The organism is Parabacteroides sp. Marseille-P3160 (assembly GCF_900162725.1).
In the GTDB taxonomy this organism is placed as follows: Bacteria; Bacteroidota; Bacteroidia; order Bacteroidales; family Tannerellaceae; genus Marseille-P3160.
The window spans coordinates 3,673,767-3,754,615 of record NZ_LT799418.1 but is presented as its reverse complement, the minus strand read 5'-3'; the positions used below and the strand labels follow the sequence as shown (position 1 = coordinate 3,754,615).

The following is an 80,849-nucleotide window of genomic DNA, read 5'->3' as shown; positions in this document are numbered from 1 at the left end:
AGACGCAATGGCTGATTTTGCTTGTTAAAAACCTCATGATAAATCGTCTCACTCCATTGATCTCCCGATGCATATTGGTCATAGTTGTATGAAAATAATTCTTAATTGTTTTTCTCGTAAAAAATATGTAAATATGTAAAATAGTATTCTGCAATATTAAAAAATTACAAAAGTAGGGAAAAAGATAAGAACTTGTTTAAATTTTGCTCGTTAATTTGTTTCGTTCTGTTTTTAGGGTAGTTGATTCGTTTACGAAGCGATAATAGCGGGTTATTTGAGCTGAACAAACGGAGCAAATTCAAAAAAAGGCTAAACCAATAACGAACTAATCTTTAGAAAAAAATGTGGAAATTTTAAACAGGCACTAAAAAAACAAAGGATATCGGCATGGAAAGTTAACTTACCGCAAGACTATTTTTCAAAATACAAATATTTTGAAAAGAAAGTGTACTTTTGTCGAAACAAACGTTTTGCTCATCAAAATGAATATATTGAAAAATTATGCTTTCACTTTTTGCTTATTGGCGGGAATTGTGATAGGTGGAGTTTGTGGGATTATTTTTAAGGAAGACGCCTCGATTGTAAAACCGGTAGGGGATTTGTTTCTCAACCTGATGTTCGTTCTTATTGTCCCGCTCGTTTTGTTTAGTGTTTCATCCGCCATTTGCAATATGAAGCAGAGCGAGAAAGTCGGTAAGGTGACAGGTAATATTGTTCTTGTGTTTTTAGTTACTTCGATTATTGTTGCCGGGCTTGCTTACTTTCTTACGCTATTCTATAATCCGCTCGATAAAATTGACCGTTCGGAAATCATCTCCGGCTTATCCGCTGTGCAATCTGTCGAAGTACAGCATCTTTCGTCTGCCGAGTTGCTGGTAAATACGTTTACCGTATCGGACTTTCCCTTGCTTTTCACAAAAACACATTTACTTCCTCTTATCCTGTTTTCCATTCTATTGGGACTGGGAGTCGTTTCTGCCGGAAAGAAGGGTAAGATTGTAGCCTGCTTTCTTAATTCGGCGACTCAGGTCGTCTTGAAGATGATAACGATTATCATGTATGCGGCGCCTGTCGGTTTGGGGTGTTATTTTGCCGATACCATAGGGCAATTGGGAGGACAATTGCTCCACGGGTATGCGAATGCATTCGTTTTATATTTGGTGTTGGCATTCATCAGTTTCTTCGGATTGAATTCCCTGTATTTGTTTCTGGCCGGAGGCAAGAAGGCTTTTGTCGCTTTCTGGTCGAATATCCTGACTCCCGCCCTTACGGCGATAGCCACTTCGTCGAGCGCCGCTTGCATACCAGTGAATATTGCCGCCACACATAAGATGGGAGTACCGCTCGGTATTGCCGAAACGGTGATTCCACTGGGAACAAATCTGCACAAGGATGGATCGATAATCGGCGGAGTCTTGAAAATCGCTTTCCTCTTTACAATCTTCGGACGTGAAATGACGGGAGTCGATTCATTCCTGATGATTATCGGAGTCGCCTTGCTGGTCGGAATCGTAATCGGGGCGATCCCGAGCGGAGGGATGACCGGTGAACTGCTCATTTGTTCGGTCTTCGGATTTTCACCTCAAATGGTGGGAACGCTCATGGTCATCACGACCATCATCGATGTGCCGGCAACATTGCTTAATTCAACGGGAAATATTATGACTTCGGTATTGGTTACCCGCCTGACCGAAGGGAAGAGGTGGATTGAAAAAATAGTCAACTAATCCTTTATATAATCTGAAAAACTTCTGTATGATGAAGAATTTATTTTTTATTGCATTCTTTTGCCTCTTGTTTTTTATGCCTGATGTCCTTTCGGGGCAGGTGACGGATATGGCCGGTTTGGATCGTCTGGTTGACGGCCGCTTTGCTGATCTTCGGACGGTGTCCGGGCCGGTGATCGGTATTTCAGGCACACCACGTACCGACGGAGGTTCTACCGTCTCCGGTTCCTATATCCAGGCGGTCGAAAAGGCCGGAGGTATTCCACTCGTGATTCCGGTAATTGCCGACGGCGAAGCTATCCGTCGACTGCTGGAACAGATCGACGGCTTGGTGATGACGGGCGGAAGTGATGTGGCTCCTTCGTTCTATAACGAAGGGAAATGGAATGAAACAGTAGAGATCGATTCGCTTCGGGATGTCTTTGATCTGATGCTGATCAGGATGGCCGGTAATCGCAATATTCCCATATTGGGCATTTGCAGGGGCGCCCAGTTGGTCAATGTCGCTTTCGGAGGTTCTTTATACCAGGATCTTCCGACGCAGGTCGGGGACACGAGTGTTCATCACAGGCAAACCGTCCCCATGCAGCAAGCCTCCCATTCCGTATCAATTGTAAAAGGTACGATGTTGGGAACGATCCTCGGAAGAGATTCCCTCCGGGTTAATTCCTATCATCATCAGGCGGTGAAAGAGGTTGCTCCGCTTTTCCGCATTGCCGCGAAATCGACCGATGGCATTGTGGAAGCTATCGAGGCCTATCCCAACCGGGCAATATGCGGAGTCCAGTGGCATCCGGAATCGTTAGTCGATAAGGATACTTCCATGTTGCAAATCTATCAGCAGATCGTAAAGCGCGCCGCTTTGTATAAGAAAGCAAAGGAAATACATAGGCATATATTAGCATTGGATACCCATTCCGATACTCCTTTGAACTTTATCCACATTACCGGTTATGATTTCAGTAAACGGGAAAAGAACCAGGTGAACTTGCCGAAAATGGAGGAGGGGCGCCTCGATGGGATCTTCCTGGCTGCCTATATCGGGCAGGGGAAACGGGATGATGCCTCTCTGGAAAAGGCCGTAAGGCATGTCGAAACGATTATCGATTCGATTTACACTCAGGTCGGACGCAACAAGGATTTATGTGACCTGGCCGTTACCGGCGAAGATCTTGCACGTCTCAAGGAAGAGGGGAAAAAGGCGGTTTTTATCGGCATCGAAAACGGCTACGGCATAGGAAAAACGATCGGCAACCTGAAGAAATTCAGGGATAAAGGCGTTGATTACATGACCTTATGCCATACCCGGAATAATGACATCTGCGATTCATCAAGCGATTCCATTCCGGAATGGGGAGGATTGAGCCCATTCGGGCGTAAAGTCGTACGGGAAATGAACCGCCTGGGAATGATTATCGACTTATCCCACGCCCATGAAAATACCTTCTGGGCTGTCCTGAAAGCAAGCAAAATGCCGGTGGTCGTTACCCATTCTTCGGTACGGGCCTTATGCGATCATGATCGCAACCTTACGGATCGGCAGATGACGGCTTTGGCGGAGAAGGGAGGCGTGATGCAACTTTGTCCTGTCGATGAGTTTATTTCGGAAAACATAAAGGAAGCAAACCTGGATCAGTTTATGGATCACCTTGATTATGCCGTAAAGTTGATGGGGATCGACCATGTGGGTATCGGCTCTGACTTTGACGGTGGCGGGGGGCTTATCGGCCTTCGCGGAGCAAACGATATGGTCAATATCACTGTTAAACTGATAGAAAGGGGTTATAACAAAGAGGAGATTGCCAAAATCTGGGGCGGTAATTTTTTAAGGGTCTTGGCCGATGTACAGGCCGGACGTGTTAAATGACCGCCTGAACTACGGCTTGTTCCGTCTTTTCGAAAAGTTCGGGAAAAGGTGTATCTTTAACAGAGATAGGAGTATGGATCGTGAATTCAAGTTTATTCCCGATGCCTAAGGGAAAAGAACCCCATCTTGTCATTTTCCATGAATTGTTGATGGTTACGGGAACCACATAGGCGGAAGGCGCATATTTGCAAAGGATCTTCAATCCGTTATTAGCGAAGGGAATAGGCTTGCCTGTCTTGCTTCTCGTACCTTCGGGAAAGATGACGGTCGCCCGTTTGTTTGTCTCGATGTAGCTGGCCATTTTCTTTATGGCGGATAGTGCTTGTTTCGGATCTTTCCTGTCGATAAGTACGGAGCCCCCATGATTCAGATTATATGAAATGCTGGGAATACCTCTGCCCAATTCAATCTTGCTGACAAATTTCGGATGTACTTTCCGCATAAACCACCCAATGCTCGTGATGTCATAAAAGCTTTGATGATTGGCCGCGATGACTAAAGGTACGCCGGTCGGAAGATTATTTAAATTATTGATTTTATATCTTGTCCCCAGAACATACGTGTTGGCCACCAAAAAAAAGCATAATGCATCAACGCTTCTTTTATGCGCCATATAGCCGAACAGGTTGAAGCACAGCCATTGTATAGGATGGAAAATAACCAGGGTCGCTCCTAACAGCAGGTAATAGATAATGGAAAGGGGATAAGCTATTAATTTTTGCATTTATCTTCAGCTTTTGAGTTTTCTTCTTTTAAGGTTCCATTGCATTCTCCAAGCGATCCTCCGCATGCAGAGGCAGCACAAATCATATGAAGAACAATCTGGTACAAACCCGACTATCCGGTCTGCAAAGGTATGAAAATAAATGAATTTGTTTTTGTTTATATAAACATTTACTACCTTTGTGTTGATAGGGAGTGAATAAAAAGTACTTACCTCATAAGGGGATAATGGATTGGGCAATGGGATACACGAGAATACCGGAACCGACTGTTGAATTTATGGAAAAAGCCGTTATATAAAGCCCGGAGAAAAAGATTCATAATATGATATATATTATCTAAAAAAACTATATTTGCTTTTGAAATAATACTATCTATGAGTTCACAAAGATCGATATCCGTGATTGATGTCTCTTCCTTTCGGGTAATATACGAGTTGTATTTTGATCCGGTATGTGAATTCCTATCTTTTTATACGAGAGACGCCGCTGCGATCGAGGATGTGGTGCAGGATATTTTTATCAATCTTTGGGAAAACAGGGACTATGTGGAAATCCGGTATCTGAAAACTTATCTTTATAATGCTGCCCGTAACCGCATGCTAAACTACTTGCGGAATACAGAGAATCATACCCTATCGCTTGCGGAATGGGTGAGGGAGAAGGAAGCGGCGGAAGCGGGTGCGGACTGTTATGATTTGGAGGAGTTTTCCATCATACTGGGCAAGGCCGTCGATCTTCTGCCGGAACGATGCAAAGAAATCTTTATCCTGAACAAGGAAAAAAAACTCACTTACCAGCAAATTGCCGATTATTGCCATATTTCGGTGAAAACGGTAGAAACACAGATGTCTATCGCCTTGAAGCGAATCCGCGCTTATATCACATCCAACTATGGGACAGCTATTCAGATAGGCCTCTGTTGTCTCTGCTTATCTCTCTGATGGGTCTCCTTTGTTTTGCTTTTTCCGCCCGATAGCAGGAAGGCGTCACCTCCCTGCACTGATTTTCATGCAGATTTATACTCTCTATCATTCTTCACTGAACGTAGTGTCTGCTGACGGTACATCAGAACAAACACTTAAACTTCAGTTATGTTCGGCGGAAGCTCCAGCTTCCGTCGGTGATAAAAGCGAGGCTCCTGCCTCGCAATGATTATCCTTTTTAAGAATAGGAGGGTGTGTCAAAATGAAGGGAATTCCGTAGGGGCGAATTGCATTCGCCCACTCCTATACAATTTAATAAAAATCAACGTATTATATATATAATTCCATGATACGGGCTAATTCAATTCACCCCTACACACCCCACAATGGGCTTTTGACACATCTTCTTCCAACACGACGGAGTGGGGAGACTCCGCCAACAAATGGATAAGTGAGTTTTCTCTGTTTCACCGTACTCGTTTTTTTATTACATCATGGTGTGCCTGCAGGCACACCTTGGTAGGCCTGGTGGCCCATCATGGTGAGCCACCAGGCCCACCAAGATAAAATAATACATTGAGTACATGGGAATACAGAATCGGTGTGGTTTAATGATTTTGTTGACTACATTTTCTCTAACTTGTAAGTTGGTTGACTTGTTTATTATTTAGTTATAAATCACGTTGACTCATTTTGTCATAAATCATAATTAGAGTTGACTGTAATTTTTTGATGCCTTAAAACACCCAATCGCCGGGAGGCTTTGTGTTATGCAACATAAGCCTTTTCTCCAAACAAAAGTAAAATCTTTTCAGGGTATTTTCTTGCTTGTGGGTCTAAGATATAAAAGAGGAAAAAATATGAAAATTCCATATGAAGAAATAGCCGGTTATCTGAAAGGCAACTGTAGTCCGTCGGAAAAGGCAGCGGTAGAAGAATGGATTAACCGCAATCCTGATCATCAGGCTATTTTCAACTCCCTGAAAAAAGAATGGAAATATCTGGCGGAGGACCCTGTACTCCCTGCGCCCGACCGGGAACGCGTATGGTCCAGGATTGGAGAAGCAATCGACTATCAGGCTCCGGCCGCCCTGTATACCCGGAAGATTTTGGTTAAGTACATTAGCCTTGCCGCGTGCATTGCCTTGCTTCTGGGAGTGGAACTGTCGTTCCTGTTTAATCGCGGAGATCATCCGGCGATGCAATTTACGGCTTATGCCCCTTTGGGTGAGAAGGCCATGTTAACGCTTCCCGATTCCTCCAGAGTATGGTTGAATTCCGGATCCGCGCTGACCTATTATGCCCGTTCCGGAGAACGTGTCGTCAGCTTGCAGGGGGAAGCCTTTTTCGAAGTAACAAAAGATCCGCGGAAAGCCTTTATCGTTCAATCGGGCGGCGTTAATGTACAGGTGCACGGCACCAGTTTTAATGTTTCGGCTTACGAATCCGATCCGGACATCGAGGTGTCGCTTGAAAAGGGCAGCATTTCACTCATCAATCAAAAGAACGGGATGGTATTGGCCGATCTCCGGCCGAACCAGATGGTGCAGGTTTCCAAATCGGACTTGGGATGTCGTGTGATAGCCGATGATGCCGAAATAACCAAACTCTGGACGAACAACATCCTGAAAATATATAATAATGATATCTATGAAGTGGTTAAAAAGTTGGAACGTTGGTATGGCGTGGACATCGAGCTTGGAAATGCCCGGTCCGACTTGCGCTATACATTTGTCGTGAAAACAGAATCTTTGAGGGAGTTATTGGATCTGATAAACAAGATGACTCCCATAACATATAAAATAGAAGGAAAGGAGGTGAGCATCCGGTTGAGATAAAGAAAACCATCCCAAAAAAAGCACGAAGAACGGCCATTCCTCATGCTTTTTATCGCTAAACACCAAATTAAACCATCTGCAATTGTTTGCCGCCTTAAATAGGACGGTAAGTCATTTGTGATTTTTGCTGTTTAGAATTACAAACATAGATAAAAAGAAAAAATCATCTAACATTAAATCTTATTTATTATGCATAAAAAGGTATTATTACTATCTTTTGTGTTATTCTCATTGCTAATGAATGTGCAAGCAGATAATAATATGCAGCGCATCAATGTTAACCTGAATAATATTAGTTTGAAAGACTTCTTCTCGTATATTGAGAAGAACTACCCCTATACATTTATGTACAACAATACTGAAATCAATGATAAAGAGAAGATTTCAGTGAAAGAGCAGAACCAAACAATAAATAATGTATTGAACGCAGTTTTGGGGAAGAAGGGGATTAAGTATGAAATTGAAGGGGACCAAGTTATTTTAACCAAAGGGAATCATCTGTCTGTCACTTCCCCCTCTTCAACACAGCAGAACCGGACCCTGACCGGACTCATAACCGATAAGAACGGAGAACCGATTATTGGAGCTAATGTGGTGGTCAAGGGTACAACAATCGGGATGATCTCCGATTTAAACGGAGGCTTCACTTTAAATAATGTTCCGGCAAATGCTACGTTACAAGTCTCTTTTATTGGTTATCTTACCCAGGAAATCAAAGTTGGAAACCGTAATAGCTTTTCTGTGACGCTTCAGGAAGATACACAGTCGTTGGAGGACGTAGTCGTTGTGGGATATGGGACGCAGAAGAAAGCAAACCTTACCGGAGCCGTATCCACAGTCTCGTTACCCGAAATGGAAAAACGTACGGTAGCGTCGACTTCACTGGCTTTGCAAGGCTTGGTGCCCGGCGTAACCGTAACGCAACGAAGCGGTAAGCCCGGCGGTGACGGTGGAGTAATAAGTGTTCGTGGTAAAACCACTTTGGGAAACAACGATGTATTAGTACTCATCGACGGCGTTGAATCAAATATCAACTCCATCGATCCGAAAAGCATTGAATCCATTTCGGTACTGAAAGATGCAGCATCGGCAGCTATCTATGGTAGCCGTGCGGCTAACGGGGTAATCCTCATTACGACCAAGCGCGCGGAAGACGGCAAGGCATATGTATCCTATAACGGATACCTAGCGAAGGGCAAACCTACCAATGTACCCAAATATGTAGGCGCCGTTGATTTTATGAAGTATATTTCGATTGCAAAGCGCGCCGTAGGCATGACGCCCGAATATTCCGATGAATATATCCAGGAATATGAAGCCGGCGTTCAGCGAGGCGACCCCAACTATCCCGATGTGGATTGGTTCGATGCGACCGCTACTAACAATGGCCTTTTAACAAACCACTTTCTCACCGTCAGCCTTGGCACCAAAGAACTTAAGTCGCTAACGCAAGTGGGATATCTTTCGCAGAACGGTATTACCGAAAATACGAACTTCAAGAGATATACTCTCCGGTCGAATACGGATTACAAGGTATTGCCTAAACTTAACATCAGGACAGATATAGCGCTTGTTTACTCGGACGCCGTAGAACCTTCCAAACTTGGAACAGGTTATAACTGGGTAGGACGAATACCAGCCAATCAGGCAGCCTATCTGGCCGACGGACGTTACGGTCCGGGTTGGCAAGGCATTAATCCTGTTGCCTATTATAAGGATGGAGGCACCCTGAAAAACGCGAATCCTTCGGGTATCATAAATCTTATTGCTGTCTATAATCCTATCAAAGATTTGGAAATCAAGGGGCAGTACGCATTAAATTACTGGGAAGGGCATACCACTAACTGGGATAAACGGGTACAACTATATCTTAACGACGGTACTCCCGACCCCCAGACGCAGTCAAAATCAACGCTTAGCGAAAATACAAACAGAAGTCTCCGAAATATGGCGGTTGCAAGTGCAACATACAATAAATCTATTGCCGAGACGCACAACATAAAGGTGATGGCCGGCTATCAGCAGGAGACATTCTGGAACAAATGGCACACAAGTTACAGGGAAGTATTTCCATTTCCCGATTATCCGGTCTTGAATGCCGGAGGAAGCGATAATCAAAAGTCGAGCGGTTCGGCTTCCGACTATGCTTTGCAGTCGGTATTCGGACGTCTGAACTATGATTTCTTGGGTAAATATTTGTTTGAAGTAAATTTACGATATGATGGTTCTTCCAGATTTGCCGAAGGGCATAGATGGGGAGCTTTCCCGTCGGTATCCGGCGCATGGCGTATCAGCGAAGAAGCATTCTGGAGTGGTATAAAAGAGACAGTGGACAACCTGAAAATCCGCGCATCATGGGGACAGTTAGGAAATCAAAACACGCTGAACGGTTATTATCCGGCTCAATCGGTTGTGAATTTAGGCACAAATTATATATTTGACAAGAATATAACATCAGGAGCCGCTATCACAACAATGGCGAATTCTTTGATAAGCTGGGAAACAACCACTATGACTAATATCGGCCTGGACCTCAGTTTATTCAATAAATTCTCCTTTTATGCCGATTACTATTATAGAGTTACTAACGATATTCTGCTGAATCTTAATATTCCGCTGATTATAGGATTGTCGGCTCCTGCACAGAATGCGGGAAAGCTTGAAAACAAAGGCTGGGAAATAGGATTAACCTATAATGACAAGTTTGGCGACTTAAATTTCAGCGCCATGTTTAATCTTTCGGACGTCAGGAACAAAATACTTGACCTGAAAGGAATTAATGAAACAGGGCTTACTGTCAATCGTGAAGGCTATCCCATGTATTCGCTTTACGGATACGAAGCTGACGGTTATATTGTTCCCGAAGATTACGATAGCAACGGCAAATACTTGGGAGCTACCCAGATTGGTAATTTCGGTCCCGGCGATATCAAGTACAAGGACCAACTGACGGTTGATACCGACGGCGATGGGATTCCGGACGCAGGCGACGGCGTTATCAATACTTCCGATTGCGTGATTATGGGTAACACCATTCCGCGTTATACTTTCGGAATGAGCCTTTTCGCCGAATATAAAGGCATAGACCTGAACATCCTTTTTCAAGGCGTCGGGAAAGCCGACGGTTATGTCTGGGGGCATTCGATAGGCTCTTTTTATGAAGGAGGTTCAATGCCCGAAATAGGCAAAGATTACTGGACGCCCGAAAACCGCGACGCCAAGTTCCCGCGATTGGCTTTCAACAACAGTAACAACCAGCAAAATTCATCCTTCTGGATTAAAGATGCCGCTTATCTTCGTTTGAAGAACGTTCAGCTCGGTTATACGGTTCCCAATAAAATTACATCCAAAGCAGGTATTTCCAATTTGAGATTTTATGTAAGTACCGATAATGTGTTTACCATTTCCAAATTCTGGAAATATTTCGACGTCGAATCTCCTGTGTTAACCGGATATGGCAATTTCTATCCTATCATGCGTACAACTACGATTGGCATCGATTTGAGATTTTAATATCAACTTTTAGCTTTGAAAATTATGAACAAGTATTTTATTTTTATAAGCATATTATTATTTGCCTCGTGTAGTGATTTTTTGGAAAAGACACCTTTGGATTCGCCTTCCGATAAAACATTCCTGGCAAACGAAACCGAAATTAACATGGCCGTTGTAGGCTGTTACACCGACTTATGGACAGACTTGGAAGGCATGCCTTTCTATCTGGCTTTCGAGGAATTGTCGGATAACGGTTGGGACAGGAACACCAGTGACGTGCAAAAACTGTCGCAGGGTGCAAACGACGCCAAAAGCTCTTTTGTGGAAACAATCTGGAAGACATGTTATAGCGGCATTGCCAGATGCAACTATTTGATTAATAATATGGCTAAGGTAGAAGGTACCGTAAGTGCCGATGTTCTTTCTTATGCTAAAGCGCAAGCGCAATTCCTGAGGGCTTACTATTATTCGTATCTGGTTGAAATGTGGGGGGACGTTCCTTTAGTTTTGGAATCACTCACCCTTGCTGATGCCAATATCGGACGCTCGCCCAAGGCTGATGTGTTAAATCAGATTTTTAAGGATTATGACGAAGCGGCGGCTGTTCTTACTACGGCTAACAAACCGACTTCGGGACGTCCTACCAAACAGGCCGCGCTTGCATTGAAAGCAAGGACAGCTTTATACAATGAGAAGTGGGATGTGGCTATTGCGGCTGCTTCCGAAGTAATGAAATTAGAAGGTTCTGATGTGATTCTCGATCCGAGCTTTTCTAATCTGTTTACTTATGAAGGGCAGGATTCCAAAGAAATCCTCTTCTCCATACAGTATTTGTTCGGCCAAAAAGTACATCCCATATTCAGGCTGTTTGGCGGCAGAAACGGTGGCGGCCATGCCAACAAAATACCGTCTTATCAGTTAGTCGATTCCTATGAATGCCTTGATGGTCTTGCTATTGACAAATCGCCTCTCTATAATCCGGCTAAGCCTTGGGATAACAGAGACCCCCGACTGGCTTGGACTTTTGCATTGCCCTCTTCCGGTTATTCCGATTGGACAAAGGAGCCGGGCTGTATCTTTCAGGGTTTTCAGTTCGAGACGCATAGGGATAGCATTAAATGCTGGAATTATCATACCAACACTCGCGTGGACAATCAGGACGCTCTGAATGCTTACGCTTCGTTTAGCGGAATAAACTGGCGGAAGTATGTGAATGATAAAAACTATGGAGACGTCAATAACTGTGATAATAATATTATAGTTATTCGTTATGCCGAAGTGCTGTTGATTTATGCAGAGGCTAAAATCAAGGCGGGTCAGGCAGATGCTTCCGTTTATGCCGCTTTGAATAAAATCAGAACCCGCGCCGGTATGCCCGCTATCACAGAGACTAATCCCGACGAGCTGTTTTATGCAATAGCAAGAGAACGTAGGCATGAGTTATCAGGAGAAGGTCAAAGACTTTCCGATATAAGACGATGGAAGATTGCAGAGAAGGTCATGAACGGATTTTTGCTGGGAAGGATGCAAAAGTCTTATCCGTCGAAAGCTCCTGTCATAGATAAATGGGGTACTCCCGATTATGAAGCAGCCGGAATACCCATCGCTTCCGATACGAATGATCCGAATACATCTATGCGTACCGTAGACAAACGCGTCTTTAATCCGGTTAGGGACTATCTTTGGCCCATACCTTATATCGAAAGAAAAACGAATCCGAATTTGACGCAAAATCCAAATTATGAGTAAGAACTTAAAGGGAAGAGGGCTTCGGGCCTCTTCCCTCCCTTTAGCTTAAACTTACAAAAAAAGCAAATGAAATGGAATCATATAATTTAATATATTAGATCGACTTTATTTGTACAATTAATAGTACTATTCGTGTTTTTCCGTATCTTTGGGATAACAAACAATTATAAACAACGCGTTATGATTATAGTTAGTCAATCGGAATTTAGGGAAAATCTGAAAAAGTACTTCGATTTATCAGCAAAAGAAAGGGTTATTATTACTCAAAGGGGAACAAACGAGGTGATTGAGCTTGTTAGGAAAACAAGGGTAGAAGAACCTTATTTAACCGCAGATGAGTTTATAAAGGCTGTGCATACCCAGATAGATCGATTTCCGGATAAACAATGAATAATGTATTTTTTTCTCAGAAAGCAGTACTGTATTTAAGTGATTTGGTGGAAATACTCTATGTGAATAATTACTTCGGCTTCAAGGAGCAAGCAAAAATGTATGTAGAAGAATTGGTGCACGAAGTTGAAAGTTCCATTGGCACCATGCCGAAGAAGAAAGCCCCCGGATACTTTTCTAAGTATGGGGATAATTTGTACTATATCGGTTGCCGGAAAAACAAAAATACAAAGTGGTATTTCTTCTTTAATGTCAGGGAGAATGACTATTATATCGAATACATTGGGAATAATCATGTAATTGCTCAATATTTATGATTCCGAGAACCAATTGATTGAATTTAAAAACAATATACCATGAAATTTTATCTAACGAGTATCCTTTTCTTTCTTTATTTTTCCGGCATTTTTGCCCAAAAAAGCAAAACATATGATGTGGTGATTTACGGAGGAACATCGGCCGGCATAGCTTCGGCTATCCAAACTTCCCGGATGGGTAAATCCGTAGTGCTGATTGAACCGACCCGGCGCATTGGCGGATTGACAACAGGTGGCCTGGGGCAGACCGATATCGGCAATAAGCAAGTCATCGGAGGTATTTCAAGGGAGTTCTACCAGAATGTCAGGGAATACTATGATAATCCCAGTAATTGGAAATGGCAAAAACGGGAGGATTATATGGATGAAGGACAAACACGTACCGGGAAAGAAGAAGAAACGATGTGGACTTTTGAGCCTTCTGCCGCCTTAACGGTTTACAAACAAATGCTATCCCATGAGAAAATCGATCTTGTATACGGGGAAAGACTGGATCGTGAGAAGGGGGTAACCGTGAAAGAAGGTAAGATTATTTCCATCAAGATGGAAAGTGGCTCCGGTTATACAGGGAAAATATTCATCGACGCGACATATGAAGGTGACTTAATGGCGGCTGCCGGCGTTTCTTATCGCATAGGCCGTGAATCAAACAGCGAATATGGAGAGACATTGAACGGGGTACAAGCAAATAAAATAAACCGGACGCTTACATGGACGCTTTCAAGAAACGGACATAACCATAATTTTGTGAACCGTGTGGACCCTTATATCATAAAGGGGGATCCGGAAAGCGGATTATTACCCTATCTGATTAAAGGCGCTCCGGGGGTAGACGGAGAAGGGGATAAAGGAATACAGGCCTATTGCTTCCGTATGACTCTTACCGATCATCCCGATAACCGGATTCCTTTTAAAAAACCGGATAACTATGATGAATTGAATTATGAATTGCTTTTCAGAAACTATGAAGCCGGAGAAACTTCCATTCCGTGGATAAATTCCCCCATGCCGAATCGCAAGACGGATACGAATAATGCGAGAGGTTTTTCTACCGATTTCATAGGGCAAAACCATACTTATCCCGAAGCAAGTTATAAGGAGCGGGAGCAGATGATTCAAGCCCACCGAGATTACCAGCAAGGGTTGATGTGGTCGCTCGCCTATCATCCCCGTATTCCGCAAAAAGTGAGGGATGAAGTATCGCGATGGGGTACTTGTAAGGATGAATATGAGAAAGAAAGCAACGGGTGGCAAGGGCAACTTTATATCCGGGAAGCGCGGCGGATGCTCAGCAATTATGTGATGACTCAAAAAAATTGTGAGCGGATTGAGGTTGCGAACGATCCCGTCGGAATGGGCGCTTATGGAATGGATTCGCATCATGTGCAACGCTATGTGGATGTAAACGGGTTTGTTCAAAACGAAGGAAATGTGGAAGCCGGCGTTCCGTCTCCCTATCCGATCAGTTATCGGGCAATCGTTCCTAAAAAAGAAGAATGTACCAATCTCCTGGTTCCGATATGCGTAAGCTCTACCCATATTGCGTTTGGTTCCATTCGAATGGAGCCGGTCTTCATGGTGTTGGGGCAATCGGCGGCAACGGCAGCCTGCCTCGCTATCGATGGGAAGAAAGCCGTTCAGGATATCGATTATCCGGCATTGCAACAGCAATTGCTGAAAGATAAACAGATTCTGGAAGTGCAGATTAGTAAATGAATAAAATGAATGAAAAATGGGAATGAAATCTTAATGGAATACTCTCATTAATAGACCAATAACTATTAGTTTAAAAATCAATAAAGAATATCGGGGAAAGATAGGATGAATCTGAAAAATCGATATATTCGTCGCAAAAATAGATTCATTATGTATATCCCTGAAATTACATCCAACTTGCGGAAAGATATTATAAAAGTTCCTGCAATAATTAGAGAACAGGCATCCGGCATAAAATTATTCGGCAAACATATTAAGTCGTTAATTTTCTCTACGGATATCGCCATAATTATGAATACGGACGCCGATGCCGTAATCGCCGTTTATCCTTTTACCCCTCAGTTGGGGATAACAAAGGCCATTACGGAGGCTGCCAATATACCGGTGTTATGTGGTGTCGGAGGAGGATTGACCAATGGCTTGCGTTCGGCAAATATCGCTTTGCATGCGGAGTTCCAAGGAGTGTTTGCGGTCGTGCTCAATGCTCCGGCCTCTTTTGATACGATTCAGCAGGTAAGCCAATATATTGATATTCCCGTAGTTGTTACGGTCGTCTCCGAATATGCCGACGTAGAGGAGAAATTGCGGGCCGGAGCCTCCATCGTCAATGTGAGCGGGGCAAAGAAAACGGCCTTCATCGTACGGAAAATCCGGGAGCGATACCCGGAACTACCGATCATTGCAACCGGGGGCCCCACGGAAGAGCTTATTTTAGAGACGATTCAGGCGGGGGCGAATGCGATTACTTATACTCCGCCTACGAATGCCGAATTATTTAAGTTGAGGATGGAGCAATACCGGATCAAGGAGGGCAATGAGTCCGGAAAGGATGCGTCTTGACTTGTAAACGAACCGTATAAACGTTAGTTGAAAAATAATACTTAAATATAACACAATGAAAAACATTACTTTTTTTATTCTTTGTTTTTTGGCGGCAGGATTTGCCTGGGGACAGGAACGGCATAATCTGGTGATTGTCGGCGGCAATCCGGGAGGTATTATGACGGCCATATCTGCCGCGAAGTTAGGAAAGACTTCCGTTATTCTCGAACGTACGGAACATGTTGGCGGACTTCCGGCAAACGGATTAGGCGCTACGGACATTGCGACCCGTTCGGCAACCACCGGCCTGTTCCGTGAGTTCGTAGACCGGGTGAAACAGCATTATATCGATACCTACGGGGCCGGCTCCGAACAAGTTAAGGTTTGCAGTGACGGCTATCATTTCGAACCTTCGGTCGGTGCAAAGGTTTTTGGCGAAATGTTGGCGGAACATTCCGATAAAATTACTGTGCTGAAGATGCGCCAATTCGATTCGGAAGATACGAACATTGTCCTTCGCAATAACCGGATCGAGAAAATCCGTATCCTGAACCGGACAACCGGCGCGACGGAAGAATATACGGGGGATATCTTTATCGACGCCACCTATGAAGGCGATCTGACAGCTGCGGCGAAAGTCCCTTTTCGTGTTGGACGGGAAGGCTATGACGAGTTCAAGGAGGTTGGGGCCGGACGGATTTATAAGTATTGGGGAGGCCCGGAAGGCGCCGGCAGCACTTTTCAGGGCGACAACGCCGTACAGTCTTATAACTACCGCCTTTGTCTGACAAACGACCCGAAGAACCGGAAGGATTTTGTGAAACCGGCCAATTACAACCGGAACGAATATATATCCCTCGTTGAAGATGTCTGGGCGGGACGCCATGCGCAGTCGGCCATGCAACAGGTTACGCCGGCGATGATGGAAGAAAACCGCCGGCGCATCAAGGCCGGCCATCCGTCTGAAATACCCGGCGACGTCTGGGGGATTGCCAAGATAACCAATATCGTACATGTCCCGAACCGGAAGACGGACGCCAATAACCAACACGCCGTTTTCCTTTCCACTGATTTGCCGGAAGAAAACTGGCCGTGGCCGACCTCTTCCTGGGAGTGGAGGGATCGTTTCGCCCAACGCTTGCGCGAATATACCGAAGGATTGTTCTGGTTTGCACAGAACGATCCGGAGCTTCCACCTCATTTTCGCAAGGCGGCCAAGGAGTGGGGGCTGGCAAAAGATGAATATACGGACAACGGGAATTTTCCCCGACAGGTTTATGTGCGTGAAGGCCGCCGTTTCGAAGGCGTTTTCTTCTTTACGGCCAATGATGCTATCCCGGCCTTTATCGGCGGACGTCCGCCGGTTTATCAGGCAAGCATCACAGCCAGTCACTATGCATTGGATTCACATGCCGTTCGCAAACGCGAATCCGGCCGCGTTCATCTGGATGGTTTCCTCAGTTATCCGTCGGCTGTCTATACTGTGCCCTACGGAGTGATGGTGCCGAAAGAAGTCGATAATCTCTTGTTTCCCGTTCCGGTTTCCGGTTCGCATATCGGTTTCTCCACCCTCCGTATGGAGCCTTGCTGGATGGCCATCGGACAAGCTGCAGGCATCGCCTCTTCCTTAGCGATCGACGAACAGGTGAAGGTGCAGAACATCGATATCACCCAACTGCAGGATATTTTGGTTCAACAAAAAGCTACGCTGATTTATTTCAAGGATGTAGACAATTTGAATCCCAACTTCCCGCTCGTCCAGTTTATGGGACTCCGGGGTTATCTCCCCGCTTGGGAGGCCAAGTTGCAGGAACCGATCGATGCCGCCACCCTGCGGGAATGGCGCCAGCGAAGCAGCCTTCCTCTGGAAACGGCCACTCCCGGGCAAACAACGCGGCTTGCCGTTTTGCAGGAGATCCGGCAGTCTATAAAATAGGAAAATATAAATTTATTATTTGGGAGGGAAGAGAATGTCGATTCTATAATAATTCTGTATATTTGTAAGACTCTAACCTGGATGGAATATACAGGTTAGTAAATTGAAAAATAATATTGCAGTTAGATCTCTAGGCTGAAAACGACCAATTGTAAGCAAACAGAGAGAAAACAAAGTCAATACATTCCGTATAGGGGTGTGTTCCTTTTGCTTTTCTTGTTGTTTGCGGGTTACTTGGTCGTACCTCAGTCTTACAAGAAAGCGGAGGTACGCACCTTTTTTGTATTTATATTAAATAAAAGGAAGATGAATATGTAAAAATGAAATAAGAATATTATAATGCTTCGTCTGCATTTCTCAAGACTAAAAACGACCAATTTTAAGCAAACAGAGAAAGGCGAAAAGATGAATGCACCCCTTTAAAGGGTGTGTTTTCTTTTTACTTATCTGGAGTTCTTTTTAAGCAATCGAAAAGATGGGTGAAAGAAGATGCACCCTTTGTTATTGTTAAGCTTTGAGATTCATTAGAATATTAGGCGTTTTATCAATTAATCGAAAGGAGGTGGCCAGATAAAATAAGAAGTGAATGAAAAACAGAATATTTTGATAGAACAAATACTATCAATTGAACATTATTAAATGTGTTAAATCTTTACTATACAATAAATCAGCATATTATGAATTTATATCGAAACAAATTATTTTCTAAAGCATCTATTTTCGCTTTAGGAATTTTCTTGTTCTGTTTCAGCGATGTTTTATCGGCTGCCTCTCCAAACGGTGAAATAAATTCCGTGAAAGAGAAACAATCCACTACACAAAAAAAACAGACAATTACAGTTTTCATTACGGATGACCACGGACCTTTGATCGGAGCTAATGTGACGGTAAAAGGTACTACGAATGGGAATGTGACAGACCTGGACGGAAAAGCCATACTCCAAGACGTACAGTCAGGAGCTACATTGGTCGTCTCATACGTAGGTTATATTACACAGGAAATTGTCGTTGGCGATGAGGCATCCTTCACTGTCCAACTAAAGGAAAACGCGGAGACATTAGGGGAGGTTGTTGTGATTGGTTATGGGTCATTGGATAAAAAACAGGTAACCAGTGCAATTACATCCATAAAGGCGGAAGATATGATGGTTGGAGTTGGCGGTTCGGATATCTCGACTGCTTTACAAGGCAAAATCGGCGGTTTGATTATGAGCAATCTGGGGAGTGCGAATGCAGGAACAACTTTTCAATTACGTGGTATGACTTCCATTAATGCTGGTAAAGCGCCCCTGATTGTGATCGACGGTTTTCCCGGCGGCGATATCCGTTCGCTTACGCAAGATGACATCCAATCGATTGATGTATTGAAAGATGCTTCTGCCGGTGCTATTTATGGAACCCGGGCTGCTTCGGGGGTGATTTTAATAACAACGAAGAGCGGTTCGAACACAAATGGAAAAGTTCGAATGACCTATAGTACAGAACTTACAAAAAAACAAAACTATAATGCGCCGGAAATGCTTTCAGGGCGCGAGTATGTAGAACATGGGATTAGTACTGATTACGGTTCGGATGTGGATTGGTGGGATGAATTAATCAATCATGACAATTTCTCCCAGAAACATCATATAGCCTTGGAAATGGGAACGGAAAAGACGCAACTTTATACTTCATTTTTCTATGAAAATAATGAAGGTATTGCCTTGCAGGATGCACGTCAGGACTACGGAGGCCGTTTCAATGCCAGTTTCAAATTGTTGGATGATTGGTTGGAAGTTCGTCCGGGCGTTGATTACCGCCAGGCAGCACGTAATAACCATTTCCCCAATTTCCAACAAGCATTGCGTAACAATCCGACTCGCTCGCCTTATGATCCCGAAAGTGAAACCGGTTACAATGTATGGTTGAATGAATCGCTTGATTATAATGTGGTTGCGGATGCGATGCTAAGTGATTATTACGGGTTAGATAAATGGTTTAAGCCGGAAGTCAATTTAAAATTAAACATAAAACCAATTTCAGGACTTTCATATCAACAGGTTTTCGGTTATGAGAACAGGCAATGGGAGCTTCATACGTATAATTCAAAATACCATCGTGATGAATTGGAAAATTCGCGTAAGGGAAGTGCTTATTTAAATTTCAGTAAAACAGAGAATCTGACGTCGGAAGGATACTTTTCTTATATCAAGGAATTTAACGGAGGACATACTTTGAACGCCGTTGCCGGTTATTCTTATTTTGAAAAGAACGGCGAAGGCTTCAATATGACCAATTATAATTTTGCTGTAGACGGAATTAAATACTGGGATATCGGGAAAGGTTCTTATCTGAGTGATGGAAAGGCTTCTATGGGTTCAAGCAAAGATATTACAGAGCGTTTATTTTCTTTCTTTGGACGTGTCAACTATTCTTATCAGGATAAATATATGTTAGCTGCATCTATACGCCACGAAGGTTCCTCCAAATTTGCCGAAGATAAACGTTGGGCTGATTTCTGGTCTCTTTCAGGAGGTTGGCGTATTTCAAACGAAAATTTCCTGAAAAATGTAGACTGGGTGAATGACCTGAAAGTCCGTTTCGGTTATGGTGTGACGGGAAATAATGATTTTGATGCCTCCTATATGGCCAATATGTTGGGCTCTGATACCTATTGGATGCTTCCTAGCGGCGAATGGGCTTATTCTTACGGAAAAACGCAGAATGTAAATCAAAATTTAGGTTGGGAAGAAAAGAAGGAATGGAACTTAGGACTTGATTATTCTTTCTTTGATAATCGCCTTTATGGAAAATTTGATCTCTTCCGTCGGAAAATAGACAACCTGATTTATAGTGTTAAGGTTTCTCAACCACCTTTTACCCAAAGCACCCAATGGCAGAATATTGGTAGCATGGAAAGCAAAGGTTGGGAATTTGAAATCGGAGGAGATATTATTCGTACCAAAGACTTTACATGGTCGACCAATATGAATTTGAGTCACTATTCAGGTAAAATTCTTACTTTATGGGGGAATAATACATATTATAATGGAAACGGTTTCCCCGCACCGGGCTCTCCGGGTGACGCAGCCCGTATAGAAGAGGGTTCGAAGATCGGTTCATTTTATATCTGGAAATTTGCCGGTTTTGATGAGAACGGAGGTTTTCTGCTCTATAATAAAGATGGAGAAGTAATACCTGCACAAGACAAGACCGAAAATGATAAACAATACATAGGTAATTATACGCCTCAGTTAATAGTCGGATGGAATCATACCCTGACTTATAAAAATTGGGATATGGGAATAAACCTGCGGAGCTGGATTGATTTTGACGTATATAATACTATCAATATGTATTTTGGTATACAAGGACAGGGTAATACAAATGTTCTGAAAGCAGCTTACGGGAAGTTTGATAATATCAAGGGAGAGAAACAAATCTGTGATTATTTTTTGGAAGATGGAACGTTCTTAAAGATTGACGCCATCACCTTGGGTTACACGCAACCGATGAAGAAATATACCAAATTAATTGAAAGCGTCCGTTTGTATGGAACAGTAGGTAATGTTGCTACGATAACAGGATATAGCGGTATGAATCCTGAAGTTAATATTACCGGCTGGGATCAAGGAACAGAAAAATTCTGGGATACAGAACGATTCTATCCGGTGGTTCGTACGTATACGTTGGGCCTTCAGGTTAAATTCTAAATAATTATGGAAATGAAAAAGAATAAACTAATAAATTTGATATTGTCGGGAGTCGCCTGTTTATTTATTGCGACTTCATGTGATGTCGATCCGACATTCTATTCGCAAGTGGTTCCCGATACATTTTATACTTCACAGGATGCCGTATGGGAACGTTTTAACCGACCGTTTACCCATTGGCGTTGGTATGTCGGTTCCAATAGTGACCGTTGGGCGTTACAAGAAATAGGAACAGATGAATTTTGCTTGCCTACGCGTGGTAGCGACTGGTATGATGGAGCTAGGTATCAGAAAGTTCATCATCATGAATATACCGAAGATATGGCTTTTGTTGAGGCCGGATGGTATGGTTTCGCAATGGGAGTTGCCTTGGCATGGGATGCTTTGGAAGATTTAGAGAATGTCGATTTTAATAAATTAGGTTTTGTCGAAGGTACGCAGGAATCCATGCTGAACCAACAAAGAACGTTGGTTGCTTCTCTTTATCTGGATGGTTTGGATCTTTTCGGAGGAGTTCCCCTTTATACGACCACTCAGAGTGAAATAAAAGGGAGATCGACGGACTTAGAGACTTTTAACTTTATAGATTCCTTGTTAGATATAGCTATTCCCAATCTTCCGTTGAAAGAGACATTAGGAGCCATGGAAAACGGAAGTATCAGCCGGGCTACTGGTGCGGCCTTGAAAGCCCGTCTGTATTTCAATGCTAAATCATATATCGGCAAAGAAATGTATACTGAAACCGCTGCAATATGTCAGGATATTATCGATGGAAAGTATGGTAAATATGCATTAGATACGGATTGGACTAATATTTTCGGCTTTAATAATGAAACTTGTCCGGAAATTATTTGGTCGGTTCCAAGTCAGAATGCAAAGCTGGAAACAGATGGTATGTATTGGTCCTGGATGGTTCCATATAATTATAAAAATTACCTGGGAGGATTGGATGATTCCGGTTCTAATAATGGAATTGGTTTGGTTCCAAGTCTGGATCCGACAGGTAAGAAGTATGCCTATAAATTGGGAGGGGCTTATAGCAAATTTAACGATAAAGACATACGTAAACAGCCGTATGTCTATGAAGGCAGCGGAAAATACCGCGGCATGTTTATCGTAGGACAATTAATCAATCCTGATCATCCGGAATGGACGTGTACCGGTAGCCGTGAATACCAAGGCAAGGTATTGACGGTTGTCGATCAGGTTGCTTATTTTGCAAAAGTAGGTTCGTCTCAGTATCCGACATTGGAATCATTGCCTTCAACAGTTGCTACGGCAGAGGAGAATTCATGTGTTCGTGTAACCAAGCGTAGTCCGCGTCCGAATCAGGATGAAAAAAACCGCAAATTCGATCCGGACGTACCTATCATACGTTTAGCCGAAATTTATTACATGTTAGCTGAATGTAAAATGCGCGCTGGGGATAAAGACGGAGCTGCTGCATTGATTAATACGGTTCGTAAGCGTTATTTTACCAATGGTGCAGATCCCGATCCTGTAACGGCAGCCAATCTGGATAAATATAGGATGCTTGACGAATGGCAGTTAGAGTTTCTGGCAGAAGGACGCCGCCGGACGGATTTGGTACGCTGGGACGCTTATGTAACAGAAGATTGGTGGGATCACAAAGCTACTAATGATAAGAACCTTAATCGATTCCCCGTTCACTACAGTATTATTGGAGCTAATAACCTATTGGAACAAAATCCGGGTTATGGATCTAACAAGTGATAATGTATGAACTGGAAAGCAATTTCTATTTGGACAGCCCTCTTTGTGGGGCTGTCTTTTTTCTTTTTTTCTTTTGCGACGTTCCTTTTTGCACAGCAAGAAGAAATGCAGTTGTTTATTCCCGAATGGAGTAATCTTCAGAGTCTATTATTCCGTCCCGGAGGACTTTGTCATGTTGCCGGTTTGTTTTGCGTACAATTTTATCAGAATTTTGTTTTTGCTTCGCTATTTAATTCTTTATTACTGACAGGCATCGCTTACTTTACCTATCAGCTATTACAGCAGATAGCTCGAAGAGGGTATAATTTTCTATTGTTTCTTTTTGTAGTTCCTTTTTTATTTCATTTTCATACGCAATGGGCCTATGTAGTTGATGGGACGATCGGATTGTTTTTTATGCTGCTTCTTTTATACCTATCTGTTTTTATAGATGCAAAGCAGATTACGTACGGAATTCTTAGCACGATCTTTATCTATCTTTTGGCTGGTCAACTGACCGTTTTGTATGCTCTGTTATATGTAATATTTAATTGGATCCGCTATAAAAAGACATCAATTTGGCTTTGCCTGATTGTTCTAATCGCTGTGGCCCTTTCTTATGCAGATGTTCGTTATTTTCTTGCCCTTCCTTTGACTTACGGTTTATACGGCGAATCTTATCATGAAACAGAATTACAGCCAGATTCCTATATGTATTATGTTTGGATACGTTTTAGTATCCTCTTGTTTCTTCTTTTGGTGATCTCCTGTTTGTTGGGAAGGATCGATTGGAAAGGGAAAGTAAAGAGAATATTGATTTTTTCTCTTATGTCGGTTCTGTTATTTTTATTTACCGGGGCGTGTCTACCCCGTATGGAGGATGTCCAAAATCGCATGGGTGACCAACTGGCTTATTGGTCGCGTCAACATAACTGGGATGCTATAATCGGCATGCATTATGGGAAAAAAATACCATTTGTCCTTAATCGTAACTATTTAAATTTTGCATTAGCCCAAAAGGGGGTGTTGGCTAATCGCCTGTTTTTTTTCGATCAATATGGTCCTCAGGGATTACTGGCTCCTTATAATCGCACCTACCGGATGAGCTTATTGCTTAGTGATATCCATTTCCTTACCGGTGACATTAGTACTTCGGAAAGTTATGCTATGGAAGCGCTTACGTTAGCGCGTCGCGGGGGAAGTCCGCGTGCACTTCAACGTTTGGTCCAGATAAATCTTCTGAAAGGTGAATGGAATCTTGTCGAAAAGTATTTATCAATTCTAAGCCGGATGCCGAATTATAGAGATTGGGCGGTACATTATCATTCTTTTATGCGCCGGCCCGATAAAATCGCGGCGGAGCCGGAATTCATGGGGAAACAGATTGGAGATTATTCTTCAGACAAACTACTTTCTCAAATCGATCTGACCGATCTCTGGACCATACATTCCGATACGGCTGAAATAGTCAATCGTACATCCCTTGAATACCTTGGTTGTTCTTACCTTTTAGCAAAAAAAATGAATCTTTTTAAGGCACTTTACCTGCGTATCAAGGATGATCCGATCTGGAAGCCGCTTCCTTTGCATTTTCAGGAAGCCGTATTGATCCTGTCAGACGAGGATCCATCCCTCTCTAATGAAGGTATTGATGAAACAGTCAGAAGACGTTATGAGGCATATAAACAGGCAAGTAAGCAAGCTCTGCAATTCTCTGACGGCCTTTCCATGCTCTATCAGCAATATGGGAACTCCTTTTGGTTTTATTATCAATATAAAAATATGAAAAATAAATAATTTACTTATGAATCGTCTGTTATTGATTTACTCTTCCATCTTATTTTGTTTGTTATCTTGCCGGGAAGGGCTTCCCAAATCTTCTTTGGTGGATGAACAGCCTGTCATATTCCCGGATTATATTGAAGTAACCATTCCACCCAACATAGCTCCGCTTAACTTTAAAATAGAGAAATCCCTCCCTGCATTTGCTCTTTTTCAATGGGCGGAAAAGACTTTCAGGGTAGATGCTTCCAATGGTTCGTTTGATATCCCTGTAAGGGATTGGAAAAAGTTATTGCAAAACGCTACCGGCGATTCGATACGGGTGATTATTTATATGAATGAATCGGGGAAATGGTTTCAATATAAACCATTCTCTATCTATGTGGCGACCCAATCAATCGATCCGTGGTTGGCGTATCGCCGCATTGCACCTGGTTATCGTATGTGGGGGCAGATGGGGATTTATCAACGCTGTTTGGAAAATTTTACAGAAAAGACGATTTTAAATAATAAACTGACTGATGACGGTTGTATGAATTGCCATTCCTTTTGCATGCAGGATCCCGAACGGATGTTATTTCACCAGCGTTCTTCTTTCAGTGGCACCTATTTTGTCATGAATGGCGAAATAAAACGATTATCCCCGCAATTCAAGGGAGGAGGAAAGATTCCAACGCTCGTCTATCCTTTCTGGCATCCTTCAGGGCGCTATGTGGTTTTTTCTACAAATGATACGCATCAGGATTTTCATCTTACTGATCCGAACCGCATTGAAGTCTTTGATGATAGTTCCGATGTCATTCTTTATGATGTAAAAAAGAATGAGTTGTTTTCTACTCCATTGCTTTGTTCTAAAGAAAATCTGGAAACTTTCCCGACCTTCTCACCCGATGGTAAGCGGCTCTTTTTTTGTTCCGCTTCGTCTACTTCTATGCCGGATCATTACCGTGAAATGAAATATAATCTTGTTAGCCTTGCGTTCGATCCGGATACCCGTTTGTTCGGCACAGAAGTCGACACGCTTTATAACGCAATCAGCGAAGGCCGTAGCGCTAAATTTCCCCGAATTTCTCCCGATGGGAAGTATCTTATGTATACCTTGTCGGATTATGGGAATTTCTCCATCTGGCATAAAGACGCTGACCTGAAGCTACTCGATTTACAAACCTTCGTGGTGGATTCTCTTCCAAATGCCAATAGTGAAAACGTAGAGAGTTATCATTCTTGGAGTAGCAATAGCCATTGGTTTGTATTTAGCAGCCGTCGTATAGATGGTTTGTATACCCGTCCCTATCTTTGTTATTTGGATGAAAAGGGGAAAGCGGCCAAAGCCTTCCTGCTCCCACAGAAGGATCCGGATTATTATGTCTACTCTCTTTTTTCCTTCAATATCCCCGAGTTAATACGAAATGAAGTAAAAATAGAGACGTACGATCTGGTGAGATATATGAGGAAGAGGGTAGGAAAAGAGAATACATCCACCCTTCATTAATTGGAGTTTCATAGGTAGATTGAGCCTGCTTGCTTTATTAAAATTGATTTGGCTGGATATATTTTTAATGAATCGTGAAAGAATGTTATATTTGTTCGCGGAATAAAAGCCTGTTTGAACAGGCTCTTCTAAGTATAAACATTCTTTCATTTTATAATGTCAGACGATAAGTCTTTAATATTAGCTTTAAATCGGGGCGATTCCAACGCCTTTACGCTCCTGTATAAAAAATATTGGAGACAGGTTTACAACTTTACCAAGCTATATATTACCAATAAGAATGTTGCGGAAGAGATTGTTCAGGAGGTCTTTATAAAGATATGGGATTCGAAAGAAATAATCAGGGAAGACGAAAATTTCAGGGGACTTCTTTTTATTGTGACACGTAATTTCATCTTTAATATCTATCGGAAAAACGTTAATGAAGATCTCTATAAGCTGACAGTCCTATCTGCGATCGAGGAATCGTATAATCCGGAAGAAGAATGGGATGCGGAAGATTTGAAGAAGTATATTGACTTGTTAATCGAGCAATTACCATTGCAACGCCGTTTAATTTTTAATTTAAGCCGTAGAGAATACAAAACTTATCGAGAAATTGCCGAACAAATGAATATTTCGGAAAAAACGGTAGAGAACCAAATCCATGAGGCTCTTAAATATCTCCGGCAGAATATTCTGCTTTTTATCCTATTTCTGATGGGAAACTAATTATTTTTTTGTTTTTATTCTTTTTGAATAGGGGATGTCTGTCGCCGGCGTGTATTTATATATAGAAGCGCCAAGATAGAATGATTCATAAAGAAAAAATAAAGAAACTGCTTTCCGATGAATTGACGGAAGAAGAACAAAAGGAACTCTTTCAATCAGAGGAGGTAACCCACAGGCTTCAATCCCAATGGGAAAGTACATCCTTCGCAACAAAATCCGATTTGACGGCGGGGGATAATATTTGGTATCGCATAAAAAAGAATACTTTCGGGAAAAAGAGAGAAAGCCGCCAAATGCGATTCTATAAGACCTATGCCGTTGCCGCTTCTTTTTTACTACTTTTCGGTTTATGTACCGTACTCTATTTAGGCTTATCTAAAGGAGGAAATGAAATATATATAGTCCGTTCCGGCATTCGTAGCATCGACACCTTCACGCTTTCGGATGGTACGACCGTTAATTTGGGAGCTAACAGCAAGCTGACCTATCCGGCGGATTTTAAAGGGAAGAGTAGGGAAGTACGCCTGGAAGGGCAAGGCTTTTTTAATGTACAAAAAAACGCGGAGAATCCGTTTATCGTACGGACTTCCCAGATAAACGTAACCGTTTTGGGAACAGAGTTTGAAGTGTTTAATTACGAGAATAATCCGGAAGCCGAAATTATCCTTGTGGATGGGCGCGTATCCGTTTCTTTTCCTGAAGAAGAGAATTCGCGAGTGTTATCCCTTTCCCCGAATGAGAAGATAAGTTATAATAAACGGGAACAATCAGTTAAGTTTGAAAAGGTAAATGCAGATAAATATACAACTTGGCGCAATGGTAATGTGTTGAGTTTTGAAAATGAGAAACTATCCATGATCATTCCCCGTCTGGAGAAATGGTATAATTATAAAATAAACTGTCCCGAAAGAATTCTCAATCATTACCGGTTTACGTTTAAAGTAGGAAGCGAATCGCTAGAGCGGATCTTATTCATTATGTCAAAAAGCGCTCCACTCAAATATCGGGAGAAAGACGATGGAAGTTATGAAATTTATCTTTAAAAAAATTAGTTAACCTGTTAAATTGAAATGCCTATGAAAGTCGAAGTCAAAATGCTTTAGCGATTTTTTTACAAAAAAGTTGGAGGACAGGGTCCCCCAACTCATCTTTAGTTTCTAAATAATAAGCAGTAATCGGAGTGCGAAACCATCTACTGCTGCAACTAATTAAAAACATGGTAAATATATGAAAAAAACACTAGGAAAAGACTATTATGTTTTCTCATTTCGTAGTAAAATAATTCGGATTATGAAGATTACGTTAATGTTAGCCTTATTTGCTATCTGTAGTGTAGCGGCTACGAGCTATGCTCAGAATCATAAACTGACGATGAAGAAAAACAGTGTCCGTATGGCTGATGCATTGAAAGAGATAGAAAAAAGCAGTGAGTTTACTTTTTTCTTTAATGATAATCAGGTGGATGCGGAAAGGAAAGTGAATATTGAGGCAGAAAATGCATCAATAAATGAAGTCTTGGATCAAATTTTTAAAGGGACCGATTATACATATCAGATTATTGATCGGCAGATCCTTGTCCGGACAAAGAAACTTTCGGAGAAAGCTGTTGTCCAGCAACAGAAAAATCTTGTAAAAGGAGTTGTGCAAGATTCTAATGGAGAACCTATTATCGGAGCTAATGTTGTCGTTAAAGGGACAAATAAAGGTACGATGACAGATCTTAATGGTGAATTTTCATTGGAAGCGCCGGAAGGTGCTACGTTACAAATCTCTTATATCGGTTATTTACCCAAAGAAATACCTGTAAAAGACCAAAGTGCTATAAACGTAGCTTTGGATGAGGATACACAAGCGTTGGAAGAAGTTGTTATAATCGGATATGGTACCGTTCGGAAAAAAGACCTGACAGGTTCTGTCTCTCAACTTTCAGCCAACACGATGAAGGATTTGAAAGTCTCTCATCCAACGCAAGCGATGGCCGGCCAAATGTCGGGGGTACAAGTACAACAAGTTGCAGGTACTCCGGGACAAGCGGCTACCCTACGCGTTCGGGGAGCAGGATCTATTTCTGCCTCTAGTTCGCCCTTATACGTTGTAGATGGCTATCCATTAGGAGAACAAAATCTTAACTCTATAAATCCCAGCGATATTGAATCTATCGAGGTGTTAAAAGATGCTTCCGCAGCAGCTATTTATGGTTCACGTGCAGCAAATGGAGTGGTTTTGGTTACTACTAAATCGGGAAAAGCAGGAAAAGTGACCATTAATTTGGATGCATATTACGGTTTTCAGAATGTAACCAAAAAGATGGACATGTTGGATGCCCAAGAGTTCGCAATGATTAGTAAAGAAGCCTTTAATAATCATTATTTGGATGTATATCCAAATGGAGACATAACGACTCCTTTAAGTTCACGTCCTTCAGGGAATAGATTTAGGTATCCGGCTATTTTTGATGATGAACAAGCGATGGCTGCTATCGGCAAGGGGACCGATTGGCAGGATGAAATATTCAGAACTGCTCCGATCCAAAATTATCAGTTAACGGTTTCAGGTGGAGACCAAAAAACAAAATATATGTTTTCGGCCGGATATTATCAACAGGATGGCATTATCATAGGAAGTGATTATGATCGATTTTCCGCCCGTGCAAAGGTTGATAGTGAATTTAACAGCTGGTTGAAAGTCGGAGTAAATTTGGCTCCTACTTATATGAAGGCCCATACTATAACTACAGGACACTGGGCTTCAGATGGCGTTGTTAATGCGGCATTAGCAACCTCTTCCATTGTACCGGTACGAAATGAAGATGGTTCATGGGGCTCACAAGCGGCATATGCCGTAGCTAGTGATGGTTTGACTGGTGTAACGAATGCTGTGGCAAATGCTTTGGACATAGAGAACAGAAATACTAATTTCAGGTTTTTCGGGAATTTGTATGCCGAGCTTTCATTGATGAAGAATCTGAAATTCAAGACTACGATTGGTACGGATGTTATGGAATATCGATATTACAATTTCCGACCATCGAATGTTCCTGGAAATGGACAGGTAGCTCCCCTGCCTTCATCGTCAAGAAGTGGAAAAGCAGAGACAAAAGAAACTATCAATTGGTTGAATGAAAATACGATAAGCTATAATGAAGTTTTTGGGCTTCATGAGATAGATGCAGTAGCGGGTTTCACGATCCAGAAAAACACTTATAACTATAATATAGCTTCCGGTACGGATTTCCCTGATGATATTATTCGTACTATAAGTAATGCAAAGGTGAAGACAGGATCTTCTTCAGTTTCAGAATGGGCGTTGATCTCTTATTTAGGTCGTATCAACTATCGCTATAACAGCCGTTATTATTTAACCGCATCTATTCGGGCGGATGGTTCGTCTCGTTTTGGGAAAAATAACCGTTATGGCTATTTTCCCTCGGGTTCTGTGGCATGGCGTTTATCTCAAGAGGACTTTTTGAAAGATCTTTCATGGCTTAGCGATTTGAAAATAAAGGCTAGTTTTGGTTTGACGGGAACAAACGGAATTTCCGACTATGCCGCTATCGGGACAATGAATATTCAGAATTATGTTTTTGGATCAGGCGCCGGGAATGTTGTAGGAGGTGCTGCCCAAAAAAGTTTTTCCAATGATGATTTGACCTGGGAAAAATCAAAGCAGTTTGATCTCGGATTGGAGTTTAGTTTATTCAATAGCCGTATTTCGATGACACTGGATGCTTATAAAAGAAATACGACAGACTTATTGCTAAGTGTCGATATTCCCACAATAACCGGATTTGCTAATGCTTGGCAAAATATAGGAGAAATGGAAAACAAGGGACTTGAACTCGGAATAAACACTGTCAACATCACCAGCAAGGATTTATATTGGAATACAAACTTTAATTTCTCATTAAACCGTAATAAAGTTTTAAAATTAGGTCCGACCGGAGATCCGATACAGAGTGACGGAGGTGCAGGAACTACGCATATAACCATGATTGGAAAACCGATAGGTAGTTTTTACGGTTATAAACAGATCGGAGTTTATATGAATAAAGCCGATTTGGATAATAGTCCTAGAATGTCCGATTCCCATGTAGGAGATGTGAAATTCGCTGATATTGATGGAAATGGAAGTATTGATGCTTATGACCGGACTATTATTGGCAATAACATGCCTGATTTTACGTGGGGTATGAATAATCAAGTAACATACAGGAATTTTGATCTTAGCGTGATGCTGCAAGGTGTTCATGGCAATGAAGTCCTGCATTTAGGGAAACGTTTCTATACTCAGTTAGAGGGAAACCAGAATCAGATGAAAGACGTATTAAACAGATGGCAGTCTGAAAGTAATCCCGGAGACGGTTGGACCCCTCGTGCAAATTCTTTAACGACAGGGCAGAACAATGCGGTATCATCTCGTTGGGTTGAAGACGGATCATTTATTCGAATTAATAATCTAACGCTGGGATGGTCACTGCCCAAACAATTTGCGCGATTGTGTTCCATGCAGAATGCACGTTTATATATCTCTATTCAGAATTTGGCTACTTTTTCCGATTATAGCGGTTATAGTCCTGAGACAAGCTTTAAAGAAGATGATGTCAATGCCCCGGGTACAGATTACGGAATGTACCCTTTGGCTCGCACTTATACGTTTGGAGTAAATGTTACATTTTAAACTTTGATCTTATATATTATGAAAAATAAGAATAAAATATTTTTATTGGCTTTTAGCCTATCCCTTTTTTCATGTAATGATTTTTTAGAGTTGAATCCTAAAACGGAACTCTCGGTAGGAGATTATTATAAAACGGGAGAACAATTAACGACTGCAGTGAACGGTGCTTATTCTTCACTTCAAGAATCGAATTTATATGGGAACTGGTATGTTTTTGCAGAAATACCATCAGATAATACACGTAACCAGCTATCAGGTTCGGTCACTGATCAGGATGAATTTGATAAGTTTTATATACGTACTACCAATCCCTACCTCGCTAATTTTTGGAATACAAGTTATAATGCGATTAATCGTATAAATACTATTTTAGAGAGTATCGACGGCGTAAGTATGGATGATTCCTTACGTGAAAGATACAAATTAGAAGCAAAATTTCTACGTGGGTTGATGTATTTCAATTTAGTCCGCGTCTATGGGGATGTGTCTCTGGTCTTAAAAAAGATTTCGATTTCAGAATCATATGATATTCTTCGGGAACCTAAGGAGAATGTATATAATCAAATTATTACTGACCTAAAGGATGCTGCGGGATTACCCGCCAGCTATGCTTCGGACTCTGATATCGGTAGAGCGACTTCTGGTGCAGCAAAAGCCTTATTGGGTAAAGTTTATCTGACTTTGAATAACTATTCCGAAGCGGAAAAGATTTTGGCGGAAGTTATAAATAGCGGTACTTACTCCTTGCTGGAAAATACGGCAGGCTCTCTTAATATCGATGGATATGCCAATGTCTTCGATGCGGATAATCACAACAATAAAGAATCTGTTTTTGAGGTACAATATAAAAAAGGAGGATATGGGGAAGGCAGTAATTTTGCAAATAATTTTGCGCCGGAAAATTCTGGGACAAATGTTATTTCTGTGGGTTCGCCAGGCGGTAATAATATTCCGGAAATGGATATATATAATGCATATCAAGAAGGAGACTTGCGTCGGGATTTTTCAATGTCATTAGGATATCATGACTCCCGTTCCGGCGGAACATGGGTTGAGTCTCGATATATCTGTAAGTATTTTGATGTTCCTTATCAAAATGGGGATGCAAATAATAATTTCCCGGTGATTAGGTTTGCAGATGTTGTGTTGATGTATGCTGAAGCACTAAATCAGAACGGAAAGACGGCAGAAGCTTGTAATTACCTGAACAAGGTGCGTCGCAGGGGATTTGGATATCAGACAACGGAGATTTCACCTGTTGATGTTCATACGACAGATAAGGATGTGTTCTTTTTGGCAGTTGAAGCGGAACGTCGTGTAGAATTAGCCTTTGAAGGACATCGTTGGTTTGATTTGATCAGAACAGGACGTGCAGTTGAGGTGATGACAGCAAAAGGTTTTAAACTGAATTCGACCAATATACTTGTACCTATTCCCCAGAAGCAAATTGATGTGAATCCTAAACTACAACAGAACGATTATCAGATATCACCTAAATAGTAATACAAATAAAAAGAAGAACGTAAGTTTTGTACGTTCTTCTTTTTTATCTTTCGGAGAATTATAATTTAATACCGTTATGAAACAGAGCTTGATTATCATTTTCTTCTTATTATTTGTGAGTTGTGGCGAAAAGATCTTCAATTATGAGCAATATGTGAATCCTCTAATCGGAACAGACATTCGGATTGTTGAAGGGAAAGATAAAAAATCGACGGAAGAACGAGGACAGAATATGCCGGCAGTTGGTGTTCCTCATGGAATGACTGGCTGGGTGGCTCAAACACAGGCTACGGAGCAAAAGTGTCATCCCCCGTATTATTATTTCCAGCATTCTATACAAGGGTTTCGTGCCAGTCATTGGATGAATGGATCTTGTACGCAGGACTATGGGAGTGTAACGATTATGCCTGTTGCAGGAGAACTAAAGGTGGCTGCGGAGTATAGGGCTTCCTCTTTCAATCATGAGAAAGAGCAGGCATCTCCTTCCTATTATAGTGTATTTCTAAACGATTATAGTATTAAGGCAGAGATAACAGGATTATCTCATGCAGGAATTATGCGCTTTGATTTTCAGAACGATGGAGCCCATTATATTGTTATTGAACCGAATAGTGATGAAGGAGAAGCCTTTGTAGAAATTAATCCGGAAAAAGGAGAGATTACCGGTTATAATCCTGTACATCGGATTTACCAAGGATATGGACAGCCCGCCGGCTTTAACGGATACTTTGTAGTAAAAATGGATCAGGCTATTGGTGAATACGGCGTATGGAACAGAGATTCCGTTTTGACCGGAATAAAGCAGATGCAAGGGATGAATACGAATGTGGGGGCATGGGTGAAGTTGAATTCCCCAAATTCAGGAAAAACCCAGGTGAAAGTCGGTACATCATTTACCAGTATCGATAATGCCCGGAAGAACTTAGAAATGGAAATTCCTGGTTGGGACTTTGACATTATACGGAATTCTTCTTCTAAAGCATGGAATAATGCGTTGGGGAAAATCAAAGTAAAAGGGAAAGACGAGGAGGCTAAAGTGAAATTTTATACAGCATTGTATAACACACATTTTCTACCTCGTACATTCAGTGATTTGGATGGTTCTTATCCCCGTTTTGATTCAGGCAAAGAGATTATGAAAGCGAATGGATTTACCTATTATTGTGATTTCTCCATGTGGGATACTTATCGGGCCGTTCATCCACTTTTCACTATCCTGGATCCTGTGAAAGACGGAGATATGGCGCATTCTTTAGTTTTGAAAGGACAACAGGGCGGCTGGTTGCCTATCTTTCCTGCGTGGAACAGTTATACGGCTGCAATGATTGGAGACCATTGCACGGCAATGCTTGGAGATGCGATTCTGAAAGATATTCCCGGTTTTAATTATGAAGAGGCTTATGCATTGATGCGTAAGAATGCATTTGAAATAAATGCGGATGAAGTTAGTTATCGGGATGGCAAAGGGAGGAGAGCTTTGGAGTCTTATCTCCAATACAATTATATCCCGCTGGAGGATGAAGTTTTGGACGCTTTTCACAAAAGGGAACAGGTCTCCCGTACGCTGGAATATGCTTATGATGATTTTGTGTTGTCCCAAGTAGCGAAGAAGTTAGGTAAACATTATGATTATGAAACGTTGATTAAACGGGGCGGTAATTATAAAAATGTAATCGATCCTGCGATAGGATATGCCAGAGGACGTTTTGCTAATGGCAATTGGATTGAACCTTTCAATCCCAACCTATTTGTTTCGTATATTTGTGAGGGAACACCCTATCATTATACATGGTATGTACCTCAGGATATTGCGGGTTTGATAGAGCAAACAGGTGGAAAAGATTTATTTACGCAACGATTGGATACATTTTTTCAAAACGGTTATTACTGGCATGGAAACGAACCTTGTCATCATATACCCTATTTGTTTGCTTATGTGGGTGAACCTTGGAAAACGCAAGCCTGGGTGCATAAAATTATTGAGAGGGAATATTTTAATACTCCGGACGGATTGTCAGGAAATGATGACGCCGGGCAAATGTCGGCTTGGTTAGTTTTTAGTATGATTGGATTTTATCCGGTATGCCCGGGTATGCCTTATTATGTGATCGGAAGTCCGAGTTTTGAAGAGGCAAGAATTTCTCTGGAAAACGGAAAAACCTTTACTATCCAGGCCGTTGGGCTCTCAAAAGAGAACATATACATTCAATCGGCAAAATTAAACGGTAAAGGATATGCTAAAAGTTACCTTTTGCATAGTGACATTATGCAGGGAGGCGTCCTGTCTTTTGTGATGGGGAAAACGCCAAATAAAGAATGGGCTTCTTCCTCAATTTCCATTCCTCCTTCATTAGGACGTTTATGAGGTCAAATTATTGAAAGTAGTACAGCCAAATTACTGAATTTGAGGTAAAGGTTTATTCCTGTTTTTCGGTCAGATATTTCCAGAAACGTTTGGGCATGTGCTGGCGGTGGAGGCGGGGATTGAGGCGTTCTTTGATGGTGATCGATTGGAAATATCCTTTCCAAAGATCCTGGAATAGCTTCTCATCGGCCGCCATCTGCGATTCATCCAGTTTTCCATCCGACAGATGTTCATCGTCGGAGATCGTGATTTCTTCCACTGTTTGCAAATCGTAGTAATACCCGTATTGCCGTTTAGCATCGTAGAGTACCCATTTTTGATCGGCAAACCGGTCTTTAAAGTGGGCGATGACCAAAGGGAGTGCATTATATATAGGTGAGACGGGGGCGAAGAAAAGTCCGTCCGATGTCTTCTGGAAACGGACGAACTGCTTGAGGTATAACTCTTCATGGGATACCTTTTGGGCTAGTTGCTGCATCTCCAGCACGTCCGGATCTCCGAAGTTTAGTTGGTAGGGGGCATCGGGATTCGCAAAAAGTTTGCAAAGATAGCGGAAAAGGAGATCCGGAGCTTCCGGCTGTTCCGATAGCCAGACGTAGGCGAGCATATTGCATCCCTCCCGGGAAACCTTCTTCTCCAATGCTGTCCACACACGGGCGCATTTCATCTCCTCCGTCACGATGGTATAGTGCGCCGACATGAACAACGGAGGAATTTCACCAGTCGCCACCAACTTCTCCGGGAATTCTTTCCGGCTATAAGCCTCGAAGACTGCCGTGAGCAGTCCCTGGAATGTCTTGTCGTAGAAAAATACCAGCATCAGGGATCCGTGAATAAGAGGCTTAACTGCCGGTCGTCTTCATTTTTTGCCTTTGTTTTCCTTGCGATCAGTTGCTGCCGGATATATTCGGGGCCGGCTTCATGGATCGTATGCATCGGGAGTTCGTTGCAGGTAATGAAATATTGCGCCTTCTTCATTACGATCCCCATTTTCTTTAGCTGGCTTGCCGTCAGCCGGCCGAAACGCCGGGAAGCGATAATAAGTTTGGCGGAGCGCACGCCGATGCCAGGTACACGCAGGATCAGTGAATAGTCCGCTTTCTGCAAGTCGACGGGGAAGGCTTCCGGATGGCGAAGGGCCCATGCCAGCTTCGGATCGATCTCCAGGTCGAGATTGGGAGAGGTTTCGTCGACAATCTCGTCTGCCCGGAATTCATAAAAACGCATGAGCCAGTCGGCTTGGTACAGGCGATTCTCGCGCACCAGCGGAGGTTGTTTCAACGCCGGAAGCCGGTTGTCGTAGCTGTTGACGGGAATGAATCCGGAATAATAAACGCGTTTCATGCTTGGACGGCGGTAGAGTGCCGAGGAGATCCGGAGGATGTCCTTGTCAGTCTCTTGTGTGGCGCCGACAATCATCTGCGTACTCTGCCCGGCCGGAACGAACCGCGGGGCGGAGCGGAATTTACGGCGGTCTTCCAAGCTTTGCATCATGCCTTGCTGGATATAGGACATCGGCTGAAAAACGCTGAGGTGATTCTTCTCCGGCGCAAGAAGTTTCAGATTCTCTTCCGTCGGTATTTCGAGGTTGACGCTCATCCGGTCGGCATAAAGGCCGGCCTCGTTCACCAGTTCCCGGCTGGCCCCGGGGATGCTTTTCAGATGGATGTAACCGTTGAAGCGGTGGATCGTCCGCAGATCCTTCGCCACCCGTACCAGACGCTCCATCGTGTAATCCGGATTCCGGACGATCCCGGAACTGAGGAAAAGACCTTCGATATAATTGCGCCGGTAGAATTCGATGGTCAGCTCCACGAGCTCCTTTACGCTGAAAGTGGCCCGCCGGATATCGTTGCTTCGCCGGTTGATGCAATAAGCGCAGTCGTAGATGCAATAGTTCGTGAGCATGATCTTCAGCAGGGAAACGCATCGCCCGTCCTCCGTAAAACTATGGCAAATTCCCATTCCGCCGACCGTATTTCCCAATCCCCCCGGCTGGTTTTTACGGACGGTCCCACTGGAGGCGCATGAGACATCATATTTCGCCGACTCTGCCAGTGTCTTTAACTTATCTAAGACCGACTCATCCATTCTTGATACAAAGAAAATTATTTCTCCCGAAAATCCGGCCACAAAAAAGAAAAAGATATAAACAGGAGGCCCGGAAGGGGGGAAATTAGGGGATTAAAAGCGATCTTTGCGAGATTAATTTATAATTTGGTAGATAAATGAGAGTAAAAGAAGAAAAAAAGTATCAAAATCCATTGGCCTATATGGATTTATTGTGTCATTTGTTGAAGACGGGAGAACGGGCCGGAACTGCCAATTTGTATAAGAGCTGCAAAAACAAGTTCTCCAAGTTTCTTAATGGACGTTTGATTGACTTCCGGGATATCACCCCTGCGATGATCCGGGAGTATGAGGTGCATCTCCGGCAGCAGCATCTTAGTCCCAATTCAATCTATACTTACATGAGTAATCTCCGCTCGATCTATAATAAGGCGTGCGGAGACGATTTGTCGGTAGGAGAGAAGAATCCTTTCGTGAAGCAGCATTATCGCCAGGGACATACCCATAAGCGGGCTGTTATGGTGGAGAACATAGAGAAGATTGCCGCCCTGGAGCTGAAAAATAATCCACCGCTTGAACTGGCACGTGACTTGTTTCTTTTCAGTTTTCTTTCCTGTGGAATCCCGTTTGTCGACTTGGCACATCTGAGGCGGGGAAACGTCATCGGTAACATGCTGGTTTACAATCGTATCAAAACAAATTCCCTGATTCGTATCCAAATCATTCCTTCCATGCAGTTGATGATCGATAAATACGCCGGAAAAGGTATCGGGGATTATCTTTTCCCTGTTTTGAAAGAGGAGAATCCGGATTATAACCACTATAAAGCGGCGCTCCGGACTTACAACCGGCGTTTGAATAAGATTGGAGAACTATCGTGTACGCCAGTCAAATTGACCTCATATGTTGCGCGTCATTCCTGGGCGACAGCAGCAAGGCGAAAAAATGCACCCATCGGCATTATCAGCGAGGCTTTGGGGCACTCTTCTGAGAAAACAACCCGTATTTACTTGGATAGTATGGAGTTATCTTCGCTGGACAAAATAAACCGGATGGTCACGGAATCGGTAGCGATGACCCTTATTTGTAATATAAGAGACATTAAAGTAGAGTAGAGTCGAAAACGGAAACGTTAGTTTCTAAAATACAGAGACTTATGTTCAAATATATAAAAAAATCCTTAGCGTTAGCTTTTTCTTCGCTTTGTTTAGTTAAAATAATATAAATAAAAAAGGATTTGCAGATTCATTTTTTGCCCCCCGCTGTGAATCAGATCGCTCCTGTAGTGCCAATCTCCTACGGTTGATAAATATTGTATTATCTATGATCCGGCACGATGCAAGGTAAGCATACGCCAAACAGAGTTAATTCTCTTCAAAGAAACACTATGCTGAAGTTTTACTTTGGGTTTATCTAGATCTATTTTTGACATATGCCAAAAATGTAAGTTTCGTAAATAGGAAAGGCAAGAAGTCGAAAGACAGACCCTTTTTCGCCTCAGAATATAGGCAATACGTTGCCGGTGCAACGCCAATTCATTGCACTGCAGGACAGGGCAAAGGCATTACCCGCTTGTTCGGCGGAGTGTCCTCACTCCGCCGTGTTGGAAGCAAAGCTCTTGCTTTGTCTATCAATCATTGCGAGGCGGAAGCCTCGCTTTTATCATCGACGGAAGCTGGAGCTTCCGCCGAGCATAACAGGGTCAGCACCAATTTATTGCACTGCAGGAGCGATTTTTTTAACCAAGGTTAATCCGGTGACTAACCTGGGTTAAACAAATTGGATACTTATAAGATAAATACGTCGCAATACTGTTTTTCCACTATTGTCTGAACGATTTGGAGCAAGGGGATTTCCTCCTGCAAACCGCTGTTTTGGATTTTAGCATGGAAAAAGATGTTGCAACAGACTTATATTGTCTCGTGCAATGACTGCCGGGAAGGTGTATATATGATAAAAACACCTATAATCAGTAATTTCATACAAAAGATTAGTTTAAATGTGTTATTCAGGTTTTTTTAAATAAAAAACACATATATATGCAAAAAATAAAGAGTTGAGTTTTAGTCTATTTTAAGTGTTCGACTTTCTTTCCGGAATGAATAGAGTGCTTATAATAAGAATGATAAATTTGTCAGACTCTTATATTACAAATAAAGGTCAATAATATGAGCGTTTGTTTCGAAAAGGGAGACTTTTGTGTTATCGGTTTTTTGAATAATGATGATGAACAATATTGAAATTATAAACTAAAATAGTTAATAAATAATAAATCGATGAAGGTAAAAATTTACTTGTTTAAAGGTCTTATCGTACTCCTCTTCTTGTTATGCGTTCCGGCCCTTTCCGCACAGGTCGCTCTGAAGACGAATGCCCTTTACGGCGGCCTATCCCAGACTCCTAACGTCTCGGCCGAATTCTTCCTGAATCCAAGCCTGACATTGGATGCCACTGTCGGGTTTAATCCTTTTACGTTCAATGAAGGAAAGAAGTGGAAGCATCTCTTGTTACAGCCCGGGCTGCGGTTCTGGAGTTGCGAGGCTTTCAACGGATTTTTCTGGGGAGTGCACGCCCATTGGGCAGCCTTTAATTTGGCCAAAGGGTTGCCCCTCGGCATTGAACCGGTGAATCTGAAGAACAATCGTTTCGAAGGGCAACTGGCCGGCGCCGGTGCATCGGTCGGCTATCAATGGCCCTTGTCCAAGCATTGGAGCTTGGAGGCGGAAGCGGGCCTCGGTTACGTATATATATGGTATGACCAGTACCGGTGCGACCATTGCGGAGATTTTGTGAAGGATGGAGACCGCAACTATGTCGGGCCTACCAAAGCGGTTCTGAATATTGTCTATGTATTTTAATAAAGGAAAGATGAAACGAAAAAGATATATTGTCGCCCTTGTTTCCTGGACGATTGCCTGCGTTTCCCTGTTTGCCGGACCTGCTGCCGGGAAGCTTCAGCACACCGAAAACCGGAATACGGCTCCGGATAAACAAGTAAAAATCAAGGATCCGGTGATCCAAAAGGCCGGTGACGAGTGGGAAGTCGCCTTTTCCATCGACCTGAGCGAGGTCTCCCTCGGGGCCGATCGCTCCATGACCCTTACCCCCCTCTTTACGGCGGAGGGTAAAAAGTTGGAACTGCCTTCCGTCTTAGTGAACGGAACGCGCCGCCATATTTTATGGCAACGCACCAATCCGGAGGAGGGCGTGTTGCAGGAAGTGAAGCGGCAAAACGGCGCCGCTCAAACCGTAAGTTACCGGGTGAAGACTCCTTATCTCGCCTGGTTAGAAGAAGCCCCCCTGTCATTGGAGGCGCGTACCTGCGGTTGCGGCGGTGAAAAGGAATCCGAAACGCTGCTGGCTTTGTCGGTTCCCGAAAAGAAAGAACCTCCCGTCCTGCTTCCTCCGCATGTAGCTTATCTCACTCCGGAGGCGGAAGCCGTGAAGGAACGCAGTGCCGAAGGCAGCGCCTTTCTCGATTTTCGTGTAGGCCGTACGGAGATCGATCCGACCTACCGGCGTAATCCTTCCGAACTGGAGAAGATCCGGAAGACGATCGACGAAGTGCGCAACGATCCTAACCTGCGCGTGAAAGGCATCATTATCCATGGATATGCCTCTCCAGAAGGCGGATATGATGCGAATGCCCGGCTGGCGGAAGGACGCGCCCAGGCCCTAAAGGGGTATGTAAATAACCTCTATCATTTCGAGCCGTCGCTCTTCACCGTCCGCTCCACGGCGGAAGATTGGAAAGGACTGCGACAGAAGGTCGAAGCTTCTTCTTCCGCATACCGGGAGGAGATACTGAAGGTGATCGACGGGGATGCTGCGGAGGATGCCAAAGAACAGGCCTTGAAGCGGATCGCCAACGGCGAAGTTTTCCGCGGCCTGCTGCAGGAGGTCTTCCCCGCACTCCGGCACTCGGACTATGTTGTGCAGTATATCGTGCGTGGCTTCGAGGTAAAAGAGGCGAAAGCGCTGGTACGTACGAATCCCGGACAGTTGAGCCTGCAGGAACTATTCCTTGTGGCGCAGACCTATCCGGCCGGCAGTGAGGATTTCAACGAGATCTTCGACATTGCCGTGCGCCTTTTCCCGGATGACCCGACGGCCAACCTGAACGCCGCCTCGATTGCATTGAACCGCAAGGACTGGACGGCGGCGCGCCGCTACCTGGATCGTGCAGACAAGAGCCGCCCCGAAACCCTGAACAACTTAGGTGCTTTAGCCGAAGGAGAACAACGCCCCGAAGAGGCCATTTCCCTCTACCGGCAGGCTGTCGCCAAAGGCTCCCGGGAAGCAGCGGAGAACCTGGAAAGATTGAAAACAACTAACTAAATATTATTATATCACTAAAAAATCGAAGTATGAAAATTAACAAACTATTTTTAATTGGTGCTGTGGCCTTAGGGTTAGGATTTACAGCGTGCACGAGCGAAGATGTGCCTGATCCCGAACAGGCTAAAGGCAGCACGTATGCAAGTATATCCATTGCTTTCCCTAAAGCGACAAATACAAGAGCGCTTCCGGAAGATTATAATGAAAACGGAGAATGGACAGGACGTGATGCGATCCAGTCGATCACTGTCTTTTTAGTAAATGAAACGGTAGGAACAGTTGACTATTCAACCTTTACTACAACTAGTTTTAATGGAATTGAGAATGGCATTTTGAAGCCTAATCTTGCGGTAAAAGCGACTCCGGGTGAGTCCGTAAAAGCCTATGTCGTAATCAATGATAAGAACGACAAGGTTACGACAGATTTGAAAGGAGCCACCGTTGCTGGTTTCCCTGCTGCTTTTAGTGCTGCTGTTGAAGCGGTTGCTGCTGATGTTGCAGCTTATGAACCGGACAAGGATGTCATTTTAATGACAAATAATGTAGAACCAACTGCTGTGTCTATCGTTCCGAATGTTTCGGAAGAGGCCGCAAAATTAGGCGATACAAACCTTATTAAAGTAAATGTTGAACGTGTTGTGTCTCGCGCTATCGTTACCATCGGTACAGGGGTTACAAAAACGATTACTATCAAAAATACTCAAGGTCAGACTGCAAGTACAATTACAATCACCGATGTAAAATACGCCGTAGGACAAAGCAATAAAAAGTTCTATATTCTTAAACATGCAGACTTTGCAACACCTGAGGCGGCTTATTCCTATATACCTACAACGTCGAATTTGGATGCACGTTCGGACTACTTCGATTATGCCGGATTAGCATCTTTCTCTACAGTATCTCCTATTGCTGACAAAACAAATGCAAATGTAGTGGCAGCATTAGTAGCTGAAACTCCAGGTAAGTTTGTTTTGCCCGTAACGCATCTGGATGCGAACTATAGAAAAGGTAATACCAGCTATTTTGAAATTCAGGCGACTTTCACTCCTGATGGAGTAGATGGTGGAAGCGGAAATTATACTGCAGGTTCAAATGTCTTTTTGGGATTGAATGACGGAAAGTTTTACACATCAAGAGCATTGGCTGAAGCAAGCGGACAGAAATCTACCCTTTATAAAGGAGGCGTAGCAAAATATATCGTATGGTTGAATCCAGATTATATTCCTGGAGATGAGACGGATGGGGGTAAATTAGCGACAAAATCGCCTACGGTTCGCAACCAAGTATATCATGTTCACATTACCGGTTTCAAAGCAATTGGCGTTCCTAACAACCCATTGAATCCCGATGATCCCAACGATCCTGGGAACCCTGAAAATCCTATCGATCCTACAGATCCGTTGGAAAACGAAGACACTTATCTTTCTGTTGAAATCACTGTACTTCCCTATACGGTTCATAGTTATGAAGTTGACTTAGGGGTAGATTACTAATTTTAAAATACAGATGCAGCATTGATCCGGAGGAAGAAATTCCTCTTCCTCCGGATTTTTAAACAAAGGAGTATCAACAATAAAAGACGTAACGAATGATGAATTTACGAAATAGGATATTGATTACGCTATTCGCGTTGGGAACAATTCTGGGGGGATGCGACTCCTTGATCTTTGATGATCTTGAGGATTGTCCCCAAGGTGTATATGTAAAGTTTTATTCAATGACGCCTTGTGACGTGGATTCGACGTTCATTGGAGAGGTACCGTCGCTCACCGTCTTTGCTTTCGATGAAAATGACAAATTAGCCACTTCCGTGACACAGCAAAAGGTTACACTCAGCCGGGATTATGAACTGCTCGTTCCTGTATCGGAGGGCAACTATTCATTTGTGGCGTGGGCGGGTCTCAATGATAATTTTACTTCCGGCGCCTTTACTCCCGGGGTTACGACCCGGAAGGATGTCGTATTAACCCTTAAATCGGCAAACAACATCGCCGCCAATTTGGGAAGTACCCGTGTATGGCATGGGGAAAGCCCGGTTATCTCCTTACCTAATCCGAAGGAGAACGGTTCGGTGTATAAACATACGGCGATCAACCTGACGGAATTGACGAACCGTGTGAAAGTGATCGTCGAAATCGAATCCTCGGTAAAGGATATCGTACCGCAGGACCTGGCCGTATCCGTCGGATCGGCTAACGGGACGGTACATATCGACGGCTCGATGCCGCTCAAGTTGCCGCAGCTTACTTATCCGCTTCTCCATGCGGACTATACTGATACAAGTGTTGCCTGGAATTTTGCCCTGCTTGACCTGGTGACCGGTTACCATAATAATCTGGCGATTACTTATACGAAAACAGGGGAGAAAGTGTTTGACGGCGACCTGATCGCAAGCATATTGCTTAATACAGTCGATGGTGGCATTAATCTGGCCTGCGAAAATGATTTTACCGTGAAATTTGTAATGAAAGATTATTGTGCCGAATGCGGAACTCACTTTTCCTGTGCCATCTATGTAAATGATTGGCTTGTCCATTCCTATAGTACGGAGTTATAGAGATGAATTTCCGGAGTGATCGAGATATACGGCCGGATACCGGTGGAACGGAATGGACTTACACAGGTAACAAACTTGGAATAAATATTTTCGTATGAAATTGAAATTGATATATATCGTATTTACAGGCATGCTGCTTTCTTTGCCGGGATGCGTTGTGCAGCCCGAAACAGCGATCGATCCGGGCGAGCAAAACCAGCCGGTCGTCTACCTTGCCATGACCCGTGCGCAAGGTAGTGCGGAATCAGTTAATGAGGATGTGACGGATTACGAAGACCGGGTCCACGATTTTGCTCTGTTGGTCTTTGATTCTTCGACCGGCAAAAAAGTGGGCGAATACTTCGAGTCGTCAATTCCTGTTTCAGAAAAAAGCAAGACCTTTACGGTTAAACTTACTCCCGGCACGCGTGACTTCTATTTTGTAGCCAATATGGCAGGAGTCGCTTCTTTGGAGGGAATTAGCAACCGGGATGGAATGGATACTTATATGCGCCAGCTCCGTAACCTGGATACTGATTTATATTTGAATGCGGCTGAAGGGAAGGGTTTTCCTATGTCGCGTGTCTATACAAACCAGACAATCCCTGAAGGCGGTTCGGTCTACGCGCCGCTTCCATTCAGGCCCGGCGGGGAAGACCGTGTGAAATTAGTCCGCGCCCTCGCTAAGCTGGAAGTCAAACTTACAGACTCTGAATCATCTATCGTAGATAATCTTTATTACCACAATGCCTATCGTCAATACAGTCTTCTGCAATTGGAACCGTTGACTTCCCCGTCTTATTATGATGATAAACCATTAAAAAAGGTAGATGCCAATACGTATATTTACTATATGCCGGAGGCTATTCTGACTGCAAGCACCCCATGGGGAACAGGTGATCATAAACCTGTGAATTATTTTGTTATCAAGACAACAGGCGGTACCGAATACGAAATTCCCATTCTTACATATGGCGGCGATACCCCGATTACCGATTATTTAAAGTTTGCCCGCGGGGAAGAAACGAACAAGCCCGATTACAGTGTCTTCCGGAATCACTACTACCGTTATTTAATTAGGAACTTGTCGGTACCGACGATAGAAATATTTTATAATGTATTGGAATGGCAGGTTGTCAGCAAATCTACCTTTATGGGTTATTGGTATAATGTCGAGGTCGAGGGTGATGAGATTACCATCCAGAACACGGTCAAAGCTTGTCCTCCTCACAATGTGAAACTGGTGACAGTGGATCCCTATAAATTCAGCGATAACACCACAGAAAAAGAATTTACAAACGAGGCGCCTGATGCGTCCGTTACCTATAAACTTAATGCCGTTCCGGCTGCAGGAGATCCATATCTTGAGGTATACTATAATGACATCCTTGTGAAAACATTTATAAAATAACAAATTGTCGTATGAGAAATTTACTATATATAGCGTTGTTTTTTAGTTTGATATTAGGCGCCTGCTCTTCGGAGGAGACTCCTATATCGCCTGAAACCCGCAGTGTTGAATTGCAGATTTCGGTAAATAATTTCACAAAAAGCGCAACCCAGTCGACGAAAGCCGGTACGGAAGCCGAAAATACCGTCGATAATTTGTATGTTTTTCTTTTTTCCGAATCACAACCGTTGGTGAGTTACTATATAGACAGTGAAACTTTTGCCGATGGTTCATGGGATAAAGCTGATAGTCTTATCAGCTTGAGCCTAACGACTGATGTAGCTGGTACCAGGGACGTCTATATTGTTGCCAACTGTGCCGATCTAAAAGCCGATCTTGATGGCGTAGATGATATAGCCGGATTACAGGCTGTTTTCCGCAATACGGATACTCCCTGGTCATCTACTATAACTACCCCGATTTTAATGGTAGGGCATAAATCCCACGATTTTGTCCAGAATAGGCGTTTGGAGACTGTGTCGTTGGAACGTGCCATAGCAAAAGTGCAGTTAACTATTAAACTTTCCGAAAAACAACAAAGTGAAGATATAACACAATATAAATACCGTTTTGTCAATTTTGATAAAAAGACGTATGTTGTAAAGCCGGATACGAAACCGGATAATCTTATAACATCAGACTGGGCCGGATGGTCGGCCGGCAATTATACTACCGATCCGTCCTCCGGCAAAGTGACCCAATTGACGCTGACCACCTATCTCAACGAAAGGGATCAGGCAGGAACGGCTGTCGAGATCATCCTGCCGTATGCAGGAGGCTTTTTACCTCCTCCCGAATTCGGCGATGAAGTATATAAACTGACGCTCCCGCAAAAGATTACCAGGAATACGATCTATGAATATGATGTGGAGATTTAATGGCGTAAAATAAGAATGCCGTACAAGCTTAATTCTAGTTCTCATCGTCAACGAAGTCGATTGGACGACTCTGGTGCAGATGATTGATAACTGTTAATTTATAAAGAGATATATGCTACAGATTATAAATATAAAAAGGGCTTTTTTAGTCTTTTCTTTATTATGTTTAACATTTATTTGTATGCCATTGTCGGCGCAAGTGCTTGTTACATATACCGAAGATGGAACATTTGTCATACCTGACGGTGTGACTGAGATTACTATAGAAGCTTGGGGAGGCGGAGGTGCAGGCGCAGGTCGCAACTCTAATGGAATAGGCGCGGTGGTGGTGGTGCCGCATATACTAAACGTATTTTATCGGGAGTTGTGCCCGGAGCTACATATACCATTAAAGTTGGTAAGGCCGGTTCTTCTAGCGGAACCCAATCGAATGTTGACGGGGGAGCATCTCAAGTTATTGGCCCATATGCACTTATAGAACTTATGGCAAACGGTGGTAAGGGAGTAATAACGAATGTAACGACCGGAGGCGCCGGAGGCGCTGCTTCTTCCGGGACGGGAATAACCAGTTACGCCGGAGGAAGCGGTGGAGCTTCTGGTAGTAGTTACTCCGGCGGTGGCGGTGGCGGAGCAGGGACAAGCGGTGCCGGTTCTTCTGGCTCCTCTAGTGGTGCGGGAGGAGCTGGTGGACTAGGAAACCCCAATGGGTACGGTGGAGCTGGGGTCAATAATTCCAATGGAAACCCGGGAAAAATGTACGGCGGTGGCGGAAGCGGAGCTAGAAGAACAACTGGGAGTGGAACAATGCAAGGCGGAGCCGGAGCCCCCGGGATAGTTTTCATCCGTTATACTCAATTAGTTATTCCTACCTCTTCTATCATAGAAGTAGATTCCACATTTACTCTTACTCCGAGAGATCAAGGGGGTACTTGGTCGAGCAATGATACGGGAATAGCCACTGTCGATCCGAGTACGGGACTTATAACTGGTAAATCTTCCGGTACGGTTCAGATTACATATACCGTAGGCGGTATTTCAACGCGATCTACTGTAAGGGTAATAAAAAAACCATTACTTACGATAGAAGGCGGTGGAGATTATTGCGAGGGTGATGAAATTGTTTTCAAAGCGAATACGGAAGAAGGAGAAATCTCAGAATGGATTTGGGACGATATTACAGGAAGTACCTCCGAAGTGACTCTTACCAAGAATGCAGAAACTGCGCATAGTGGATCGTATGTAGTCCATGGCATCGTTGCCCAGGATTCCATTAATTTAATTTCTAACCCTCATTTTGATGATATTTATCAAGGTTATAGCACCTCTTATTCTGTTCAGGGCTCAGCTCAAGGCGATCCTTATGGTAAATATGATATATTAAAAGATGCATCGAATTTTTATTCCTCCTTCACGAAATGTGGGGATCATACGACGGGCAATGGGTATATGATGGTTGTAGACGGATCAAATAGAGCTAATCCTGTAGTGTATTCACAAACAATTCCGGTATCGCCCAAAATGGGGTATAAGTTTAGTTTCTGGTTAATGTCATTATATATACAAAACCAGAATAACTTTGAGCAACAACGTGCTAAATTGACTCTGGAAATTAATGGAGTAACGATAGGAGATACCATTTTGGGACCACAAGTCCCGGGTAGTAATTGTGATGGATGGAAACAACTTTCATTTGCTTTTGCAGCTCCCGATGTTAATTCTGTGAAAATTGAACTTATCAATCATAACATGGAGTCAAATGGAAACGACTTCGCTTTGGATGATTTTGAATTTTACCAGGCTTTGCTCGTAACTGACACGATAGACGTTTCTGTTTCCGGGAATTTTGAGCCGGCGGTTTCTATTACTGCTGAAAACGAACCGATTTATCCAAATAAACCAAATACCTTTATTGCCCATCCTGTACATGGCGGAGACAATCCTACCTATATTTGGTATGTAAATGGAGAAGAGCAGACGGGAGAATCGGGTTCAACATTCGATTATACGCCTAAACCGGGAGATATAATTTCTTGCGCGATGCAGTCCAGTCTTGCCTGTACGCCTGGTATACCGGCGGCATCCAATGAATTGTCACCGATAAAAAATTATTGGTACGGAACAGTAGGTAATGACTGGGCAGATATTGTTAATTGGACGGCCCAAAGGATACCTGCCGAAGGTGAAGATATAGAGTTTGCCACAGAAGTCAATAATGGACCATCTGCAGAAGGAAATGGACTAGGAGCAGCCACCAATGATTTGCATCTTGATCAGGATCGTGTCATTGGCAACCTGATCAATGCTTCCAATAAAGATCTGGTCATCACTGCCGGCAACGAACTGACCATTAACGGAACGGTACAGGATGGATTTTCTGCAGGTGGTACGATTGTGATAAAGTCGGATTTGCTGAAAGCTACCGGTACATTGATTTTCGCTAGCCCTGCAGCAAACAAATCAGTTCAGGCTACGGTCGAGTTCTACAGCAAAGCTTATGAATGTGCCGACTGCGGATTCTATCGCAAGGCCTGGCAGTATTTCGGCATTCCGGTGCAATCATCGGCATTTCCGTATTCCAACCCCCAAGTTGAGACAGTAAACCAGTGGGTAGAATCCTATAACGGCGACAAATGGCGTCCGGCGCCATATTCTCCCGATGCCGAATTAAAAGCTTTCAAAGGATATGAGGTCACCAATAGTTCAACGACACCACCTGAGAATATGTATAATTTCTCCGGGATATTGAATGTAGACGATATTACCTTGCTTTTAACAAAAACTTCCGGAGTTAATTATTCCGGTATGAACCTGATCGGGAATTCTTATACGGCGGCCATTCCGATCTCGGAAGATGCGATCAATTTCACAGGTACATGGGATAAAAATGTGTATTTGTTTAATACAGGTACACGGGATCAGTGGCGCAAACTAAATGGAGGAAATGTTTACTCCGAAACAACTTTACAAAGCGGACAATACAAAGCAGTACCGTTAAGACTTGCAGGGCAGGCGGGTTTAGACGACCGCATTCCCTCCATGCATGCGTTCATGTTAAACATCGGTACTGCCGGAGCGTTAGCGCTGAAATACGAAAAATTAGTGAAAAATAGTATCGTAGACGGTATGGCTTGGCGTTCGGCCGAAACTACCCGTTCTTCGGAGTGGAAGCCTGAATACATTGTGATGGATGTGATCGGTACCGCATCGGCTGACCGTGTGTGGTTATTTGAGGCGCCCGGTACTACCATCGGTTTCGACTATGGCTGGGACGGTTATAAATTACTTGAACAAGGTATTGTACAGGCCTATGTCACCGGCGAAAATGACGAACCGTATCAGGTAGCTACAGTGCCTCAGTTGCAGGGTGTGAGGTTCGGACTGTCGACAGATAGGCCGGAGGATTATACATTGAGCTTCACGGTTACAACAGATGTAGAGGCCCGCAATCTTTATCTGCGGGATCTGCTGACAAACCAAAGATATGCTATCCGAAACGGCGCGGAATATACTGTAGCCGGTATTTCGTCAAAAGGCCGTTTTGAGGTGGAAACGGGTGTTCCTGTTTCCAGTGAAACGTTGGCTGCGTCGGGAGTCGATGTGTATGTTGCTAATAATGTAATCACTGTAACTAATCATTCGGAAGAAGATTGTATGGTGTCGGTATATAATGTTTTGGGCAAACTGGTAGCGACTCAATCCGTCTCCCGCGGGGATTCCGGGACCATCGGCGCTTCGGCTCGCCTGGCGCAAGGCGTGTATATTGTAAAAGTGCGTGGTGGTAAATTATTAAGTGATACAAAGAGGGTGATATTGAAATAGTGTTACCCGCTCGATTGAAAAAGATGCTTTTATGAAGTTGAGAAAAAATGAATAAGACCTTTCGTGTATTTTTGATTTTAGTTACAATTCTGTCCGGTTTTATTTTTATTCCGGATGCGAAAGCCCAGTTCACTATTACCGAGAATTTCAGGGGTAGTAGTGTTGGTAGCAATATTATTGTGAGTGGACGTAGTTCGGACCCTACTAAAAACGCTTACCTTACCTCCGGCAAAATCATTAACGGAAACCTTATTGATCCGGTAAACGACGGATGGCTACGCCTTACGGAAGATAAAACGGATAGGGCTGGATACGCTTATATCAATACGTCGTTCCCTTCTACTTTAGGAATATATGTCGAATTCGAATATAAGTCATGGAGAACTGTCCCTGATAACACGTATGGCGGAGCAGATGGTTTTTCCGTGTTCTTGTTTGATGCCACCGTGCCGGAATTCAAGATTGGGATGTACGGTGGTTCATTAGGATATGCTAATAGAGATACCGATAATAACGGGCTTGCCGGAGCATACATAGGAATAGGTATTGACGAATACGGGAACTTCGCGAATAACGGGGAATCGCGGCACGGAGGCGCACCGGGACCAGCACCTGATAACAATCTTTATCCTAATTCTATTGTTTTGAGAGGACCGGATAGAGGTGAAGGTAATTATAAGGAAAGCTGGAAATATTTGACTCATAAGTGGCTTGGGGTGGGCAGATTTGACAATAGTACCCAATCGGTTGATTATTATAAGTCAGGTGTTTCTTCGCGTCCTGATGATAATACTTTTTATCGGAAAGTTAAAATAGTCATTACACCGGTAAAAGGAATAACTGAAAGAAAATACGATATTACGGTGAAATGGGCAACCTCTCCGGGGGGGGCGGACATAACTCTGTTATCTTATCAGACGGAAGATGTACCGCCCGATTTGTTGAAACTGGGTTTTGCCGCTTCTACGGGCGGAGGGATCAACTATCATGAAATACGGAATATACTTATTACCACCCCCGGTAATGTACGGGTTACCAAGGCGGTAGATAAAGCCAATATCTTACCGGGCAATGTGCTTACCTATACGGTAAACGTTGATAACGACACACCTGCAAAACTTACCGGTATCAAACTGGAAGATATTATAAAGATCGCAGACGGGAGTACCGTTTCAACAGACGATTTCGAAATTACAGGAATTACTTTCAATAAAGGAAATTCAAATGAAAATACGGCAAGCAATATTGTTAACCATGGAAATTCTTTTTCCGCCGACTTGACTATGGCGGCAAACAGTTCGGCTAGTTTTACGGTGCAGGGAACCGTCAAAAACAGGCCGGTGGGAGGATTACTGAAAAATACCGTCAGTATCGACCCCTCTCCCAGCGGAATAACGGACGAGGATCTGAATAACAACTATGCCGAGACGATAACCAATGTCCTTTCTCCCAATATTGATCTTGCCATTATCAAAACGGTCGATAATAACGGGATTGTCAATCCCGCCAATGGGAATACATTCACCATACGGGTAGCTAATTTGGGTAATGACGACAAAAGAGCATCAAGTGGTAGCAATAACAGGAGCGTAACTGTTACTGATACCATTCCCGATGGATTGGACGTTGTTGGAACTACAGGTGAAGGATGGGGGAACCCTACTATTAATGGAAACATATATACATTTACCCGTACGGATGTTTTACCCTCTACCGGTGAATACCCTCCCATTACCATAAAAGTAAAGAAAAAAACGACTGCTACGGGTACTTCCTGGACAAATAAAGTGGGAGTACAAGGAGGAACTTCCATAATAGAAACGACCAAAGATAATAATTGGAGCAGCGCTACCTTATCCCTGCCGAATTACTGGATGGGTGGTACGGCGAATAAAACTACTGACTGGGGTACATCTGACAATTGGACGGCAAAAAAGATTCCTGCCACAGGGGAAAATGTGGAATTCGCTACCGTGGCAAATTACGGAACGGCGGCAATAAATGATTTGTATTTGGATATGGACCGCACTATCGGAAACCTGGTCAACGCCTCCGACAAGAATCTGGTGATTACCCCCGGCAACGCGTTATCAGTAAACGGCACGGTAACCATCCAAGATAAAGACAATCCGGCAAAAGTTCTTATACAAACCACAACCGATAATTCAAAAGCTACCGGCTCGTTGATTCTCAATCCCAATTACGGAGTTAATAAATTGGTAAAAGCTACCGTCGAATTTTATAGTAAAGCATACCAATGTGCCGATTGCGGATTCTATCGCAATTCTTGGCAATATTTCGGCATTCCGGTGCAATCCTCGGTGTTTCCTTATTCTGTTCCGACGGTCGAAACGGTAAATGAATGGTCGGAACCTACGAACGGTAACAAGTGGATTATTCCTACTTCACCGTTGGTTTCATTCAAAGGATATGAAATCACGAGTACTTCTACCGTGACACCATCTACCAAGTATAATTTTACAGGTACGTTGAATGTGGGTGATGTCACCATACCGCTAACAAAAACTTCCGGTGTGAATTATTCCGGCATCAACCTGATCGGAAATTCCTATACGGCGGCCATTCCGATTTCACAAGATGCAATACAATTTTCTTCATGGGCGAACAGTGACGAGACGGTTTATTTGTTTAATACGGGTACCCGTGACCAATGGCACAAATTGGATGGCTCTATCAAAACCGGTACGGAATCGGGACAATATCAGGCTGTACCTTTGAATACGGGTGGAACGGGCGGACTACCTGACCGTATTCCTTCCATGCATACATTTATGGTAAACGCTGCGGAGAACGGAACGTTGACGCTGAAATACGGTGAATTAAAGGAAAACGACTTCGTAAACGGTGTGGTCTGGCGATCGGCGGAAGTGACGCGGTCTACGGAACTGAAGCCGGAATATATCGTGATGGATGTGATTGGAAGTTCTTCGGCCGACCGGGTATGGCTGTTTGAGATGCCCGGCACTACCGCCGGTTTCGACAATGGTTGGGACGGATATAAAATAGAAGAGGACGGCATTGTCCAGATCTATGTCAACGGCGAAGAGAACGAGCGATACCAGGTTGCTACGGTGCCTCAGTTGCAGGGTGTAACGTTCGGACTTTCGACAGACAAGCGGGAAAGCTATACGTTGGACTTTGCGGTTACCTCCGGCGTGGAGGCCCGTAATCTTTATCTGAGGGATCTGTTGACGAACCAAAGGTATGCTATCCGGAACGGCGCGGAATATACGGTAACGGGGGGCGGCGTTTTGCAAAAAGACCGTTTTGAGGTGGAAACGGGCGCTCCTGTTTCCAATGAAAAGTTGGCTGCGCCGGAAGTCGATGTGTATGTTGCTAATAATGTAATCACTATAGCTAATCATTCGGAAGAAGATTGTACAGTATCGGTATATAATGTTTTGGGCAAACTGGTAGCGATGCAATCCGTCTCCCGCGGGGATTCCGGAATCATCGGCGCTTCGAGCCGCCTGACACAAGGCGTGTATATCGTCAAAGTGCGCGGCGAAAAATCGCTCAACGAGACGAAGCGGGTATTAGTACGGTGATGGTGATTGGTCTTATAATAAAATTGATTCGAAAAAATAAAGATAATATGGGTAAGTTTTCTGTTTGTCCATGGCCTGTTTTGCGGTTTTTCTTTTTCTTCACCATATTGGGGTGGTGCTCTGAAGGGTGGACGCAAACTCCCAGTGGATTTGGCATAAGGTATGAAAACGCCCAATATACGGAAATAGTAAATCGTCAGGGTTATGGCAATAATTATCCGACAGGTAATACTTATACGTTACGCTTCGGACGTAATTCTAACAACACACAAGCGACACATCCCATTCTTGTAGACTTTACATATAATGGTCTAACGTATAAAGCGATGCCTAAGACCGATCCGACAAGACCCTATACCCGCATCGTTATTAATCGGAAACCGGCTAATGGCATTACTAATCTGAACAAGTTTACCGGTTTTTTTGAAAAAAGCGGCGTGCAGAATAATATTCATTATTTTAAAGCGGAATATATAGATAATCTTGAAGATCTTATCAATAGTTATGTGCTTAACCGGGGAGTTGATAATATTTTTTCGAATAATGACGGAATGACCCGCAATAATGTGGAACGAGTGGATCTTATTTTGGATGGAGGGATTGTTGTTCCCGCGGGGATACCTCTTGACCGCGTAGGTATGCTTTTGATGGAACGAAATGGGAATGACAACTATAAGGTCGCTGTAATTACGGAACTTGATGAAACCTCCAAAGTTTCAGGACTCGGAAATTTAATCGCCAGGTTGAAGACTAATTTTGGGCAAACGACCTTGAATGTTACATCCACAGTATTTCAGAAGGGAAATAATTCGGGAGACAATGATATAAAACCTGATCAAGATTTAGATTCACAAACGATAGCAGGTGATTTTATTACGTTATCTAAATTAGGTGTCACAGCAGGACAGATCATATATGGCATTTCAATATTCCCGGATGATGTCGACGCAAACAATGATTTGATAGGATTAACAAATGTTCCTACTACTACAAATGGTACCGCTGGCGGGTTGGACTTTATGGGCGGCGGGGGATTTTTTATTGAATCCAATACGATTTCCGCTTCTCTCGAAGGTAGGGTCTATCATGATACGAATGTATTCGACGGGGTTATAGACGGGATTGGCATAGGAACATTGAATTCTTCCAATTTATATGCATATATCATTGATCAGAATGAAAGGATTGTTGCAAGGCAATTAGTGGCGAACGACGGTACATTTAAGTTTCCTGTGATCCTTCTTGGGAAAGATACGGAATACCAGTTGTTAATCAGTACCCAAAATGTCTCAGGTTCTACTCCTCCCACCGGAGCGTCACTTCCTGCAGCGTGGATTATGATTGCCGACGGATACGGAACAGGTAATGCTATGGGAACAGGTATCGAAGCAACCCGTCCTAATGCCAATCTTGCTATTCCGATAAAATATGCTAATGCCGACAGTCCGCATATCACTGATGTACGGTTTGGTTTGTCAAAAAATTACTGGATGGGTACGGAAACCAGTACGGATTGGAATGTCGAAAGCAATTGGACGGCAGGGAATATTCCTGAGACGAAAGATGACGATGTGGAATTTGCTACGGTTGACAATTACGGAAAAGCAGCGGAAAACGACCTGTATATAGATAAAGATCGAGAGATCCGAGACCTGATCAATGCTTCTGATAAAAATCTGGTCATTACCACCGGTAACCAACTTACTATCTACGGAACGGTACAAGACGAAAATCCTTCTGGTGGTACGATTGTTGTAAAATCCGATCCTACTGAACCTACCGGAACATTGATATTTGATAATGCTGAAAATAATCAAAATGTCCAAGCCACGGTCGAGTTTTATAATAAAGCCCACAAATGCGATTGCGGATTTTATCCTCAATCTTGGCAGTATTTTGGCATTCCGGTGCAATCCTCGGCGTTTCCTTATTCTGCTTCGACGGTCGAAACGGTAAATGAATGGTCGGAACCGACAAACGGGAATAAATGGATCAGTCCGGCATCTCCGCTGACCGCTTTTACCGGCTATGAGATAGCCGACGCCTCAACGACAGAGCCGGAACATATTTATAACTTCTCCGGAACGTTAAATGTGGGAAACGCTTCTGTCGAGTTGACTCGAACCGCCGGGGTGAATTATTTCGGTATCAATCTGATCGGAAACTCCTATACGGCGGCTATACCGATTTCAGAGGCGGCCATAGACTTTAACGCATGGTCGGGGGGAGAGAAAACGGTTTATCTCTTTAATACAGGTACACGGGATGAATGGCGCAAGTTGAACGGCACAGTAGAAACCGGTACGAAAAGCGGGCAATATACTGCTGTACCCTTTAATCTGGCTGGTCAAGGTGAACTACCCGGGCAGATACCATCCATGCATACCTTTATGATTAATGCAGGGGCAGGCGGTTCCCTGAATTTAAATTATCATGAATTAGAAAAAAACGAGATGTTTGACGGCACGGCGTGGCGTTCCGGGAAAAAGGAAACGGATCAATTGCCGCATATTGTATTGGAGGCGGTCGGTACGACCTCCGTGGACCGTGTTTGGTTGTTCGAAAATGGCGTCTCAACCCGTAGTTTTGACAACGGATGGGATGGATATAAAATAGAAGAAGGCGGCCTTGTGCAGCTTTATGTTTCCGGGGAAGGCGGTGAGAAATATCAGGTAGCTACCGTACCGGAATTTGACGGCACAAAGATCGGATTGAAGCCGGACAATGACGACAGCTATACGCTAAACCTGTCAGTCACGCCGGACGTGGAAGCCCGTAATTTGTTCCTGTATGACCGGGTAACCGGCAATAATTATGCGGTACGCGACAGTGCCGAATATATGATTTCAGGAGTAAAGGTAGCTTTCAACGATCGTTTTGTGATCACGTCCGGCTTAAAGGAAACAGGTGTCGGAGCTTCTTCGCTCATAGAGCTTCTCTCTGTAAATAGTGCGATTTATGTAACGAATTTGTCGGATGAGGATTGTGTCGTCGTTGTCTACGATATTGCGGGCAGGGTTCTTCTGAAAAAGCCGGTAAGCAAGATGTCTTCCGCGTATATCAATACGCCGGGAAGCCTGCCGAACGGTCTTTATATTGTTCAGGCCAAAAGCCTTCATTACAGTAAGACAGCAAAGATTAGCGTTTATTAAGTGTGTATATATTCTCTTAAGCCGGGGGACAAGTCTCTATTGTATAGACTGCTTGTCTCTCGCATTTTGTTTAATCGGAAAGCTTCAGGTTTTCGGTTAAAATATTCGTATATATTTGAATGGTCTTTCCGCTCAGATCCTTGATCTTTCCGGTGAGTTTGAGTCCCGCTTCCTTCATCCAAGGCTGAAAATGGAGCGTATCCTTATATTCGACAATCTGTTTGATCGTCGGATCGTCGCTAAGCATTGCGTATGCGTTCTCCGCAAGGATGTATTTTTCCTTCAGTGCCTTAGCCCGCTTTATTTTCCGAAGTTTATGCGCGCCGTTAAGAATTATGGGCGCTAATTCCAACGAATCCGTTCCGTGGTAAAGGACCGGATAAAGGGAGAGGCTTTCACGGCTATTGACTTTTAGCCCATGGATGCTGACATCCATATCGAAATATAAGGTATCGTGACTTACTTCGACACGGTTCTGTTTTGCAAATACCATTCCCTGGTAGACGTTTTGTCCGGAAAGCGGCAGTCCGGAAAGTAGGAACACGGAATAGATAAAGAACTTTAATATACGATTCATGGCTTGGCTTTTATTTGATAAGATAGACGAGACTAATGCCTATTTTAGTCAATCCGAAATAATCTCTTTTAAAATCTCCGATAGGATCCTTCTCTCCCCGGTTATTGATAGTATATTTCAGATATCTGAATTGATTGTATCCTCCGCCTATCGTAAATTCCATATTCCACCGTGAGGTGAGGTACAGATGATAGCCGTAAGACAATCCGCCGCCTATGGCATGTCCGTCATAAGCGTATTCCTTGTCCATCCCCCAAGGCAGGTCGAAACCGTAAAGGTCATAATCCGCATATTGGGCATGGAACCCCAGGTAATGTCCGTCGAAACGTTCCAGAAACCAATAGCGGAACTCCGGTTGAACGATCCAGTGTTGCAGGGATTTGTCTTGGGTGAACGACCAGGGATGGTATCCTCCGGTAAGATCGACGCTGAAATGTTTGGCGATTCCTATTTCCAACCCGAGATTGGGAGTGGCTGTCGCACTATATAACAGATTATTCTTTAGCGCAATGCTTTGCGGGAAAAGATTACCTGCGTAAATCAAAAGAGAAAAGAGAAGTATGGTTCGTTTCATTAATCGTTTCTTTGTAAAATGAAGATACAAATTTAAGTAAAACAACTTATCTGGTGAAAGAATAATAGAAAATAGTTAAGTTTGTACGAACAAAATAAGAGTTCGGTTATGATAAATCAAGATACGATCTGTGCCGTTTCTACGGCTCCGGGTATAGGGGGAATTGCTGTCATCCGGGTTTCCGGAGCCGAAGCCTTCACAATCTGTGATCGAATATTTAAGGCCAAAACCGTGGAGAAAAGCCTGGGTGCGCAGGCTCCGTATACCTTGTGCTACGGCCAAATCCGGCAAGGGAATGAGGCGGTGGACGAGGTTGTCGCTGCCGTTTTCCGTGCGCCGCATTCCTTTACGGGTGAAGATACGGTGGAAATTACGTGCCATGGTTCGGGCTATATCCAGCAACGCATCTTGGAATTGTTGATTGAAAACGGATGCCGGAGCGCAACACCCGGAGAATATACGCAACGCGCTTTTCTGAATGGTAAGATGGACTTGAGTCAGGCCGAGGCGGTGGCCGACCTGATCGCCTCGACTTCTGCGGGGATGCATAAGCTCGCCCTTAACCAGATGCGGGGCGGTTTCAGTAAGGAACTGGCGCGGCTGAGGGATCAATTGTTGCAATTTACTTCCCTTATCGAACTGGAACTCGATTTCGGGGAAGAAGATGTCGAATTTGCCGACCGCTCCCAGTTGCTTGCTTTAGCACATGAGATCGAGCGGGTCATCGGCCGGTTGGCGCATTCGTTCAGTATCGGGAATGCGGTTAAGAACGGTATTCCGGTGGCGATTATCGGAGAGACGAATGCCGGGAAGTCAACGCTTTTGAACTTGCTGGTAGGAGAGGAGCGGGCGATTGTTTCGGATATCCACGGCACCACCCGGGATGTGATTGAAGATACGATCAATCTCTCCGGGATAACCTTCCGTTTTATCGATACCGCCGGTATCCGGGAAACGACCGACCGGATTGAAACCCTCGGAATCGAACGTACATTCCAGAAGTTGGAGCAAGCCTCTATCGTGCTTTGGGTCATCGACCTGACTAGTTCCGTCGCTTTGATAGAGGCCTTGGCCAAAGTGATTGGGCCGAAGGTAGCCGGCAAGAAAACGATTCTGGTATTCAATAAATCCGATCTTCTCACGCCGGAAGCTTTGGAAGAAAAGAAAGGACTTTTAGAAGAAATAGATGCCGTGCACCTCTATATTTCAGCCAAAGAGAAGAGGAATACCGATCTGTTGCAGGGAGAGTTACTGAAAGCGGCAGCCCTTCCCGAAATAGGTTCCGACGATATCATCGTTACGAATGTCCGGCATTATGAAGCGCTTACCAAGGCCCATGCCGCTATTCTACGTGTCCTCGACGGTCTTCAAAACGATCTTTCCGGTGATTTCATCAGCCAGGATTCCCGCGAGTGCATCCATCATCTTTCCGATATTGTAGGCGAAGTTACTACCGACCAAGTCCTCCACAATATTTTCAAAAACTTTTGTATCGGCAAGTAAGGAGTGATTACCAACGATTAGAATAGGTTACAGAAGGCCGGAATCAAAAAACACATCACTTTCCATTTTCCTTGAAGAAGGAAACATTTTGCTTATTCAGGAGTTCGGCAAGAAATATGGAAATTACTATGCCATCCTTTCTGCTATTGCTTCAGGAAGGAATGCAGCTTCTGAGATATCAGAATCAATCGGTAATGCCAGCGTTGGAGGTTTACTACAACGTTTAGAGGAAGATTTGGTGGGAAACCTCTAAAGGGAAAAATGTAGATCAGAATGAGATAGACATTATAGCCATTTCAGCAGAATCGCCCAACGTATTTATGGCCGAAGTAAAACGCCAGCGCAAGAACTTTAAACCGGAACTATTTCAGCATAAGGTAGAAGTTCTGCGCACCAAACTATTCTTTAAAGAGGAAATTAAGACAGCTTGCCTGACGTTGGAGGATATGTAAATTGTAAAAAAACTATTTTGCTTAATGAATCATTGATTAGAGTAGCATGACGCCGTGGATGGCGGCTACCTGGCGGTAATAGATTATTACGTCATCCGCATCATTGACCAGTGCGTTGACGGTTATGCTCGCATATTTGCCGTTTCTACTATCTCTTGATGAAAAGCTGGCATTTGCCTTTTCAAAAATCGTATGTATTTTCGCAATATTGCTTTGCTCCGCCGGAACAATGAACTTAAATGTATAATTGGATGGGAATGAATGTCCTTGCTCTAATGTTCCTTTGAATCTTTGATAAAAATCATCCATCGGTTGGTTTTTATCGTTTTCGAATATTTTTATTTTCTCTTCCATGAAGAGAGAGAAACAAATAGTAAACCATTTATTCGGATGTGTCAAATTGTCAGTATGCGCCTTCTCTATGTCTGAAGCGGAATGGTTTGCTTTCCGTGTAATTTAATACAAATTTTTAAAGAAACTAAAAAGATAAACAATTAGGGCCTTTTTCTCCTTTCATTAATAGTGGTAATAAAAACAAAAGTAAAATGAAAAAAATCGGAATCTTTGCCGGAAGCTTGCGAAAAGCTTCTTTTAATAAAAGTATTGCACGGTATGTAAAGAAACAGTCCTCGGATACTTTTAATTATGAAATAATCGAAATAGGTGATCTGCCTTTGTATAACCAGGACTATGATGATGAAGGCCCGGCACCTGTCGCTTATGAGAAATTCAGAGCTGCCGTTAAAGCCACGGATGGCGTTTTGTTTATAACTCCTGAATATAACCGTTCCGTCCCGGCCGTATTGAAAAATGCACTTGATGTCGGTTCGCGTCCTTACGGGCAGAATGTATGGGCTGGGAAGCCGGGCGGAATCATCAGTTCCTCCCCCGGTAATATTTCCGGATTCGGGGCAAACCATCACCTGCGGCAGTCGTTGGTTTTCTTGGATGTATTGACCTTGCAGCAACCGGAAGCCTATCTCGCGCATATTGCCGACAGTATTAATAAGGATGGAGAATTACACGATCCGAAAGTGGAAGCGTTTCTTTCGGATTTCCTGAAGGCTTATGAAGCCTGGGTGTTGAAATTGTCAGAATAAAAAATACCAATGAGGGTATGTAAGGGCGGCTTGCCGGTTGGATGCATACCCTCATCGATGTATTTGCGAATGTAAAATCCGGGATTATTTCCGGTATTTGCAGCAATCGGGCAATGCGTCATAGGCTGCCTGGGTTGCTTTGTCTTTGTCTGTATCATGCCCGGTCTTGGCTATCACTTTACTGATTGCCTCGACACTGGTTTGTTTCGGATCAAAATTCAAATGCAATATCTTCTCGTTTACGTCCCAGTTTGCAAAGGAGACGCCTTTTACAGTTTTTGCCGCCTTTTCAATCCGTTCTTTACACATCTCGCAACTACCCTGTACGCCCAACATGGCGTGCACATCTTTCTGGTTGGCGGAAGAATGCATCATTTCCATATTCTGATTTTCTTCCTGTGAGTTGTCGCTTGAAGATTTTGAATGACATGAGGTCACGAAAAACAAGCCTAAAGCGGCCATAAAAAATAACTTTTTCATCTCTATACTTTTAAATTGTTAAATACTAAATTATTATAAGCTATTATTTCCTGTATTTGCAACAAGCAGGTAATGCATTATAAGTTTCATCATTCGCCCGGTATTTATCCGTATCGTGTCCCGCTCCGGCTAACGCCTTACTGACGATATCCATGTTGGTCCGTGAAGGATCGATGTTCAGATGCAATTGCTTCGACCTCATATCCCAGTTTGCCGAAGCCACTCCAGCGATCCCTTTGGCGGTATTTTCAATCCGGTCTTTGCACATTTCGCAACTGCCCTGAACCTTGATCATCGCATGTTCCGTCTTGGAAGAGGCGTCCGGTTTCTTCTCATTCCCCATCGATGACATGTCATGGCCTTCATGGCCGGTTGCCGGCCGGGCGGATTGATCGTTCATCATACTGCGATGGCCTTCGAGTTGGGCGCTGGCGTCGATAGTGAAGACGCCGTTGGTTACAATCTCGTCCCCCTCTTCGATCCCTGAAAGGACGACATAGGAATCGCCTAACGAAGGGCCGAGTTCAATTTGCCGGAACAGGAAGGCGGGCGTCTCCGTATGCGGCTGCTTTACATATATAATCGAACGTTTGCCTGTCCATAAAACGGCCGACTTCGGAATAACGATCTCATTATTGTATTGCCTGAGAGAAGTCTTGACGATTGCATTTGCATACATTTCCGGTTTCAATTCTAATCCGGAATTGGCGGTTTCGACCCTCACTTTGGCGGTGCGCGTCGCCGGATCCAGGATCGGATTGATAAATGAGATCCTTCCCGAAAAGACCTTGCCGGGTAAGGCCTGAAGCGTATACTCCAGCCGGTCGCCTACTTTCAGGAATGGAAGGTCCGGCTCATAGGCGTCGAAGACGGCCCATACCTGCGAAAGATTGGCAATGTCGAACAAGACGCTTCCCTGGTTGACATAGTCGCCTTGGCTGACTCTCTTTCCGACCACAATACCACCGGTATTTGCTTTGATCTCGACGAGAGGGGAGACGCTGCCTGATTGCTCGATACTCGCGATCTGGCCATCGGTCAACTTCCATAGGTGCAGTTTTTCCCGCGCCGCTTGCAATAAGGCGGGTTGAACGGATTGCATTTTTACCGCCTCCAGGAGTTCCTGTTGGGCATTCAATAAGTCGGGTGAATAAATCATGGCTATCGTTTGGCCCCGGTGTATGCTTTCACCCGTGAAGTTGACGGACAGCTTTTCTATCCGTCCGCTTACATGGGATGCCTGGGACTCCGACAACCGTTCATCCGCCTGGATAACACCATATAGGCGGATCTCCTTTACCGGATTACCCCGGGTCACTTTGAAGGTCTGGACGTTTGCCAGCGCCGCCGCTTCTTCGGACATCTGTATGGCGTCCGGGTCGATTGCATCGCTTCCTGTGCCGGAAGCCTTCACCGGTATCAGATCCATTCCGCAAATAGGGCATTTGCCCGCCTTATCCATCTTGATTTGGGGATGCATCGAGCAAGTCCAATATTTTACGCCGTTTTCATCGGTATGCATCTCATGCGTATGTCCGGAATGATCTTCCCCCGGAGTACCCTCCGAACCGCCGGAGAATATCAGCCAGCCGAGCAGTAATCCGGCGAGCAGTATCAGTCCGTACCTGACATAATCGTTTTTGAACCATTGTTTTATTTTATTCGTGTCCATTCTGTCTGTCTGTTTTTATTGTTCTGAAAATTGAAATGAAATTAATTTTCGTACGGAAGCTACCATTATATTATAGTCCGCCACCGCTTCTGCTTTTTTGAGTTGGTAATCGAGCAGTTGCCTTTGGACCTGTATCACATTGGTCAGATCGTTTTTACCTGCCACAAACTCATTTACGATTAAACGGTAGGTCGTTTTTGCAAGTTCTTCCTGTTTCTCATATAAGGTGATCTTCCTGGCCGCATCGTCCAGTTGGTGTCTTGTCTTATACCAGTCGGCTTCGAGTGTATTCAATGTCTGGACGTATTTTTCGGCGCTCGACTGTTGGCGGAATTTACTTTCCCGTTGTTGCGCCTTGTATTTGTTCCGGTAAAGAGGGATGCTGACGGAAATCATCGGCATCAACATATCCTTTCCGTCCATACTGCTCATACCTGCGCCGGTTTCCATATCCATGGAGCTTTTTTGGCTCTTGCCGATGAGCATGTATTGCAATCCGACGCCGAACATCGGGTAACTCATTTTCCTGTCCATCTCACCTTTTGCCTTATAGGCAAGCCCTTCTTCCCGGATCATGCCCAGCATCGGATTCCGGCTTTCCATGCTTTCCTTTACCGATACGGTATCAAAGAGGAAAGGAAGCTGTTCGAAAGAATCCGGAACCTGTATTCCGGATTCGGTGGGGCGGTTGAGCAAGGCGTTGAATTTGGCTTTCTCCGCCTTTAGTTCGGATTGCAGGCTTTCTATATTGTTGTCGATTTCGGTCGCTTCCAACCGGATGCGAAGCACGTCCGACAAGCCGGGGGAAGCACTCCCCATCCCGGATGCCATGCCATCGCCCGAACCGGACATGGCGGACATCGAACTTCCGGAAGAGGCTTGCGTATTGCTGCCGCTTCCCATCGTACCCATCCCCGCCATGCCGCTTCCGCCCGACGGGGCAGAAGCTTTGCTTTGTGCCGCAGGAGTGGATGCCGATGGGGAGTAGCCTTGTCCGGGGCCGCTTCCCGGAGCGGCAAACCGCCGTATGGCGAGCTCTTCCAATTGCGCCAGCAACTTTTTATTTTCATCGTTGTTCCTCAGTTGCTGCTGCAAACGGCACAAGGTGTACCATTGGGCATAGACACTCAGGTATAGTGCATCCCTCGTCTCCCGGAATTGTTCGAACGTCATTTGGGCCATGTGCGTCATTTCCGTTTGTGCGGCCTTTTTCGTGCCGAACCAAGGAAACATCTGCATCAGCTTAAACTCGCCTATTTGGCGTCCGTCGATAAGATCCATCGGCTCGAGGTAGAATCCCATCTCCAACTGCGGGTCTTCGTAAGCGCCGGCCTGGGGTATTTTTTGCAGTGACGCCTTATAGGCCAGGAAGTCGGCTTTCACACCGGCATTATTTTGCGCGGCGATCTTTAGGTAATGGTTTAACGAATCCGTCGTCTGGGCGGACAGATCCGTGACGGCCGCGGCCGTCAACCATAATATCAGTAAATATTTCAATTGATAATATCTCATAACATTTTCCTTTATTCTTTAATACGTCCGTATTTTCTAACCGCCCATTCTCTCCACCAGCATTGGAGTACGGGCACCACAAACATGGTCATTGATTGGATCAGCATCCCTCCGAAGGTCGGTATGGTCATCGGAACCATAATGTCGGATCCCCTGCCGGTGGAAGTCAGGATCGGCAATAAGGCGATAAGCGTGACGGAAGTGGTCATTGCCGCAGGCCGCACACGCCGCAGCCCGGCAAAAACGACCGCTTCCCGGATCTCTTCTTTTGTCCGCGGATTCCTTTCCTTAAATGTATCGTGTATGAAGGAACCCATCAGTACACCGTCGCTGGTAGATATGCCGAATAACGCAATGAATCCGACCCATACGGCAATGCTTAGATTGATGGAATGCATCTGGAACAGGTCGCGCATATTGATTTCTCCTATTGAAAAGTTCATAAACCAAGGCTCTCCGTACAGCCACAAGAGAATGAATCCTCCCGCAAAGGCGACGAATACTCCTGAAAAGTGAATGAACGATGCCGTTACCGATTTGAACTGGAAATGAAGGATCAATAAAATCAGCAGCAAACAAATAGGGATCAGAATCATTAAACGGCTGGCGGCTCTTTGCTGCTGTTCGTAGTTGCCGGCAAATTGATAGGATACCCCTTTGGGTAACTTCAGTTCACCGGAACGGATCTTGGCTTGCAGCATCCTGTCAGCCTCCCTGACGACGTCTACCTCGGCTTTGCCCGCGACCTTGTCAAAGATCACATAGCCCAACAGGAAGGTATTCTCGCTTTGTATCATTTGCGCCCCCCGGGTATATTCGATCTCCGCCACTTCGCCGAGAGGAATCTGCGCGCCGGTAGCCGTCGGAATGATCAATCTGGACAGCTCTTCCGGGCGGTCCCTTAATTCGCGGGGATATCTCAGCCGGACAGGAAACCGCTCGCGGCCCTCAACCGTAGTCGTCAATGCCATTCCTCCGACGGCAGAGCTAATAATCTCCTGAAGGTCGGCAACCGAAATACCGTAACGGGCCATGTTTTGGCGGTTTAGCTTAATCTCTATGTAAGGTGCTCCCACGGCGCGGTCGTAGAATACGGTAGAGGGAAGAATGGAGGGTGCTTCCTTAAGGGCGGCCTCGAAGGCTTTTCCTCCCTGCTCGATGGATTCGAGATCCGGCCCCGTTACCTTTAATCCCATCGGCGCGCGCATCCCTGTCGACAGCATGACGAGACGCGCTTCGATCGGTTGCAGTTTTGGAGAGGAAGTCAATCCGGGCATATGGGAAACGTTCACAATCTCCTGCCAGATATCGTCCGGTTTCTTGATCTCAGGCCGCCATTGTCTGAAATAATCTCCGTTTCTATCCGCGACCAGGCTATCCGACGGCACCAGGCGGAATCCTTTTTTCGGATCATATATGGAGCTGTCCGTCAGGATAAACGCTCCTTTCCGGTTCACCTTAAATCGCTGGCGGTGTCCGTTCTCATCCAGTATGTATTCGGAGCGATAATTGATCGTATTCTCAAACATCTGCGTAGGGGCGGGATCGAGCGCCGAATTAACGCGGCCCCATTTGCCTACCGCTATTTCTACTTCCGGTATGTTGGAAACGCGTTTGTCCAGCGCTTCGATATATTGGAGGTTCTGCCCGATGCCGGTATGCGGCATACTGGTCGGCATCAGGAGGAAAGAACCTTCGTTGAGGCTGGGCATAAATTCTTCGCCTATACCGGGAAACTTTTCAGTTGCAGACCGCCAGAATGCCGTTTGCCGGAATTGTTTCCATCCGACTGTTTCAAAGCCTTTGGCCACGAATCCGAATATCGTATCGAAACCCAGCCAGATCATACCCCCCAGCAATAACGTGGCAAGTGGAATCATCATGAATTTCCAGCGATTGGACAGGCACCAGCGGATCAATTTTTCATAATGGGCGATCAATGCCCAGAAGAAGGAGAGGATCAATGCAATACTGAGGACGACGATCAGGAAATTCAGGGAGAATCCTTCCTGCGGTCCGACCGGCAACCATTCCGAGGTCAACAGCGATACTGCCGCCAGGATAGCTATGCCTGCAGTGACGTATGTAGTTGTCTTCGGATTCTTCCATCGGGGGGGCATACAGGTTGGCTATGCCGAACAGGGGCAGGGCAAGTACCGGATATACGCCCGTAAAGGCAAACCAGATTATTCCGCCGGCAATCAGGATAATATTCAATATCTTGCGTACGACCTTCGATGAGATTCTAATGGAAAAGAAATAGTAAACCAGCGTCGGCACAATCGCCATACCTAATACCAAAGCCGAGATCAATGTAATCGTTTTCGTATAGGCCAGCGGCTTGAATAATTTTCCCTCCTGTGCTTCCAGAAAGAAAACGGGGAGAAAACTTACGATCGTGGTAAGCATTGCGACAATGATAGGCGTCGATACTTCGCTCACGCTTTTATAGATCAATTCAACCAATGTTTTTCCCTTTGTAACTCCCTTGTTGCCGGGTTTCTCCAGGTGTTGGATAATGTTCTCCACAAAGACGACGCCAATATCGACCATTACCCCTACGGCAATGGCGATTCCCGACAGGGCGACAATGTTAGCGTCGATCTTCAGGAGCCGCATGACGATGAAAGTGGCCAGTACGGTGATAGGAAGCAGGCTGGATACGACGATGGAAGCCCTGAGGTTGACGATGATGATGATAATGACGATGATGCTGATTAGTATTTCATGCGACAGATCCGATTGGAGCGTACCGATCGTCTCTTGAATCAGTCCCGACCGGTCATAAAACGGAACGACCGTGACTTTGGATATGCTCCCATCCGGAAGTGTCTTTTGCGGAAGCCCTGCCTCCATCGCCTTTATTTTGTCCTTCACGTTATTTATTACATGAAGCGGATTAGAGCCGTAGCGGGCGACTACTACGCCGCCGACTGCTTCCACGCCCTCCTTGTCGAGCCCGCCCCTTCGCGTCGCCGGGCCGAGATTAACAAAAGCGATGTCTTTTATCTTGACTGGAACCCCGTTGCGGACGGTTATCACCGCTTCTTCCAGGTCGGAGACCTTTTTTATATACCCTAATCCCCGCACTAGGTATTCGGCTTTGTTGATTTCAATCGTTTCGGCGCCGATATCCAGATTGCTCTTTTGGATCGCGTTCATCACATCCATGATAGATACGTTGTATGCCCGCATGGCGTCCGGATTGATCTCTACCTGGTATTCCTTTACGAATCCGCCGATAGAGCCGACTTCGGAAACTCCTTCAGCCGCCGACAGGGAATATTTGACATAGAAATCCTGTACGGTTCTCAACTCTTCGGGATCCCATCCGCCAGCCGGTTTCCCTGTTTCGGGATTCCGTCCTTCCAGGGTGTACCAGAAAATTTGTCCCAATGCCGTTGCATCCGGCCCGAGACTCGGTTGTACGCCTTCAGGCAGTGTGCCGGAGGGGAGGGAATTCAGTTTTTCCAAAATACGGGAACGACTCCAATAGAATTCCACATCATCATCGAATATGATATAGATGAATGACATACCAAACATGGAGGTGCTTCGGATGGTTTTTACTCCCGGTATTCCCAACAATGAGGTGGTCAACGGGTAAGTAACTTGCTCCTGTATGTCTTTGGGAGAGCGTCCCATCCATTCCGTCGCCACGATCTGCTGGTTATCGCCAATGTCGGGAATCGCATCCACCGGGATCGGATCGCGGGGCAGCAGGCCTCCGTTCCAGTTAAAGGGCGCTGTCGAGACACCCCAAACAATCACGACAATAAGCAGTAAGATCGTGACCAGCCTATTATCCAGAAAATATTTTATAATTTTATTAAGCATAGTGATTTATTTGATTTTATACAATAAATGCATGAACCCTGAACAAATTTATATTATTAATATGTCCGGAGCAATAGTCATTTTACCGGCAACGCGTATTGCCGGTTATATAAAATCAAATACGATAGACACAAACGAAGGCAAGCAAGTCGAGATTCAACTTGTTCAGCCCTCCTGGTGGAAAGAGATGTTGGATGGAAACCGAATGACCGGGATTAATATAGTTGATCGTATAATCCCAAGCCAACCATATATGGTTCAATGAAAGCAATAATTTGCTTAGTTCGAATGATTGTACCTGATACTGATCTGTCGCTATTTCGATCTGTTGTTGTACGCAGCAGTTCCTGTGTTCGTTAGCAAGGAAAAGAGAGGAAGCCTCGTTACTTTCCGCCTTAGGTTCGTGCCCCTTGTCCGCACAACAGCAACCACCCTCATCGGAACGTTCCACTATACTGACGGAAAGCAGATCCCCTCCACAAAAATGCATGTTCAATACGGGTTGTAAGCCTACAACCAGCATCACCAGCAACAGAAATATGGATATAATGCGTTTCATCAATTAGTAACCTGTTTCCACTAAATTATTTAGTACGCAAATATAACTATTTCCTTATAGAACGGGCATGACTTTTCGAAATATTTGCTTTCATTAGACTCTTTATGTCAAATAATCCAGTGCACTCAATTTTTTCACTCTGAATTTCGTATCTATAAGTTTATTTGATTTTTAATAACGTCCTAATTTTAATGGGACACTAATGCTTGTATTGTAAAAGGAGATAATGGAATAATGCTCTTTTTTTTTTAAATCCTGCGGATATGGGATCGAATCGAATAAAGTGAGCGCGCTATCCGGATACTACTCTATGATAGAGTCCATTTGTCCGGATGGAATTCAGTATGCCTCAATATTGTCTTCCTGCTGTTTGACGCAAGGGGATTTGTTTCGTGTTTCTTATTTAATAAAAAAAAGCGATATTTGCACCGTCTTACGGCAGAAACAAAACTACAATATAGTAAGCTAAATAAATAATTATGACTAAGAGCGCATTACAAATTGCACGTGCAGCCTACAAACCGAAAGTTCCGGCTGCATTGAAAGGTGCTGTCAAAGCAGTAGACGGCGAGTATACCCAATCTGTTGCCGATCAGGATGAAATCAAACGGTTATTCCCGAATACCTACGGCATGCCGTTGGTTACTTTTGAGAAGAGCCATGATAAAAAGGCGTATCCGGCAATTCATGTCGGAGTTATTCTTTCCGGCGGACAAGCTCCCGGTGGGCATAATGTAATCGCCGGTTTATTTGACGGTTTGAAGGCTACGAATAAGGATTCCCGCTTGTTCGGGTTTATTTTGGGTCCCGGTGGACTGATCGACCATAAGTATATGGAACTGACCGCCGATATTATCGACGATTACCGCAATACGGGTGGTTTCGATATGATCGGTTCCGGCCGTACCAAATTGGAAACAAAAGAACAGTTTGACAAAGGCCTCGAAATTCTGAAGCAATTGAATATCTCCGCCTTGGTGATTATCGGTGGTGACGACTCGAACACGAATGCCTGTGTTTTGGCTGAATATTATAAAGCGATCGGAGCCGGCGTACAGGTGATAGGCTGTCCGAAAACGATCGACGGTGACTTGAAGAACGAACAAATCGAGACGTCATTTGGTTTCGATACGGCTTGCAAGGTCTATTCCGAAGTCATCGGGAATATTCAGCGGGACTGTAACTCCGCCCGCAAATACTGGCACTTTATCAAGCTGATGGGGCGTTCCGCTTCCCATATTGCTTTGGAATGCGCCTTGCAGACGCATCCGAATGTGTGCATTATTTCGGAAGAAGTAGAGGCAAAGGACCAGACGCTGGATGATGTTGTCAACGCTATCGCAACGGTTGTAGCCCAACGCGCGGAGCAGGGCAATAACTTCGGTACGGTATTGATCCCTGAAGGACTGATCGAGTTCATCCCGGCGATGAAGCGGCTGATAGCCGAACTGAATGATTTCCTGGCAAAGAACGAGTCGGAATTCAAATTGATCAGACGTTCGGAACAACGCAATTATATCATCGGCAAATTGACGAAGGATAATGCAACCCTTTACGCCAGCCTGCCGGAAGGAGTCGCACGCCAGCTTACGCTGGACCGGGATCCTCACGGAAACGTACAGGTGTCTTTGATTGAAACCGAAAAGCTACTGGCAGAAATGGTCGGAACCCGGTTGGCCGAATGGAAGCAGGAGGGTAAATACGTAGGGAAATTTTCTTCTTTGACCCACTTCTTCGGATATGAAGGACGTTGTGCCGCTCCGTCCAATTACGACGCCGATTACTGCTATTCTCTGGGATATACGGCTTCCTGCCTGATTCAGGAAGGGAAAACGGGCTACATGGCTTCCGTCCGCAACACGACCGCCCCGGCGGAGAAGTGGATTGCCGGCGGCATACCGGTGACCATGATGATGAATATGGAGAAACGCCATGGGGAATTGAAGCCGGTAATCCAGAAAGCGCTGGTACGCCTAGCTGGTGCGCCGTTCAAGGCGTTTGCCGCCAACCGCGATTCCTGGGCGATCCATACGGACTATGTCTATCCTGGTCCTATCCAATACTTCGGACCGACGGAAGTCTGTGACGAACCGACCAAGACGCTGCAGTTGGAGCAAGGAAAATAAGAGTAAATAAGAGATAATATCGGATAAGAAGGGGCGGATGCAATTCGTCCCTTCAATCTTTTTTGTTACCTTTGGAATCGGTATAAAATCATAAAACAACAAATCTATGTTTTCAGGAATCGTAGAAGAAGCAGCGAAAGTCGTTGCGGTAGAACATGATAAAGGGAATCTTCACCTGACATTAGGTTGCTCCTTTGTCGACGAGTTGAAGATCGACCAAAGTATTTCCCATAACGGCGTTTGCCTGACCGTTGTCAAATTGACGGATACCACCTATACGGTGACGGCGATCCGCGAAACGCTGGAACGTTCTAACCTCGGCGGATTAAAGGTGGGGGACTGGGTGAACGTGGAGCGCAGTATGCTGATGAATGGGCGTCTGGACGGGCATATCGTGCAGGGACATGTCGACCAGACAGCCGTCTGTACCGGCGTGAAAGAAGCGGATGGAAGTTGGTATTATACGTTTGAATATACATTCGACAAGGCCATGGCGCAGCAGGGATACCTGACCGTTGAGAAAGGCTCGGTTTGCGTGAATGGAGTCAGCCTGACCGTCTGCAATTCGGAGGACAACCGTTTTGAGGTCGCCATCATTCCTTTTACTCATGAAAATACGAACTTTCACCAGATAGCGAAAGGAACCGTAGTCAACCTTGAGTTCGACATAATTGGTAAATATATCAGCAAGCTGATCCAATACAAGTAAGATGAAGGATTTCTTATCGCTGGCGCAACAACGCCAAAGCGACCGGGCCTATGATACGAACCGTCCGGTGGAACGGGAAAAGATCGAACGTGTTCTGGAAGCGGCGCGGGTGGCTCCGTCTGCCTGCAACTCCCAGCCTTGGCATTTTATCGTCGTGGATGATCCGGAACTGAAAAATAAAGTAGCCGACGCTACTTCCACGAGGATACTGGGATTGAATCATTTCACCAAACAAGCTCCGGTACATATCCTGATTGTTGAGGAAAAAGTAAATCTAAGTTCCGGCTTCGGCGGATGGGTAAAGAAAAAGGATTTTGCACCGATTGATATCGGCATTGCTACCGCCCAGCTTTGTTTGGCGGCAGAGGATGAAGGATTGGGTACTTGCATTCTGGGATGGTTTGATGAGAACAAGATCCGCAAGTTGCTGGATATTCCCGACAATAAAAGGGTTGTCCTGGATGTCATCCTCGGTTATTCGACCCAATCCGAACGTCCTAAAAAACGGAAAGACTTTCAGTCGGTCGTTAGTTATAACGGGTACCAGACGAAATAATAGCCGGCCTTCAGGATGGGTTGACGACGCATCGTTTTTTCCACCTTCCCGATTTATAATAGATATAGGTGGCGATCAGTCCGATCGTGATGCTGATGCCGATTGCCCACCAGATGCCGGGGCGTCCCCAAATCGAGCTCAGGTAATAAGCCAAGGGAATGCGGATCAACCAGAGGCAAGTCAGGCTGGTGATCATAATGAAAAGCGTGTCGCCTGCGCCGCGCAAGGCGCCGTTGAAAACATTGAGCGCTCCATGGACGACGAAGAATCCGCCGATAATCAATAGATACTCTTTCCCAATGGCAATTACCTGTGCATCGGAGGTAAACGGATACATTAGGTATTCCCCGAAGAAGCAGATAATTACAAAAATACCGAGGCCGAAAAAAATAGTTACCCGCATGGAAAAATGAACGCCCGTCCGCACACGATCAAACCGTCCGGCTCCGATGTTTTGTCCGCAAAAGGCAGCTAAGGCACTGGAGAGGGTTAATATGGCCTGGGTGATGATTGTATCTATTTTTCCCGCCGCCCCGTAAGCGGTCAGCGTGTCGGTGCCGAATTGGTTGACGATGCCTAGCAAGGCTACCAATCCCAGGGCGATGGCGCACTGCTGGATACTGGTCGGAAGCCCGATCTTCAGGCCGTCCATGAAAAGCGGGCGGTCAAATCCCATATCTTTCCTTTTAAGGGAGAGCAGTGGATGGCCATTGTTGACAAATCGGAGTGCAATCCCCATTCCGATTCCCTGTGCAATAATAGTTGCCCAGGCCACCCCCTCTATCCCCCATCCGAAATGAATGATGAAAAGCAAGTCCAGCAACACATTCAAAACCGCCGTTATCAGGACGAACAGCATGGGGCGGACGGAGTCGCCGATGCCTCGCAGGATCGAGAGTATGCTGTTGAAAGTAACGAAAAGAAACGTGCCCGCAATATAAATGCGGAAATAGGAGACGGCCAGGGGGATTACATCCTCCGGAGTGTTCGTCAGCTTGAATATTGGTTCTGCAAACAGAATCCCGAGAAAGGATAAGATGAGGCCGGCGATCAGCATAAAGATAAAGAAAGAGGAAAACGCCCGTTGCACCTTGTCATACTGTTTGGCGCCGAAGTATTGGGAAACGACCACCGTAATGCCGCTGCCCACGCCGATAACCATTGAAATGATGAAATAGTAAATATAGAAAGAAGCCGATACGGCGGCCAGCGCCTCTTTCCCCAGGAATTGGCCGACAATCACGCTGTCGATGATCGTGTAGAGCTGTTGCAACACGTTACCGATCAAAAGGGGAAAGGCGAAAGAAAGAATGACTTTCCCGGCAGGCCCGGTGGTCAGGTCTCCGCGGAAAACTTTAGGCGTTATGTTTAAATCTTCTTGTTCCACTTGTTTGCTTCTCAGAGATCTTTCAAGAGTGTCCCGCTATTATTCTCGATCATGTCTTTCCTCGTTTTCAATAAGGCTTTCCATTGGTTCTTGAAAAGTCCGTCTGTGTTAATTTTGAAATTTTCTGAGCCGGCCTCGTCGATCCGTTGCAGGAGGAACCCTACGGTGATCCGGTTGATGTCGATTGCCGGCTGGTAATGGATGATGCGGGGATCGTCCTGCCCAAGGGTTTCCGTAATGATTCCGAGGTCTTTCAGAAGATAGAGGATATCGGTCGTCAGCCGGATCGGAATCTGGTACAGGTCGGATAATTCGTCGGCAGTATAAGGTTCTTCCCCCTTTTCGAAGCGTTTGACAATAAGCGAAGCGATCAGTAGAGTCAGGTAATCCTTATAGCGCCTGCTGATGTTCTTGCTATCCCTTTCGAAGCTGAACTTCTTTACATTCTGGGAGGCGTAGGCGATCTCCGCCCCGAAGAGGCAAAGCAACCAGGAGAGTTGCAGCCAGAGCAGGAGGAGGGGAAGGGCTGCAAAACTACCGTAGATGGCATTGTATTTACTAACCCAGATCTGTCCGCTAATGTATAGGTATTGGAAAAGCTGGAATGCAAATCCGGTGATCACCCCGGCGATCAACCCGTTTAGAAAGCGGACTTTCGTATTGGGCAGGAAAATATACAAAAAGGTGAAAACAAGTATAATGATGACGAAGGGGGCGATGTTGAGCAGGGTGTCTACGAACGGCGTAAAAAGGATGTAATTGCTGAGGAAAGAATTCCGCAGCGTAGACATGAAGATCGAAATACCGCTGGATATGGTCATCAATATCGGCAGGATAAGGAACAGCGCCAGGTAATCCGTTATTTTCCGGTACCAGGGGCGGGATTTTTGTATTTGCCAGATCTGATTAAACGTATCTTCGATCGACGAGATCAAATTGACCACCGTATAGAATAGAAAGATAAAGCCGACGCCGATGATTACTCCGCCTTGTGCCTGGGCAAGATAACTTTGCACAAATTCGAAGGCCTTGGTGAGGGCGACAGTCTGCCCAGGGAAATACTCGAACAATTGCTTTTGTACGGTCTCTTGCATCCCGAAGCCGGTTGCGATACCGACCAATACGGCCAACAAGGGCACAATGGAAAGCAGCGTGCTGTAAGTCAGTGCCGAGGCTCTTGTCTGTAGTCCTTCATCCTGAAATCCGCGTATGGCAAGAATAATGGTTTTGATCGTGTTGATATAGATTTGCCGGAAGCCGACGACCTCCTTGTCGGTGATCCGCCAAATATCGTAGGTGACAAAACGAATGGTTTTTGTCAGAAAGTCATTTATCTGTTCTCCGATCGTTTTTTTTGTTCCGGTTTCCATACATATATTGTTAAATAAAAAAAGCAGCAGACCTGTAAGCCGGGTTCTGTACTCCTTCCCGAGGAAAGGAATGTCTGTCATTTATCTAAGCATACCGTCGCCGGTACACTCCAGCGGTCTACCCCCCGGCATCGGACGAGCCATCCTACTTACGCCGGTATACATGACCTTACAACCCATAAGACGTACGGCGTCTCGCATTGCTGCGAAACCCGGTGAGCTCTTACCTCGCCTTTTCACCCTTACCGTCGGAACGGCGGTCATTTTCTGTTACGTTACTCCACCCTCGCGGATAGCTTCCCGTTAAGAAGTATGGCGCTCTGTGTTGCCCGGACTTTCCTCCCATCCCGAAGGATCGGCGACAGACCGGTCTGCTGCAATAGGAGCAAAGATAGGAATAATCATGGAGTTGTAAAGAAATCGGCGGATTCCTTTTCTTTACTAACAAATACTTTGTAGAAAAAGAGATTCTTCCAAAAGAGTACATTTTTATTGAACCAACGTATAATAAGAAGCTTTGCGGCGTCCGATCCGGGTAATTTTCTGTTCATTGATCAGACTCTTCAGATCCTGAAGCGCCTGATATCGGGTACATCCGTTGAGATCCATACATTCGCTGCTCCCCACAATGCCTTTTTTCCGAAGGTAGTTCAGGATACGTTCCTGACGCTTTTCCGCAGAATAGACCGGCGTTTCCTCTTTAGGGGAATGCCCTATCCGCATGGTCTTGAGTTTTTCTTTCAACGCAACCGAACAACGGTAATTCACAGCCTTGAAATGCACATTCCCTGTACGGATCTCTTTCGGATCTTCCACCTGAGGGCTTTCTACCGAGACCGAGAAATAGCCGAGCCCTTCGAGCTCCACGCTCTCCCCCGCCCTTAAGTGATAAGTAAGTGTATCAAAAAATGCTTGGAGCAAACCACGCACATCGGCCGGACTAAAAGAGGTGTTCTCATTGATTTCACGCACCAGATCATTGATCCGTATCGTACCGCTCGATACTAAACGGGCGTGGTACCAAACCGTTGAATCCTCCTTCTTCGGATTCGGACTTTTATAAACTTCAAACTGTGCTGTCATAATTAAAATACTGTATTACAATATAATAAAATAAAGTACGCAACAAACGGGAATCCTCTTTTACTTTGCCAGGCAACAATACTCCGGTTGTTACCTGGCAAAGTCTCCAAGGTTGCAATCAAATTATATTTTCGACAATTATTGAATATATTTTTGACAGTTGTTGAACTATTTTTTGACAGCTGTTAAACTTATTTTTGACAGTTGTCAAAAATATAATTGGAAATACCCAAAGATACATCTGTCAGGCAGGAATGATGCCATTTCCAAGTAAGAATTATTTTTTTTTAACGCAAATGGAAAAATAGAACCAAGCGCCCCATGAAATTGCGTCAGAATTGCGTCAGAATTGAGACCGTTTTTCCTGTTATTTATCTTCATTTCTTTTTGTTTATTTACCGATACTAATCGTTTATATTATGAAGAAGTTAATACTATTCGCCCTGTTAGGCTTTATCTGCCTTTCCTGCAAAGACGAGAAAAGGACAAGAAGTGAACACATTGTGAAAGAATGGGTAGGAAAAACTGGTTTTTCTTTTATCTCCATCCCAAAGACAGAAAAGAACTGCTCTCTTTACTAAAACGGGATGACTTCCGATATTCGGTCTTCATAGACACGGAAAATAAGATCGATCAGTTAAATCACTTTCCGCACGAAATGGAGTTTCAGTGCTTCCTGTTGGATAAAGAAAACAAAGTGCTTTCCATAGGGAACCCCACTCTCAATCCCAGAATCGGAGATCTGCATAAACAAATTATACTGGGTGGTAACACGCCGAAGGAGAGAGCAATCAGTGGCATTAAAAATAAGTGGAATGGTTGAATAAATAAAAAAAATTGAGCCACTCAACCATACTTTTACGGATACGATCGGTCAAGCCGAACAAGTATTTCCTCCGGTCATTATATTGACGCCTTGAGATCAGGTTAGAAAAATCATCCTTGTAATCCGATTCCAATTTGGCAAATAAAAGGTGCTCACTATCAATACTCAAGGATTCTGCTGTCAGGCTCAAGGCAATTACTTCCAAATCGGAAAAACGGGGAACTACGCCACAACGGGGCACAACGGGAATTTTGTTACCTGACGATGTAATTTTTAAATGTATTTGCCCTTAAACCTTAGTGTCTATTTGGCTATATAAAGAAAATGAGATACCTTTGATAGTGTCTTTTTAAGAGAAAATTTATTTTATTGGAACCCTTAGTATCTTAATATATTAAAATGAAAAAGTTGTTCATTGTCAACAAAATAAATTCGTTTAATTTTAGTAATCTACGGTGAGTTTCTGTATAGGATGTATTAATAGTATGTTTTAAGAAATAAATAATTTTGGAGAAGCAACGGAATTATAATGACTTTGAAAGTATTTACCTTGCCTATTTTTCAAAGATGAAATATTTTGCAAAAGTGTATGTATTATCGGAAGAAGATGCCGAGAATATTGTACAGGATGTTTTCGCTGATCTTTGGGAGAAAAAGGAAGTGCTTTCGATGCCAGTAAATCTGATTGCTTATCTTTTTACATCAGTTAAGAATAAATGTCTGAACTATCTGCGTCATCAGATTATAAAGAAAGAAACTGCCGACCAAATACAACAAACGCATAGATTGACAATGCAAGCCAGTTTAAATTCACTGGAAGCTTTGGATCAGGATTTATTTTCTGAACAAGAGACACGGGAAATATTGGTCCGGGCTCTTGACTCTCTTCCGGATAGATGTCGCCAGATCTTTATAATGAGTAAGATCGAAGGAAAAAAACAAAAAGAAATTGCTGCTGAATTAAATATCTCAACCAACACCATAGAAAGCCAAATGAAGATTGCTTATAAAAAGTTACGGACAGAGCTGAAAGACTATTTACCATTGCTGCTTTTTCTCTTAAATCTTTAATTTTTTCTACTTATTAAATGATTTTTATTAACGGATTTTTTTCGTTTAGGTGTCTTATATATAAGACAAAATATTATGAACGAACAAATAGAAAAATATTTCCAGGGTGAACTCTCTATTAATGAGCGATTCGAATTACTTAAAAAGATAGAATCAGATAAAAATTTACAAGCTGAATTCACCAGGTACCAAAATGCGCATGCCCTGCTTTCTTTATCCGATACTGTTATAAATGAAGAAGACAGCAAACGGGGTTATGGTTTTTTTATGCGCCGGATAAAGACGCAAAATTTACGCCGGATTGTACGGCAGACTATCGGATATGCTGCAGCTATTGCCTTTATTATTATTTCAGTACATCTATATCATATATATAACTACTCACTTATAAGGACCGCTTCGTCGGATGTATCGCTTTATGTACCGGCAGGCCAACGCGTAAGTATGACTTTGCAGGACGGAACGGTTGTCTGGTTAAATGCACAAACCAAATTAACTTACCCTACGGCATTTACCGGTGACGAAAGACGGGTAGAAGTTGAAGGGGAAGCCTATTTTGAAGTTGCAAAAGATGCGGAAAAACCTTTTATTGTTTCTTCTAAAGGGATAAATATGAAGGTGCTGGGAACAACATTCAATGTGTATAGTTATCCGGAAGAGAAAGTTAGCCGTATTAGTCTTATTGAAGGAAGTCTGCAAGTTTATTTTTCCGGGATGGAATCCAAAGGAATCATTTTAAGACCGAATGAGCAAGTAGCCGTTAATGAGAAAAATATATCTGTTGAAACTATTCCACATGCAGATTACTTTTTATGGAAAGAGGGTATATACAGCTTTTATAATGAGCCGTTAAGTAATATCCTTAAGAGGTTGGAATTATATTATGATATTGGTATTGAGGTAAAAGACCCTTCCATACTTGAATGGGAATACACCGGAAAATTCAGACAACGGGATGGCATTGACGAGATACTTCGTTTGATGCAACGAATCCACGCTTTCAGGGCGATAAAGGATGAAGAGAACAACAAAATAACACTGAGCAAATAACCTTTATATGTCTAATTTAAAATCTGATAGCCTATGAAATAAACTTATTAAAAAAGCGCCACGGCAGATGTTGGAGCCATCTGTCGTGGCAAATCAAGCAAACACCGAGATATTAACTTTAGTATTTACTTAATACAGACAAAGATATGAAAATTAATCCTTTGTTACCGTTCTTTATTATTAAAAAGTCACGAATTAAAGACTATTTTAGAATTATGAGAATATCACTTTTTTTACTTTTCGTATGTGTTTTCCAATTAATCGCCACAAATACGGATGCACAGAATATACGGATAAAAATCGAAACGAATAACCTAACTATCAGCCAACTTATTTCTGCTATAGAAAAACAAACTGATTATTTGGTTTTGTTTAGAAACCGGGATGTAGATGTAGAACGGATTATTCAGGTGAAAAATAAGACGGACGAAGTCGGATCTTACCTTGACGCTGCCTTTAATAATACCGATATAGGTTATGAATTTCAAAATAACTATATTTTGTTATCCAGGAAAAGCGACACAAATGCCACTTTGCAACAAGCTGGAAAAAGAATCACCGGTATAGTAACCGACCCTTATGGAGAGCCGGTTATAGGGGCAAATATTGTAGAAAAAGGAACCACTAATGGTGTTATAACCGATATAAACGGTAACTTCAATTTATCGGTTACGGAGAATGCTGTTATACAAGTTTCTTATATCGGATACATCTCACAGGAGATCAATATAAGGAACCAGACAAAATTTACAATCACTTTGCAGGAAGACTCTCAAAACCTGGAAGAGGTAGTTATAGTTGGTTATGGCATTCAAAAGAAAGAAAATCTGACAGGTTCTATCTCTGCTATTACAGGGAAAGAACTGGTGAAACGACCGGTCGGACAAACCTCGATGGCTCTACAGGGAATAGCGCCCGGAGTAACTATCACGCAAAGATCCGGACAACCGGGTAATGACGGAGGGCAAATACAGATCAGAGGTGTGGGTACCTTGAATAACTCTGACCCATTGATACTGGTCGACGGAGTAGCTATGGATCTAAACAGTGTGGATCCGAATACTATAGAATCTGTCTCTGTTTTAAAGGATGCGGCTTCTTCTTCAATTTACGGTTCCCGTGCGGCAAACGGCGTGATATTGGTGACAACAAA

At 44.0% G+C, this 80,849-nt stretch carries 53 protein-coding genes, 1 other RNA gene and 2 pseudogenes (1 of these 56 only partly in view); 40 read left to right on the top strand and 16 right to left on the bottom strand.

Annotation, left to right across the window (positions count from 1 at the left end; genetic code table 11):
* Positions 1-482: 482 nt before the first annotated feature.
* Positions 483-1,727 (top strand): dicarboxylate/amino acid:cation symporter, encoded by a 1,245-nt coding sequence (locus BQ8014_RS15105; RefSeq protein ID WP_080905076.1) that lies wholly within the window; start codon positions 483-485, stop codon positions 1,725-1,727.
* 28 nt (positions 1,728-1,755) lie between these two features.
* Complete coding sequence (locus BQ8014_RS15100; protein ID WP_234998060.1) at positions 1,756-3,594, top strand: membrane dipeptidase; 1,839 nt, start codon at positions 1,756-1,758, stop codon at positions 3,592-3,594.
* On the opposite strand, the gene BQ8014_RS15095 is transcribed toward BQ8014_RS15100, so the two are convergent.
* Positions 3,587-4,318, bottom strand: a complete 732-nt coding sequence (locus tag BQ8014_RS15095) for a lysophospholipid acyltransferase family protein (RefSeq protein WP_080905075.1) — start codon at positions 4,316-4,318, stop codon at positions 3,587-3,589. The two genes, BQ8014_RS15100 and BQ8014_RS15095, sit on opposite strands and share 8 nt — an antisense overlap.
* 375 nt (positions 4,319-4,693) lie before the next feature.
* Here BQ8014_RS15095 and BQ8014_RS15090 point away from each other — a divergent pair, with 375 nt between their 5' ends.
* The 18 genes from BQ8014_RS15090 to BQ8014_RS15005 all read left to right on the top strand — a co-directional run bounded on the left by BQ8014_RS15090 (position 4,694) and on the right by BQ8014_RS15005 (position 35,440).
* Positions 4,694-5,260, top strand: coding sequence for an RNA polymerase sigma-70 factor (locus tag BQ8014_RS15090; protein WP_080905074.1), 567 nt, complete (start codon positions 4,694-4,696; stop codon positions 5,258-5,260).
* 842 nt (positions 5,261-6,102) lie between these two features.
* Positions 6,103-7,080: a FecR domain-containing protein gene (locus BQ8014_RS15085; protein ID WP_160150101.1), complete on the top strand. Its 978-nt coding sequence runs from the start codon at positions 6,103-6,105 to the stop codon at positions 7,078-7,080.
* 189 nt (positions 7,081-7,269) lie between these two features.
* The gene (locus BQ8014_RS15080) at positions 7,270-10,593 is read left to right on the top strand and encodes a SusC/RagA family TonB-linked outer membrane protein (RefSeq protein WP_080905072.1); all 3,324 of its coding nucleotides are present in this window, start codon (positions 7,270-7,272) and stop codon (positions 10,591-10,593) included.
* Between the two features lie 24 nt (positions 10,594-10,617).
* A complete protein-coding gene (locus BQ8014_RS15075) occupies positions 10,618-12,324 on the top strand; it encodes a RagB/SusD family nutrient uptake outer membrane protein (RefSeq protein ID WP_080905071.1) in 1,707 nt (568 codons plus the stop codon).
* A 180-nt stretch (positions 12,325-12,504) separates the two neighbouring features.
* Positions 12,505-12,714 (top strand): type II toxin-antitoxin system Phd/YefM family antitoxin, encoded by a 210-nt coding sequence (locus tag BQ8014_RS15070; protein ID WP_080905070.1) that lies wholly within the window; start codon positions 12,505-12,507, stop codon positions 12,712-12,714.
* Entirely contained in the window at positions 12,711-13,031 is a 321-nt protein-coding gene (locus tag BQ8014_RS15065) for a hypothetical protein (protein ID WP_080905069.1), read from the top strand. The genes BQ8014_RS15070 and BQ8014_RS15065 overlap by 4 nt, the downstream gene beginning before the upstream one ends.
* Before the next feature lie 39 nt (positions 13,032-13,070).
* Positions 13,071-14,747, top strand: a complete 1,677-nt coding sequence (locus BQ8014_RS15060; protein ID WP_080905068.1) for an FAD-dependent oxidoreductase — start codon at positions 13,071-13,073, stop codon at positions 14,745-14,747.
* 150 nt (positions 14,748-14,897) lie between these two features.
* Positions 14,898-15,587 carry a hydrolase gene (locus BQ8014_RS15055; protein ID WP_080905067.1) on the top strand — a complete coding sequence of 230 codons (690 nt, stop codon included), beginning with the start codon at positions 14,898-14,900 and terminating at the stop codon, positions 15,585-15,587.
* A gap of 55 nt (positions 15,588-15,642) precedes the next feature.
* The gene (locus BQ8014_RS15050) at positions 15,643-17,505 is read left to right on the top strand and encodes an FAD-dependent oxidoreductase (protein WP_080905066.1); all 1,863 of its coding nucleotides are present in this window, start codon (positions 15,643-15,645) and stop codon (positions 17,503-17,505) included.
* A 677-nt stretch (positions 17,506-18,182) separates the two neighbouring features.
* Entirely contained in the window at positions 18,183-21,197 is a 3,015-nt protein-coding gene (locus BQ8014_RS15045; protein ID WP_080905065.1) for a SusC/RagA family TonB-linked outer membrane protein, read from the top strand.
* A 12-nt stretch (positions 21,198-21,209) separates the two neighbouring features.
* Complete coding sequence (locus BQ8014_RS15040) at positions 21,210-22,931, top strand: RagB/SusD family nutrient uptake outer membrane protein (protein WP_080905994.1); 1,722 nt, start codon at positions 21,210-21,212, stop codon at positions 22,929-22,931.
* 6 nt (positions 22,932-22,937) lie between these two features.
* The gene (locus tag BQ8014_RS15035; protein ID WP_080905064.1) at positions 22,938-24,707 is read left to right on the top strand and encodes a DUF6057 family protein; all 1,770 of its coding nucleotides are present in this window, start codon (positions 22,938-22,940) and stop codon (positions 24,705-24,707) included.
* Positions 24,708-24,714: 7 nt separating this feature from the next.
* Complete coding sequence (locus BQ8014_RS15030) at positions 24,715-26,184, top strand: TolB family protein (protein ID WP_080905063.1); 1,470 nt, start codon at positions 24,715-24,717, stop codon at positions 26,182-26,184.
* Positions 26,185-26,340: 156 nt separating this feature from the next.
* On the top strand, positions 26,341-26,895 hold the full coding sequence (locus BQ8014_RS15025) for an RNA polymerase sigma-70 factor (protein WP_080905062.1): 555 nt from the start codon (positions 26,341-26,343) through the stop codon (positions 26,893-26,895).
* 80 nt (positions 26,896-26,975) lie between these two features.
* The gene (locus BQ8014_RS15020) at positions 26,976-27,938 is read left to right on the top strand and encodes a FecR family protein (RefSeq protein WP_080905061.1); all 963 of its coding nucleotides are present in this window, start codon (positions 26,976-26,978) and stop codon (positions 27,936-27,938) included.
* A 247-nt stretch (positions 27,939-28,185) separates the two neighbouring features.
* Entirely contained in the window at positions 28,186-31,572 is a 3,387-nt protein-coding gene (locus BQ8014_RS15015; protein WP_234998059.1) for a TonB-dependent receptor, read from the top strand.
* Positions 31,573-31,590: 18 nt separating this feature from the next.
* Positions 31,591-33,072 carry a RagB/SusD family nutrient uptake outer membrane protein gene (locus BQ8014_RS15010; RefSeq protein ID WP_080905060.1) on the top strand — a complete coding sequence of 494 codons (1,482 nt, stop codon included), beginning with the start codon at positions 31,591-31,593 and terminating at the stop codon, positions 33,070-33,072.
* 79 nt (positions 33,073-33,151) lie between these two features.
* Complete coding sequence (locus BQ8014_RS15005) at positions 33,152-35,440, top strand: GH92 family glycosyl hydrolase (RefSeq protein WP_080905059.1); 2,289 nt, start codon at positions 33,152-33,154, stop codon at positions 35,438-35,440.
* 52 nt (positions 35,441-35,492) lie between these two features.
* Here the strand turns inward: BQ8014_RS15005 and BQ8014_RS15000 are convergent, their stop codons facing one another.
* Together BQ8014_RS15000 and BQ8014_RS14995 are read right to left on the bottom strand one after the other, a co-directional pair.
* Positions 35,493-36,260, bottom strand: coding sequence for a TIGR03915 family putative DNA repair protein (locus tag BQ8014_RS15000; RefSeq protein ID WP_080905058.1), 768 nt, complete (start codon positions 36,258-36,260; stop codon positions 35,493-35,495).
* The gene (locus tag BQ8014_RS14995) at positions 36,260-37,531 is read right to left on the bottom strand and encodes a putative DNA modification/repair radical SAM protein (RefSeq protein ID WP_080905992.1); all 1,272 of its coding nucleotides are present in this window, start codon (positions 37,529-37,531) and stop codon (positions 36,260-36,262) included. The genes BQ8014_RS15000 and BQ8014_RS14995 overlap by 1 nt, the downstream gene beginning before the upstream one ends.
* A gap of 137 nt (positions 37,532-37,668) precedes the next feature.
* Between BQ8014_RS14995 and BQ8014_RS14990 the strand changes: the two genes are divergently transcribed.
* From BQ8014_RS14990 to BQ8014_RS14935, 10 genes are all read left to right on the top strand, one after another.
* Positions 37,669-38,625: a site-specific integrase gene (locus BQ8014_RS14990; RefSeq protein WP_080905057.1), complete on the top strand. Its 957-nt coding sequence runs from the start codon at positions 37,669-37,671 to the stop codon at positions 38,623-38,625.
* A 1,161-nt stretch (positions 38,626-39,786) separates the two neighbouring features.
* A complete protein-coding gene (locus tag BQ8014_RS14980) occupies positions 39,787-40,368 on the top strand; it encodes a DUF3575 domain-containing protein (RefSeq protein ID WP_080905055.1) in 582 nt (193 codons plus the stop codon).
* A gap of 10 nt (positions 40,369-40,378) precedes the next feature.
* Entirely contained in the window at positions 40,379-41,848 is a 1,470-nt protein-coding gene (locus BQ8014_RS14975; RefSeq protein WP_160150100.1) for a DUF3868 domain-containing protein, read from the top strand.
* A gap of 29 nt (positions 41,849-41,877) precedes the next feature.
* Entirely contained in the window at positions 41,878-43,341 is a 1,464-nt protein-coding gene (locus BQ8014_RS14970) for an Mfa1 family fimbria major subunit (protein WP_080905053.1), read from the top strand.
* Positions 43,342-43,436: 95 nt separating this feature from the next.
* On the top strand, positions 43,437-44,405 hold the full coding sequence (locus tag BQ8014_RS14965) for a FimB/Mfa2 family fimbrial subunit (protein WP_080905052.1): 969 nt from the start codon (positions 43,437-43,439) through the stop codon (positions 44,403-44,405).
* Between the two features lie 94 nt (positions 44,406-44,499).
* Positions 44,500-45,795 (top strand): fimbrial protein, encoded by a 1,296-nt coding sequence (locus BQ8014_RS14960; RefSeq protein WP_080905051.1) that lies wholly within the window; start codon positions 44,500-44,502, stop codon positions 45,793-45,795.
* Between the two features lie 11 nt (positions 45,796-45,806).
* A complete protein-coding gene (locus tag BQ8014_RS14955; protein WP_080905050.1) occupies positions 45,807-46,712 on the top strand; it encodes a fimbrial protein in 906 nt (301 codons plus the stop codon).
* 483 nt (positions 46,713-47,195) lie between these two features.
* Positions 47,196-50,531 (top strand): T9SS type A sorting domain-containing protein, encoded by a 3,336-nt coding sequence (locus tag BQ8014_RS14945; RefSeq protein WP_080905048.1) that lies wholly within the window; start codon positions 47,196-47,198, stop codon positions 50,529-50,531.
* 47 nt (positions 50,532-50,578) lie between these two features.
* A complete protein-coding gene (locus tag BQ8014_RS14940) occupies positions 50,579-54,100 on the top strand; it encodes a T9SS type A sorting domain-containing protein (RefSeq protein WP_080905047.1) in 3,522 nt (1,173 codons plus the stop codon).
* Between the two features lie 47 nt (positions 54,101-54,147).
* Positions 54,148-57,252: a T9SS type A sorting domain-containing protein gene (locus BQ8014_RS14935; protein WP_139785138.1), complete on the top strand. Its 3,105-nt coding sequence runs from the start codon at positions 54,148-54,150 to the stop codon at positions 57,250-57,252.
* A gap of 70 nt (positions 57,253-57,322) precedes the next feature.
* On the opposite strand, the gene BQ8014_RS14930 is transcribed toward BQ8014_RS14935, so the two are convergent.
* Together BQ8014_RS14930 and BQ8014_RS14925 are read right to left on the bottom strand one after the other, a co-directional pair.
* A complete protein-coding gene (locus BQ8014_RS14930; protein WP_080905045.1) occupies positions 57,323-57,829 on the bottom strand; it encodes a DUF3868 domain-containing protein in 507 nt (168 codons plus the stop codon).
* A 10-nt stretch (positions 57,830-57,839) separates the two neighbouring features.
* The gene (locus BQ8014_RS14925; RefSeq protein ID WP_080905044.1) at positions 57,840-58,403 is read right to left on the bottom strand and encodes a DUF3575 domain-containing protein; all 564 of its coding nucleotides are present in this window, start codon (positions 58,401-58,403) and stop codon (positions 57,840-57,842) included.
* A gap of 111 nt (positions 58,404-58,514) precedes the next feature.
* On the opposite strand from BQ8014_RS14925, the gene mnmE reads away from it, so the two are divergent.
* Positions 58,515-59,906, top strand: a complete 1,392-nt coding sequence (gene mnmE, locus BQ8014_RS14920; RefSeq protein WP_200814470.1) for a tRNA uridine-5-carboxymethylaminomethyl(34) synthesis GTPase MnmE — start codon at positions 58,515-58,517, stop codon at positions 59,904-59,906.
* 320 nt (positions 59,907-60,226) lie between these two features.
* Complete coding sequence (locus BQ8014_RS19880; RefSeq protein ID WP_255376312.1) at positions 60,227-60,358, top strand: hypothetical protein; 132 nt, start codon at positions 60,227-60,229, stop codon at positions 60,356-60,358.
* 36 nt (positions 60,359-60,394) lie between these two features.
* Here BQ8014_RS19880 and BQ8014_RS14915 read toward each other — a convergent pair whose 3' ends face one another.
* Positions 60,395-60,712 (bottom strand): DUF493 family protein, encoded by a 318-nt coding sequence (locus tag BQ8014_RS14915; RefSeq protein WP_080905042.1) that lies wholly within the window; start codon positions 60,710-60,712, stop codon positions 60,395-60,397.
* A 191-nt stretch (positions 60,713-60,903) separates the two neighbouring features.
* On the opposite strand from BQ8014_RS14915, the gene BQ8014_RS14910 reads away from it, so the two are divergent.
* A complete protein-coding gene (locus BQ8014_RS14910; RefSeq protein ID WP_080905041.1) occupies positions 60,904-61,458 on the top strand; it encodes an NADPH-dependent FMN reductase in 555 nt (184 codons plus the stop codon).
* Between the two features lie 84 nt (positions 61,459-61,542).
* On the opposite strand, the gene BQ8014_RS14905 is transcribed toward BQ8014_RS14910, so the two are convergent.
* The 5 genes and pseudogenes from BQ8014_RS14905 to BQ8014_RS14885 form a co-directional block, all read right to left on the bottom strand.
* Positions 61,543-61,938 (bottom strand): heavy-metal-associated domain-containing protein, encoded by a 396-nt coding sequence (locus BQ8014_RS14905; protein WP_080905040.1) that lies wholly within the window; start codon positions 61,936-61,938, stop codon positions 61,543-61,545.
* A gap of 43 nt (positions 61,939-61,981) precedes the next feature.
* Positions 61,982-63,610 (bottom strand): efflux RND transporter periplasmic adaptor subunit, encoded by a 1,629-nt coding sequence (locus BQ8014_RS14900; protein ID WP_080905039.1) that lies wholly within the window; start codon positions 63,608-63,610, stop codon positions 61,982-61,984.
* Between the two features lie 15 nt (positions 63,611-63,625).
* The gene (locus tag BQ8014_RS14895; protein ID WP_080905038.1) at positions 63,626-65,122 is read right to left on the bottom strand and encodes a TolC family protein; all 1,497 of its coding nucleotides are present in this window, start codon (positions 65,120-65,122) and stop codon (positions 63,626-63,628) included.
* Between the two features lie 11 nt (positions 65,123-65,133).
* Positions 65,134-68,959 (bottom strand): annotated as a pseudogene (locus BQ8014_RS14890) (efflux RND transporter permease subunit).
* Positions 68,960-69,074: 115 nt separating this feature from the next.
* Positions 69,075-69,518, bottom strand: coding sequence for an HYC_CC_PP family protein (locus tag BQ8014_RS14885; RefSeq protein WP_139785137.1), 444 nt, complete (start codon positions 69,516-69,518; stop codon positions 69,075-69,077).
* A gap of 479 nt (positions 69,519-69,997) precedes the next feature.
* On the opposite strand from BQ8014_RS14885, the gene BQ8014_RS14880 reads away from it, so the two are divergent.
* The 3 genes from BQ8014_RS14880 to BQ8014_RS14870 all read left to right on the top strand — a co-directional run bounded on the left by BQ8014_RS14880 (position 69,998) and on the right by BQ8014_RS14870 (position 72,909).
* Positions 69,998-71,644, top strand: a complete 1,647-nt coding sequence (locus tag BQ8014_RS14880) for a diphosphate--fructose-6-phosphate 1-phosphotransferase (RefSeq protein WP_080905036.1) — start codon at positions 69,998-70,000, stop codon at positions 71,642-71,644.
* 106 nt (positions 71,645-71,750) lie between these two features.
* The gene (locus BQ8014_RS14875; protein ID WP_080905035.1) at positions 71,751-72,353 is read left to right on the top strand and encodes a riboflavin synthase; all 603 of its coding nucleotides are present in this window, start codon (positions 71,751-71,753) and stop codon (positions 72,351-72,353) included.
* Position 72,354: 1 nt separating this feature from the next.
* Positions 72,355-72,909: a nitroreductase family protein gene (locus tag BQ8014_RS14870; RefSeq protein WP_080905034.1), complete on the top strand. Its 555-nt coding sequence runs from the start codon at positions 72,355-72,357 to the stop codon at positions 72,907-72,909.
* A gap of 10 nt (positions 72,910-72,919) precedes the next feature.
* Here the strand turns inward: BQ8014_RS14870 and BQ8014_RS14865 are convergent, their stop codons facing one another.
* The 4 genes from BQ8014_RS14865 to BQ8014_RS14850 form a co-directional block, all read right to left on the bottom strand.
* On the bottom strand, positions 72,920-74,296 hold the full coding sequence (locus tag BQ8014_RS14865) for an MATE family efflux transporter (protein WP_369808807.1): 1,377 nt from the start codon (positions 74,294-74,296) through the stop codon (positions 72,920-72,922).
* 11 nt (positions 74,297-74,307) lie between these two features.
* Positions 74,308-75,666 carry a YihY/virulence factor BrkB family protein gene (locus BQ8014_RS14860; RefSeq protein WP_080905033.1) on the bottom strand — a complete coding sequence of 453 codons (1,359 nt, stop codon included), beginning with the start codon at positions 75,664-75,666 and terminating at the stop codon, positions 74,308-74,310.
* A 19-nt stretch (positions 75,667-75,685) separates the two neighbouring features.
* Positions 75,686-76,044: RNase P RNA component class A (gene rnpB, locus BQ8014_RS14855), an RNA gene on the bottom strand.
* Positions 76,045-76,155: 111 nt separating this feature from the next.
* Positions 76,156-76,749 (bottom strand): HU family DNA-binding protein, encoded by a 594-nt coding sequence (locus tag BQ8014_RS14850; protein ID WP_080905032.1) that lies wholly within the window; start codon positions 76,747-76,749, stop codon positions 76,156-76,158.
* A gap of 511 nt (positions 76,750-77,260) precedes the next feature.
* On the opposite strand from BQ8014_RS14850, the gene BQ8014_RS19565 reads away from it, so the two are divergent.
* Positions 77,261-77,572 (top strand): hypothetical protein, encoded by a 312-nt coding sequence (locus BQ8014_RS19565; protein ID WP_080905031.1) that lies wholly within the window; start codon positions 77,261-77,263, stop codon positions 77,570-77,572.
* Positions 77,573-77,597: 25 nt separating this feature from the next.
* Here BQ8014_RS19565 and BQ8014_RS19785 read toward each other — a convergent pair.
* Positions 77,598-77,846: pseudogene (locus BQ8014_RS19785) on the bottom strand (IS982 family transposase); the annotation flags it as partial.
* A 230-nt stretch (positions 77,847-78,076) separates the two neighbouring features.
* Here BQ8014_RS19785 and BQ8014_RS14835 point away from each other — a divergent pair.
* From BQ8014_RS14835 to BQ8014_RS14825, 3 genes are all read left to right on the top strand, one after another.
* Positions 78,077-78,646, top strand: a complete 570-nt coding sequence (locus BQ8014_RS14835; RefSeq protein ID WP_080905029.1) for an RNA polymerase sigma-70 factor — start codon at positions 78,077-78,079, stop codon at positions 78,644-78,646.
* Positions 78,647-78,721: 75 nt separating this feature from the next.
* On the top strand, positions 78,722-79,696 hold the full coding sequence (locus tag BQ8014_RS14830) for a FecR family protein (RefSeq protein WP_080905028.1): 975 nt from the start codon (positions 78,722-78,724) through the stop codon (positions 79,694-79,696).
* Between the two features lie 215 nt (positions 79,697-79,911).
* Positions 79,912-80,849 carry the start of a SusC/RagA family TonB-linked outer membrane protein gene (locus BQ8014_RS14825; RefSeq protein ID WP_160150098.1) on the top strand. Its footprint extends 2,323 nt past the window's final position, so only the first 938 of its 3,261 coding nucleotides appear in the window; its start codon is at positions 79,912-79,914; its stop codon lies off the right edge, out of view.

Coding starts and splice junctions, on each gene's coding strand:
- BQ8014_RS15105 (WP_080905076.1), top strand. CDS start 483: ATGAATATATTGAAAAATTATGCTTTCACTTTTTGCTTATTGGCGGGA.
- BQ8014_RS15100 (WP_234998060.1), top strand. CDS start 1,756: ATGATGAAGAATTTATTTTTTATTGCATTCTTTTGCCTCTTGTTTTTT.
- BQ8014_RS15095 (WP_080905075.1), bottom strand. CDS start 4,318: ATGCAAAAATTAATAGCTTATCCCCTTTCCATTATCTATTACCTGCTG.
- BQ8014_RS15090 (WP_080905074.1), top strand. CDS start 4,694: ATGAGTTCACAAAGATCGATATCCGTGATTGATGTCTCTTCCTTTCGG.
- BQ8014_RS15085 (WP_160150101.1), top strand. CDS start 6,103: ATGAAAATTCCATATGAAGAAATAGCCGGTTATCTGAAAGGCAACTGT.
- BQ8014_RS15080 (WP_080905072.1), top strand. CDS start 7,270: ATGCATAAAAAGGTATTATTACTATCTTTTGTGTTATTCTCATTGCTA.
- BQ8014_RS15075 (WP_080905071.1), top strand. CDS start 10,618: ATGAACAAGTATTTTATTTTTATAAGCATATTATTATTTGCCTCGTGT.
- BQ8014_RS15070 (WP_080905070.1), top strand. CDS start 12,505: ATGATTATAGTTAGTCAATCGGAATTTAGGGAAAATCTGAAAAAGTAC.
- BQ8014_RS15065 (WP_080905069.1), top strand. CDS start 12,711: ATGAATAATGTATTTTTTTCTCAGAAAGCAGTACTGTATTTAAGTGAT.
- BQ8014_RS15060 (WP_080905068.1), top strand. CDS start 13,071: ATGAAATTTTATCTAACGAGTATCCTTTTCTTTCTTTATTTTTCCGGC.
- BQ8014_RS15055 (WP_080905067.1), top strand. CDS start 14,898: ATGTATATCCCTGAAATTACATCCAACTTGCGGAAAGATATTATAAAA.
- BQ8014_RS15050 (WP_080905066.1), top strand. CDS start 15,643: ATGAAAAACATTACTTTTTTTATTCTTTGTTTTTTGGCGGCAGGATTT.
- BQ8014_RS15045 (WP_080905065.1), top strand. CDS start 18,183: ATGAATTTATATCGAAACAAATTATTTTCTAAAGCATCTATTTTCGCT.
- BQ8014_RS15040 (WP_080905994.1), top strand. CDS start 21,210: ATGAAAAAGAATAAACTAATAAATTTGATATTGTCGGGAGTCGCCTGT.
- BQ8014_RS15035 (WP_080905064.1), top strand. CDS start 22,938: ATGAACTGGAAAGCAATTTCTATTTGGACAGCCCTCTTTGTGGGGCTG.
- BQ8014_RS15030 (WP_080905063.1), top strand. CDS start 24,715: ATGAATCGTCTGTTATTGATTTACTCTTCCATCTTATTTTGTTTGTTA.
- BQ8014_RS15025 (WP_080905062.1), top strand. CDS start 26,341: ATGTCAGACGATAAGTCTTTAATATTAGCTTTAAATCGGGGCGATTCC.
- BQ8014_RS15020 (WP_080905061.1), top strand. CDS start 26,976: ATGATTCATAAAGAAAAAATAAAGAAACTGCTTTCCGATGAATTGACG.
- BQ8014_RS15015 (WP_234998059.1), top strand. CDS start 28,186: ATGAAGATTACGTTAATGTTAGCCTTATTTGCTATCTGTAGTGTAGCG.
- BQ8014_RS15010 (WP_080905060.1), top strand. CDS start 31,591: ATGAAAAATAAGAATAAAATATTTTTATTGGCTTTTAGCCTATCCCTT.
- BQ8014_RS15005 (WP_080905059.1), top strand. CDS start 33,152: ATGAAACAGAGCTTGATTATCATTTTCTTCTTATTATTTGTGAGTTGT.
- BQ8014_RS15000 (WP_080905058.1), bottom strand. CDS start 36,260: ATGCTGGTATTTTTCTACGACAAGACATTCCAGGGACTGCTCACGGCA.
- BQ8014_RS14995 (WP_080905992.1), bottom strand. CDS start 37,531: ATGGATGAGTCGGTCTTAGATAAGTTAAAGACACTGGCAGAGTCGGCG.
- BQ8014_RS14990 (WP_080905057.1), top strand. CDS start 37,669: ATGAGAGTAAAAGAAGAAAAAAAGTATCAAAATCCATTGGCCTATATG.
- BQ8014_RS14980 (WP_080905055.1), top strand. CDS start 39,787: ATGAAGGTAAAAATTTACTTGTTTAAAGGTCTTATCGTACTCCTCTTC.
- BQ8014_RS14975 (WP_160150100.1), top strand. CDS start 40,379: ATGAAACGAAAAAGATATATTGTCGCCCTTGTTTCCTGGACGATTGCC.
- BQ8014_RS14970 (WP_080905053.1), top strand. CDS start 41,878: ATGAAAATTAACAAACTATTTTTAATTGGTGCTGTGGCCTTAGGGTTA.
- BQ8014_RS14965 (WP_080905052.1), top strand. CDS start 43,437: ATGATGAATTTACGAAATAGGATATTGATTACGCTATTCGCGTTGGGA.
- BQ8014_RS14960 (WP_080905051.1), top strand. CDS start 44,500: ATGAAATTGAAATTGATATATATCGTATTTACAGGCATGCTGCTTTCT.
- BQ8014_RS14955 (WP_080905050.1), top strand. CDS start 45,807: ATGAGAAATTTACTATATATAGCGTTGTTTTTTAGTTTGATATTAGGC.
- BQ8014_RS14945 (WP_080905048.1), top strand. CDS start 47,196: ATGGCAAACGGTGGTAAGGGAGTAATAACGAATGTAACGACCGGAGGC.
- BQ8014_RS14940 (WP_080905047.1), top strand. CDS start 50,579: ATGAATAAGACCTTTCGTGTATTTTTGATTTTAGTTACAATTCTGTCC.
- BQ8014_RS14935 (WP_139785138.1), top strand. CDS start 54,148: ATGGGTAAGTTTTCTGTTTGTCCATGGCCTGTTTTGCGGTTTTTCTTT.
- BQ8014_RS14930 (WP_080905045.1), bottom strand. CDS start 57,829: ATGAATCGTATATTAAAGTTCTTTATCTATTCCGTGTTCCTACTTTCC.
- BQ8014_RS14925 (WP_080905044.1), bottom strand. CDS start 58,403: ATGAAACGAACCATACTTCTCTTTTCTCTTTTGATTTACGCAGGTAAT.
- BQ8014_RS19880 (WP_255376312.1), top strand. CDS start 60,227: ATGGCCGAAGTAAAACGCCAGCGCAAGAACTTTAAACCGGAACTATTT.
- BQ8014_RS14915 (WP_080905042.1), bottom strand. CDS start 60,712: ATGGAAGAGAAAATAAAAATATTCGAAAACGATAAAAACCAACCGATG.
- BQ8014_RS14910 (WP_080905041.1), top strand. CDS start 60,904: ATGAAAAAAATCGGAATCTTTGCCGGAAGCTTGCGAAAAGCTTCTTTT.
- BQ8014_RS14905 (WP_080905040.1), bottom strand. CDS start 61,938: ATGAAAAAGTTATTTTTTATGGCCGCTTTAGGCTTGTTTTTCGTGACC.
- BQ8014_RS14900 (WP_080905039.1), bottom strand. CDS start 63,610: ATGGACACGAATAAAATAAAACAATGGTTCAAAAACGATTATGTCAGG.
- BQ8014_RS14895 (WP_080905038.1), bottom strand. CDS start 65,122: ATGAGATATTATCAATTGAAATATTTACTGATATTATGGTTGACGGCC.
- BQ8014_RS14885 (WP_139785137.1), bottom strand. CDS start 69,518: ATGAAACGCATTATATCCATATTTCTGTTGCTGGTGATGCTGGTTGTA.
- BQ8014_RS14880 (WP_080905036.1), top strand. CDS start 69,998: ATGACTAAGAGCGCATTACAAATTGCACGTGCAGCCTACAAACCGAAA.
- BQ8014_RS14875 (WP_080905035.1), top strand. CDS start 71,751: ATGTTTTCAGGAATCGTAGAAGAAGCAGCGAAAGTCGTTGCGGTAGAA.
- BQ8014_RS14870 (WP_080905034.1), top strand. CDS start 72,355: ATGAAGGATTTCTTATCGCTGGCGCAACAACGCCAAAGCGACCGGGCC.
- BQ8014_RS14860 (WP_080905033.1), bottom strand. CDS start 75,666: ATGGAAACCGGAACAAAAAAAACGATCGGAGAACAGATAAATGACTTT.
- BQ8014_RS14850 (WP_080905032.1), bottom strand. CDS start 76,749: ATGACAGCACAGTTTGAAGTTTATAAAAGTCCGAATCCGAAGAAGGAG.
- BQ8014_RS19565 (WP_080905031.1), top strand. CDS start 77,261: ATGGGTAGGAAAAACTGGTTTTTCTTTTATCTCCATCCCAAAGACAGA.
- BQ8014_RS14830 (WP_080905028.1), top strand. CDS start 78,722: ATGAACGAACAAATAGAAAAATATTTCCAGGGTGAACTCTCTATTAAT.